This window comes from Psychrobacter sp. T6-4 (assembly GCF_052258425.1).
In the GTDB taxonomy this organism is placed as follows: domain Bacteria; phylum Pseudomonadota; class Gammaproteobacteria; order Pseudomonadales; family Moraxellaceae; genus Psychrobacter.
In genome coordinates this window covers 57672-173014 of sequence record NZ_JBQQEZ010000004.1, presented here as the reverse complement: position 1 = coordinate 173014, position 115343 = coordinate 57672, and the positions used below count along the sequence as shown (strand labels likewise).

The window sequence follows — 115343 nt, the reverse complement described above, 5'->3', positions numbered from 1 at the left end:
AGCAGTTCGTCATTGAGATAAATGACAGACGTTATCGCGCTTTGATTATCAAAGATAACGAGGTGCTCGCTTTTATTGCGCTACCGATTGATGTACATCATCAGTATCTAGTGCAATTCAATCGTCAGCTGAGTCTGATTTTGCTTGCGATTACCTTGCTACTGGTCTCTATTGCCGCCCTTAGCGTCTACTGGGGCTTTGCGCCACTTGCAACTATCGTGCAAAAGATGAAAGGCATCAATCCTGAGCGCTTAGATGAGCGGTTGACGGTCAGCGATATGCCGCTAGAGCTGCGGCCATTAGCCCAGTCGTATAACCTGATGCTAGCAAAACTTGAGAGTAATTTTGACTCGTTATCAAGGTTCTCCGATAATATCGCCCACGAACTGCGTACGCCGCTTGCTACTTTGAGTACTCAGACTCAGGTCATGCTGAGTAAACCCAGAGCAGGCGAGGAATACATTGAGCAGCTTCATCATCAGCACGATACCCTCGAGCAGCTATCGAGTCTGATTAACAATATGCTATTGCTCGCCAAGACCCAAAAAGGTCTAAAGGACTCACAACTGAGTCCCGTCGATACCGAAGATTTGATGACCAAGCTGATAGAGTATTATGAATTGATCGCCGAGGATCGCAGGATTACCTTTGAGAAGTCTGGCGTATTTGCGTCGGTATTGGGGGACGCAGGCTTGCTGCAGAGACTATTTGCTAACCTAATATCCAATGCCATCTATTATGCAGCAAGTGATAGCGTCATTGGTATTAAAGCATCAAAGCTGACGCCTACCTCCCTTACTATAACCATTAGCAATCGCTTGACGCATGCTTTGACGCAGAAGGATGCCAATAAACTCTTTGAGCGTTTTTATCGTCATGACAAAACCAGCAGCGATCATTCAGGATCAGGGCTAGGATTATCTATCGTGCAAGCGATTGCGCAGGCGCACAAAGGTAGAGTCAGTATCGATATAAAAGAAGATACCTTTGAGGTTAAGGTAGCGTTACTGCTTGGATAATTAAAAGAATGGCCGTAAACTTTTTATTACTATTACAACTACTCACTCGGATCAGGCCCTGGCGGAAACTCGTGGCGTAGCTGGGCGACATTGGCAGCGGTTACTTTATCAGTATAAGGATTTAATTCGCTGTGCACATACTGCGTCACTGCGGCTATTTGCTCATCATCCATCATGCTATGAAAGGCGGGCATACCGCGCAGTCCATTCATCGTAACGCTGATAATATAGTATTTAGATTCCATCTTGCTGTTATCGGCAAGCGGCGGATAGTAGCCTGCGCCTTGTGCGCCTTTACCATCTACCATATGGCAGCCCGCGCACGAGTCATCATAGAGCTTTTTGCCGTTCGTAGTAAAAAATCCCTTTTTACCTTGTGTGCTACCTTCAAATTTGACTAGCCACTTTTGCAAACCCGCATCATTACTCATCTTAGGAATTGAGCTGACATCGACGATATTCATAGGCGGGCGGGTCAGCTCGTCTTTGGACATGTAGACTGCGCCCCACGCACCGTTATTGCGGCTGGCTTGATTGCTAAAATTGTCGCTCAAAACCATTGGCGTTTGTAAACTGGCAATAGTAGGGGCGCTTTGTTTAGCATATTGGCTACATCCTGATAAAAAAGCGCTGCCACTCATTATCAATAGAATTGGCAAACGATAGGATTTATGACCCTTTATCCGAGTAGGTTTTGCTTTTGTCATGTTTAATATCGCCTTTATGTTCGTCGCTATTTACCAAAGATTAATGACTTCACTATTAACCGAGTTTTTTTGCCTTTTGATGTAAGCGGTTTGCCGAATCCATGCCTGATAATATCGCGCCTTCTTGCCAAGCAGGAATGTGTGAGCAGTGCTCGCCTGCCAGTACAATGCGGTGGTCAATAGCGCATAGGGTATCGTAATACTGTTCGCGGCTTGATTCACTCCAAATGCCGTAGCAGCCAAGCGACCACGGTATACGGTGCCATGCGACTGAAGTGCCTGCGCGAAACTCTTTAGTGTACTGCGGATGAATGCGTTTGCCATATTCGAGCGCTGCGCTGATGCGCTCTTTTGGCGTAAGTGAGTTGAACTTATAAGACGCCTCACCAAAACCGTATGCGCCAAGGAGCACGCCAGATCCTGAACTAAACAGATCTTGCGACGGGTAGGAGATTTGGGTAATTGGCAAGTCGGTATAAGTAATACCGCCATAGATCCACTCATCCTCCTCCCAAAAGCGCCGCTTAAACTCCAAACCGACTTTATAGGAGCTGTCGTAAGGCACCGCTGCCATCGCTTGCTTCATCGGCTCTGAGACATTGATGTCAATTTGGGTCAATATAGATAGTGGAATCGTACAAATACACCAGTCGGCTCGAACGCTTTTGCGCATACTTTCAGGGTTGTCAGTATTGATATAATCAACGGTAACGCCCGTCTCATCTTGATTAATCTTGGTGACTTTGGCATTGAAAGTAATCATATCGCGGCACTCGCGGGTAAAGGCGTCGCCGATTTTGCCCATACCGCCTACGGGCTGAAACATCGCAGGCTGATGCACGTGTACCGTGTAATTGTTATAGATATCGGCCCACATCTCTGAATTGAGAAGTTTATCCCTTGGTATCGGCGTCGATGGCTGCGCGTCAGGCATCAAACCGCCGCCCGGATAGACGCTATAGCCACGATGCTTGCTGGTCTCATGACTTTTGACATAACGATAATTATTGTCGAGCACGCCCCAGCCTTTGAGTCCGACGAGTAGCTTTTCTTTATCTTCTGTAGTGACCGCATCATCCAAGCTGCCTTTGTTCATCGCTTTGGATAATAGCTCGGAGACATAACCGCGGATATCGTTTTGCACATCGCCTAAACGCTGGGGTGCACCATTGAAGTGATTGGTACGATGCAAATAAGCGCGGTCATTGGTTTGGATAAAGGGTTGCAAAGCGACATTGAATTTTTTGCAATAATGAAAAACGGCGTAGTGATGAATAGGCAGTCGCCACGGCCCACCGTTAAAGTAATTGCCTTTTTGAAAGTTGCAAGTGACTTGCTCGCCGCCAAGCTCGGTATATTTATCGCCGCTATTTAAGGTCCAGCTACGTCCGCCACCGCGGTTTTGGTATTCAAGAACCGTGACTTTATAGCCCGCTTTACGTAACTCATAGGCTGCTGTAAGACCCGCCAAACCTGCGCCAAGGATGACAATACTAGCACCAGCAGGCGCGCCTTTTAAAGTCATCTCTTGTTTAAAGCTAGACTCTGATGCGAAACCTAAAGTCGTCATCGCCTGATACATAGCCGCCGCGCCCGCAGTCTTGCCTATCATCGCAAGCAGTTGACGGCGCGTAGGAGATGGCAGCAAATCATTCATCTTATTATCCTTATCGTGCTTAATAGTAGTAATAGTCACTCAAGCGAATTTATAATCAGCGACTTTTTTTATTTAACAATTTAGCTTTTATCTTTAATGACGCGTTTGACTTCAGCCGCACTGACATCACTGCTTGGTAAGCCGCCAAAGGTAACGCGCACATAGTTGCTGATGCTCGCTATTTGCGCGTGGCTTAAATCTTCTTTGAACCCTGGCATTTTGGGAGCGGTATTGAACGCGCCTTTTGCCCCAAAGGCGATAACGCCAATCAGCGCATCAGGTTTGGCGCGGCGAATGCTACTCAGACCGACGATAGCGGCATAGCGTGCATCGGGCTGCGCATAGCCATCGACACCATGACAGCTGGCACAATGAGTCAGGTACAAGCCCTTTGGCGAATTGCTGTTATTGATAGTGCTAGTACTAATAGTAGGGGTCGTCTTAGCTTTGGCTAGATAGTCTTCTTGTTCTAACAAGTCATAGGTAATAGAGTCGCTAATAGGCGTGGGCAAACGAGCGATGTTGACGGGTATTAGGTAGTCATCGGTCTTGATAGCAGGGATGACTTTTAGATAATTCGCCATCGCTATCAAATCGTCATCCGTCAAATAACGGGTGCTATGAGCGACCGCTTCTGCCATTGGACCGCCCGCATAAGCTCGTTTATCAAGCTTGCCTGTACGTAGATAGGTGATGATATCGAGCTCGCTCCAGCGTCCAATACCCGTATCGTTATCAGGGGTGATGTTAGGCGCAAACCACTTACCGAGCGGCGCGCCAGAGAGATAGCGATCTTTATCTAGACCTTGAGTGAGATTACGCGGGGTGTGACAAGTACCGCAATGCTCTAGATTATTGACTAGATATTCACCGCGCTGCTCTACAGGCGTCAGACCTACGCGGTTCTCGGTTGAGGGCACATTGATGACATTCCACGCGAGCATCAGACTGCGTATATTTAACGGAAAAGGCAAGTGAGTGGTTTTTTCAGGCGCTTTTTCTACGGGCGGCACAGTTTGAAAGTAGGCAAACAAGGCGCTGATATCAGCATCGCTCATACCATGATATGACGGGTAGGGCATAGCAGGATAAATTTGGTGATTAGGCGCGCGACCTTTACGCAATGCCTTTGCCAGATCAGCTTCGGTGTAATTACCGATACCATAAATCTTGGACGAGGTAATATTGGTTGAGTAGATATTGCCAATGGGTGTCTCGATAGCAACGCCGCCACTATAGTCCTCACGATGACACGCCATGCAATCAGCAGTACGCGCCACATAAGCGCCGCGATTGGCTAGATCGCTATTGACTGGGCTGACGTGGGGCAGACTTATCCTAGGCGGCAACGTCTTTTGGACACTTATACTGTCTGCTATAGCCGCATTGGCAACCAAAGGTGCAACCAGTGCCGCCATCATTATAAAAAGAGGCTTCATAATATCCTTATTATTCACTCTGACCAAAACTATTCTAACCTAGTAGCCAATTTTTAGTTACTTTCTAGTTACTTTCTAGCCGCTTCTACTTTGATATTTAGATTTAAATTTTTGGTGAGTCCAAACCAAGCATATTTATCTATATTCCATCTGGTTCTATTTATGGTCGCGGTAAAATTACCAGCGCAAATCTCACGGCTCATAGTGGTATTCATACTACAGGTAAACTCAGTGGCCTTTAGGCTAATAGGGTGCGTCTGACCGTGCAAGGTTAAGTTGCCATCGACACGCGCCAACTCTGTTTGATTAAAATACCAGCGAGTCGATTTAAACTGAGCCAAAGGAAAGTTTTGCGCATCAAAAAAGTCAGGCCCTGTCAGCTTACTATTAAAAGCTTGATTGCCAGTATTGAGTGATTTGATAGGAATAATTAATGAGATGTCGCCAGTCATGGCGCTGGAATCATATTGCAACTGACCTTTGACATTATAAAACCCGCCCGTTGTGGCATTGGTTTTAAAACGATCAATAGCGAAGCGTACATTGGTATTGGCAGGATTGATGACATAACTGGCAGCGTGACTGGTTTGCGCTGCGCTCATTATCACTATAGGCAGTATCAAAAAGGCAAAGGGGTGAGATGTCTTTTGGGCGAGACAGTGAGCGCTCATGAAGCTACATTCCTTTGTAAGCTTTGACATCTAAATTTGAGAGCAGTCCATACTTTATATAACAAGTAAAACTCTATGAGCCAGTTATACATTGTTTTTCAAGAACTTAGTAGCTAGGTTTTGCATTTTTTTATAACTATCTTCTATTGCTAGGGGGTTTCATATTTGCTAAAAAAGTGAGCATTAGCAATCAATAGACAGCTGTTAGTAAATCATCCTAAACACTCGAAAAACAACTGACTTTATTCGCCTATCACAAAAAGAGTTGACCGCTTCATACGCAGAACGTCATTGCCTTTATTCTATTTAAGGTATAAGTTTGAAACACACTATCTTTAACAACAAGACTACAACCGTCAAGGACGACACCATGCAAAACAAGACTAATATAAAAGCCAGCATCAAAGATAAAGTCAGCGAGTCAGAATGGCAAATGCGAGTCGACCTTGCTGCCTGTTATCGACTCATCGCTATGTACGGCTGGGATGATTTGGTCTTCACTCATATCTCAGCGCGCGTGCCCGATACCGAAGACGAGTTTTTGATCAATCCTTACGGACTATTATTCGAAGAGATTACTGCTTCCAACCTCGTCAAAGTCAATCAAGCAGGCGAGAAAGTCGCACATTCAGACTACGATATCAATCCCGCAGGATTCACTATCCATAGCGCGGTCCACAATGCTCGTCATGACGCTCATTGCGTGGTGCATTTGCATACCAGTGATGGCGTTGCGGTATCCGCGCAGACAGATGGCCTGCTGCCGTTGTCGCAGCAATCACTATTTCCGTTATCTAATCTGGCCTATCACGACTACGAGGGAGTTGCTCTAAATCCTGAGGAAAAGGTGCGTTTGGTGGACGATTTAGGCGATGCTAATTTTATGATTTTGCGTAATCATGGCTTGCTCACCTGTGGTAGCAGCGTCGCCGATGCGTTCTTGTTTATGTATATCACCCAAAGAGCGTGCGAGGTACAAATCAAAGCCCAGAGTGGCGGCAATAAACTTACCCATATACCGCCGCAGATATTGGCAGGTATCCAAGCGGCGTCAAAAGAGGTCACCAAAGGCGCGGGTGGCGATATTGCATGGCCTGCACTGCTACGTAAACTGCGCCGTATTGATCCTTCATTTGAGGAGTAATCCTATGATGACAGTCAATGATTGGCAGCAGCAGGGACAGTTTGAGTCGATTTGTGGTCAGCGAATATTTACGTGCCGAGGTGGTGATAAAGATGCGCCAGCGCTACTGCTCATTCATGGCTATCCGAGTGCCAGTTGGGACTGGGAGGGCATGTGGAAGGCGCTGACTGAGCACTATCATGTGATTACTCTTGATATGCTGGGTTTTGGGCTGTCAGATAAACCCAAAAACGCTAAATATCTCATCAGTGAACAGGCTGATATCTTTGAGGCTTTTTTGCGTCAATTGGGTGTCGATAACTATCATATCTTGGCGCATGATTACGGCGATACCGTAGCGCAAGAGCTGCTGGCAAGACAGGTGGATGTGAGTTGTGATATGCATATCGCGAGCGTCTGCTTCTTAAATGGTGGGCTGTTCCCCGAGACCCATAGGCCGATTTTGATACAGAGACTATTGCTATCACCACTCGGATCTTTGGTATCCAAGCTCTTTACTAAGGCAAAATTTGCGACGAACTTGCAGCGGATATTTGGACCCAGAACCCCGCCAACCCCTGAGGTCATCGACGTGCTATGGCAGTTGCTGAGGCATAATGATGGCGTAGGGGTGATGCACAAACTCATTAATTATATTCCGCAGCGAAAGCGCTACCGTGAGCGCTGGGTCAGGGCGATTATCAATAGCCGCGTACCCGTCAAGCTGATCGCTGGTGCCAAAGACCCGATCTCAGGTCAGCACATGGTCAACCGCTATCGTGAGTTGATTCCTAACGCTGATATCACGGTAATGGCAGAGCTGGGTCACTATCCGCAGATTGAAGATAGCGCGGCTATCAGTGCAGCTTATTTGACGTTTAGAAGCAGCATTGGCGAGTAATCGCTTATGATCAAAACCTCGTTTGTATAGTCGATACTCAATAAAACAGATACGTCGCATTATAGCGCGAGACTGAAAATTTTTTTCTTGCGTGCTGTGCCTACGCCGACAGATGCTACAAAAAATATTTTAATCTCGCTGTATCGTTTTTATCTTAAACTGGCTATATCTTTAAACTTCGAAAACAAAAACAGTATTTAAGGTAATGGATAACCTATGGATGTGTTTTCATATTGGCAAGGGTTCTATAACGATCCTTGGTTTTGGCAATTCCCGATGGCGACGCTTGCTATTAGTATGGGCGCATTTTTATTCGTAGCGATTCCATGGACGATTATCGCTTGGCGTGATCCTATCTCCCTTCGTAAATATAAAATCCAATCCAAACCGTTTGAGATGAAAAAGTTTCTGTTGCCATCCATTGGTCGTATTGTCATCAATAATATCATTTTGGCGTCATTATTGATCCTCGTTTGGCCACTACTCAAGCTCACTGGCGTGCATAATGGCGCGCTGCCTGCTTGGTATATTATTATCGCGCAACTGGTATTTTTTGTGCTGCTCGATGATTTCTTGTATTACTGGATGCATCGCTATATGCATGAGAATAAGTGGCTGCTTAAACACATCCATAGCGTGCATCATCGCATTCACAACACCTGCGGCATCAATGGCAATTACATGCACTGGGTCGAGTATTCGCTTACAGCAACGCTTACCTTAGTCGGTCCGATTCTCTTGGGCGCGCACATTTATGTCGTGTGGCTATGGGTCATCTTACGTCAGGTGGAAGGCGCGGACGGTCATATCGGCTATGATATTCCATGGAATCCTGCGCATCTATTACCCGTCTACGAAGGACCTGTGTATCACGACTTTCATCATGCCAAATTTAAAGGCAACTACGCAGGGTTCTTACCTTATCTAGACAAGCATATGGGCAAAACGCATATTCCTGCGTATCTAAGCTACCTAAAAGCAAAAGCCAAAGGGCTTACACCGCTGGAGATTGAACAAAATGAGCTACAAGCGAAGAAGTTAAGAAAGCAAAGGAAAAGGGGGTCTTAAGGCAAGCTTCTAAAATATGGTGACATAGAGGTATCGTTGCGCCAGATTTATTATTTGTATTTATAATTATGAAACAAAAAAAGTCGCTACTGCTGTGTTAATACTAGCAGGAGCGACTTTTTTTTTATTCGATAGTAAAAGGAAGTTTCAGATGTTTTGAGCGTTTTAAGGACACTCAACATCGTTGAAGTGAGCGTTTACTTTAAAAAGTCAGGATTCATATAAGCAGGATTGGGATAGGTATAAAAACCTTCACCAGTTGCAGCGCCTAATTTATTTTGATCAATCAGCTGCTCTTTTAGATACTTGACCGCTTTAAACCTTACAGGGCTCTGCGTCTTTTCAGCAGTCATTTTAGTAATGTTGTATGCCGTATTAATCCCTATAGTATCCAAGATACCAAACGGCCCTACAGGCGCACCTGTCACTATCATCCAAGTCTTATCTATGGTATGCGGATCAGCAACTTCTTTGGCGAGTAGTTGCAAGCCTGCATCGATAAAAGGCGCCAATAAACTATTCATAACGTAGCCGGGTTGCTCTTTATACAGCGGCATTGGCACCATACCGATATTGGTGGCAAACGCCACTACCTCATCAAATACTTTAGGGTCGGTTCCAGGATGTCCCATGATTTCAGCGACATTATGCATCCAAATTTTATTAGCGAAATGTAGAGCCAAAAACTGTGCAGGTCGCCCCGTTGATTCAGCGAACTGACTTGGGAGTAGGGTAGAGGTATTGGTGGCAAAAATTGTTTTTTGCGGGGCAAGTTTAGCCAGTTTTTTATAAAATTCGATTTTGATCTCTGGAATCTCAGGAATGGCTTCAATCAATAAGTCAGCGTCTTTGACTGATTCTGCGAGATCACAGGTGTAGCTTAAATTATTAAACGCTGTATTCAACTGCTCTTGCGTCGCTCTCATATCTTTTTTAAAGGCTTTGCACATCCACTCAAACTTTGACTTTGCATGCTTTAAGACCTCATCATTGATATCATAGACGGTGACATTAAAACCATGATAAGCGGCCTGAAAGGCGATTTGATAGCCTAAAACGCCGCTTCCTGCGACAGTTACATTTTTATAAGTCATAATGAATTCCTAAGAATAAAGTAGTGATTTTCAAGTCTAACTATAGTCAATTCAAAGTAAAATTGTCACAAATTTAAACGCGCTATTGATATACATTTTAATTGCGTGCTGTTATCTCTCGATGCTGCGTAACCTATGTTTTAAAAATTAGCATCGCAGCAGCGCTATATCATTTTTAGAGTGAATCTACTATATAGCAAACCCTAAAACCAGTTCTACACTTATTTTAGTTTATTATGGGCTATACCATAATCTTGCATACGTTATACAAGTAGCCTATGTCTTACGGATAAAAAAACCTCAGCTTAGGATTAAAGCTCTTAAGATTGGACTGGACTAAATGGCAGTGGTCTTAAACGCAGGCCTGCACCTCTAGGGTCAAAACCCTAAGCCTGTCTGGTCACAGATACCGATTGGTTAACCAAATCCATAGATCCGAACGCGGTTAAGAATGCGACGCTAGACGCATCAGCTCCAACACCGATGCGTGCCATCGTGTCGGCACCCGCCATGCCAGTTGGATCAATGAGGTGCCAGCCTCCCTCAAGATAGACCTCAGCCACGGCATGAAAGTCTTGCGGCTTCACATCGGGCGCATAAACGCTCGCGAACCTAGCGGGTATCGACGACGCGCGCGCTAGGGTCACAAGAACATGCGCAAAATCGCGGCATACGCCCTGACGTTGAACAAAGCTATCGAGCGCGGTAGTTTGTGCATGGCTCGATCCGGACACATAGCTAAAATTTGATTCGATCCAATTGCGCATCGCGGCAATCCGTGCGCCGCCAGCAAGATCACCAAACTCGGCGTCCACAAAGGCTTGGAACTGGTCTGACGGGCAATAGCGCGACGGCATCAAATGCTTGATCGTCTCTCCGGGCAAACGATGGAGGGGCACTTGGTGTAGTGCTGATATATCCAAAGCAGGACGGTCAATGGCAATTTCTGCGAGGTAAGTGCAGCTAAAATCCCCGTCAGCACGGATCCAAATCCGCTCTCCTATGCCATCATCGGCGCCAACTCGTGAAAAATGCGCAACGTCTGATGTCCAAATCTCGGCCGAACGTACCTGCTGATCCACAAGATCAGCGGCTTCGATCTGAAGCAAAAGGTCCATCGGCGCGGCGAGCCGATAATGAAGTTTGACGTCAAGTTTGAGGATCATATTTGAACTCCCTAAGGGTATTGTTCTAGTGAGCTAACGATCGCGTGGGGCTTTCTGATTGGCGCAAGCCAACAGCGCTGCTGCGCAGGTTAATCAAATGTTGCAAAGAGACGCTCCGACTATAGCAGAGTCTGAGACAGGCAGCGATGCCTGACAGGGTTAAATGACTATCATACCGCTTTTCATAGTCAAAAGGTGAGACATCATCCATTGCACTATGTAGTCTGGATATATTAAACCTGAGAAGCGTCAAAAGTCGATTAATTATCGATTTCGCTTTGCAAGACAAGAATAATTCTCCTTATTATAATGCTATAGCGTCGGTGCTAGCTGCGAGGCCAGCACGTCTGTATTTCTTAATAAGTTTACAGTAGAGGTCGAAAATAGAGGTTTAATTTCAATAGTTTTTTAACGCTGGTCACCGTCATATTTTTAAATGATTTAAATCTGATTGCGTAATCATGACTATGAGTCGATGTAAGCAAGAATTTTCCCCTACAGCCCATATCCTACAGACGAAAAAAAGCCCCAGTCGTTAAACTGGGGCTTTCTAAATTTGGTAGGCATAAGCAGATTCGAACTGCTGACCTCTACCATGTCAAGGTAGCGCTCTAACCAACTGAGCTATACGCCTATTTAGGATGAGCATTTTAGCAAGTTTTAGCGACTTTGCAAGCGTTTATTTAACTATTCAGGCATTATCACAATAAAAGAGCATACTAATATCAATCATAAACTGCTACGCCTATTGTACAATGTCCTATGTACCTTAGAATAAAGAGAGTTCAATGTCAGATTTAACGCAGCGAATAATGCCGCAGACAGCGCTAGAGACAACGTCAGCAGAGCTTATGCTAACTGATGATGAACTCATGCGTTACGCCCGTCAAGTGTTACTCAGTGGTTGGGATATCAGTGCTCAGCTACGTCTCAAGTCCAGTACGGCAATCATCATTGGCGCAGGCGGCTTGGGGTGTCCGGCATCTGAGACCTTAGCGCGGGCAGGGGTTGGTCATATTCATCTAATCGATGATGACGTGATTGAGATGAGCAACTTACAGCGGCAAACGTTATTTACCGCAAAAGACATCGGACATAATAAGGCCAAGACCGCTTGTCAGGCACTACAGCAGATTAACCCTTTGATTGAAGTCAGCTATAGTACCGAGCGTATACATGCGCAATCAACAGACAATTTGCTTGCCTTTATAGCGCAGAAAAAAACCCTCTTATCCTCTGCTAATATCGATAATCACTCAAATATTTTACTGCTTGATTGCACTGATAATTTTGCTATTCGTGAGCTGCTAAATGAGATTAGCGTAATACAGCGTTTGCCACTGCTCTCGGCCTCAGCGATTGCTATGACAGGACAGCTTGCTCTGTATGAGCCGTACAAAGAAACGGGATGCTATTACTGCGTGTTTGGTGAGACGTTATCGAATAATAGCACCGCGCAAAATTGTGCCAGCTCGGGTGTGCTCGCTAGTACCACAACGGTCATGGGCAATATGCAAGCCAATCTTGCGTTGCAATATCTAGGACTAGGCGTTAATCCCTTATCAGGTCAACTGCTCAATTGGGATTGCAGACACCTGAGTCAACACAACATAAAATTTAAAAAGGACAATCATTGTAGGGTATGCGCAGGTTAAATGAGACAAATTAATAATTAACAGACTATCAGACGTCCCAGGTTTTTAGGTTTAGCGCTTTTTCTTTTTGCTATAGGTTATTTATCTTGCACATCACGTTTACTTTTGTGAAAAAGTAGCCAAATGACTAGATTTCTACTGGCTATTTTTAAGTTTACGTTGAATACTGGTTAGTACAGCTGTTTTTGATTCAGCGTTTACGTTTTATCATATTTTAATGACACAAATGACATGAGGTCTCCTATGCGCAAGATTCCTATTTATGCCCATCCTGCAGCCGGTTGGCCTGCGCTGGTCGCATCGACTCGTAAACTTATGGATTACAAAGCATTTTTGCGCGGGAGCATGAGCGTACTGATGAGCAATCAGCCCAATGGCGGCTTTGATTGCCCGGGTTGCGCGTGGCCTGATCACAAGACGCACAAGACTTTAGATGTCTGTGAGACAGGGTTTAAAGTTATTGCTAGTGAGACCATGTCTACTAAAACCGATGCGGCGTTTTTTGCCAAGCATACGGTAACCGCGCTGCAAAGCTGGACAGGTTATGAGCTTGAGCACAGCGGACGCTTGTCAGAACCAATGGCGTATGATGCGGCGCAAGATCGTTATGTGCCTATCTCTTGGGACGCCGCTTTTAAGCGGATTGCAAGTCAGCTTAATCAATTGGACTCTCCTGATGAGGCGCTGTTTTACACCTCAGGGCGCGTAACCAATGAGCCCGCTTTTCTTTATCAGTTGTTTGTGCGTCTATTTGGCACTAACAATATGCCCGATTGCTCCAATATGTGTCACGAGCCAACCTCAGTGATGCTTGGTCGTCAGCTGGGCGTAGGTAAGGCGACGGTAATGCTAGAGGATTTTGAGCGGGCGCGCCTGATCATTATGTTCGGTCAAAACCCTGCGACCAACCATCCGCGTATGCTTGAGATGCTCGCACACGCCCATAAGCAAGGCTGCAAGATACTCTCGGTCAATCCAATGCGTGAGCAGGGGCTAAGCGCCTTTAGAAATCCGCAAAAGCCGACGCACATGGCAGCAGGTCAGAGTGATGATTTGGTCGATGATGTGATCCAGATCCAGATCGGAGGGGATGCGGCGCTCTTGACAGGTATTGCAAAATGGCTACTTGAGAATGATAAGATAAATACTGATTTTATCGCTGAGCATACCTCAGGGTTTGAGGCACTACAGCAGTGGCTCACAGAGCAGTCATGGGCAGATATTGAGCGCGGTTCAGGTATTGATCAAGCGCAAATCATTGAGGTTGCACGCTTAGTTGCCGATAGTCCAGCGACTATCTGTACATGGGGCATGGGTATTACTCAGCACGTTCAAGGTGATGATAATGTAGCGATGATCACCAACTTGCTACTACTGATGGGTATGATAGGTATCGAAGGCGCTGGCGCGTCTCCAGTGCGTGGTCACTCCAATGTACAGGGCGATCGCACTATGGGTGTCCATGAGCGCCCAGATCAAAAACTACTCGATAGTCTTGAGCGCGTGTTTAAGCAGCCGATGCCTCGTGAAGATGGTTTTGATGTCGTTGCAGGTGCCAAAGCTTTGATTGCAGGTAAGCTTAAAGCCTTTGTGAGTATGGGTGGTAACTATGCGGTAGCCGCGCCCGATATGAGTGCAATCCAGCAGGCATTGACCACCACTGAGCTCAACGTCTTTGTCGCGACAAAGCTCAATGGCACTATGCTGTACCCTGGCGCTAACAATATTATCTTGCCTTGTATCAGCCGTACCGAAAAAATTATCACCAGTAAAGGCGAGCAGTTCGTTACAACAGAGGACTCGATGTGCCAGATTGCGCGCTCTAAGGGTAATCTCAAGCCGATCAGTGATACGCTTAAATCTGAGGTGCAGATTGTCGCTGACATGGCAACTCATGTACTGGGCGGTAAGTTCGACATTCCTTGGCAAAAGATGGGTGAGGACTTCGATATCATTCGTGATTACGTCGCCCAAGCTATCGACGGTTTTGAGAATTTCAACTACCGTGTACGCGCCGCTGATCGTGGTTTTCATCTGTATCATCCTGCGCGTCATCGTGTTTGGAATACCGACAGTAAAAAGGCGCAGTTTGAAGTGCCCAAGTATCCAATCACCTTTGTCGCAGAACAGATGCAATCGAAAACCTCTGCCCTTAATAAAGGTGCCAACAGCATTATCGATAGTCAAAACCGCAAGCAGCAGGTTTGGCAATTAACCAGCGTACGCAGTCATGATCAGTTTAATACCATGATATTTGGCTACAAAGATCGCTATCGTCAAACTGATCGCCGTGATGTGCTGTTTATGCATCCTGATGAGATAAGCCGACTAGGCTGGAGCAAAGGCGATAAAGTTCAGATTACTCGTGAGACCAGTAGCGGCGAGAAGCGCGTATTGGGACCACTGGTATTGACAGAGATGGACATCGCCGCCAATGCAGTCGCTACCTATTATCCTGAGTGCAATGATCTATTTGATCTAGACACTCAAGCACCAGACTCGCATATACCAGCGTATAAATCGGCAACGGTTGTCTTAGAAAAAATGGCTATGATACAGCAGACTAGTAAAGACAAAACTGCTGAAGATATGAGTTTAGCAGTACCCGCGTAATGAGATAAACAGTGATCAGGGCGCTATTTTATAATGTCGTTTATATGTGCATGAGTAGTTATGAGTATTGATATAGACCTTGAGACCGCGCGCGTATTGACATCAGTATCGCCTTTGTCACGTCATCATTTAACGCATAAACACTATTACTTAAAGGCTAAAGACACAAAGAGTAATTTTGACGAATCGCTCAGTGCAGGGTCGATAAGTGCAATAGATGAATTCGATATCGATAGTCGGCAGGCAAGCTTAGCTGTCGAAGCTGCTGTCTCTATTGTGATTAATGGTATTCACTACGCTGTATTGATGGCAAGTCCCCAACAGTTAGAGTATCTGGCTGTTGGGTTTTTGTTTAGTGAAGGGCTGATCGATCACAGTCGAGACTTACTCGATTGGGACGTTACGCAACTGACCGATAGCGCCAGTTTTACATCCTTTAGCGACAGTCATAGTGATAGTACACAGTCATTAGAGCATTTGTTAGATTATGATATTTACGTGGTAGAGCTGGTACTCAATCAGCGCTGTCATCAGCGTATTCAAGCACAAAAGCGCCAATTAGCAGGCCGAACGGGCTGCGGTATGTGCGGTATCACAGGACTTGCTCAAGCACTGCCTGATCTGAGTGCTTATCAGGGTTCAGTAACCTCTAATGCCAAGCCAAGCTCACGTCCAGAGTTAGATACTTTGCTGGCAATACGAGCGAAGATCGATATGGCCCAACATACTCATCAATTGACAGGCGCTGTGCATGCGGCGGCGACAGTTTATGAGGGTCAATTGTATCTTTTTGAAGATGTTGGACGTCATAATGCTCTTGATAAACTGATTGGCTGGCAACTTCGGCAAAAGGCCGACATCGATTGTGTGGTGATGACCTCGCGCTTATCTATTGAGCTGGTACAAAAATCTATCCGTATGCGCCTGCCTTGGTTAGTAGGTATGTCAGCGCCAACCAGTACAGCGGTGCGCGTTGCAGAGCGTTACGGATTGGGACTGGCGGGATTTTTGCGCCAGGACAGAGTAACTTACTACGCAGGCTATGATACGAGTAAATAATAACTAAAAAGGTCATAAAACGATGGCGCATGAGTTAACAGATTTATCTGAGGTTATGACTTGGCGTTATAGCGTTAAGGACTATGATACAAACAAAAAATTATCAGCGGCTGATTTTCAGAGCTTAAAAGACGTGTTACGTCTAAGCCCGTCGGCGACCAACATTCAACCTTGGCATTATGTCATCGCTGATGATAACGCGGGTAAAGAGCGCATTGCTAAAGCGACTGATGGTCATCATGAGGCTAACTCGCATAAGATAAGAGATGCCTCACACGTTATTGTCTTTTGCAGTTTGGCGCATGCAGACAATGAATATCTGCAAAAAGTGCTAGACAAAGAAGATGCCGATGACCGCTTTACTAAACCCAAACACAAAGATCAAATGGACGCTAAGCGCAAAAAGTCTATCAATAACCATCGCTACGCAACTAAAGATGAAGCACACTGGTTAGCGCAGCAAGTACACATTGCGATGGGGTCGCTACTACTTGCGGCAGCTATGCTCGGTATCGATGCAACACCGATGGAAGGAGTAGATTTTGCAGTGCTAGATGAAGAGCTGGATTTAAATACTAAAGGATTTAGCTCAATTGGCGTTGTCAGTCTAGGTTATCGAAGCGGGGATGGCTATAACGCGACTTTGCCCAAATCACGCCTTAGTGAAGCTGACATCATGAGCAAAGCTTAGTTGCTTTTGTAATAAACACGAGTAAAGACTCTTTAACCTCAAGCGCTTATGGCGCTTTTTTTGTGAGTAGTCATTTACCTAAATATTTTAGTTTGCTCAAAAGTATTACAAAGGTAAAACACAGTAAGCGTATTGATAGGTCATAATAAACTTACTAAATGTTTAGCTCACGTTTATGTCTTTACCCAAAAACAATAACCAACTGCCAGCGGGAAGCCAGCATGTCTAATTTGACGTTAACGATTAACAACCAAGAGCATCGATTCGATGACCTTGACCCTCGTACCACTCTTCTTGATTTATGTCGTCAGCACTTGCAAATAACGGGTCCCAAAAAGGGCTGCGATCACGGTCAATGCGGCGCTTGTACTATCCTCATCAATGGTGAGCGTATTAATGCTTGTTTGACTCTAGCCGTCATGCATGATGGTGATGAGATCACGACGATTGAAGGTATCGGTATGCCAGAGTCGCTGTCTGAGTTGCAACAAGCCTTTAAAGATCATGATGCGTTTCAGTGCGGCTATTGTACGCCTGGGCAGATCTGTTCTGCGACAGCGCTTATAGATGAGGTCAAACAAAACTGGCCAAGCTATGTCAGTGAAGATTTGCAAAACCCTGATGGGCAGCTTATACAAGAAATCGCTGAGCGCATGAGCGGTAATATTTGTCGCTGCTCTGCTTATCCCAATATCGTAAGCGCCATCTCACAGGTATTGCAAAACCAAGCTGGTGACTCATCGAAGAATGACACAAGCAAAAAGGCAGTCACTGGCATCTGGTCACCGCCGCCAAGTCAGACCCAGCTAGGTAAGCCAAATAATACAACGCCAAGTCGTACATCAGGAGACCGCTCATGAAACGCTTTGAATATATTCGCGCCCTTGAGCCGCAGCAAGCGGTTATGTTTGCTACTCCCAAAGACGCTTCCTTTATCGCAGGCGGCACCAATCTACTTGATTTAATGAAGCTTGAAGTTGAAACTCCAACTAAACTGGTTGATGTTACGCGTTTAGAGCTTACGCAAGTAGAAGACACAGAAGATGGTGGTTTACGTATCGGTACCCTCGTTAGTAATAGTGACTTGGCTGCGCATCCTAAAGTGATTGCTCATTATCCTGTGTTATCTCGCGCTATATTGGCAGGGGCGACCGGTCAGCTACGCAACAAAGCGACCACAGGCGGTAATTTTTTACAGCGGACGCGCTGCTATTATTTTTATCAGACTGACAGCGCCTGCAATAAGCGCAATCCAGGATCAGGTTGCCCTGCTATCAATGGCGAGAACCGCACTCTAGCGATTTTGGGCACGAGCGACTCTTGTATCGCGCAGCATCCTTCCGATATGGCAGTAGCCATGCGCTTATTAGATGCCACTATCGAGACGGTCAAAGCAGATGGCTCAACTCGCAACATTGATGTCAAAGACTTTTATTGTCTGCCAAAAGATACGCCGCATATCGAAAACGTTTTGGAGTCAGGCGAGCTGATTACTCATGTCGTTCTGCCAGCACCTATTAAAGGTATGCACACTTATGACAAAGTGCGAGATCGCGCTTCTTATGCTTTTGCACTCGTCTCTTGCGCTGCAGTCGTAGATACTGATGACGATGGAAACTTGGCGACCGTACGCTTAGCCTTTGGTGGCATCGGTACTCAGCCATGGCGCAATGAGGACGTTGAAGCCTTGTTAACTAGCACTGATGGCAATGATGACATTATCGCGCAGGCTGCGGACTTATTACTAAAAAATGCCAAAGGTAGTGGTCAAAACGACTTTAAGATACCACTTACACGTCGTCTACTCAAACAAGTCATTGGCCGTGCATTAGCAGGCGAGGGAGCATAATCATGTCATTATTAGATACCGTATTACCGTCAGAACCGACCAATAAAGAGACGATGAACGAGTCTGTTGATACCCTATTCGACAACACGGCTAGCAATGTGGTAGGCAAGCCGATCAATAGAGTTGAAGGCTCACTAAAGGTGAGTGGTCAAGCCGCTTACAGTGCAGAGATTTCAGTAGATAACCAGGTATATGGCGTCTTGGTAGGTGCCACTATTGCCAAGGGCGAAGTCGAGAACATCGATAGTGAGTCGATTGCTGATATTCCGGGTATTATTAAAGTGGTTACCGACCCCAAGCAGTTTTTGCGCAATGCCCAGCAAGGCGGTATGACCAAAGCGCCGACGCAAGGCGTCAGTGAAGTTTTTTATCACGGTCAGCCTATCGCAGTAGTCGTTGCCGAAACGTTTGAGGCGGCAAGAGAAGGGGCCAAAACGCTCAAAGTAACTTATAAAGATGAGACAGACAAGGCCGCTGTAGATTTTGAGCAAGAGCTGCCCAACGCTCATGATGTCGATGAAAAGAAGGGCTCAGACAAAAACGCTGAGCAAGGCGACCCTGAGCAAGGGCTTAGTGATTCTAAGGTCACCCTCGATCGCCTTTATCATACGCCAAGCCAAAACAGCGCCGCTATGGAGCCGCATGCGACGCTTGCGTTTTGGGAAGATGATAAGCTAACGCTGTATTCTTCAAACCAAATGATTGCTTCTTGTAAACAGCAGATTATGGATGCACTAGACTTAGATAAAGATCAGGTACATCTTATCTCCTATTATGTCGGTGGCGGCTTTGGGAGTAAGCTTGGCATTGCGCCTGAGTCTATTGCTGCTGCTATCGCTGCAAAAGAAGTTGGGCGTCCCGTACAGGTTGTAATGACGCGCCCACAAGTGATGGAGGCGACTGTTAGACGCTCAAACACGCGTCAGCGCATCGCTATTGGCTGTGATAATGAAGGCATTATTAATACCTTTATTCACGATACTATCACTAGCAATTTGCCAGGAGAGGCATTTTTTGAGCCGACGGCATTATCTACACATTACCTATATCGTGGCGAAAACCGCCGCGTCCACTACCAGATGGTAGATATGAATCAAGTGCTATCAGGCTCTATGCGTGCTCCAGGCGAAGCCGTGGGTATGATCGCGGTTGAGTGTGCTATGGATGAGCTGGCCTCACAGCTAAAGATTGATCCAATCGAGCTGCGCTGCCGCAATGAGCCCGAAGAAGATCCTAGTGAAGAGATTCCATTCTCAACTCGTCAGCTAGTCGCTTGTATGGAAAAAGGTGCAGAGCAATTTGGGTGGGATAAGCACAACCCTCAACCTGCCAGTCAACTACAAGGCGATTGGTGGATAGGGATGGGCATGTCGGCAACCTCTCGTGGTAATATGCTGCAACCTTCTCAAGCACGAGCAATCTTGCAAGTAGATGATACTAAAGAGCTTGGCGTTCGAGCCATCATCGAGACGGACATGACCGACATCGGTACGGGTTCCTATACGGTGTTTTCTCAAATTGCAGCTGAGCTGTTAGGACTGCCGATTGATCACGTTGAGATGAAGCTCGGCGATAGTGATTTGCCAGCCGCCTCTGGTTCTGGCGGTAGCTTTGGTGCTGCGAGTGCAGGTAGTGGTGTCTATTTAGCTTGCGAGCAGCTACGCGAAATGCTTGCAAAAAAAGTAGGACTTCATGCCGATACTATTCGCCTAGATAACGGTCAGATCAAAAAAGCAGGTGAGCATCAGCCTAGCAAGGCAGAAGCCGCTATTGGAGCAAGTAGAGAAAAAGTAGCAGACTTTGTCGATGAAAACTTGGTGGAAAAAGGAGTAGTCGATAAAAGCGTGGTAGATAAAGTATCAGGCTTGGTAAATAAAGCTGCAGACTTGGCAGATAAAGTGTCGGCAAAGACAGGTATATCGTTGCCTGAATTAAAACCTGCAAATGAGCAATACGACTTTAGCAAAGCGCAATCGTACGCCTTAGCTGATATCATCGCTGAATATGAGGAGCGAGAAATCAGTGCTAAAGGTCAGATCAAACCAGGCAAAAACGGTAAAAACTACCGTCAAGCCTCTTTCGGTGCCAATTTCGCTGAAGTTGCCGTGCATAGATTTACCGGTGAGATTCGAGTTAAGCGCATGACTGGAGTATATGCTGCTGGACGTATTCTTAATCACAAAACGGCGACCTCGCAGTGCTATGGCGGTATGATATTTGGTATTGGTTCTGCTTTAATGGAAGAAGTTATCCATGATAAACGCGACGGCCGACTGTGCAATCATGACTTGGCGGAGTACCATGTTCCTGTCAATCTAGATGTACCGCAACTGGATGTTATTCTTTTAGAAGAGGACGACCCATACACCAACCCTATGCATATTAAGGGTATTGGTGAGACGGCAATCTCTGGATCAGCGGCAGCGGTTGCAAATGCGATTTATAATGCTGTTGGCGTGCGTGTATATGACTTTCCGATTACTCTAGATAAGCTTTTAGCAGATATGCCTGAGTAACCTCAAGTCCGAACTCGTCTTTGACCATCCTTTAAAACCTGCTCATTATTATCTTTAATATTAAGCAGGTTTTATTTGTTTTTTAAAAGAATGAATTAAACTATGAACCAAATCGCTGATATCCTCAAATTAGCAAGTGTTGCTCAAAGTCAAAATGTTGATGCTGTACTGGCAACGGTCGTACGCACCGAAGGCTCAGCGTATCGCCGTGCGGGCGCGATGATGCTTATTTGCGAGGATGGACGCTCTATTGGCATGATTAGTGGTGGCTGCCTTGAGCCGCATATTATCAAACGCGCCTTTTGGCTTACTCGCAATGGCGCAAGCGTACAAGTCTATCAAACGGGCGATGATATTGAATATACGCAAAGCGGTGAAGCCCACGCTCGTATTAATAAAACTGTAGCTAGTGAAACGATAGCGCCAGATGATTCTGTAGAAGCAGATTTAGATGACGACTATGATCTTGATTTAGATGAGCTAAATTTTGGCTTAGGGTGCAACGGACGGGTGCATGTGCTGTTTGAGCGCTTAAGGACAGCGACGGCGCTATTAGACATCATCAGGCAAGTTCGACATACCCAGCAGCCCGTTACGATAGCGACGTTGATTCGTACTGATAATGCTTCTGAGAGTCAGATGCAAATCGGTATGCGCCTTCATTTGGATGACGATACTCAGCCAAAGATAGCATCAGATCTTTTTATAAATGCTCACGATAGCTTTGAGCAAACTGATTTAAGCCTAATTAATAGTACTGCCAAAAAATTAGCTCAGCACAAACTAGGTAATAACCATACTAAATACCTGATTATAAAAAGTGAAGATAATAAACAGCCAACCACAGAGTGGCTCATGCAACGATTAGAGCCGCAAGTCCGTCTATTGATATGCGGCGCAGGCAATGATGTGATGCCACTGGTCACCATGGCAAAGTTGCAAGACTGGCATGTCACCGTCGTAGATAGTCGCGCGCAATATGCTACGCGGATACGTTTCCCGCAGGCAGATGAAGTGCTGCCGCTAGCGTTAGACGATACTGATACCTTGCTCAAACTCAGCGAAAACGCTGCCGTCGCTCTAATGTCGCATAGCCTTAGTCAAGACCGTGCTCGCCTTGCTGCATTATTGACAGGTGTCAACCATAAATATCTGGGACAATTGGGCCCGCGCTATCGTACCGAGCGTCTAATTGATGAGATTAAAGCTACTAAATCTGATGCTAGTGTTTTAAATGAGGGTATCGATAAGCTGCATTATCCTATTGGCTATAAGCTGGGTGGCGATGGGCCCGAAGCTTTAGCACTGGGTATCATGGCGCAGATTAACGCAGTTATGCATAATCAAGCACCGCCAGCTCAACATATAGATTTAGCAAATAACGATATAGCTATGATGAGCCACGCATGATGATGCAAAACCATGCCGTTATTATTTTGGCAAGTGGTCTCAGTCAGCGTTTAGGTCAAACAAAACAGCTACTTAAAAAAGAGGGCGAACCCTTAATCTGCTATATGACTCAGCTGGCCTTAGCGACTCAGCCGCAAGTTATTGTGATGGTTACCCCTCAAGGCAATCTGTCAATAGATACTGCTATTAAAGGTATGATCGATCAGCAGGATAATGTGCATAGGATTACAAACCCAACACCTGATATAGGTATGGCGCATAGTTTGTACTTAGGTGTTGAGGCGTTAAATCATTTAGACAGCAATGATAGTTTATCAATCAATAGAGTATTGATTATGGGTATTGATCAAATCTTACTCGATAAAGAGCATTTGCAAGCCTTGCTGGTAGCATCGCAAAGAGTAGTTGGTAGCAGATACAGCAGTTTAAATAACTGGAGCGATGAGCAAACTTCAGATAGAACAGTGGCTCATAATACCGTCAAAAAAGATATCGTTGGACTGCCGTTAGTCATTGATTATGAGCTACTAAATCAATGGCAGGCACTACTAACAGGGGATAAAGGCCTACGTCACTTAATCAGAGGTCTACCAGCTGACCAAATTAGCAGCGTTATTAATCCTCAACTTAGCTATGATATTGACACCCCTTACCAACTCGCTCATGCTAGAGCGCAAAGATGGCTTGATATAGTCGAATCCAAATAAATTAGATAGGTAGCTACCAAGTTGCTTGATAAAAATTTGTTTTTCGCAGCCTTTGTCGGCGTAGGCACAGCACGCAAGAAAAGCAAATTTTCATCTCGCTGTATCGTTTTTATATTGAATTAACTATAGTTAGTACAAAGTAATTTTTATAGCGCAGTTTTTAATGTTTAATACAATAAGTTCAATACTATAAGTTTAGTACTATAAATAAAAAAGAGTATTTTTATGATTACCATGGAAGCCTTGCAATCAGCGATAAAACAGCGCGTAGAGGATTATAATAATAACGATTTTTCTCTAAAGCAGAGAGCTATTAAAACGTGCGCTTTGCAAGACAGCCGCAATCAGATACTAGCGCAAGATATTGCCTCAAACTTTGATGTACCCAGACAAAATGTATCGGCGATGGATGGTTATGCTATCGCTCAAGGCAGCACACTATCGGCAGATAGTTCTATCGAGATCATCGGTGAGTCACAAGCGGGCAGCGCTTTTACTGGCGAATTAGCAGCAGGGCAAGGTGTGCGTATTTTTACAGGGGCGGTGGTGCCTGATAGCTGTGATACTGTCATCATGCAAGAGAACACCAACTTTGCAGAAATAAAAGACACGCTTGATAAATCAAAGCCTTACGCCATTACGCTCACGCAAACGGCTCACATCGATAGCAATATTCGCAAGCAAGGCGAAGAAATAGAGCAAGGTGAAGCGGTCTTAAAAGTCGGTAAGCGCCTTAACCCTACGGATATCAGCCTACTTGCCAATTTAGGTGTGAGCCAAGTTAATGTCTTTGAGCCGCTTATCGTAGGGGTGCTCGCGACAGGGGACGAGCTCGTTGCTGTTGGTGATGAGCTGACAAGTCTTGCGCAAATATATAACTCCAACACCCCAACACTAAAGACTTTGCTGGCGGATTTGCCGATTAGCGTCCGCGATTATGGCATTATCCCTGATAATTTGGATAAGACCACAGCTGCTATCAATGAGGCTATGCAAGACTGTGATGTGCTAATCTCTACCGCTGGCGTGTCAGTGGGCGATTATGATTTTTTGACCACAGTGATTGAGCAATTGGGTCAGATTAACCACTATAAAGTGGCGATGAAGCCTGGTAAGCCCTTTGTGTTTGGTGAATTAAACAAAGATTTAGATAAGCCTGTATTGTACTTTGGCTTGCCAGGTAACCCATTATCTACAGTCGTAGGCGCGCTACAATTTGTGATTCCAGCGTTGTGGCAACTATCAGGCGCTAGCGTATCTGAGCAACTGATGCAAATAAATGTCAAAGCCACACTGATAAATGACATCAAAAAATCCGTCGGTCGCAAGGACTTCCAGCGCGGTGTATTGTCGCAAAGCGCGGCAGGCGAGTATGAAGTTGAGTGTTTCTCAAAACAGCAATCACATAGAATCAAACAGCTTAGTCTTGCCAACTGTTTTGTCGTGTTGGACAAAGACAGCGGCGATGTCGCAGCAAATAGTGAGGTGATGGTGCAGCCTTTTCCTTGGCTACAAAATTAATTATTCATCGAATAGTTGATTATGTGTTTGCCAATTCACTTAAAGATCACTACAAGAAAAGTTGCGGGTAAACGGTACAATAGGGTGATAGACGATAAGCGCAAGTAGCGTTTACAACTAGCAATACCGATGGTAGTAAATTATGAATGACGATACTCTTAACCTAAGCAGTGCTCAACTGTATTCGCCAGCCACGTCCGCTATAGCTGATAGCTTTGAGGCGTCGTCTTTCGCTGCGCCTGCCAGTTCTGCAGAGCATTTAGACACTAAGCCTTTAACGGACGGCTTTGCCCGTCGTTTGACTTACTTGCGGCTATCTATTACCGACTTTTGCAATTTTCGCTGTGAGTATTGCCTGCCCAATGGCTACCAAGGCAAGCGCCCTGATGACGAGCTTAGTATTCCTGAGATTGCTACGCTTATTCACGGTTTTGCTCAAGTTGGCACCAAAAAGGTCAGAATCACAGGCGGTGAACCCTCCATTCGCCGTGACGTGGTCGAGATTATCCAAACCATTAAACAGACACCGGGCATAGAAACCGTTGCCATGACCAGTAACGGTTATAAGCTGGGTAAACATCTACCTAGTTGGCAAGCGGCTGGTCTTGATCAGCTTAATATCAGCATGGACAGCTTTGACGCCGCTACCTTTCATAAGATGACAGGCTTTAATACTTTGCCGCAGCTGCTCGCTGATATGGATACCTTGCTTACGACCACAGATATCAAACTTAAGATTAACGGTGTGTTAATGGCAGAAACCGCCTTTGAAAATCTGATAACCGCTATCGACTATGTCAAAGATAGACCCGTTACTTATCGCTTCATAGAATTTATGCAAACCAGTGATAACAGTGATCTGTTTTTTGCCCAGCATGCCCATTCCGATACCATCATCGATTACCTATTAGAGCACGGCTGGCAACCTCACGAGCGCGGTAGTAGCGATGGTCCAGCGGTTGAGTATAGTCATCCAGATTATCTAGGTCGCATCGGTATGATTGCCCCTTATGCGGCGCACTTTTGTGATACTTGCAATCGTTTGCGAGTCAGCAGCAAAGGCAAAGTGCATCTGTGCTTGTTTGACCAAGGCAACTACGATATTCGCCAACACTTACAAAGCAACGATGTACGAGGGTTGGTCGATACGTTACATAGCTTTATGCCGATCAAACCTGAGCATCATCATTTGCATGAGTCCAATAGCGGCATCATGCATAATCTATCGATTATCGGTGGTTAGGTTAGGGCGTGTTTGAGCATTCACAAGAAGGCACTGCTGATAGCTAAAATATTTCTAGTCTAAGTGAAAATTGCAGGTAATGCAGACGCCTTGGCTAGATTTTTACAACGACTAGGGCGATTTTAGCATCAGCCTTGCAGGACAGGACTATTTTTTGCCACTTTATTGATAAAAATAGACCCTTAGAGTAACTAAGCTTGCTATTTTTATCTGCAAATTGCCTAAAAAGTAGTCTCTGTCAGTGCCACGGTCGAATGCTCAAACACGCCCTAGTCGCCACTTTTTGAATAATTAAAGTCTGTATTTTATTAGGAACTTTTATGAGTAAGCCTGCTGCTAATTTTATACCCCTTAACCTTGCTATTTTGACCGTTTCTGACAGTCGTACGCTGGCAGAAGATACCTCGGGTCAGTATTTAGTAGATAGCTTAACCGAGGCAGGTCATCATTTGGCTGATCGCAAACTTATCACCGATGATATCTATCAGATACGAGCAGTCATTAGTGGCTGGATTGCCGATCCAAACGTGCATGCGGTGATTACCACGGGCGGTACTGGGTTTTTTATCAGAGATAGCATGCCAGAGGCGGTAAGCGTGTTGTTTGATAAGTCAATCGATGGCTTTGGCGAGATGTTCCGTCTGATCTCAAAAGAGGAGATTGGCATGTCAACGGTACAGTCGCGCGCCGTTGCAGGCATGGCAAATCATACCGGTATTTTTTGTTTGCCAGGCTCATCGGGCGCGTGCCGTACAGGCTGGGAGAGTATCTTAAAAGGGCAGCTCGATAGCCGTACGCGTCCGTGCAACTTTGTACCGCACTTTATGTCACAAAACCCGACTCATAATTAACATGACTGACGTTATAAAAGACTTGGCTCATTTGGCAGGCGTGGTCATTTTAGCAGGCGGTGCATCCACACGTATGGGCACAGCAAAAGCCCAGCTTATACTGCCCCTAGGTGAGCGCTTGCTAGATTATCACGTCAGACATGCGCTTGACTTGGTCAGAGCTAATGTTGTCCATGGTAAAAAGCTACCTATTATGATTGCCGATAATGGTCGCGGGTTTGACGTTGATTCAGCTTTAAAGAACAGCCACCCGCAAGACACCATCATACATATTGCTGATTATGCTAGCGTTGATGCCGATGCCGATGCTAATGCTAATGCTAATGCTAATGATAAAAATAGTAATGATAAGATCAAGACGGGTGGGGCATTGGTCGCTATCGAGTCCGCTTTGCAGACTTTGACTCATTTAAAGCAAGCCACCCAGTTGCACTATAATCCATCATCATGGTTATTGGTTATCAGCTGCGACAGCTTGATACCAGCCACAGACTTATGGCAGAAGTTGCAGCTTGCAGCGACTCAAATAACTAAAAGTCAGTCAACTGATAAAAAAGTGATTTGCTTGACCGATGATAGCCATTTATATCCGCTGTTAGGACTTTATCAATTAAGCCTTGAGCCTGATCTAAAAGCTTACATCGATAGCGGCGCGCGCCGAGTTATGCCCTTTATTAAACCTAATGTACAAGCGGTATCCTTTACAAATGACTGGCAGCATTTAACCAATTTTAATACGCCTAAAGACTTTGAGCGGGCTTGCCACTCGTTAAGCACTCTATCTATGTCAGACTATAAATATCAGAGAAATCCTCTATGAACAGTGACGTCCAAACAGACAATCAAAATACTGCGATCCAATCTGGACTATCGCATTTAGATAGCGACGGTGATATTACCATGGTCGATGTTAGTGGCAAGAGTACCACTACGCGAGAGGCTCATGCGGCTGGACAAGTGCGATTTCCTAGCGAGATTTATCAGCAGATCAAAGCCGCTGATGGCATGACCAAAAAAGGCAGTATCACTCAAACGGCGCATATTGCAGGCATTATGGCTGCTAAGCGCACTCATGATTTGATTCCACTATGTCACCCATTACCACTCGATAAAATAGGCTTGAGCTTTGACTATGATGATCGTTTAAACAGTATCATCGTTAGTGCTACGGTCAAAGTCACGCATAAGACGGGCGTTGAGATGGAAGCCTTAACTGCTGTGAGCATTGCTTGCTTGACCATTTATGACATGACTAAAGCCATATCACATGATATCGTCATTGATAATGTGCGCTTGATAACCAAAACGGGCGGCAAATCAGATTATAGTCATGCTTAGGTTTCACAAGAGCAAAATGCTGGGCTAAAGTCACAGCCTACGCTACCATATTGAAATGGTTGAGAGTGGGATATTTGAAGGACTTTCCTAGCTTTGAGGTGCTTAGAAAGCACCCTACGACAGAATAGTTTGACAAGAACGGAGAATATAATGAGCGCTATTAAAGAGACTGAACGAGCAACCAGAGCAGCAACCCAAGTTGGTGCTGTAATAACTATCAAAGTCCTCTACTTTGCCAGTTTAGCTGACGCCGCCAATTGCCAACAAGAGACCGTCAAGGTTGAGCCGTCGACCTCACTAAGCGAGCTTTATGATAACTTGAGTCAAAAGCATGGCTTTAGTCATTCACAAGAAGAGCTGCGCGTGGCGGTGAATGATTACTTCGCTAAATGGTCAGACCCGATTAATGATGGTGATAGCGTGGTATTTATCACCCCAGTCGCTGGCGGCTAGGCAAGGGGTTCGAGATAATCAGCAGAAACAACAAGTAGAGATAACCTATGACAGACAACGTCCACAGCCACTCCATGACCATTAAGCGTAGCGTTGATGAGGTCTATGCTATTGCCCAGCGCGATGGCTTTGCATTATTAGATATCGCCATTGACGAAAACCGACTTAAAAATACCTTGGATGATGATCGCTGCGGCGCCTTTGCCTGCTTTGAAGGTCGCGTGCGCAATCATAACAACGCTAGCAGCGTTGAGCGCTTAACCTACTACGGTTATGAAGACTTAGCGCTGAATCAAGGTCGCGCCATTATCGAGGAGGCCAAAAAACGTTTTGAGATCACTCATGCTATTGCCATCCACCGTATCGGCGCATTAGAGATTGGCGATGTCGCGGTATGGGTTGGGGTGGTTTCTGCGCATCGTTATCCTGCATTCGATGCTTGCCGCTGGATACTCGATACTATTAAGGCTGATATTCCCGTTTGGAAGCAAGAGTATTACGAGGACGCGCCCTCTAAGTGGCTTAGCAACAATGGTTAGGGTCACAGCGCTTTTGTGCGCAAGTGCCTGTTTACTATTAACTGCTTGCACACGCGAGAGTGCTTCAGATACCGCCTCTGCCAACCATGAGTCGGAGCAGTTGCAGACGCTACGTATTGCAGCGGCTGCCAATCTGTCTGATGTCCTGCCCGATATTATTGATGGCTATCAGTCAACGAACGAGTTGTCCAAGACAAGTATAGAAGTCACGTATGCCTCCTCTGGCAAACTATATGCGCAGATAATAGTAGGCGCGCCCTACGATATATTCTTATCGGCCAATCAAGAATTCCCTGCTAAGCTTGCTAACAATAGCGCACAAAACAAACAAGCTCATCACCCTTTTACCTATACGCAAGGTCAGCTAGCACTATATAGCGTCACCAAACCTTTGGATGAATTCAATCCAAAAGCGCTGACTGATATATTAATAAGCGACAGCAGTAGCAAGATCGCTATTGCTAGTCCTGAGCTTGCCCCTTATGGCGCGTCGGCTAAATCCTACTTGCAGGCGCAAAATTTATATAACCCTTTAGTGCAGCAAAAGCGATTAATACAAGCAGAAAATATCGGGCAGGCGTTCCAATATGCCCATACAGGCAGTGTCGTTTATGGCTTTGTCGCGCAATCTCAAATTATTGCTATTGATGCTAAACCTGAGCAGTTTGTTACCTTAGCGCATGAGTCTTATCCAGCTATTTTACAAGATGGTATTATCATCAGCGATAAACCTGCTACTATAGATTTTACGAACTATTTGCGCTCAGCCGCAGGGCAGCGGTACTTCTCGCAAGCCGGATATCTTGCGGTTCGATAGTAATCTCTTAAATATAATAAACCTTATACCATTAGTAATGAGCCATGAGAAATGACATCATGATAGATCCATCGCTTATGTCAGACATGCTCAGTCCCTTCTTAGTCAGCCTCAAACTTGCTACGGTTACTACGATATGTCTACTGCTTTTTGCTACGCCTGTGGCCTACTGGCTAGCCAAACCCAGTCGCGGACCTAATATTGCGCGGATAAAGGTAATACTGATGGGCGTTATCGCTATGCCGCTGGTCTTACCGCCCACTGTGATTGGATTTTATTTACTACTTTTGCTAAGTCCTAGCGCTGGTATCGGTCACTATCTTTTGGAGCATAATATCAGCCCGCTGATCTTTACCTTTGAAGGTCTGGTAATTGGCTCTATTATTTATTCCCTGCCGTTTTATATTCAGCCCGTTTACGCACAGTTTTTACGCATTCCAAAAAGCGTAATGGAGATGGCGCAATTACTCGAGCCAAGTCGCCTAAGGCGTCTTATGACAGTGGCGCTCCCGCAAGCCAAGGTCGGTATTATTTTGGGTAGTTTAATTAGCTTTGCCCATACGATTGGCGAGTTTGGCGTGGTACTTATGATAGGCGGCAGTATCGCAGGCGAGACCAAGGTGGTATCTATCGCTATATACGAGCAAGTCGAAGCGCTCAATTATGACGCCGCGCATATGATGTCAGGCGTCCTGATTATTATGGGAATGGTCATGGTCGCGCTCATTGCGAGTGTGAGCCGTATCAATCAGCGAGGTAGATAAGACGTAATAGATGGTCGTAGATACAAAACGTATGAACGACTACAAGCAGTTAAGTCAAAGAGACAAAATATGATTATAGTGTACGGCATAAAAGAAAATCTTAATCCTATCAAAGCCCAATTATCAGAGGTCATTCATGGTTGCATGATGTCCGTCCTTGGGCTGCCAGAGGACAAGCGCGCGCAGCGTTTTATCCCTATGGACGCTGAGGACTTTTACTATCCGAGCGACCGCTCAGCCGCTTACACGGTTATTGAAATTAACATGATGGCAGGGCGTACGATTGCTACGCAAAAGGCGCTGATTAAAGCGTTATTTAAGCAGATTGAGTTAGAGCTTGGAATAGCACCGATAGATATCGAGATCACGATAAAAGAGCAGCCCGCGCACTGCTGGGGATTTCGCGGTATCACAGGTGACGAGGCGCGCGATTTGAGTTATAAAATTACCGTGTGATCTTTATAGGTCAATGGCATGACAGCTAAGACTCTCGCAAAAACGTCAAAATATGTCCTTTAAAAGGTAATTCTAAATAAGTGGTCTCTATCGGTTTGACGTGTTGACTACTAAAACCTGACGCGATCATTTTAGCCGTGAGTTTGTTCTTACGACCGCGCCCAGGATCAACAACGATGACTTCGCATTTGGGTTTAGAATGACGGTTGATAAAACCTGCTAGTATATCGATATGCTGATCTTCATAAAGCAAATCACTACCGATAATCATATCAAACTGACCAAGATGACTATTATCCCCAGCCCAGTCTAAGCGCTCAAAATGAATGGCTTTGCTATTATTGAGCAGCGTATTGCGATCAAGAAAATACTCAACCGCCGGATGATAGTCAGTCGCTGTGATATCAGCATGACGATGATTGAGCAGCAGACTTGATAACGCCATGCCGCAGCCAATCTCCAAAATACGCTTGCCTACGATATTATAATCAAGCATATGGTTGGCAAGTACCAAGCTTGAGGGCCATATCACTCCGAACATCGGCCAAGACGCCGAGCAAATGCCCAAATCAAGCGCCTCATCGTTAGGATCACTAAACTCTTGATTGTCACGTAAGGTGCAAATATGGATATCAGTACTACCGATCTCTATGGTTTGATAACGCACACGCACAGGAGTCGTTGAGGTCATAAACCCTCCAAAAACAGAAGCAAAAGTGCAGAGTCTGGCAAAGGTGCCACTATAAAGGGAGTGTATTGTCAGAACGAAAGCTGACATATAAAAAGATGTGTTTTAAAAGGACTGTATAGGTAGTAAAGGTTTAAGGGATACAAGTATAAGGGATTAGTGCGACACATAGTGTTACTTCTCAGGGTAGTAATGCTACGCAATCACTTGTGATATCTGACATAGCGAATGTAAATTTGCCTATAGATTCCAGTTATGATGATATTTACTAGACTTATACTGGCAAAAAATGATATATACATATGTTGTTAGTTGGCATTTGTTCTAAGCTTAAAAAGTATAACGACTTCAATCCTGTAGTTAGTCGTTAATACGCTGATCAGTCAGAACACCTCTGCTTATAAGCAAAATTGCGCTAATAAATATCATAATCTCTACCATTAAGGATCTTATATGAGTATCTCTCAGGCTATCGAAAAAGTCGAAGCACGCTACGCCCATCAACCTGAATTTGTACAAGCGGTAAAAGAAGTTGCTCTGACTATCGCGCCTTTATACGACGCTCATCCTGAGTATAAAAAAAATAAAATATTTGAGCGCTTAGTTGAGCCTGATCGCATTATTGCTTTTCGTATCAACTGGGAAAACGACAAAGGCGAGGTGCAAGTCAATCGCGGCTGGCGAGTACAGTTCAGTAACGCTCTAGGCCCGTACAAAGGCGGCGTAAGGTTTCACCCTTCGGTCAATCAATCAATCCTAAAGTTTTTGGGTTTTGAGCAGATATTCAAAAATGCATTGACCAGTCTGCCTATGGGCGGTGGTAAAGGCGGTTCTGACTTTGATCCTAAGGGTAAAACGGATAACGATATTCGCCGTTTTTGCTATGCTTTTATGCGCGAATTACATCACTACGTCGGTAAAGACGTTGACGTACCGGCGGGCGATATCGGCGTAGGTAGCCGCGAAGTCAGCTACATGTTTGCTATGTACAAAAACTTGACTCATGAGCATGGCGGCGTGTTGACGGGTAAAGGCGTGGGTTTTGGTGGCAGTCTTGTGCGTACAGAGGCTACAGGGTATGGCGCGGTTTACTTTTTAGAGAACATGATGGCTGCCCAGAACGACAATATAAAAGGTAAAAAGGTGCTGATATCAGGGGCAGGCAACGTATCCTTACACGCGGCTGAAAAAGTCTTTATGCTCGGCGGTGTACCGATTACCGTTTCTGATTCAAAAGGAACCTTATATGACGAAGCAGGCCTTGATCAACAAAAAATCGATTGGCTCAAAAAGCAAAAAGATCAAAACAAGCCACTAGCGGACTATGTTGATGTCTATGGCGGCGAGTGGTTTGCCGAGCAAAAGCCTTGGCAGTTTAAAGGGGACATCGCTATACCGTCGGCCACACAAAACGAAGTCAACGAAGACGACGCCAAACTGCTGGTTGAGAACGGCATAAAATACGTCGTTGAAGGCGCAAACATGCCTCTAACGGCTAAAGCGGTCGATTATATCTGTCTGCATCGTGTGCATTTTGCACCAGGTAAAGCGGCAAATGCGGGCGGGGTAGCGGTCTCTGCGCTTGAGATGTCACAAAACTCAGTACGTCAGTACAAAAGCTTTGATCAAATTGATGAGCGCTTAAAGCTTATTATGAAAAACATCCATGATAGTGCCGCTGACGCGTCACAAAAATACAACCAGACTGAAGATGGTTATATTGATTATGTGGCAGGGGCTAATATCGTCGGTTTTAAACGCGTTGCTGATGCCTTATGTGCTTATGGCATCTTAAACTAAGTAAGATACACCCCACTCAAAACTACACGAGCGTCTACCTATATAGGTAGGCGTTTTTTTTGTTTAAGATTATTTTGATAGCTTATTTTGATACTTGGTCACAAGACGCTTGCTAAAGTTTTTTAGAGCGCAAGTACCTAATTTAAAACTACTTTTACACTTCTTACCCAGCGTTACATTTATTCGAAATTATAGACATACCCTCTATAATTATCTAAAGACATTGAAGTTATTATTGATTTACTTTCAACTTTAACGACATTTTTAGATATCTAAAAGGTATCGAACGGGCGGCTAGGGATATAATAAGATGATAAGCAAGGAGTTTGATAACAATCAAAGCATGCTCAAGGTACTAAGTGAATTTGTCATAGATAGTACTGACAATCAGCCTATTTTCAAAAAATCAAATGGCTTTATGGATGTCAATACAGAGCTGTATGATACCAGCGCAAAAGACAATAGAGCCTCATCTAATAATTATACCTCGCAAACTGATGCTACTATATCTCTTAGTTTTCAGCTTATTATCCGCGCTGAACCTACCGCTTTAGTCCTTGCTACTATCCGCTCACTTATTGCTATCAAACACTCCAATGATGAGATTATCATCATCGACAATAACCACACGCAAACGGAGCTATACGAGCCTTTATCTCACTATTGCGACGCGCTTGATGACGCGTTAAACGTCCACTTTTATCATATCGACGCCGTAGAGGGTTTTAAAGCGGGCGCACTCAATCTAGCACTAGGTCTTATGGATCCTAAGTGTAGCCACATTGTAGTTGTAGATAGTGATTATCAAGCATTGCCTAAGGCAAGAGACGCGATTGTCACGGCTATTGCCGCCCATCCTGATCATGCACTATTACAGTTTCCGCAGTTCTATCGAGACGCAGGACGTGCTGATATTCATAGCGAGCTTAACCATTACTTTAACTATCATCTGTATAGAGCGTTCAATCGTACGCGAGCTTTATCAACAGGAACTTATGCGGTCATCCGTCGCCGCGCTCTGTTAGATATGGGTGGCTGGTCAGGTGCGTCAATCACCGAGGACGCGCAGATGGGTGTTCTGATGCACCGCACAGGCTTACGTAGTCGTTTTATTCCTAACGTTATTGCAACGGGTTTATTACCCAATACGTTTTGCGACTTGATCGGGCAACGTCAGCGCTGGATTTATGGTAATGCACAAGTACTCAATACTTACTTTACCGCGCCTACCTTACAAAAGCCTACCCACGAGCGCTTGAGCTACTTACGAGCTCATTTATCGCAGCTGAGCGCTTGGATCAATTTTACGGGTGTTTTTATACTACTGCATATCTGTACGCTGCTAGTGATTTCAGCGTTATTACTAACAAACATAAGCGCAAACATAGCTGCACTACTGACGCCGCTGTATGTCGTGTATGCCGCTTATGGCGTTTTTTTGCTAAGACGCCTATGGGCTTATCTACAAGACTCATCTCCATTAAATAAACAGGTGAATAAGCACTATGCGCCAACACTGAGTAAAAAGTTGCGAGCTTGGGCGCTACATTTAAATTTTTGGGAAATTGGTGCACTGTCTTGGCTTCCTGTGCTTTGGGGACGGGATAAACCTTTTGTTTGTACGCCCAAACAAGATATCGCTCGTACTAAGCAAACGGTACTAGGCGATAATATAAGAGCGCTACCAAAGCTGATCATCATGCTAAATATCGTCACGCTAGCCCTAGTATCGCCATTGTCAGTCTTGTACTCGCCCGTGTTATTTGTCAGTGCACTAATCATTATAGCGATTAAGCTGTGGTCAGCTAAAGTCGCTTTTGACAATTATGCTTATAGTGATGTCAGCAAACCTTTAACGATGAGCAGCACTGTACCTGCTAAAGCATCAAGCCATGTAAATAACTCCATTTCTGCTACGTTTAATAGTAAGAAACTACAGGATTCTTAACGCTACAACCCACCCTTTTATAGTGATAGATTGACGGACATCCCATGCGCACGATTACTGACGATATAAGCGTTACCACAGGCAAGCCATATTCCCCAACTTATACTCATGACATAGCAAATGGGTCATCAAAACCACTGCGTATCGCTATTATCGCGCATTCTTTATATCCCATCGCGCAGCCGTACGCGGGCGGTCTTGAGATGATTACCGAGCTTATCTGTAATGAGTTGGTCGCTCAAGGACATGACGTGTTGCTCTATGCGCACGCTGATAGTCAAACCGATGCGACGCTAGTGTCCTTTATGACGCGTACGCAGTTTGAGGCACTGGTCTATGATAACGAACATGACTCGGTCGGTATGAGCCGTGAGGAGCTATATCAGTATCTGGTCTATCAGCACGCTATGCGCGATATCATCAGCCGTGATGAACAAGGAGAGATCGATGTGGTGCACAATCACAGCTTACATCACATACCGATGATGATAGGTCAGGCGTTTGGTGCACGTTTTTTTACTACCTTTCATACACCGATTTTCCCGCAACTGCGTTTGGCACTATTGACCCTACGCCATGGCACGCACACCCAGTTCACCGCAATCAGCGCTCATCAGCAGCAGCTATTTGCTGAGTTTGTACCCTCGCACGTGGTCTATAACGGTATCGATGTACAGTCATTTGCAGCCAATACAGACCCAATAAAAGATGAGGTGTACTTTTGGTACGGGCGTATCTGTATTGAAAAAGGTACGCATCTAGCAATGGAGTACTGTAAAGCGGCTGGCAAGCGCCTGATCATTGCAGGGCCTAAGAGTAACGAAGAGTATTTTGATAAGTACGTTGCGCCGCTACTAGAAGAGGATAGAGATGACGGCACGCCAGCATTATTTAATTACGTCGGTCATTTGAGTAAAGCGCAAATCAATGAGCGTTTAAGTCACGTCACCGCCATGCTGTTTACTAGCACTTGGGATGAGCCTTATGGTTTGACCCTAGCTGAGAGTTTGGCTTGCGGCACGCCTGTCATTGGCTTTGATGTTGGTGCAAGTAGCGAGATTGTCACAGCTGATACTGGCATTATCGTACCTAAAAAGGATAAACACGCTTTTATTCAGGCTTTTGATGATATTCAAGATATTTCTCGCGCGGCATGTCGCCTACGTGCTGAGCAGTTCTGTTCGGTTGCAGCAATGGTCGATGGCTATCTAAGTTTATACGAGCACGCTGTAGAGAATATCAATATGAATGGTGCTCAGAGCCGAGCTGTATCGTTTTAGATTAGGATATCTTTTTATGCGTATTGGCTATTATGCTCACCATCATGGCTCAGGTCACAGCCGTCAAGCGGATAAGTTAGCGGCTCTACTACCTTTTGCATTGCGCTCGCAGATGACCGTATTTACCAGCTTGCCTAATGAGGGCTATCGTTTTGATGCTATAGCTGATGAGCAAATCGTACGTTTGAGCGCTGAGGATCAGCTGCCAGAGGATGTGCTACCGGGACGAGCTGGAGAGTATTGGCAGCCAAGTAGTTTGCATTATTCACCGGTAGGTAATAAAAACATTCAAACACGCAGTTGGCAGCTGCTTGACGAGATACGCAAGCGCCAGATTGATCTGATGATTATTGATGTCAGCGCCGAAGTCGCTATGCTGTGCCGCGCCGCTAGCGTGCCATATTTATATGTGAGACTAGCAGGCGAGCGTGATGATGAACCACACTTAAATGCCTTTGCTGGCGCGCTTGGGTTACTGGCGCCTTATCCAAAGACACTAGAAGCAGCAGCGACGCCAGACTGGGTACGGCAAAAAACGCTATATCTGAATTTTATGCCCAATAAGACGGATGAGCCGTTATCATTTACTGCATTTATAGATAAGCTAATGACGCTGACCTCAGATGATACGCTTTATAAGCGATTGTCCTCTGTAGATATCATCAATAAAGGGTCTGAGATGACTTTTGTAACGGTGATCAAAGGGTACGGTGGGCATGAGGCAATTGATGCTAAATTGCCAGAGCTGCGCCGCGTGTTACCAAACGCGTTGATTATATCGCTTGGACCTATCGGTGACGACATGCGCGGTTATGTTGATATCGCCGCTCACGTCGAGGATGTAACGCCTTTTATTACTTATAGTGATTGGCTAGTGATGGCCTGTGGCTTAAACGGTATTGCACAAGTCTATGATTGTGCAACGCCGCTTGTGGTATTGCCCGACGCGCGCCCGCATCGTGAACAAGAAGTGATGGCAGAGGCGCTTATTGAACAAGGACGCGCACTAAGTTGGTCGCAGTTTATCGCTCAAACGACAACGTCAGAGCATCAAGATCCGCCATCTTACTTGAATAAATTAGCAAGTACTGAGTCAATCAATAAAGACAGGGATACTGTGATAAGCACTCAAACTAACACGCCTGCGCACAGATTTATGGATAGCGTCGCTAACTATAATCTTGTCAAAACTTGGTTTGAAGACTGGCTATTGCCTCAATTTGATATAAAACCTAAACAATCTTAAAAGCATAAGAGTATAGAGAGTTATGACAATCAAAGCGCAAGACGCCGATCACAACACAATTGCTGTCACTGTACCTTTGAGTGTCATCACTACATGCTATGGGCGCAACCAGCACTTATACAACTTACTTAGTAGCTTAGCGCAGGGTAGCGCGCGCCCAAGCGAAGTCATCATCGTTAATGATGATGCCGAACCTGCACGCCTTGCAGAGCACGATCTAAACATCGTCAAAATTCCAACGACTGAGAATGGGTTGGCAAGTAATGCGTCGTTCGATATTGGTCGTAATCGTAATCTTGGCGCGGCGCGGGCCGCATATGAGGCTATGATATTCTTGGATGTCGATTGTATCGTCACGCCCACTTTTATTGCGCAGCTATATAATAAACTACAAGCACATCCCGACGCCCTGTTGATGGGTCAGCCGCGCTACTTAACGCGCCCTTTGAGGGATGATGAAGGTAGTCAGCTCCAACAAGGGAAATTATCAGCCGATTTTTTAGATAAGCTGTCGGTATTTAATCCTTATCGGGATAACTTTGATCTACAGCAAGATACGACTATCAAGCAGACGCAAGATTATGGCGCATTTTGGAGTCTTTGCTTTGCGATTATGCGCCCTCAGTTTGAGCAGATTGGTGGTTTTGATACCGATTATGTTGGTTATGGCGCTGAGGATACTGATTTTGCTTTTGTGGCGCGTACGCTGGGTATCGATTTTTATGTGACAAGTGATGTGATTTATCATCAGCAGCATAGTGTCTACCGGCCGCCGCTTAATCATTTGGACAGTATCGTTATCAATGCCAATCGCTTTTATGAGAAATGGCAGCACTGGCCGATGGGAGGCTGGCTTGGCGAGTTTGCGCAGTTGCAATTGATTGACTGGCAAGAGGCGCAAACTGCACCCATTTGTATCAAGCGCCAGCCAAGTTATGAGGAGATTACAGCGGCGCACTATCCAGATGCGCCTTATGTATAAGTCAGAATCAATCAATACTGGCGAATAATCTCGACCCCTTGCGGCGGCGCGGCAAGCTCTTGTCTCTCAAACGCCCAGTTATGACCTTCCCAAAAATGCGCAGTTTTGTCATCATTATTAAATCCCAGCATCACTATCGATATTGGCGTATCAGTATCTCGCTGCGGCTGTACCTCTAAGCACGCTGCCAACAGTAAACGATACAACAAAAACCCTGACGTTGGCCCGGACGAGTGAATGTCGGCAAAGATAGGATAGTCCTCGACGACGCTGTGCTGCTCTGATAGTACGCTACAGTGCGCTTCACTACGCAGCAGCTCATCAAGCTGACTTGGAATCTTGAGCACTCGCTTGGCAGTAATGGGATCATCGTTAGGTCTTGGGTCATCGCTTGGTGTTGGAAACTGATAGTGTGTATTACCAAACAAAACGCCAAGCGTCGCTTGCTGCGCCATATCGAGCATCGCTGTCAGATTGTTGCTGCGCGGCGGCAGACCAAAATGCAATAAGCTATCGCCATTTTGTCGAAAAAATAGAAGTTTTGGTAAATCCTTAGCGCTAGGATGATGCGCGAAAAACTGAGCATGGATAAAGTCATTAAACAAAACCAGCATATCTGTTGGCTGCAAAAGGGCTTGTAATTTGTCTTCGGTAATCGATGGATTGTTCGCCACTAAGATAATACGTTGTCGATCCAATAGCGCATCTTGTATCACAAAAGGCAAGGTTTGATAAGGAGAATAAAGAACATCTGCATAGTCATAATTGTTGTTTAGGGCTGCAGTTTGATACGTGTTTTGCATAGGTGGTGAGGGTCTCATCAAAGAAGAAGAAATTGGCTTACAACGCTGATGTATTATAGCTCTTGAGCATAAAAATAACTCGATTATATATGGACTCAGCGTGCAAATACTCATATGCCATATCTGCAAAAAAGTCATGTAAGTTATGCGTGCTAGTAGACAAGTCACGAAGGTAGATCTCAATTAAACGTTTGTAGAGACGACACCTAATCGGGCGCTAAAAATATGCCGCATAAAAATACGTAAAGTAAGGTTCATATTCTAAATAGGCATAAGCCTTGAAGCATTCAATGTTTGGGGCTGTTTTATGTATAAGGGATAATAACCAGATGTTTTTATAAAATGTTATACATATTGAAAAATACCCTTGCCGTCTTCAAATCAGTCCTCACCCGCTATAGCACGTATGTTATATTTGACAACATTGCTCATTCTTTATTCATTCCTCTTATAAGGACGCCTTATGAATCGTCGTACTCTTTTGGCCTTTGCCGCTAGCACCGTACTACTTGCCGCTTGTGGCCAATCAACCACCACTGATGCCGATACCACTACAGCAGATAGCACGGCCGGCTCCGATCTGCTGCAACGTATCAACAATGGCGGTACTATCAACGTCGGTACCGAAGGCACTTACCCGCCGTTTACTTATCACGATGAGAGCGGCGCGCTGACCGGTTACGATGTCGAAGTCACTCGCGCCGTCGCTGATAAACTGGGAGTCGATGTTGATTTTAAAGAAACTCAGTGGGATGCGATGCTGGCAGGTCTAGATTCAGAGCGCTTTGATATGGTTGCCAACCAAGTGAGTCTAACGACGCCTGAGCGCTTAGCTAAGTATGACAAGTCGCAAGCGTATAGCTGGTCAGGCGCGGTGGTCTTAGCCGCAACCGATGACAATCGCTATAGCTCATGGGAAAACTTAAAAGGGCTGCGTAGCGCGCAATCACTCAGTAGTAACTATGGCGAGCTTGCCGAGAATTACGGCGCTGAGGTGATACCTGTTGAAGGAATGGCACAAGCGATCCAACTGGTCAAGCAAGACCGCGCGGACTTTACGATGAATGATAATCTTGCGGTACTCGACTATCTCAAAAAATTCCCAGATAGTGATCTTGAGATCAAATTGGTGGCTCCCGCTAGTGAACAGACAGGTTCAGGTTTAGTACTGCTCAAAGGTGATGACGCCGTAGTCGCAAAGCTAGACGAAGCTATGGCAGCACTGGCAGCTGATGGGACGCTTACCAGACTCAGCCAAGAGTTTTTCGGTGCTGATATAAGCCAGCAAAAATAATGCTAGCGTCTATAACCTCAGTGCTCGCAGAATTGTTGGCACTCTTGCCCTTTATGGATGCGGCGCGGGCACAGATCGTTATTACCTCATTCTGGCCTATGCTCAAAGGCGGTATCTACTATTCGATACCGCTGGCGCTAATCTCCTTTGCAATCGGTATGGCTATTGCGTTGACGGTAGCACTCATTCGTATCGTGCCGCGCGCAGGCTGGGTTCACAAAATAGCTTATAGGCTCGCCCGCATCTACGTCTCTGCTATTCGCGGCACGCCGATGCTGGTACAGTTGTTTATCATCTTTTATGGTCTGCCAAGTATAGGGCTCAAACTTGATCCTTTTCCCTCGGCGATCATTGCTTTTTCACTCAATATCGGTGCTTATGCGTCAGAGACGGTGCGCGCCTCTATTTTGTCTATTCCAAAAGGGCAGTGGGAGGCAGGCTCAACGGTCGGGCTTACCTACCTGCAGACCTTTCGCCATGTGATACTACCGCAAGCGCTACGAGTGTCTGTACCGCCATTATCTAATACCTTTATTAGCCTCGTCAAAGACACCTCACTTGCCTCATTAGTACTAGTCACTGAGCTGTTTAAACAGGCGCAGATCATCACCGCGCGCAACTATGAGTTTATGCTGGTCTATACCGAAGCGGCGTTCATATATTGGGGTATTTGTCTGTTTTTAACCTTTATCCAAGGTAAGCTTGAGACGCGACTTGATCGTTACATCGCTAAGTAACGCTATGCTCAACTCGCACTCACTTCACTAGTATTTTCAATTTGTCAGCGGAAACGGTTATGATTCAAGTCAGCAATATTCACAAAGCTTTTGGCAGTAATCAAGTGCTCAAAGGCATCGATTTGACCATTCATAAAGGTCAAGTTGTGGTGATATTAGGGCCATCAGGGTCGGGAAAGACCACCTTTTTGCGTTGCCTAAATGCGCTTGAGATTCCAGACCAAGGCAGCATTAGCTTTGATGATGGTAGCTTGACAGTCGACTTTGCCACCAAGCCCAAAAAGAAAACTTTGCTCGCCTTGCAACGTAAAGCGGGTATGGTCTTTCAGTCTTATAATTTGTTCCCGCACAAAAGCGCGATTGAGAATCTCATGCTAGGGCCGACGGTAGTACAAGGACAAAGCAAGGCGCAAGCCCGTGATCAGGCTTTAGCATTACTTAAAAAGGTTGGGCTGTCAGATAAAGCCGATTTGTATCCGTTTCAATTATCTGGCGGTCAGCAGCAGCGCGTCGGTATCGCCCGTGCGCTTGCTATTGAGCCATCGTTGCTCTTGTTCGATGAGCCCACCTCAGCGCTTGATCCCGAGCTGGTACAAGATGTGCTGGGCACGATGAAACAACTGGCCTCTGAAGGCTGGACGATGGTCGTTGTGACCCATGAGATTAATTTTGCGCGCGATGTCGCCGATCATGTGGTGCTTATTGAAGACGGTCATGTGGTCGAGGAGGGCAGCGCGCAGCAGTTATTTGAGCTATCCTCGCATCCGCGTACGCAGGCGTTTTTGCAGCGTATTGCTGAATAGTTCAGTTTTGAGCTTTAAGAAAAAGCCCCAACTTTGATAGCTAGTTGGGGCTTTTTTGTTTTTTGTAAAAGGCAAGTTTAAACCATAAACCTAAATCTTTTGCCGCCTTTTTAACCAACGCGGCACGCGCGTAGTCGTTCCATTTAATACAGCGTTCATCAAAGCGGCAAGTAAAATGAGTATCACGCCTATATATTGAATCCATGATAAGGATTGGTGCAATAGTAGGGTTGCAAGGACAATCGCTGTCAACGGCTCAAAGATAGTAAACACCGAAGCGCGGGTAGCAGGTAGCTTCTCAAGCGCTTTCATGTACAGAGCAAAAGGCACAACAGTTCCTAATAGAGATAACCCCAAAACGTAGCCCCAAGTCAGCACAGGCAAGGTGAATAACTTACCATAAGTGTGATAGGTCTGCGGGAGCAATAGCAGCACGCCGGCACTGATAATGATCGAGGTAAAAAACACCAAAGGGGCAGGATGCGCGTAGTGCATCGCGCGCTTGCCGAGTACGCCGTATAGCGAATAACACACGCCTGACAACAGCCCAAGTACAATGCCCCAATTGACTTGCGCCTGATCGCCTAACATCGTTAGACCCACGCCAAATACTGCCATGAGTGCCAGTAGAGCGGACTGCCGCGTAATAGATTCACTCAAAAACAGCGCTGAAAAGAGTAAGCTAAAAACAGGCGCGGTATAGAGAAGGGCAACGGCGGGACCGGCACCGACATAGATTACAGCAAAGAAATAGCATACTGACATGCCAAGCACACCAATCAAGGACTGCACTGCCAGTCCAAGCCACTGCTTTGGGCGCAATGTGATTAGGTGTGGCCATATTTTTGGTAGCATCACCAGGATAAGAAAAGCGGCGGTAACAATGCGCAAAATGGTAATTTGCCAACCACTAAAACCTAGCTGATTCAGATAGGTCGAAAATATCCCAAGCGTACCCCAGCAGATAGCTGCGGTTATGATTTGAATCGTCCCTATCCAGGATTGCCGCGCTGACATTGGGCTATCGATGTTAGCCATATCGCTCTCTTATTGTCTTATCATCACTATTTTTATAGGTTTAAGTCGCTCAAGATTTTTAGCAGACCTAAAGTAAATGTATTAAAATAAGAAAAGACAACCCAATTAAGGGCTGTCTTTTATATCAAAATGGTCACTAGCTACTACTTAACCAGGGCGTGTTGAACATTCAACCATGGCACTGCTGATCGCTAAAATGGTTCCAGACACGGCGCAAGTCGAAGATAATGTCTAGACCTTAGCTAGACTTGCAACACAGTATGGGGTAATTTTAGCATCAGCCTGAAAGGACAGGACTCTTTTTTGCCGCTCCTTTAATAAAAATAAACGCTTAGAATGACTAAACTTACTATTTTTATCTTGCTTCTAATTTAAGAGCAGCGACTAAAAAATAGTTTCTGTCAGTGCGTATTTGTGAATGTTCAACACGCCCTAATAGTTTAACCAAGCATAAAATCAAAACTTAGCTTGTTCTGAGCTTGGCGCGTTATTATCCGTCTGCTCGTCTTCAAGCGCTATAAATATTTGCCAATCCCCAATATCAAGCTCATGGCAATTATTACCTTCGCCATTGATACGATCAACCACCAAAAAGTTAGAATCACGCCCAAGCGCTAGCAGAGGATGATGCCAGACGTTAGGGTTGTATTGTACGCCTTGATGCGACTTGGCATAAAACACCGTCAAATCATCAGCAGACTTTGGTGGCGCGCCGGCTGGTGCGACGACTACAACATAGTCTTGAGCGTTCATAGAAAAAAACGCCTGCGTGCCAAATGGATGATACTCCATCACTGATAAAGCAATAGGAACATCGCGCTTTTTGGCACAAAATATACTCATACCGACAATGCCGCCATCGAGCTGACACTCAGCGATAGCATGATGACGTGTGGCATAACCGTTATTAATCACATAGCTGTTATCAGGCGTTTGCTGCTGGGCATCATACGGCTCAATAACGGTACCAAAGGGCGCAAATTCAACCTTAGTCAAAGGTTTTGCAACGATTGTAGTACTCATAAACTCCTCTTCCCTTAGCGTTCTGGGCGAATAAATGGCATATGTCTATTGACGTCTTTATAGAGTAAGTATCTAAAGGGTCCAGGGCCACCAGCGTAACAGGACTGCGGGCAGAACGCGCGTAGCCACATAAAGTCGCCCGCCTCAACTTCGACCCATTCAGCATTTAGATGATAGACGGCTTTACCTTCTAGCACATACAGACCATGCTCCATCACGTGCGTTTCATCAAATGGAATCACGCCGCCTGGCTGAAAGGTGACGATATTGACATGCATATCATGGCGCATATCAGATTGCTCAGTGAACCTTGTCGTCTTCCAAACGCCATCAGTACCTGGCATCTCGATACCGTCAACCTCATGGTCGCTGGTCACGAACGCTTCGGGCGCGTCGATACCGTCTACATACTGATACGCTTTACGTATCCAGTGAAATTTGACATGAGCGTCGCTATTGTTTTTAAGCGTCCAGTTGCATTTAGGCGGCAAAAAAGCATAGCCACCTGCTTGCATATGATGCGTCACGCCTTCAATAGTGACCTCCATCTCACCTTCTACAACGAACAATACGGCTTCAGCTTTGTCATCAAGCTCAGGTTTATCAGAGCCGCCATTTGGGGCAACCTCGACGATGTACTGCGAAAAAGTTTCAGAAAAACCTGTTAGCGGGCGGGCAATTACCCACATACGCATGCCTTCCCAAAACGGCAAGTAACTGATGACGATGTCGGTGAGGACGCGTTTGGGAATAATCGCATAGCTTTCTGTGAAGATAGCGCGATCAGATAGGAGCTGCGTTTGCGGAGGCAAGCCACCCGTTGGGGCGTAATAGGTACTCTTTGTTGACATGATTTATAATCCTTAATGTTTTTCCGCGGTAAATGGACGTCTAAACTTGATCTACAAACTTAAAGTTACATCCAGTTCGCGGTGTTATCTTCGGTGGCAGGATGGTTCTCATACCAGTGCTTAGCAATTGCGTCGCGGCGGCAGATCCAAACGTCAGGCTTACTGGTAATATATGCTAAGAATTTCTTTAACGCGACAATACGCCCAGCACGGCCAATAATACGGCAATGTAAGCCGATAGTGAGCATTTTGGGTTCGTTCTTACCATCTTTATCTCCCTCATCATAGAGTGTATCAAAGCTGTCTTTGAGATACTGATAAAATGGCTCTGAGTTGGTAAAACCGGGACTTGAGGCAAAGCGCATATCATTGGTCTCTAAAGTATAAGGGATGACTAGGTGCGGCTTGCGCGTAATCTGATTACCTTCTTCTACTTTCACATTAAGCCAGTAAGGGAGTTCATCGGCATAAGAGTCAGAGTCATAGCTATAACCGCCTTGCTCAACCACCAGCTCACGAGTATTATGACTATCGCGCCCCGTGTACCAGCCAAGAGGCTGATACCCAAGCATGTTCTGGAATATCTCAGTCGCGCGGCGTACGTGTTCACGCTCAGTCTCACGGTACATATACTGATAAGTAATCCAGCGCAGACCGTGGCTTGCGACCTCGTGACCGTCCTCTAACACACGCTCGATGATATGCGGGGTCTTCTCAGCTGCCGCCGCGCAAGTAAAGGTCGTGATAGGCAGACCATATTCTTTAAAGGCGTCAAGTACCCGCCATACACCGACGCGGCTACCGTACTCAAAGGCTGACTCGATAGACTGGTGACGATTATTAAACGACGGCGTACCCAATATATCAGACAAAAAGCGCTCAGATTCTGCATCGCCATGAATGACGCTGTTTTCAGCGCCTTCTTCGATATTGAGTACGAACTGAACCGCAATCTTCGCCCCGCCCGGCCAGTTGGCTTTTGGTGGATTATCGCCGTAGCCTTTTAGGTCGCGAGGATAAGCGTTTTGATCGAAGTCACTGGTTATCTTCTGTGTCATTATTATTCCTTTTTAGCGTTCTCATTTATGGGGTTGCAAGTACGACTTTATTAAACACTACTTTAAATCGTATGTGGGTCTACGGCATACGGGCGCATCAATACCCAATATACAACGCCGCCCAAAGCTGCGCCTAGCAAGAAGCCATAACCCTCAAGACTAGCTAGCGTAGGTATCAGCACGGTTGCCAAGGAGAATACAGCACCGACAGCGAAGGCAATCAGGCCACGTATATTCCAGCCTTTATAGTAATAATAAGCCCCTGCTGGATCAGCTGAGAACAAATCATCCATATCGATCTGTTGGCGCTTGATTAGGTAATAATCAACGACTAAGATACCAAAGAAAGGCGCGATAACAGCACCAACAGCATTAACAAAGCCGACAATACCGATCTTGCTGATAAAGGATAACCACAAGGCGCCAACAAAAAAGGCAATCACAGCGGTGATCAGACCACCCGTACGAAAGTTAATATGCTTAGGAAATAGATTTGCTAAGTCATAAGCGGGCGGGATAAAGTTTGCCACCATGTTAATACCAACCGTCGCGGCAAAGAAGGTTAAAGCGGCAACGATAGTCAATGGTAGTGAGTCCACCCGATCAACGATATCTGAGGGATTGGTTAAGGCTTCGCCAAATAGTACTAGTGTTCCTGCAGTAATTACCAAAGCGATAAACGAGAAGAACACCATGTTGATCGGTAGTCCAAGCAGGTTACCTAGCTTCATATCGCGCTCACTACGTAAAAAGCGCGAAAAATCACCGAAGTTAATCACTACAGCGGCAAAATAGGCCACCATCGTACCGACAATCGCAGTAAAGGCTTGGAATGATGTACCCGTATAATCACTGCCGCTGGCAAATACAGAATTAATTGCTGGTATTAATTCTGAGCCTGATTGATACCAGACCACACCCATCAAAATAAGCATAACGACATAAACGAGCGGCCCCGCCCAGTTTAAGAAGTGCTTAATCGGCTCAACCCCAGCCCAAAACAGCATAATCTGAAAGACCCAAACAATGACAAAGGCCAGCCACGCGGTACCATTTAGACCCAAAAAGGTCGAATATGAGCTGCCTATCACTAAGGCTAATAAAATGGCAACTGCTGTTGAGGCAAAGTAAGTCTGCACCCCGTACCAAAAAATACCGATAATCGCCCGCAAAATAGCAGGCAAATTAGCACCGTTAATACCCATACTAGCGCGCACTAGGACGGGAAAGGGTATGCCATAGCGTACGCTGGGTTTACCCGTTAAGTTGACCATCCACATGACGATAAAACCAGAGCAGATAATCGCTGCCATCACCCACCAGCCGCTAAGACCATAACTCAAAAAAAGTGACGCGGCGAGAGTATAGCCGAACAGACTTTGGATATCGTTGGACCAGACGTTAAAGATTGCAAACCAGCCCCAGTTGCGCTCTTTAGGCTGTAGCGGTGCTAGATCTTCGTTATAAAGTCGTGAGTTTTTGCGTTCTGGATTGAACGTATCATAATCATAAAGTGCTCTGTTGGGCTGACTATTGAGCTGACTTCCTTGCTCATTTGCAATGGACATCCTTTTCTCCCTTGGTGTTAAAATCAATCGAAGCTAATATTGTTAACATTTAGCAACATAGATTGTTAACACTTTAAGGATGTCTAGGTCATAGGTCAAGATAATTATGACTTTTGTCTATCAGTATTATCTGCAAATAGACGTCACGTCTGTAAAGGTGCTATGCGGTATACTTTTATATTTCAGGTAACTTTCACACTTTATTTGCAGCAATTTTTTGTATCTTTACTTCCTTAAAATTCAACAGATTACCTTCGTTTTTTAGTCTCTATTAATGTAAATTTAATCGCTTATCTACGTACACTTCTATATTTACTGTTGCCAAAATATAAATACTTCGTTATCATTCCTCTCGTTAATTGAATGATAATAATTATCATTAACATTAGTATTAATAAATATATGAGTCAATTTTTTGGTTGCTTGGTGATAATCTCATCAATCCTGAATATGACTCATACAAATTTAAGTACCCTTTTCATAGTGAAATCAGCGAGTAAGTTATGCGTGAAGATCAGAGTTTAAGTAAAAGCCGCTCTAAGCCAAAAAATCATAGCCAATTAACCCTATTATCTATGGGCGTAGCAGCAGCGCTATGGTCACAAGCTGCGAGCGCCGCGACTGCGGACTCCCTGCCAAGTACGACGCTGCAAACGATTACGGTAACGGCGAATACTTCTGTACGAGATGAGTTGCAAGAAGAAGCGGTTTATATCGATAACTATACGCCTGCAGCGCAAGCGAGTCATTTAAGTGACTTCTTAGATGTGATACCTGGAGTTGAGGTCGGTGGTACCTCAACGGTAAACCAGCGTATCAGGGTGCGCGGGCTTGATGATACCAATCTGAAAGTGACTGTCGATGGTGCTCGTCAAGAGGGTGCTTTGTTTTATCATATGGGTGATGTCACCCTTGATCCTGACCTGCTCAAACGTGCTGAGGTAGCGGTCGGTAATAACTCAGTGACGCTAGGTAATGACGCCCTAGGCGGCGCGGTAGCGTTTGAAACTGTGGATGCAGTAGATTTGCTCAAGCCAGGTCAAAAGATCGGTGCAAAACTAAAGGCTGGCTACGGCAGTAATAATGATGAGCTGTTAACCTCAGCCACCGTCTATGGCGCGCCTACTGATAATATCGACTTACTAGCTTATTATGGCAAGCGCGATACGGATTCTGGTGAGGATGGCGATGGACGTGAGCTATTTGAGGACAGTGAAAGCGAAAATATTTTGTTAAAAGCGGGCGCTTATATCAATGATAATCACCGCGTAGGTGCAAGCTTTAGCCGTACTGAAAAAGAAGGTATTTTCCCGTTTCGCCCAGATTTTCCTAGTTTAACTGATGATTCTATACCACAAAAGGTAAACCGCGATACGTATACGATTGACTATAACTTTAACCCGCTAAATGCTTTAATTGATGTTGATACCACGATTTATCAGACCGAAACCGAAATCTCGCGAGATAATAACGCTGACGTATCGCCAGGCTATGACTGGAGAGCTCAGGTAAAAACGACAGGCGGCAAGATTGAAAACACTAGTGTAATCGATGACAGCGTTTTTGAAGGGGTTACGGGTACGCATAGACTCATCACAGGCGTGGAGCACTATAAAAAAGAATCACAGATGGCGCGTGAGGGCAGGGATACGGCGACTGATGAGGCAAAAACCACATCGCTCTACTTAGAAGATCAGTGGCAACTGGGCAAATTTAGCTTAACGCCAGGCGTGCGTTACGATCGCTATGAGTCGCCTGAATATGTCTCAGGCGGCGAGACCTATGACAATGTCGTTGGCGCATTAGCGGCCAGCTACGAGATTGCTCCAAGCACACAAGTATTTGCCAGCTACACGCAGTTATTCAACGGCCCTGATCTTGCGCAAACCATATTTAATAGTAATGGCGATAGTATCTATGTCAATGATGATCTCAAAGCAGAAGAAGGCTACAACTCTGAGATTGGGGTCGCGACCACATTGCGCGGATTGACTACCGCTAATGATGCTTTGCAACTAAGCGCCAAATACTTTCGCTCTAATATCGAAAACTTTCAGCAGTTTGTTAGAACAGGAGATCGCGCCGGTCGCTACGGTCTAAACTGTGCTACAGGTGAGCGCGGTTCGCCTGACAACTTACAAGACTGTCAAGGCATGATCAATAGCAATGAAGATTACGAGATCAAAGGTGTCGAGCTTGCAGCGAACTACAGTACTGATAACTTTGGTATGGGTCTTAGCTACGCGCGTGCACGCAGCGAGGGCGACAAAACCAGTGATAGCATTCCCTCAGTGAGTGGCGGTAGTGCTGACTCAGGTGATCGTTATATGGTGAACCTAGATTATGCACCTAATGAGGTGGTTGATTTAGGTTGGCGCAGCACTTATGTAGCCTCCATCACTGATAATAGCGGCGACACCAAGCCCAACTATGATGTGCATGATATCTATATGAACTACTCGCCGCGTCAGCTTGAGAACGTCAAAGCTACTGTCGGGGTATATAACTTATTTGATGAGACTTACGCCAGTCACGCCTCACGCTATAGTGCCGTTAGTGATCAAAGCACTGACTTTGAGATGGGTCGAAATATAAAAGCGTCGTTAACGTATCAGTTTTAAGTTTTGATATAAATAATAAAAACCAGCAATCTCACAAAGAGCGCTGGTTTTTTGTATCAGGATCTGTAAATTCTGATAGCTCAAAACCATTATTAGCTCAGCTAATAAGTCATGAGAGAATACAGAAATGGCAAAACCTACCCCAAGAGTTCTAGAAGTCAAACGTATTACAGACATCACGCCGCATATGCGCCGCATCACTTTGGGTGGAGAGGCGTTTAAGGACTTTCCAACAAACCAACAAAGCGCTTATATTAAGTTGATGTTTTCACAGCCTAAGAGCAGTAAACCTATCATGCGCACTTATACTATCGCTGAGCAGCGCAGTCACGAGATAGATGTAGACTTTGTATTGCATCCTCAAGAGCATGCAGGTCCAGCACTACAGTGGGCACATACCGCGGCTATAGGCGACAGCATCTTGATCGGCGGCCCTGGAGCCAAAAAACAGATCAATGCTCAAGCCGACTGGTTTTTGTTAGCAGGTGACATGACTGCGCTACCTGCCATAACGGTAAATTTGGCTGAGCTACCCGCTGATGCTCAAGGCTATGCGGTAATAGAGGTCATAAGTGAAGCAGACATCCGTTCGTTGAATATGCCTGATAATATGGATATACACTGGGTAGTAAATGCAGTAGCAAGCATCGATAGTAGTCCACTGCTTGAACGCATTAAGCAGTTGCCTTGGTTAGAGGGCAGTCCCGCTGTGTGGGCAGCGTGCGAGTTCAATAGTATGCGCGCGCTACGTCATTACTTTAAACAAGAAAAACAGGTAGCAAAAACCCATCTGTATATCTCAAGCTACTGGAAGCTTGATAACAGCGAAGATGAACACAAAATCATCAAGCGTGAGGACGCCGAAGCTATCTTGTAGAGACAACTGTAGTTGATACGGTTTGCGCGAATCCTTTGTCTTTAGTACACCGCATTTTTATAGCTGTACTCACACCGTATCTACTATCACAGGACGACCATGATGGGTCAGCACCGTCACTTCAACGTCATACAGCGCTTTCATTGTCTTTTGGGTCAAGACATCGACTGGGCGACCGACCGCTTTGACTTGACCGTCTTTCATCGTTACCACCGTATCGGCAAACTGCGCGGCTTGATTGATATCATGCAGCACAATAACGACCGTTTTTTGCTGAGTATGACTAAGCGTACGTAGCTCACGCATTAGGCGTCCTGCATGATACATATCCAAATTATTAAGTGGCTCATCAAGAAGCAGATAGGGTGTGTCTTGGCAGACAATCATCGCAATCAGTACGCGCTGACGCTGACCACCAGATAACGTTGACAAAAATCTATCGGCTAAGGGCTCAAGCTCAAAGCGCTCGATAATCTCATTGACCTTTTGCTGGTCAGCCGCGCTTGGGCGTCCTTGGTGATACGGATAGCGCCCAAACATTAGTAGCTCATGGACGCGCAGCCGCCCTTGTACTTGATTGTCCTGACCGAGCATAGCGACTGTGGTGGCAAGGGTACGGGCATCACAGCTGATGATGTCATGGTCTTTATTATCTACATTAAAGCTGACTGAACCTGTTTGCAAAGGGTGCAGGCGCGCCATGACCGAAAACAAAGTTGACTTACCCGCGCCATTAGGACCTATCAGAGCGATAACTTGTGAGGGCGGCAAAGACAAAGTAATATCGTGCAGTATTTGCTGCGAGCCAATATGGTGTGAGAGGGAATTAATTTTTATCATAGCAATGTCTTCTAATCATTTTATTTTTTATAGCTTTGAGACTTTAAAGCTTTAAAAGTCATACGCGGCGACGGTGGGTCATAAATATCAATAACAAAAACACTATTCCGCCTGCCAGCTCAATCACCACGGACAAAACGCCCGCCATATTCAGCAGTTGCTCAAAGACAGCTTGACCGAGCACCAAACATATCATCGCCACCAAACTGACCAATACCAGCCGCTCGCTATGATACATACGCCGCGTAATACGATTGGTCAAGGCGCATACGAGCAGACCAAAAAAAGTCACAGGCCCTACCAAAGCAGTCGCCGTGGCTACCAAAACTGCAATGACGCTCAGCAGTCCAAACGCCAAACGCTGATAATTAATACCAAGATTAATCGCTTGCGGTTTACCGAGCATTAATACATCGCACTGATAGCGCCAGCGCCAAACGACAATAGCGCTGAGCATACAGATAACAAGGCTGACACCCAGCAGCTTAGGATTGAGCGTATTAAACTGCGCGTAACTGGCCGCCTGCACCACCACAAAATCATCAGGATTAATTAGGCGGGCAATCAGCGCCGATAAGCTACGAAACAGCACACCAAAGATCACCCCGACCAATATAAGACGCGTTAGGTCTTGACTGCGCTTTGAGAACAATACTTTAAATAACAACAGCGACGCGCCAAACATCAAGGCAATCTCTAACCCAAACTTGGCTATAGGATCGATACTGGTATAACTGATTGATCCCAAAAAGAACACCAGCAAACTTTGCAAAAGTACATATAGCGAGTCAAAACCCAAGAGAGAGGGCGTTAGGATAGGATTATGGGTTAAGGTTTGAAACAGTAATGTTGATACGCCAATCGCATAAGCCACCACCATAAGCGCCAGTAGCTTTTTGCCGCGTAAGGGTAGGGCAAAGTCCCAATAGCCATGAACATTAATGGTCATAAATAGGAGTATGGATACAAGTAAGACCACGCCAGCTATGACTATTGGACGTTCAGCTAGTGTGTGCACCAAACGCCGCTTTTGACTAAATGGTGTCTCAACGTGAGCCTTATCATTTGTATTTACACTGCTAGGAGTAGACGGTGAGAGCATATGCTAATCTTTTAATAAAAGGAGAGATGAGGCAGAGCCTAAGACTCGCTTGGCGCGCGCAATAATAACCATAAAAACACGGCGGTGCCGGCGACACCAAAAATAGTGGCAACAGGTATCTCAAAGGGATAGCGAATAGAACGTCCGATGATATCGCACAGTAGGACAGCTGATGCGCCCAAGCACGCCACCGCAGGCAAGCTACGCCGAAGTTTATCGCCCATAATACGGCTGACGATATTGGGCACAATCAAGCCAATAAAGGGAATGACACCTACTGTTACCACTACTACCGCGCTCATCATAGCGACCATGCCGACACCGACCCAAGTGATCTGGCGTTTATTGATACCCAAATTGAGCGCAATATTATCGCCCAGCCCTATGATAGTGAACTTGTCAGCAATAAAATAAGCAAGCAGACAAAGCAGTCCTGTCAACCATAGCAGCTCATAACGCCCTGCCAATACGCTAGAGAAATCCCCAAATTGCCATACACTGAGCATCTGTAAGGTTTCAGTTTGATAAGCGATATAAGTGGTCACCGCCTCGATAATACCGCCAAATACAATACCAATCAGCGGAATCATCAAAAAATCAGTAGGTGGAATCTTTTGAATCAGCCCCATGAACAGCACCATACCGAGCATCGCTGTAACGGTTGCCACGCTCATCTTGACAATGAGGGCGCTGGCTGGAAATAGGAGGCTGACTACCAGTAACCCAAGAGCGGCGCTTTGCGTTGCGCCAACCATTGAGGGCTCAACAAAACGGTTTTTGAGTACCACTTGGATAATCATGCCCGCCACTGCCATAGCGATACCTGTTAAGATAATAGCAACGGTACGCGGCAAGCGACTAACGAGCATCAAAGCGCTGTCTGAATTGCCGCTACCACTGACAAGACTTTGCACAAGGCCCGACCAAGAGAAGTCTGCCACCCCAATCGATAAGCTCAGTAATACCAATAGCCCCATAATCAGAAGGCTACCGGTATTTATGAGCCAAGGCGGTATGGCAGCACGTCGATGGTTATGACTTAGATCAGTGTAAGGTTTTTTTTGCCAGCTTAATAATGGCGCTGGCAAAGAAGAATCGGCTTTGACACTAGTCTGAGCGCGAGATGAAAATAACGGCATAACGTCTACTGGCTTAAAGATAAGGGATGAACATGCAATCAATAACGATGGCTCGAACTGTCATAACGCTTATTTTGCCTTTGCAAATGCATTCTTGATCGTCGTCAAATCTTGCATCCATTGATAATATCCACCAAAGGCAAGGTATGCATCTGGGCTTAAATATACCACTTGTCCTTTATCCCAAGCATGGGTTTGAGCTACTAAGGGATTATCTAGCACCGCTTTGGCTCCCGCGCCTTCTTCACCGATAGCGGCGCTGCGATCAATGATAAACAGCCAGTCTGGATTGACTTTTTGTACGTATTCAAATGAGACGGGCTGACCATGACGGGCATCCTCTATTTGCGTATCAGCCATAGGCACACCGAGTACACTATGGATAAAACCAAACCGTGACTTGTCGCCATAAGCGGATAGCTTGTTGCCATTGACCAAAATGACCAGGCCATTACCTTTATCTTGGGTCAACTCTTGAGTTTGAGTGATAAGGCCGTCGATATCTTGCTGCAGGGCAAAGGCTTCGTCACTTTTGCCAAACAATGCGCCCAAGTCGTGCAAGCGCTGTTTGCTAGAGTCATAGATATTGGCGGTATCGATGCTCATATCTAGTGTTGGCGCGATACTGGATAATTCGTTGTATTTTTCTGCCATTCTTGAACCAATCAAAATAGCTTGTGGCTGCATAGCGTTTAGGGCTTCAAGATCAGGTTCAAAAAGCGTACCGACATTTTCACTATCAGGCTGAGTATCAGAGCGCAGATTGTCCAGCGGTAGCTGGTCTGGCATCCCAGCGACACCTACATTTAACGCCGCCAAATCCTGCATCAAAGTCATATCATAGACGACTAAGGGCGCAGGATTGATAGGTAAGCTTACCGCTCCTTTGACCGTATCGACATCGATAGTTGCTACCGATACCGCATCATTGTCAGCGATGTTTGATGATACATCGGCGCTATTGTTTTCAACTTTGGCATCGTCTGTTTCAGAGCTGTTTGAACAGCCTGTCAAGCCAACACTCACAGCAAGTAGTGATGCCATAGCCGCGAATAGAGGACCTTTAAACAAAGGCGCGTTTTGGGGTTTAGAATAAGTAGTGGTTGGCATAATAAACTCGGTAATCAGAAGGGCTTAGATAGCAGTTTTGTTATAAGTTGGGATCATTCTGGAGACAATGATAAAGGATAGTGATTTTTTTATCAATGATAATGATTATTATTAACGTATGTGTTTATAAGACGAATAAGGACAAATATGCAGAATATTTTAGTTAAATTATCATTGATAATGATTCTCATTTATAATATCATCTAGCCACTTTTGGAGTTTGCGCATTTTAGTTGTCTGTCATGCTTACTCATACTCATGAATAAAACCTAAGCCATTACTTTAAGTCCTTAACACAAGACGTAGAGCGTTATGAATCCGATCACCAGCCACTCATCACCGTATAAACTCATACTGATTGTCATCGGTCTGGTGGTGAGTTTGCACGTCTTGACCGCGATGGCGCTGGTTATGATAAAGCCGCAACCTGTCTTTGAGCCAGAAGAGGTGACGCCGATAGAGATTGAGCTAGTAACGCCTACTAATATCAAAGAAGCGGCTGTTGTCAAAGAACAAGCAGAGCCTATGACTAAGCCTGCTGCCGCTCCTAAAGCGCAAGTTGCTAAAGAATCTAAGCCTGTTGATAAACCTAAGCCTGTTGATAAACCTAAGCCTGTCGTCAAAAAACAGACGGTTAATGATGATAAAAAAGCTGTAGAACCAAAGAATAAAATAGTAGAAGATAAGCCCAAGGTTACGCCGCAACCCATCAAAAAACAGCCAACTCAAGTCGTCAATATACCTACGCAACAAGAGCTTGCTGCTCAAAAGCTTAGGGAGCAGCGGCAAAGAGAGTTAGCCGCACAAGCTGAGGCTGAGGCGGCGATACAGGCAGAGAACCTTCGTAAACAGCACCAAGCGCAAAGGGCTGAACAAGATAAAGCCAATGCTGCTAAAGAAGCACAGAAAATAGCGGCTGAGCGACAGGCTCAAGCGGATGCACAGGCCAAGGCAGAACAACAAGCCAAGGCAGCAGCTGAGGCGCTAGCGGCTAAGCAAGCAGCCAAACGCGCGCTAGAGCAGGCCGCGCAACAACAAGCTGTAAAAGAGGCCGCTGCGCAGGCGGCGAGTAATGAGCCTGCCGATTATGGCAACATAGGTCAGTCAAGCTGGTTAAGAGAACCTGTATTTACCTCTATCCAAAATAAAGATTATGGTTTTAGAGGAGTTGAGGCTGCAATTAGAGTCAGTATGGTGGTGGACGCAAGTGGTAATATAAGTAACATAAAAATATCTAAGAGCTCAGGTAAAAACGCATTTGACAGAGATTTTGTAAAAGCATTATCAAGAGCCAAACTCAATCCTGCTACGAGAGGCAATGCGCCGACTAAAAGCATAGCTAACTTTTCATTTCGTATGAAACTGTAATCATAGATAAGACAAAATTTTAAAGGTAGTCAGGTTATAAATTGATACCTATCAACCCAAGTTTGACACACATATATTGAGCAACATTAGGAGTCTACATGGACTTTATGAGCTACTGGCAATACAGCGATATGGTCACCAAAGCGCTGTTTTTTATACTACTCGCGCTATCGATACTCTCCTGGGTGACGGGTATTATTCGTATTATCCAAAGCCGCAAATTGGCAAGTACGGTAGCAGATGATTTAAGCGCGCAGATTCAGGCCAAGAGCACGGATACGAGCGCAGATGACGTAGCGACTCACCGTTTGGTGATCGAGCAGGCATTACTTCAGCATATTGGCCGTTATCGTTTTGCCAGCGAGCGTGGATTGCCTATATTAGGCACGACCGCTGCTATCGCTCCCTTTATCGGGCTATTTGGCACGGTATGGGGTATCTTTCATGCGCTCAGTAATATCGGCACCACAGGTCAAGCAGGTCTTGCGCAAGTGGCAGGTCCTGTAGGCGAGGCGCTCATTATGACAGGACTTGGCATCGCAGTTGCTATTCCAGCAGTGGTGTTTTATAACTTGGCTATCCGTATCAATCGCCGCGTTATGTATCATGCCAATGATCGCGCCCATGATCTTTTGGCGCAGTCGGCTGACCGTACTCTAAAAAAGAGTGTCTAAACAACTACTTTGGTTCAACGCCAGAGGGTTAGTCCTAATGATTCGAGTGTTGATTGCATTAAAGCAAAAAACACATTAAGAGTAATAAAGAGAGTAAGCAGATATGGCATTTCAATTGGGTGACGATGACACGCAGAGTATGAATGAGATGAACCTAATTCCGCTCATCGATGTCATGCTCGTCTTAATGATTATATTCTTGCTCACAGCGACAGTACTTAATCCAACAGTGCCACTGGATCTGCCAGAAACTAGTGCGCAGGTCAATGAGACCCCAGAGCAGGTCATTCAGATTAGTATCGATAAAGATGCTGGACTGTTTTGGGATGATGATTTGATTACTATGGAGGAATTAAGTTCGCGGTTAAGCGTAGAGGCTCAAGCAGATAATGAACCTTCCATTCATCTGCGCGCTGACAAAGACAGTAAATACGATATGGTAGCGCAAGTATTGGCGGCGGCGAGTACAGCGGGACTGACCAAGATAGCTTTCGTCAATGAATAAGATTTTTATAAAAATAAGCGGGCTAAATAGACCAGTAAAGCGCCAATTAAGAATATGATCAAAACAATAATAAAGAAGATTAAAATAATAACGCTATCTCCGACCTCGCTTTGATTAAGCGAGGTTTTTATTTAGCAAGGTTTTGTTTACCTGTTCTAACTTAACTTTTTGAAGGGCTACCAGCCATAACCAAACGGCCCATACCCGTAGCGACCGTAGCCACTAAAGCCAAAGGGATAGGGCGAGCGCAAATAGTCAAGATCACGCTGACGGATATAATAGTAGCGCCCTTGCGAGTAGGCTTCCTCTAACTTCTCAATACCCTCAAGCGGACAGACGGGTTGCCAATCATAGCCCTCACGCCCAATCTTATAAGCATTTAGCTCCGTACAATACGTCTTTAGCCCTTGCTGGCGACCTTGCTCCCACATAACGCGATTGGGCGTCGCACCGACGACACTAGCGCAGCTATTAGTATAGTAACCAAAATAAGCGCCTGAGCGACCGCGCATACCATCGACATAGCCGACCTCTTGCCAGTTACTGCCTTGACATTGCTCTGGTGTGAGGCTCTTTTGGGTAGTAGCGCAGCCAGATAAGGCGAGCAAGGCGGCACCTAAGACAGACAAATTCAGGCTAGATTTAGCCATCATTGATGGGTTTTGCAGCTTGGACTGCAATACAGCGAATAAAGGAATCATAATAAACCTGCGCGCATCGAGAGTTATGGTTTATGATAGCACCTTTTTATAGGCCGCAACTTTTTGCATCTTGTTACCGAGCATATTTTTTGTCGTTAAGTGCTTGAAAGCTAAGTATATAACGGTAGGTAGATGCTCATGCTTTGATCACCTGCTATTCGCTCAAGCTTGATTTTTGAATTTGTACACTCATTATAAGTAGCGGCTACTGCTTTACTTCACTATTTTGTTTGGGGTTTGATTGTCATGGGAATATGGATCGCCATTCTTATCGTAATGTTCGTACTTGGCAGTATGATGGCGCTCAAACCTAGCGGTATCGATCAGCGCTTGGACAAGCTGCGTATTGAGGCGCGGCGTATGCAACTCAACCCAAAGCTGGTCGCCTGTCCTGAGTGGATGCAAGGACGCGATAACGAGATGGGGCGCGGTATGATAGGTCAGTATGGCTTGGTATTAGATAATATCAAAATGCCGCATACCCGCTACAAAGCTATCAATGGTCAGTGGCGCGCGGATACCAGCATCGAAAGTACCAAGGCCGATACGAGCACCAAGCTTGATATTCCTACAAAAGTGCGCACCAATACTCAAACGATGACAGCAAAGCCGATGCCCAAGATAGATTTTAGTTTAGATAAGATGCCGCTTGAGCTGCCGCCAACCGTAGAGCCGTTTGTAAAGGCGCTGATTACCCAAGCTAACAGCGTGATTATCTATTGGGAGGATGTCGACTATGTGCGTCCATCGACCAATCCTGCTTATAAGTCTTATAACATCGAACCTGATCTATTAGTGCTCAAAACCCAGTTAGAAAAATGGGCGTTGCAAGTGCAAAACGCGCAAAAAAGCGCAAGTTAATGACCAATAATTTAGCATGGCTTAACAGAAAAACCGCTTTTATTATTTAAACTGTTTTAGGCAAAGCGCTGTTTTACAGTTGACATCCCAACTCATAGCAGTGTAACGTCTTTGTAATTAGGTTACGGTTATCTATCTCTTACAGCTTCCTTGATAACCCTGTTTTAAATACTATTATTTTTATAATCAATACCTTATATCCTCTAGTGATTTGTAATTCCTTTTAATCCATTTATTATGGTGTCGTCAGATATGGCAAAAACCACAACTAAAAGAACCATCAAAGCCACGGGCAGTGCCAAAAAGCCTCGTGCTGCAAAGAGTACTAAAGCGGCAACTTCAGATGGTGGTACTCCCTCCAAAGGCAAATCTTTGGTGATCGTCGAGTCCCCTGCCAAAGCAAAAACCATTAACAAATACTTGGGTCCAGATTTTGTCGTGCGCTCGAGTATCGGTCATGTGCGTGATCTACCTGTTGGCGCCAGCAAAAGCGCTAAAAAGACTGCTACTACCAAAAAAGACGACACGCTATCAAAAGAAGAAAAAGCGCAGCAAGCGCTGGTGCGTCGCATGGGCGTTGACCCAGAACACGGCTGGAAGGCGGTCTATGAAGTACTGCCAAACAAAACCAAGGTCATCAAAGAGCTCAAAGCACTCGCCAAAGACGCCGATACTATTTATCTAGCAACGGATATGGATCGCGAGGGAGAGGCTATTGCTTGGCATCTTAAAGAAGTCATCGGCGGGCCTGATAGCAAATATCAGCGCGTAGTCTTTAACGAGATTACAAAGTCGGCGATTCAAAACGCCTTTAAGCAGCCCTCAAAGCTCGATATTGACCGCGTCAATGCGCAGCAAGCAAGGCGGTTTTTAGATCGCGTGGTCGGCTTTATGGTCTCGCCAATCCTATGGCAAAAGGTCGCGCGTGGCTTGTCCGCAGGCCGCGTCCAGTCGGTTGCTATGCGCCTCGTCGTTGAGCGTGAGCACGAAATTCGCGCCTTTATTCCTGAGGAGTATTGGCAGATTCACGCTGAAACGCATATCGATGATAAAAAAGAAGCAGACATAAGCATCCGCTTAGAGGCGACCAAGCAAAACGATAAAAACCTTAAACTGGTAAATAAAGAGCAGACTGATAAAGTTCTAGAGGTTCTCAAAACGAGCGACTATATCGTCAAAGAGCGCGAAGAGAAGCCCACGCAGTCGCGTCCTAGCGCGCCGTTTATTACCTCAACCTTGCAACAAGCGGCCAGTACGCGTCTAGGGTTCTCAGTCAAAAAGACGATGATCTTAGCGCAGCGTCTATACGAAGCGGGTCATATTACTTATATGCGTACCGACTCGACGTTTTTGTCAGGGGACGCGCTAGCTAATGCGCGCGGCTATATTGAAGATAGCTTTGGTCAAAAGTACGTACCAGAAAAGCCAAATTTTTATGGCAATAAACAAAACGCGCAAGAGGCTCACGAAGCAATCCGCCCCTCAAACGTCAACATGAAATCGACCCAGCTCAAAGGTGTGGAGCGTGACGCTATTCGCCTCTATGAGCTGATTTGGCGTCAATTTGTTGCCTGCCAGATGATGCCAGCCAAGTATTTATCGGTTAATTTGTTTGTCGAGGCGGGCAACGTTGAGCTAAAAGCGCGCGGTCGCACTATGACCTTTGACGGCTATACTCGCGTGATGCCGCCTGCCAAAACCGATGATACCTTGTTGCCTGATGTCAAAAAAGGCGACAAGCTCATACTTGATAAGCTCGATCCCAGCCAGCACTTTACCAAGCCGCCAGCACGTTTCACTGAGGCCAGCCTTGTCAAAGAGCTTGAGAAGAAAGGGATCGGTCGTCCCTCGACCTATGCCTCTATTATCTCAACCATTCAAGATCGCGGCTATGTCAAACTTGAAAATAAGCGCCTGTTTGCCGAAAAGATGGGCGATATTGTCACCGATAGATTGACAGATAGCTTTCCTGATCTGATGGATTATACCTTTACCGCCGCGCTTGAGGATAAGCTCGATCACGTGGCAGAAGGCGATACTGATTGGAAAGATGTGTTAGATAACTTCTACGGCGATTTTAAAAAGAAAGTGGAGCACGCCAAAGATGCTGATGGCATGCGCCCTAATGATCCGACCGATGTGCCTGACGTGCACTGTGATATATGCGCGCGTCCCATGCAGCTGCGTACGGGCTCAACAGGCGTATTCTTAGGCTGTACCGGCTACAATCTACCGCCCAAAGAGCGCTGTAAAGGCACCAAGAATTTGATGCCCGTTGAAGCTTTTGCTAATCTCGATGACGCGGAGAGCGATGACGAAGCGGCTGAAGTCAAAGATTTGATGGAGAAAAAACGCTGTCCAAAAGATGGTACGGCGATGAACGGCTATATCGTTGATGGCGGTCTTAAACTACATATCTGCGGTAATAACCCAGATTGCGACGGTTATATTCTAGAAGAAGGCAAATTTGAAGTCCCAGGCTCTGATGCGCCAACCATTGACTGCAACAAGTGTGATGGACAAATGGAGCTAAAAACAGGACGCTTTGGTCCTTACTTTGCTTGTCAAAACTGCGACAATACGCGCAAAGTGCTCAAAACGGGTGAGCCTGCGCCGCCGCGTATGGATCCTATTCATCTGCCAGATCTTAAGTCCACTAAGCATGATGATTACTTTATCTTGCGTGAAGGAGCCGCTGGAATGTTCTTAGCTGCGTCCAAGTTTCCAAAGGTAAGGGAGACGCGTCCGCCAAAACTGGCTGAACTGCGAGAAATCAAAGATAAGATGGAAGATAAGTTTCAGTATTTATTCGAAGGTCCAGACGAAGACCCTGATGGTAATCCGACGATACTACGCTGGTCACGTAAGAAAAAAGAGCAGTACATTGGCTCTGAGAAAAACGGCAAAGCCACACGCTGGGGCGTCTACTGGCGTAAAGGCGAGTGGGTCGAGGAATAACTATTTTTAGTACCTGCATAAAAAAACCTCTTAGTTCGCTAAGAGGTTTTTGTTTATCTAAAATTCAATAGAGCTAAATGTTTTAATGGAGCTAAATGTAATTATGCCGCGCCAATAACACCACAGGCGATACGCGTACCAGAATTACCTGCTGGCTGAGTCACATAATCATCTGCATTGCTATGTACGATAAATGCTAGACGGTTCACACTGTACTTGCCAACGGGAGTCGCTGCTATTTGCTTGTTAACGAAATTGATAGTAGCAACACCGTCTTCATTAGCAGTGATGTTTGGCAAATCACCTGCATGACCCATCATATCGTCAGGGTTAGAATGCGGATAGTTATCAGGGTTGAAGTGACCACCTGCTGCTTCGCCATTCATAGCACAGCTGCCTGTCTCATGAATATGTAAAGCAACTGTCTTACCTGGTGCCATGTTCATAAGCTTACCATACACCTGTACGCCGCCATCAACAGGACGTAAGAATAGTTGTCCTACTTCAGTGTCATTACCATCAACCGTATTAACGGTAGATTTAAGCGTGGGCTGGCTAAATGGATTGCCCGTTTGTAATTGATCTTGAACGGTTTGGCAACCCGTCATCGCTAAGGCTGAACCGCATAATAGGGCACTTGCAAGCATTGTCTTATTCATTGTTATCTCCAATTGTTTATTTGTTAATTTAGACTTTTATTTATCGTCTCTGATCATAAAGTTTTGAGACAGAGTGTTAATGTCGAAGCCAGTATAGCCAAGACTTAGACATAGTTATTCACTAGAAGCGCAACAATCGGTTAATAAGTGTAAGTATTGTATGGGTTTGCCAAACAAAGTTTTTATAATCTAACGAACTTTAAAGTATATATAGCAGTATAGACTCACAAAAAAGCCGCCTATCACAGAGATAAGCGGCTTTATAGTTATATGTTAATTAAGATCTGGTTCTAATTAACATATGATTTCAATCAAGGCTTAGTTACGTAATGCTTTATCGGAGGTTTTATCGACCACCGCTTTAGCAGGCTTTAATGGTTTTGGTATACTAACCAAAGCGACTTTAAGCACTTCATCGATAGTCGCTACTGGCTGAATGGTCAAACCTTCCTTGACGTTATCAGGGATGTCTGCCAAATCACGCTCGTTAGACGCTGGAATCAACACGTGCTTGATACCACCGCGATGCGCGGCTAGTAGCTTCTCTTTGAGACCACCGATGCGCAGAATCTTACCGCGCAAGGTAATCTCACCCGTCATCGCAATGTCAGGACAAATTGCAATGCCAGTTATCGCCGAGACCAATGCTGTCGTTAGCGCACCACCCGCTGATGGACCGTCTTTTGGCGTTGCACCCTCTGGCATATGCACATGGACGTCAGTCGTTTTGAACGTCTCATAATCAATGCCTAAGCTATCACCGCGAGCACGAACCACAGTCATTGCCGCTCGAATAGACTCTTTCATAACGTCGCCAAGCGATCCTGTAAAGCTAAGCTCACCTTTACCTTTCATCGCGACGGCCTCGATAGTCAATAGCTCACCACCGACTTGTGTCCAAGCCAAACCAGTTACGCGGCCAATTTCAGGGTCTTTCTCAGCCAGACCGTAGTCGAACTGATGGACGCCAAGATAGTCATCTATATTGCTGTCATCGACAACGACCAGCTCACGATCATCTTTTTTCGGTGCGCGTGCACCATGAGTCTCAACCGAACCGCGAACCACTTTGCGGCAGATTTTGTTGACTTCACGCTCAAGGTTACGCACGCCTGCTTCACGCGTGTAGCTGCGTACGATGCTATGTAATGCTGCTTCGACAATCTCAATCTCGCCTTCTTTGAGACCATTTTGCTTGATCGCTTTTGGCACCAGATACTTCTGCGCGATATTGACCTTTTCTTCTTCGGTATAACCCGGCAGACGAATGACCTCCATACGGTCCAGAAGGGCAGGCGGGATATCCATACTGTTAGCCGTACAGATAAACATCACTTGTGATAGGTCCAAGTCCATATCAAGATAATGGTCGTTGAACGTATCATTCTGTGAGGGGTCTAATACTTCTAATAGCGCTGATGCTGGATCGCCGCGGAAGTCTTGCGCCATCTTGTCCACTTCATCTAACAAAAACAGCGGGTTTTTGACTTCTACTTTGGCAAGTGATTGAACGATTTTGCCTGGCATCGCACCGATATAAGTACGGCGATGACCACGGATTTCCGCTTCATCACGGACGCCGCCGAGCGCCATACGCACAAACTTACGACCCGTTGCTCGTGCAATCGATTCACCGAGTGAGGTTTTACCCACACCAGGAGGACCGACGAGACACAGAATCGGACCGCGAAGCTTTTTCACTCGTGACTGCACGGCGAGATACTCTAAAATGCGATCTTTAACATCTTTTAGACCATAGTGATCTTCATCAAGAGTGGTTTTGGCTTTTTCTAAATTGATGGATACTTTGGTCGTCGCATTCCACGGCGTGTCTAATATCCACTCAATATAGTTACGCACAACCGAGGACTCAGAGGACGCTGGTGGCATCATCTTAAGCTTCTTCATCTCTTGCTCAGCTTTTTTGCGTACGTCCTCTGGCAAGTCTGCATCTGCTAGGCGCTGCTCAAGCTCACCCACATCATCTTCACCATCGAACGCGCCGTCATTCATATCAGACAGCTCGTTCTTGATCGCTTTCATCTTCTCGTTTAAAAAGTACTCGCGCTGATTGTCTTCCATCTGCTGACGAACCGCATCTTGGATATCTTGTTCGATATTTTGCTCAGCGCTTTGCTTGACCAGATATTCAGTCAAGGTATTGATATGGGTCTTGATGTCATTGTCTTCTAAGAACGACTGCTTGACCTCCAGATCCATCGAGACGCGAGTTGAGATGAAATACACCAGCTCAAGTAAGTCGTCAATACGTTTGGCGACGCGAGTCAATTCACGCGCATTACGCAGGCGTGCATCGGCGTAGCTCTCAAATAGACTGGTTAATGCTTTGATGGTGTTTTTTTGTTGACTGTCGTCCATAGCGACATCGATATCAGCACGCTCAAAGCTTGCCATCAATAGCTCGCCATGATCTTCTAAGGTATCAACGCGCGCACGGTATTCGCCTTCGATGAGTACCTTTATGCAATTCTCATCGCTATCATGTGGCATCGTGCTAACGATGCGGCACACGGTACCGTACTGATACAAGTTGTCTTGATCAATATCTTCAGTCAGCGAGTCTTTTTGCGCGACGACTAGGACTTTATTGCCATACTCGCTTTGCGCTAATTCAACAGCTTTGACCGACGGGGCGCGGCCGACGAATAGGGCGATTTGCATGTGCGGATACACCACGACATCACGCAGCGCTAATAGCGGTAAGTAATTGTCTGACTTGGTATCCGTAGTAGTATCATCAGTCTCTGGCACGGCTGCCGAGACATCGATGTCGATATTGTCTTTATCGATATTATATTCACTCATATATTTTTCCTCGTTCACCAGACTTGTTCAGTCAAGTTCATGGTTGCTGTATAGATAAATGGTGCTTGCAAGCAAAATTGCAAGGCTTATACTCAAGCAGGCTTAACGATAGGTAATATCTGCAAAACGCCTTGACGCATTCTTAACTGATAGTTTCTACGCATAGGCTTTAGAGCCAAAATCAGGTAAACTGACGCCCTTTTAATATGCCTACATTTTGATAGGTAAGTCAGTTTTATCAACATGACATATTTAAGGGCAAGGCATGGCAATCAACGCAGTATTATCGGCAGTCGTCATTATGCTTGGGCTGTCACTAGCGCGCGTGCATGTGGTGCTCAGCTTACTCATTGGCGCGCTAGCAGGCGGGCTGATAGCGGGTCTAGGTATTACTGATACCTTAGCGGCTTTTCAAGAAGGTATTCGCAATGGCGCACAAATCGCGCTGTCTTATGCGCTACTTGGTGCTTTTGCAGTAGCAATTGCGCATTCTGGTTTGCCGCAGTCTTTGGCAGGAGCAGTCATCAAGCGTATTGACGCGGCAGGCTCAGGCATAACAGCAGGCGGCATGATTAAGTACACGCTGTTTGCAGGGCTTGTGATGATGAGCTGCTTTAGCCAAAACTTAATCCCCATTCATATTGCCTTTATACCACTGCTGGTACCGCCATTATTACTCGCTTTTAATCGTATGCAGATCGATAGACGCCTGATTGCTTGTCTGTTGACCTTTGGCTTGGTCACCACTTATATGTTTATCCCATACGGCTTTGGTGATATTTATCTTAATCAAATCATGCTTAAAAACGTCGGCGAGGCAGGCATTGATATCGCTAACATCTCTGTAGTCAAGGCCATGGCGATTCCAGCGCTCGGTATGTTTATCGGTTTGCTGACTGCCGTATTTATCAGTTACCGCAAACCGCGCCAGTATCAGCAGCTTGCGATAGATAAAGATGCACGCGATGCGGTTGTCAAAAATGATGATTTAGGCAAGACTGCTGCTGAGGCACCTTCTCAAAGTAAGATAAAGACGCTTATTGCCTTAGCTGCCATTGTTACCGCTTTTGTCGTGCAGCTATACACGGATTCGTTATTGCTGGGCTCGATGTTTGGCTTTGCGGTGTTTATGGCAACAGGCGTGGTAAAATGGCGCGATGCCGATACAGTCTTTAATGACGGTATCAAACTCATGGCGATGATTGGCTTTATTATGATTACCGCACAAGGCTTTGCCGAGGTGATGAAAGCGACGGGCGAAATTGCCCCGCTGATTGATGGCGCGACTAACTTATTTGCGGGGAATAAAGCGATTGCTGCCTTTGTTATGCTAGGGATTGGCTTAGTAGTGACCATGGGTATCGGCTCGTCATTCTCAACCATTCCAATTATTGCTGCGATTTACGTACCGCTATGTATGTCATTAGGGTTTTCGCCATTGGCAACCGTCGCCATTATTGGAACGGCAGGCGCGCTGGGTGATGCCGGCTCGCCAGCGTCTGATTCAACATTGGGACCGACATCGGGTCTGAACGTCGATGGGCAGCATGATCATATTAGAGATAGCGTCGTGCCGACCTTTTTGCATTACAACATTCCGCTACTTACGTTCGGTTGGATTGCGGCGATGGTGCTTTAAGGTTACAAAACTTACGTTCTATCAAAAAATTTTCTTAAAACGAATAGACAGACTTGGCAAAAACATAATACTAAAAATATTAAAAATGATAAGAGCGTCCACATGATCATCAAAACTAACGAGGGCGGCGCATGCATCGCGCCCATACCAAAGTATAAGAGGAATGGAATAGTAATGAGCAGCATCACGCAAAACTTCCAATTATTATGCATCAAAAAACCACTAACAAAGAGCAAAATTAAATGTAACATCATTGCAGCAATTAAAAATAATACTAGTCCAGTTTGATAGGGCTCAGAACTGTTGTCAGAGTACATATCGAACGAATGAGGGCTTTGCTCAAAACCTGCGCTAATGATTAGTCCTACAAACAAAACCCATAAAACAGCAAAAACTACCCTTAGTGGTTTTGAGCGAAAATAGCTCATTATTGTCTTTGCAAATCTTTTATGAGTCTTTATTGTCATCCTCAAAACCCTCTATCTCACCACTCAAACTAGCCAAAAATTTATCACTCTGCGCAAGCAATTCATTTAAACGCGCTTCATTAATGACACTTGATAATTCCTCAGCGCTAAAGTCCTGTTCTTGGCTGTAGTAGAGCATCTCCCTAGTGTCATCATTGCCTAGTGTTTGCAAATAGGTATCAACCGTATCAGCGCTAGATACTTTTTCGTCAGCGGTTGCATGATTACCAAACCACCTTATACCGTTTGGCGTTATCAAGCCATCTAATGGCACATCCCATGGTTGACGCTCTAATTGCTTTACTACTTGAAAGTCATAACACCAGCCAATACGCAAAGGTTTTTTTACTCCTGATCGATAGCTTTTACCTAAAGTCGTATCATAAAATCCGCCGCCCATACCCATACGATTTCCATCCATATCTACCGCCACCAGTGGACAGATAACCACGTCCAAATCTGTTGCCCATAGTAGCTTACGACTATGATTTTGTTTCATACCAAGACTATGAATACGAGTCGGCACATTGCTAATTTTTTTGTGATAAATCGGCACAAAGCGCAAGCGTTTATCATCACGGCCAAGCGAGCCAACCACTGGCAAGTAAGCCTGATATTGCAGACGCTGGCACCAATCCAATATGGGCTGAGTCGGCAGCTCACCAAAGCCGTCATAATACAGACCAATACGCGCGTTACTAGGCAAGCGCTGCTGGAGTTTGATCAAATGCAGACTTGCCTCACGTGCCAATTGTCGGCGCTCGCTTGCGCTCAGCTTACGGCGTAGGCTTGTAAACTGACGTCTAGGCGGATTTATGGATATTTGAGCATTTGGCACCTGTAGCCCTCGCAGATGTTGAGAAATTTGTGATAAGTCATGCTATCATAATGACGCTTTACATCCTATTTTCCTTATGTGCAGCGCTCGTTGCACTTCTTACGGACAGATAAAAAATCAAAGAGGGTAGTTATGTCACAGAATCAGGCCACTCGTACTGAAAAAGACACCATGGGCAACGTCGAAGTCCCAGCAGACGCTTATTGGGGCGCGCAAACCCAGCGTAGCCGCGAGAACTTCAAAATAGGTGGCGAGACTCTGCCGCGTCCAATGTTAGAGGCGATGGCATTAGTCAAAAAAGCCGCTGCCATTACCAACGCCAGTCTTGAGCGTATCGAAGATGACAAGCGCGATCTAATAGTACAAGCCGCTGACGAAGTCATCAACGGCGGTCTTACCGATCAGTTCCCATTAGTGGTATGGCAGACCGGTTCGGGCACGCAGTCGAACATGAACATGAACGAAGTACTCGCCAACCGTGCCAATGAGATCGCAGGTAGCGAGCGCGGTAGCTACACGCCAATTCACCCCAACGATCATGTCAATCACGCCCAATCGACCAACGACAGCTTCCCAACCGCTATTCGTGTCGCCGCCGCGCGTCAAATTAACAGCCTGCTTATCCCAGCGGTAAAAGCACTACGCGATACGCTAGATAAAAAAGCCAAAGAATTCGATAGCATCGTCAAAATTGGTCGTACGCATTTGCAAGACGCTACGCCTTTAACCTTAGGCCAAGAGTTCAGCGGTTATGTTAGCCAACTTGATCATTCGTTGACTCGTATCGACAATGCGCTACAAGGCTTATATGAGTTGCCATTAGGTGGTACAGCGGTCGGTACCGGCCTTAACGCCCATCCTGATTACGCGGTAAAATCAGCTGAGCAATTAGCAGAGCTAACAGGCTTGCCGTTTGTCACTTCACCGAATAAATTTGAAGCCCTAGCGGCGCGTGATGCCGAAGTCTTTGCCTCAGGCGCACTTAAGACTCTAGCTGGCAGCTTAAATAAAATCGCTAACGATGTACGCTGGCTCGCCTCAGGCCCTCGTTGTGGTCTAGGCGAATTGACCATTCCAGAGAATGAGCCAGGCTCATCCATCATGCCGGGTAAAGTCAACCCAACCCAGTCAGAAGCCATGACCATGGTCGTGGCACAAGTGATGGGTAATGACGTCACAATTAGCATGGCAGGCGCGTCAGGCAACTTTGAGCTTAACGTGTATAAGCCAGTGATTGCCTTCAACTTATTGCAATCTATCAAGCTACTCGGTGATGCGTGCAACAGCTTTAATGATAATTGTGCTGTTGGTATCGAGCCCGTCAAAGACAAAATCGATGACTTCTTGCATAATTCATTAATGCTAGTCACCGCATTGAACCGTCATGTTGGTTATGAGAATGCGGCAAAAATTGCCAAAACGGCCTATAAAGAAAACAAAACGCTCAAGCAAGTCGCGGTTGAACTGGATCTGATGACTGAAGCGCAGTTTGATGAGTGGGTCACGCCAGAGGACATGGTACATCCTTCTTAATTTGAAGTTTTTTTAGATAAAGTGAGTAGGATGGGTTAGCGACAGCGTAACCCGCCGATTTGATTTCAACAAAAAAGACCTTGTCACGTCGCGTGGCAAGGTCTTTTTTTGGTTATATTTTTGCTTATACGTATCGTAATTCAGTCTTCAATATCTAACAAAGTTTGAAAATGTTTAATTTGTAGGTTGGCGTGGAGCTTGCGACACCCAAAATGGCAATGTGCTAACCTATAAATTTGAAGCTACCTAACTGCGGACTATCACCTACATTGCATTGGTTAACTTGAATCTTTCTTTTAAAAGAGTATAAAATGCCTTTAATTATTCAAATGAGATAGGTATGTATCAACAGTTGCCGAATACATGTTACGAGTGTGGGGTTCCATTAGACCAAAAAAGCTTAACGAGAGAGCATGTACCTCCTAGATGTTTTTTCCCTAAAAATGATAAATTTTCTTTGATTACTGTGCCTTCATGTATCGAGCACAATGGTGGTAAATCTGATGATGATGAGCACCTTCTACAAATTATATCGCTTCAAATTCTAGCTAATGAAAAAGGGCAAAATATTGCTACAGGTAAAACTGTAAAGAGTATATTGAGAAATAGAAAGAGAACTAGGAGCTTAGTTAGCAACGCAACGCTAGTCTATGTTGATGAAAAGAGAACAGGGCAACTTAAACCTACTTTTGCATTCAAATTTGATGAAAGTAAATTTAACAGTAGTATATCCTCTATTTGTAAAGGGCTATACTACTACGAATTCCATAAGGTTTTTAATGGAGATATCAAAATTTATAATGAGTTTCAAATATCATTGAATGACGACTCGATAAATAAAAATAAAGAGTTTGATAAAAATAGAATTTTGATAGAGAAGAGTTTTTCTAATGTCAAAAAAAAAGGAGAAAATCAAGAAATTTTTTACTACCAGATAATGAAGCCACCAAAGGGTTTGGACTTTTCTTTTGCTATTAGGCTCTGTTTTTATGAAGGAATTGGTATCCTAACTTTTTTGCAAGAAAAAAGAGTATTGACACTCAATGCAATCACAACTGCAATAATTAAAGTGCAACAATGAACATCTTTACAAAGACTATGCCTTGTGGCTTCTACAATCACTTTGATTTAACTTAACTAAATTACTACCAACAAAAAGCTAGGCTAAAAGCCTAGCCTACGTCTAACTTATTTTATATAAAATTCAACCCTAAGGTTTATAACATAATCCTAGCCTCATCGTAGCACCAGTCCTCGAGTCAACCATCAGCTTTATACCTAACCTCCCAACCGAGCAATACTACCTTTATCTGTTTTCCTAGAATATATATTGAGCGAATTACCAGCGACTATCAGCAGCATGCCAACGACTAAAGCTGCGCTAAAGCTCTCAGAATACAACAGCACACCGATGAGTGAGATGAGCGGCAATCTAAACATATCCATAGTGACTACGAATGTCACCTCAGCATATTGCATGGCTTTGGTCATACAGTAATGCGCCGATAATGCCGTGACACCTATGATGACCAGCCATAGCCACTGGATATCTACTGGCGTTGTCCAGCCTTCTATAAACAACAGCAACCCTAGTGGCGCTTGTATCAAACACATCATAAAAATAATAGTGATGGGACTATCGGTATTAGACAGCGACTTTGTACACACATGAGCAAAGGCGTAGCAAATAGCAGCGCCCAGTACGATAAGTGACGCATAGTGAGCGACATCTAAGCTAGGTTGTACAATGACCAAGACACCTAATATGCCTAATAGTACAGCAATGATTTTTTTTATCGTTATAGGCTCTTTTAAAAAGAGATACGAGATGATTATCGTCCAAAAAGGCACGGTAAATTCAATAGCGAAAACGGTGGCTAAGGGTAGTAGTCCTATGCCTAAGAACCAGCCATATTGCCCCGCGAAATGAAATAAGTTTCTGACTACGTGTAATTTAAGACGTTTGGGAAATAATAAGTGCCTTATCTTTGGCAAAGCGTTTGATAGCCATATGATTGGCAATAATACCAATAGCCCGACGATACTACGAAAGAATAGTATCTGAAAAACACTAATCTCACCGTTTAGCTCACGAGCACCAATAGCCATCAAACAAAATGAGGTGAGCGCGCCAATCATCCAAAGGGTAGAGCGGATCATAATGGTGCAATCCTCTAATGATAAAGTCAAAAAAATAGATACCTTATGTAATGACACAGAACTGGTATAAATTTTTCTTGCTTGCTGTAGCTAGCAGACAGAGGCTACAAAAAATTTATTCCAGTTCAGCGGTATCGTTTTTATATTGAACTGACTATTTAAAACCAAAGCTTGAGTTTATAGTATAAGTGAATGCTTTATATCGATGGATAAACCAAAACAAAAAAGCCAAGCAAAATGCTCAGCTTTTCAATACTAAATTGCTAAAACCCTAAAACTTATATAGTAAACCCAGCGTCGTTGTTGCATCGGTACGCGAGTCCACCATCGGGCTATCGTATTGCTCATTGGGCAAGTAGCTTAAGCTTTGATTAAAGAAGCCAGCAAAGCGCTCATTGATGTCATAGTTAGCACTAATATTGATGTACGGGTTTAGACTTGAATTGGATTTATAAGCAGCAACGCCTGTATCTGCCGACTCTTGATCGCTGACGCCATAATAGTACTCATTGTATTCATCATCATGATACTCAAAGCCAATGCTCGGATAGACGGTCAGCTTGTTTTTAGTAATACGAGCCAAATATGTCAGGCGCGCTGTCGTACCGCCGCTACGATCCAAGACATCGGTTGCCGCTTGAATACGAAAGCCACCGACAGGCGTACGGCGTAGGTAGCTTAGACCTGCCGCCGCTGATGCTTTACGCTCATCTAAACCTTGGAGCGCGCCATTGGCATCATCAGGGTCAAACTCGCTGCCTGCCAGTTGGACATAAGCGGCCAGCTGATTGGTACCATCATTGACGATATAAGCGCCTGCTTGCGCGCCGCGGGCATAGAACTTATTGTTGTCATAGAACACGCCTGGCAAGACACGTACCTGCTCATCATCTAGATCATAAGCACTTTTGCTATATAACACATTGACGCCAACGCTGAGCTCGGCATCTTGATCAGCAGGCAGATTTTTGAATAGGGCGGCGTTAGCATGGCTGCCAATGCCAAATAGCACTGTAGCAGTTAGGGCAGTGAGCAGAGTGCGGCTAGCGATAAAAAGGGCGGATAGTTTTGACATAGTCGGGTCTCTTGAGCAGGTAAGGGTAAGTAAAATAGCGCTTTAGTGGGTGATACTCATTTTTGATCACTATAGCGCACTTATTTATTCGTTAGCAGCGAGCACTTGTAGTATCTGATTATGCATATCTTGCCACCACCAGACAAAGCCAATCAAGACGATAAGCATCATGAGCCAAGGCAGTAGTTGCCATATCATGCTGATTTTGACAGGCTTAATAGCAACAGGTTTGACGCTAACATAAGCTGGATTATTATAGTTAATGGTCGTATTCACGTCGGTATTATTAACAGTACTAGCAGAATCATGCTCTAAGTTTACAGGGATTTGGCTAGTGTTATCACTAAAAATATCCCTAAGCGGTGGATCGTTATAATCGGTAACTTGAGGGTCAGCTATTGGCAACTGATTTCGTAAGGCGCTTTGGTACTCTGCAATCGCTTGTTGCTGAGCCCCTTGGCGCTGGGCAAAAACAAAACCAAGGGCAATAACCAGTCCTGTGATCGCGCCGCCGATATGACCCGCGTTATCGATACCCGGTACCGCAAAGCCATAAACCAGATTGATACCCATAATGAATATCAGACTCTTTAGATTAAGCACCATTCCATTAACTGATATTTTAAACAGCGCTGCTATCAGTAAGGCTGCGCCAATACCCATGATACCGCCAGACGCGCCAGCGGATAATCCGGGCTGCGCTGAGCCATCTAAAATGCCTTGCCACGTTACATAATTGTTTAATAGATTGCCACCGATAGCGGCAAGCAAGAACAGCGCCAAAAACTTCACGGAACCAAACATAGGCTCGGCTACTTGCCCAAAGAAATACATGGCAAAACCGTTAAACAGTAGATGCATCAAACCAATATGCAAAAACGCACTGCTAACCAGCCGCCACGGGTCATCCACCATCGTCAGCGGCAGAGCATTAGCGCCCCAATAGATGAGCGCTTGGGTCGAGGGGTTATTGGCATCGACGCCTAAAAGCACTTGGATGATGAACAGCCCGATAAAGCTGACTAAGAGTAAGGTGCTGACAGGTGCAGTTTTTAGTAATTGCTGTATGGTCATAAATGGGTATCAGTTAAAGGATATGGGTAAACAAGATAAGCCAATCATTAAATCAAAGAACTACCAGCGCATCGGTGCAAGATATGGCTGACCAGATTTTAGATGCTCATAAGTGCCTTTGACCAAGATATCGTCAGTCACTTGGGTGATATCAGTATGACCGCAAAACGCCATACTCACATCACATTCCTTGTAAATAAGCTCCAAAGCCCGGCGCACGCCATCCTCGCCATAAGCACCGAGTCCGTACAAAAACGCACGCCCGATCATCGTACCGTTAGCGCCTAGTGCCATAGCTTTGAGGACATCTTGCCCCGAGCGAATCCCACTATCAAGCCAAATCTCAATCTCACTACTTTCTGCACGTACCGCTTGCACGATATCGCTTAGGGCAGCGATTGAGGAGGGCGCGCCGTCCAATTGCCGACCGCCATGATTGGAGACGACTAATGCATCAGCGCCACTACGAGCGGCGAGTATCGCATCCTCAGGCTCCATGATGCCTTTGATGATAATTTTACCGCCCCATTCATCTTTGATACGAGCCACATCATCCCAGCTCAGCGCCGGATCGAACTGCTCTGCTGTCCATGCGGACAAGGAGGAGATATCCTCGACATCTTGAGCATGACCGACGATATTACCAAAGCTGCGTCTTTTGGTACCAAGCATATTGAGGCACCACTGCGGCTTGGTCATAAGGTTAAGGATATTAGCCAGCGTCGGTTTGGGCGGCGCAGAGAGACCGTTTTTGATGTCTTTGTGGCGTTGACCGAGCACTTGTAAGTCAGCGGTCAAGATCAGCGCTGAGCAATTGGCTTCTTTGGCACGGCGAATCAGATTGCTCATAAAAGCTTTGTCACGCATGACATACAGCTGAAACCAAAAGGGCGCACTGGTATGACTCGCCACATCCTCAATAGAGCAAATGCTCATCGTCGATAAAGAAAATGGCACGCCAAACTTTTCAGCGGCGCGCGCCGCATGAATCTCACCATCTGCCCACATCATCCCCGTAAAGCCAGTGGGTGCAATAGCAACAGGCATATTCACAGACTCACCAATCATTTTGGTCGCAAGCGAGCGCCCTTCCATATTAACCAGTACGCGCTGACGCAATTTGATACGGTCAAAGTCGCTTTCATTGTTACGATAAGTAGTCTCGGTCCATGAGCCAGAATCGACATAATCGTAGAACATGCGCGGAATTTTGCGCGCCGCCACTTGGCGCAAGTCTTCAATCTCAGTGATTCTATTTAATTTTGGGCTTAGATCTTTCATAGGGTTCTCGCTGATGATTACTCAGACAGTAATTGCTGTAAATCCATGACTGAAAACGGATAGTTAAGACGCCGCGTAGATGTCAATAGTACAGGAATAGTGGTAGCAAATTGCATCATTAGCGCCTCATCAAAATCGCTAATGTCGACATCGAGGCAATCAATAGGCTGCACCATTTGAAAGCGCGTTATCAAAGCTTTGGCATCTTCACATAAATGGCAGTGAGAGGTACCTAATAACCACCAAGCCTCACTATGATTAGCATCAGACAAATGTGGCAGCGCTGTCATGATAGAAGCACGTAGCTCTACCACTGATGATTTTGGTTCACTAAGCTGATAGCTATTAGGCTCATTCGTCATCTGTGTACTCATATACGTACTCTTACTTTAACTATGCAATACTTTTAACTATTCAATACTTTTAACTATCCAATATTCGGTCTTAAAATTTTAAAACCACAGCTTAATGCTTGCTATATGATAAAGAAATCAGAGCAATAATGACAGCGATTGCCCAATTAGGTAAGATAGCTTGCAATTCACCAAAGTTATTTTTAATTTATTATTTGGATACATAGCGCATGACAAGTTTTGGCAAAGTTATCAAAAAAATACTATTGGCCTTTATGTTGCTGGTAGTGGCTTTTCATGTGTTGGTTGCAGGCTTGCTATTGATATGGAAGACTCAGCCCATCAATAACAGTATGTTTATGCTCACACATCGCTTGACAGGCGGTGAGGTCACGCAAACTTGGGTGGAGTATGACAATATCGCCAAATCAGCCAAGCAAGCGGCTATCGTTAGTGAAGATTCAAAGTTCACTCAGCACAATGGCTTTGATCTTGAAGGCATTGAGGTGGCAATGAAAAAGAATGAAGCCTCTGGCAAAGCGTCCGCTGGCGGCTCAACAATTACCCAGCAGCTTGCCAAAAATCTATTTTTGACCTCTCATCGCTCTTACATTCGTAAAGGCGAGGAGGCAATTATTACCGTTATGATAGAGACTATCTGGGACAAACAGCGCATTTTGACCGCTTATCTTAATGTCGCCGAATTTGGCAACGGCATTTACGGTATAGAGGAGGCCGCGCAACATTACTTTGACAAATCCGCGGACAATCTTAACCGAGATGAGTCCGCACTGCTTATCGGTATGCTCACCAATCCCAAATACTATCAGGATAATAAAGGCGATAGACGCCTGCGCAACAAGCAGCGCATTATCAAAAAACGTATGAAAAACGCGGCTTTACCACAAGCGGCTTAATGGCTGATAACCAAAAATGTTCAGTGATCAAAATAAAAATAAAGGATGACATCATGAGTACTGCCAATAGCGATGCAATGGACAATAGAGCACTGGATGAGCATAGTCTCACATCGGATAAAGCGGTGACGCAAACGGCTTTGACCGAGATAGCTTGGCAGCGCTCTGAAGATGGTAGCTATTCGCCCAGCAGCTATATCAACCGTGATTTGTCCTTGTTACAGTTTCATCTGCGGGTACTCGCGCAAGCCGCCAATCCGCGTCATCCACTGCTCGAGCGTTTATTCTTTTTGATTATCTTTTCATCGAATATGGATGAGTTCTTTGAGATTCGCGTTGCAGGCATTATGCAAAAGCTTAATTTAGGCAACGTCGTTACAAGCCCACACGGTATGCGCCCAAGCGAGGTGCTAGGTGAGATATCCGCAGTTGCGCACAATGCTATCGATGAGCAGTACCGCATACTAAACGAAGATATCTTGCCCGCTCTTGCCCTTGAGGACATCCGCTACCTCAAACGCGATGAGCTTAACCCTGAACAATCAGCATGGATGAAGCGCTACTTTACTGAGCAAGTCTCACCTGTACTTACGCCGATTAGCATTGATCCTGCCCATCCGTTTCCGCGCCTCGTGAATAAGAGTTTAAACTTCATTGCAACGCTAGAGGGCAAGGACGCTTTTGGTCGTGATATCAATTTAGCGATTGTCCCTGCGCCGCGCAGTTTGCCGCGGGTGATTCGTCTACCTGATGAGCTCACAGGCGGCAAAGAGCACCACGTCATGCTCTCCGCGGTCATTCATGAGCACGTCGGCGAGCTGTTCCCTGGGATGAATGTCACCGGCTGCCATCAGTTTAGGCTGACGCGCAACGCCGATTTGGACTTAGCAGACGATGTTGATGATATCGCCAAAGCCTTAGAGGGCGAGCTTGAAAATCGCCGTTTTGGGGATAAAGTGCGCCTAGAGGTCACAACCGACTGCCCAACACCGATTAGCGATTATTTGCTCAATGAGTTTGAGCTGCATGATAACCAGCTCTACCGCGTTAATGGCCCTGTGAACCTTACGCGCTTACTTTTTGATTTTAATATTCCAAAGCTGCGTTATCAGCCCTTTACTCATATTATGCCCAAACCCTTTCGCCGCGAGGTAGATAAACTCGACAAGGCGACTAGTATGTTTGCCGCTATGCGTAAGCGTGATGTGCTCGTACATCATCCTTTTCATTCGTTCGCGCCTATTATCAATCTGCTGTGGCAAGCCGCTAGCGACCCCAAAGTGTTAGCGATTAAACAAACGCTTTACCGCTCAGGCACCAATTCTGAGATCGTCAAAGCGCTCGCCGCCGCTGCTCGTAATGGTAAAGAAGTGACTGCCGTTATCGAGCTACGCGCGCGCTTTGATGAGGCTTCTAACATCGCCGTTGCTAACTTCTTGCAAGAGGCGGGCGCGGTTGTGGTCTATGGCATCGTGGGCTACAAGACTCATGCCAAGCTTATGCTCATTGTGCGCCGTGAGGATGAGCGCATCCGTCGTTATGTGCATCTAGGGACGGGTAATTATCATGCGGCCAATGCCAAAGTATATACCGACTACGGACTCTTTAGCGCCGACCCTGACATCTCAGAGGACGTGCACAAGATATTTCAAGAGCTCACTGGCATGGGTAAGCCTGCTAACCTCAAAAAGCTCCTTCATGCACCATTCACTTTGCATGACAAGCTTATAGAGTTTATTGATGCTGAGATTACGCAAGCAAAGGCAGGCAAGCGCGCGCATATCATTATCAAAGTCAATGCACTTACCGAGCGCCGCTTGATTGACAAGCTCTATGATGCCTCACAAGCTGGGGTAAAGATTGAGCTGATACTGCGCTCTATGTGCTGCTTACGTCCGCAGGTCAAAGGTTTATCTGAGAACATCACTGTACGCTCTGTTATCGGGCGCTTTTTGGAGCATACGCGCGTTTATTACTTTTATAATGGTGGTGATGAGCGCCTGTACTGCGCAAGCGCTGACTGGATGGATCGCAACTTATTTCATCGCGTTGAGGTCGCTTTTCCAATTGAAGACAAAAAACTATTCAAGCAGATTTTTGAGGATGGGCTACAAAACTACCTGCAAGACAACGTACAAGCATGGACGCTCAATGGCAGCGGACAATGGCACAAGGTCAAACGCACAGATAACGAGCCTTTGCATATTGCGCAGGATTATTTATTAAAGGTTATTAATCGTGTCGGGGAACCAGTCTAATGATGAATGATAAGAGTGCAGGTAGTAAGCGACTCAAATAGTTACAAACTTGCTAGTCGTATCACATTTATTCACATTTAGACACCTGAGCACACTGGTATGATAAAGCTTAATGTCTCTATACTAGCTTTTTACACTTAGATACTCTGTACATGTAAAGCTGCACATATAGAGCTAAGTTATACATTTAGACCTAAGCTAAATAACTTTAGAACACTTATATAAAGGCTTGAAACGTTTAATCTCTACCAATAGATTTAAAGTGATAACAACTAAAATTCAGGAGTTTTACCATGAGTAACAATGACACAAAGAGCAACAATGACCCAAAATCAGAAGTAACCGATGCGGCGCAAAATGTCGATGCTAAGCAGCTCGAAAAAAACCTTAACAACGATGACGAGCAAGCTACCGATAATGATGATAATCAAGCGCCCTTTATCGATGAGTCGTTACGCACAGATCAGTAATCACAGCTCGTTAGTGTCAGCCAAATCTGATTAATTATAGCGTGTATACAAGGAGTAAGTTATGACTATACATAAGGAAAATGAACAACCCAATAACGAAGAAAGAGTCCCTGTTGACGATCCTGTAGCCGCAAAAGTGCTTAATCCAAAGGATAGCTACGAAGGCCGCAAATACGATCCTGAAATAGATGGACCGGAGCAAGCCTCACAAGAAACCGATGAGGTATACTCAGATCCCCGCAAAGAAGAAAACTTACCAGCAGGTGGCAAAAACGTCGCTGACCTAAATGCTCATGATTTGAGTCAAAACAACAATATCTAATTGATGACAGGACTTCTGTAGTAAGCCTATTAAATAATAATAAAGGACATAACAATGAAGACTAACGATCCAGCCCTGAGCAAAACACGTATTGATAACACCAATAGAGAAAGCGGCACTGCTATCGTTAATGACGATGCTCATAACTTAGCTTCAGACAACCACGAAAAGATCGAAGACAATACGACTGTTAACAAAGGCACTGACACTTTTGAAGATAACATAGTCGACAGCGAGCACGTCAAAGATGGTGATAATCCAGCGCGTCAACCTGATCGCCGCGATCAAGAAGGCAGCACGGCTTTTGATGAAAACATCAATGAAGATACGGTAGGAAGTGAAGCGCCGCAAAGTGATGAGATTACCGATCGCAATCGCTACGCGAATGTAAATAATGCGCAAACTCGTACATTAACGCCTGACGAAAAAGACTAGTCGCGATTGTGTATAAAATAAAAGGTACAATGTACAAAGGTATAGAGCGCAAAAGCACAGATAACGATAGTAAAGGAGTAGGGCATGAGTACGCCAAAAGACATGCATGATGATACCAATTACAAGCTAAAAGATTCTGATGACAATGAAGGTATCGTGCAAGACGACGCACTACAAAAAGCGAATCCAGCAGCTGCTGAGCGCGCGACGGATGATCATGATCCGCATCATATTGCCAAAGACAATAAGCAATACGATACTGACGTTACTGAGTCTAAAAGGTAAGTATCAGTTAGCATAAAATAAAAAAGCAGTGCCTAACAAATGCAGTGACTAACAATAGTCGCTGCTTTTGTTATTATTAAAAGACATCAATTTTTATTAAAAGACATCGATTATAAGCAAGCTAAATAGGTACGCCGCTATGAAAGCGTAGTTCATCGTCAGGCGTAGATATCAGCTCGCTCTCAATAGCTTTAAAAAAATCAACACGCTCGTTGATACAAGTATCAGACAACGACTGCGCCAATGCTAGATAATCTTCGAAATGACGACTCTCAGATTTTAGCAAGTAAAGATAGTACTTACTAAGGCGCGCATCATCTATCACATGGCTGAGCGCTGCAAAACGCTCACAGGAGCGTGCTTCGATAAATGCCCCTATGATCAGCACATCTATCATCGCGGCAGGCTCATAAGTACGTTTATGCTTTAACATGCCTTTGGCATAACGACCTGCACCCAAGTGCATCCAGTCTTGTCCGCGCTCTTTCATGATACCTAGTACTTGCTCGTAATGCAGCATCTCCTCGCGTATGAGTTGTGCCAGTTTGCACTGCAAATCATGGGCAAACTCATAGCGAAAGATAAGGTTCATCGCTGTTCCCGCTGCCTTTTTTTCGCAGTTGGCATGATCTTGAATAATTAGAGGTATATTATTCATTGCTGCATCAATCCAAGCTTGCGAAGTACGCGCGCCCAAAAACTTGTAGACCGCGCTCATATCAACTTTGGCAGGGGGTCGTAGTTGCTGGCCATCCTCGTCTTGTACTCTACTATCATCGCTGTCGTCCGCAAAAAAGACTGATGAAGTATTATTGGTCTGTGTTATCTCTAAGTGTTCAACATTCATAATCTGGTAGCTATCCATAAAGTATTAAATTTCATCACTGTGCACCGATTATATCAAGTCAGCTGCTATTGAGGCATGGCTTTGAGACTAAATAACTATTGAAATGATTACTTACAGTTTAACTTTACTCCTTAGTCGTCTACTCGATATGCAACACATAAGTTATCAAAGCCTGATGGAGCATAGGGTATCACTACAGAGCAATGTCAACATTTAGCCACAAAATAGCATATCCTTGTTAATTTTTTGATTTGATAGTAGGATAATATTTTGCGGTGTAGTTACAATCAAACATCAATCCCAAGACTAAATCATCAAGCGCCAAATACTTTGATGCCAAATACTCTTAAGCCATGTGTTTTTGAGTATTTATATGTCATCTACATTTAACAAAAACCTGATAGTCATAACTATTACCAAATCATAAGGACATCTGTATGAGTCAGTATTCTCAAACCAATCGTATCCAAAAAGGAATTCTTGCCATTGACCAAACCTTGTACGACTTTATTGAAAATGAAGTCCTACCCAAAGTTGGTTTTGACTCAGACAGCTATTGGTCAGGGTTTGAGAAGGTTATCAAAGAATTTACGCCGCGTAATAAGGCACTGCTTGCCACTCGTGATGAGATGCAAAAGCAGATCGATCAGTGGCATCTACAACATCCTACCAAAAACGGCGAAATCGATACCGCAGCTTATAAGCAGTTTTTGCAAGAGATCGGTTATTTGTTGCCAGAAGGTGAGGACTTCAAAGTCAGCACGCAAAATGTCGATGACGAGATTGCACATATCGCAGGCCCGCAGTTGGTAGTACCTGTACGTAACGCTCGTTATGCATTGAACGCCACTAACGCGCGCTGGGGCAGCTTGTACGACGCCCTATATGGCACAGATGTGATTAGCGATGAAAACGGTCAAGAAGCCACTGGCGGCTACAACCCAACTCGCGGCGCAGCCGTTGTCGCTTATGCCAAAAATTTCTTGGATGAGAACTTCGCTTTGGCCTCAGGGTCATACCGTGATGCAACAGGCTTTAAAGTTGTAGATGGCGCGCTTGAGATTGTACAAGGCGAGAGCAGCACCAAGCTACAAGATGCGAATAAGTTCGTAGGCTACGTCGGTGATGCCAATAGCCCAACAGGAGTATTGCTCAAGAACAACGGCCTACATGCCGAGATTCAAATTGATAGCGCTCATCCAGTGGGTAAAGATGACCCTGCTGGTATCAAAGACGTCTTGTTAGAGTCTGCTATTACTGCGATTCAAGATTGTGAAGATTCTATCGCTGCTGTGGACGCCGAAGAAAAAGTCGAAGTTTATCGCAATTGGCTAGGTCTTATGAACGGCGATCTGCAAGAGACCTTTGAGAAGGGCGGCAAGACGCGTACGCGTAAGCAAAACCCAGACCGCGAATATACGACGCCAGATGGCGGTAAGCTGATTTTGCCCGGCCGCTCGTTACTGCTTATCCGTAACGTCGGTCATTTGATGCAAAACCCAGCCATCTTAGTTGATTTGGGTGACGGGCAAGAACAAATCTTTGAAGGGCTTATGGATGGCTTGATCACCCCGTTATTAACTCTAAATGACCTAAAAGGCAAAAGCGAGCTATCCAACTCACGCAAAGGCTCTATGTACATCGTTAAGCCAAAAATGCATGGTCCTGATGAAGTCAAAATGGCAAACGACTTGTTCAATGCGTCAGAGGACTTATTAGGTCTTGAGCGTAATACGCTCAAAATTGGCATTATGGATGAAGAGCGCCGCATGACAGTCAATCTAAAAGAAGCGATTCGTCAAGCTAAAGAGCGCGTGATCTTCATCAATACAGGCTTCTTGGATCGTACAGGTGATGAGATGCATACTAGTATGAATGCTGGCGCGTTCGTACCTAAAGGGGATATGAAGTCGCAAGCTTGGCAGCCAGCCTACGAGCAGTGGAACGTTGATATTGGCCTTGAAGTTGGCTTGCAAGGTCATGCACAAATCGGTAAAGGCATGTGGGCGAAGCCTGATGAGATGAAGGAGATGATGGAGACCAAGGCGGCGCATCCAAAATCAGGTGCTAGTACCGCTTGGGTACCCTCACCAACGGGCGCGACTTTGCATGCTATGCACTATCATCAAGTCAACGTTGCGGACGTACAAGACGAGCTAAAATCGCGCACGCGCGCCAGCCTCGATGATATCTTGACCATACCGCTCGCTGCTAATACTGATTGGAGCGATGAAGAGATACAAAACGAGCTTGATAACAACGCTCAAGGTATCTTAGGTTACGTCGTACGCTGGGTTAACCAAGGCGTTGGCTGCTCAAAAGTGCCAGATATCAATGATGTGGGTCTCATGGAGGATCGCGCAACACTGCGTATTTCAAGTCAGCATATTGCCAACTGGCTCCATCATGACGTGGTGAGTGATGAGCAGGTCATGGAAACCATGAAGCGTATGGCAAAAGTCGTCGATGAGCAAAACGCTGATGACAATAGCTACCAGCCTATGGCAAATAATTTTGAGCACTCCTACGCCTTTAAGGCAGCTTGTGATCTTGTATTCAAGGGTCGCGAGCAACCAAGCGGTTATACTGAGCCTCTATTGCATCAAGCTCGCCTAGATCTAAAGGCTAATTTTTAAAAGTAAATAATTAACCTGCCTGCAAGCTCGTTAAGAACAGCGTCATCTATCTTAGGATAGGTGGCGTTTTTTTGTAGGTAAAAATTTATTTATTAATGAATCCGGTTTTCTCGATAATAGTTATAGGTATTAAATAAAATGTAATAATATTTTTTCGGTTTACGAATGTTGTCTAAGGCAAGTAAAACGCTGTCTCTAGAGAATATTTGACACACAGTAGAAACAATTAGCTCAAAAAAATGTTGCAAATTATGTCAGAGTTGTTATGCTTATAGCCGAAGTATGAGTTTGGTAACGGATGTTACACATTGAAGTGTTAAAAGCCAAATTTTACATAAGGGTTACATGTAAGCATACGATTCTTTAAGTAATGGTTTTTACCTGATAGTGATAGACATACCACACTTTTTTGAACAGATTCCGGTCGTCAGTTACATATTTTATATTTTGAGGATTTGTGACGATACCATTACGGGCACCAGCTAATGATAGCCAGCCTACTACTAAAATTGTAAGTGGAGATTCCCATGAAAAAACTACTTTTAGCTACAGCAGTTGCTGCTCTATCTGTATCAGCGGCGCAAGCTGCTCCAACCGTCTACGGTAAAATATTCATTACTACTGACTATGTGAATGCTGATGGCAATAATATTCCATCAGATATTCTAGACGATGATAACAACATTGTTGGTCAGAACGTTGATGATGCTGATGCCGATTCATTACAAATTAACTCAAACATTTCACGTTTAGGCTTTAGAGGTACTGAGGCTATCACTGCTGAAACTGATGTTATCTATCAGTTAGAGTATGGCATCGCCGTTGATGGCGAGAGCAGAACGTTTCAAAGCCGTGATACCTATCTTGGTCTAAAAAACGCAAACTTCGGTGAATTCCGTTTTGGTCGTAACTACTCAGTTATCGATTACATCAATAACGTCGCGGTCAACGAAGGCTACTGGGATAACCTAGGTCCTGGCAGTGCTGACTTTAATAACCCAAGTCTTAGCGAAGCACTAAACTTGACTGACGGTAACCGTGTTAATAATTCTATCGTCTGGAAAGCACCTAAATATAATGACCTACCGTTATCACTAGCCCTTATGTATGGTGCTGATGAGACTTTTGTTGAAGACAGCGATGATCGCAACGAAGGTTACGGTGCCTCACTCATGTTTGACGCAGGTACTGGTTTTACCGCTGGTATCGCCTATAGCGATGATCTAAACATTGCAGGTGAAATCTTACGTGGTAGTGCTAGCGTTGATCTAGGTAACTATGTGGCTTACCCAGTACAACTTGGTGTCTTGTATCAACAAGCAGACTTTGACTTCAGCGGTTCTGAAAAAGAGAAAGGCTTAGTGGTAAGTGCTGAGATGGGCTTAACTAACTTTGCTCGCCCTGCAACAGTCTATACTCAGTACAACCATACTAATAACTTAGATGGTATTGATGATGCTGACTCAGACCAGCTAGTTGTTGGCGGCACGTATGAGTTTAAGAAAAACATGATTGCTCATGCTTATGCGGGTGCGAACTCAGCTGAAATTGGCAACTCTAATACTGATATCGATCTATTCGCTATCGGTGGCGGTCTAGAGTACTTATTCTAGTCCAGCCTTTTAGAACTTGTTTAAAAAACTCATCCTCAGGGTGAGTTTTTCATTAAAGAATTTTACTTACCAATCTTGACAAAATTACGAAGTGGAGACATTTTATGAAAAAACTACTTTTAGCAACTTCAATTGCCGCACTGTCTGTATCAGCTGCTAATGCTGCACCTACTTTATACGGTAAAGCCTTCCTCACTACCGATTATGTTAACGCTGAGCTTGACGTTGAAGAGACTGTAGACGCTGATTTTGACGGCGATATACAAAGAATCAATAACGATAGTGATTCACTGCAAGTGAACTCAAACATCTCACGTTTAGGCTTTAAAGGCTCTGAGGCCATCACTGCCAATACTGATGTCATTTATCAGTTAGAATACGCTATCAACATCGATGATAGCGGCGATGATAACATTGGCTTCAAAAGCCGTGATACCTATCTTGGCTTAGCTAATGAGCAATACGGTCAATTCCGTTTTGGTCGCAACTACTCAGTAACCGATTATGTTCTTGATAACGTACTAGTGACCAAAGGCTATTGGGATAACATTGGTGCCAGTAGTATTAATGGCGGAACCGTTGCTGAAGCGTTGACTATGACTGACGGCACCCGTATTAACAACTCTATCATGTGGTTTGCGCCTAAGTACAATGACTTGCCATTAGACTTAGTACTACAGTACGGTGCTGATGAGACTTTTGTCTCTGATAGCGATGATCGTGACGAAGGTTACGGAGCTTCATTGAACTACAACCCAGGCACAGGCTTTACGGTTGGTGTGGCTTATGATAAAGACATGACCATCAATGGAGACATCCTGCGTGGTACCGCAAGTTTAGATCTAAGTAACTACATTACTATGCCAATTACAATGGGACTGCTTTATCAGCAAGCTGATTATGATGGTCTTGGTGAAGAAGACGGCCTAATCGTTAGTGCCAAAATGGGTCTAGATAACTTTGCTCGTCCAGCAGCTATTTATGCACAGTACAATAAAACAGATAGCTTAAGTGGTCTTGACGGCAATGACTCTGACCAGTTTGTGGTTGGTGGTCAGTACTTCTTTAAAGACAATATGATTGCGCATGCTTATGCTGGTTATAACTCTGCTGATTTAGACAATGATAGATTCTTTACCCGTGAAGATGTAGACGGTGATAATGGTGAAGTTGTTAGTGTTCGTGGTAGCGGTGATGCAAACGTTCTTGCTATCGGTGCTGGTCTAGAATACTTATTCTAATCTAAATGCAAGACATGGTTTATTAAGAACTCATCCTTCGGGGTGAGTTTTTTGTTTGCTTTATTTAATCTTTAGAAATAGGTAAGCTTAAACTATCGATTTTAAGAATGGTTTGCATAGCTATCAGTCAACATTTTAATAAATAAGTAGAGACATGTTATGAATAAGCGACTCATCGCCGCGTCGATTATCAGTTTACCTATGACAACAACTTATGCCGCGCCAGAGATCTACGGCAAAGCTTTTGTCACGGCCGATTACGTTGATAGTCAAGCAGACTACAGTCATCGTAGTGATGTCTCTGATTTATCCGATAATGGGTCATTACAAGTCAACTCAAATTCTTCGAGACTTGGATTTAGAGGATCTGAGGCGATAACAGACAATACGGACATCATTTATCAGCTGGAATATGGCGTTGATTTTGATGGTGAGGGCAGCCGTAATCTATTGAGCCGAGATACCTATTTAGGTCTCAAGGGCAAAGGTGTTGGCGAATTTCGTTTTGGTCGCAACTCCTCTATTTTAAGTTATGCTTATGAGCCTGTCGTCACCAGAGCTTATTGGGATAATTTGGGCAAAACTAAGCTGGGTTCTGATGAGCTCGTCTCAGCGCTTAATATGATTGACTACACGCGCAAAGACAATTCAGTCATATGGATAGCTCCAACTTATAAGCATTTTAACCTAGTGGCGCAGTATGCAACTAATGAAAGCCAGAGCATAGGGCGTGATGATGGTTTTGGGGCGTCTTTAACTTATGATAAAGAAGGTATTAGAGCTGGCGTGACCTACAGTCAGGATATCGAGGTACGCGGTAGTATTAATGCCTCAAGTGAAGTTACTGACGGTGATGATGAGCAAAGTCTCGACTATAGCGGTGAGGTCATACGCGCTACGCTGACGGTAGATCTAGATGAGTATATTGATATACCAGCGCCGCTCACAATGGGGCTGCTATACCAGCAAGCGGATTATAATTTTAGAGGGTCTAAAAAAGAAAAAGGGTTGATTGCGAGCGCTAAGGCATCACTAGATAATTTTGCGCGTCCTACTAGCGTATATCTGCAGTACAACCAGACAGACAATCTAAATGGTATTGGTAATAATAAATCCAAACAGCTGGTGCTGGGTGGTGAGTATGATTTTAAAGACAATATCATCGCTCATGCTTACATCGGCAAAAACTCAGCGGACTATACTGATCTTGTGAATCAAAGCCGCGGCGTCGCTGATATTGAGGTCTTAGTCATTGGCGGCGGTCTTGAGTATTTGTTTTAATCTCATTGTCTAAAATGAGAGATTTGAGCGAGTTTAGCTTTTGCTCTATATTTCATGGCGTATTTTTAGTAAAATCCTTCTTTACCAATTATTGATGAGTACTATGACCAAATTTATATTTGTGACCGGTGGGGTCGTGTCCTCACTAGGAAAAGGAATCACCGCTGCTTCCTTAGCCGCCATATTAGAAGCGCGCGGCGTCTCTGTAACCATGACCAAGATGGATCCGTATATCAACGTCGATCCCGGTACTATGAGTCCCTTCCAGCATGGCGAGGTATTTGTCACCGAAGACGGCGCTGAGACAGATTTGGATTTGGGCTACTACGAGCGTTTTCTGCGTCACTCAAAGATGAGTAAGAGCAATAATTTCACCAGTGGCCGTATCTACCAAAACGTCCTTAATAAAGAGCGCCGCGGTGAGTATTTAGGTGGCACGGTACAGGTCATTCCGCATATTACTGATGAGATCAAAAGTAAAATTCTAGCCAGCGGTGAGGGCTACGATATCGCCATTATCGAGATTGGCGGTACGGTTGGTGATATCGAATCACTGCCCTTTATGGAAGCCGTGCGTCAGATGCAAGTCGAGCTGGGCCGCAATAGAGCCATGCTGATGCATTTGACACTAGTACCTTATATTGCCAGTGCTGGCGAGACCAAGACCAAACCGACTCAGCATTCGGTCAAAGAGCTGCGCTCTATCGGCCTGCAACCTGATATATTAATTTGTCGCTCTGATCATCATATCTCTCAAGACAACCGCCGTAAGATTGCGTTATTTACCAACGTGGAGGAGCGTGCGGTTATCATGTGTGAAGATGCACAAAGTATCTATCAGATACCTCGTACGCTTTATGAGCAAGATCTTGATGATTTGATTTGTGAACGTTTTGGTTTAGAAGTACCAGAAGCCGATTTGAGCGATTGGGATAAAGTTGTTAAAGCGCAGCTCAATCCTGTATCCACGGTCACTGTTGCTATGGTCGGTAAGTATGTTGAGCTACCTGATGCCTATAAGTCGATTAATGAGGCACTGCTTCACGCCGGCATCACTCATCAGACCAAAGTCGTCATTGACTATATCGATGCTGAACATCTAGAGAGCGACAATGCTCTATACGCGCGCCTAGGTGAGGCTGATGGCATTTTAGTCCCAGGTGGCTTCGGTGAGCGCGGTACAATGGGTAAGATAAAAGCCATTACTTACGCCCGCGAAAACAACATCCCGTATCTTGGGATTTGCTTGGGGATGCAGCTGGCAGTGATTGAGTATGCGCGTAATGTGCTAGGTATTGATGCTAATTCGTCAGAATTTGATCGCAAAACGGCAGAACCTATTATTGGTCTGATTACCGAGTGGTTAGACGAGCGCGGTGAGCTACAGATTCGTAGTGATGATTCAGATCTTGGCGGTACGATGCGCTTAGGCGCGCAGCAAGCGGAGCTGGTCGCAGGTAGTAAGCTTGCGCAAATATACGGCGCTAACAATATCACTGAGCGTCACCGTCATCGTTATGAGATGAACAATCGCTATATTGAGCCACTAGAGCAAGCTGGCATGATGATATCAGGCTACTCTGCCAAGCAGCATCTGGTCGAGTCGGTTGAGATCAGCGAGCACCCTTGGTTTATCGCGGTACAGTTCCATCCTGAATTTACTAGCTCGCCACGCGGTGGTCATCCGCTCTTTAATAGCTTTGTCAAAGCGGCAAAGAATTATAATGATAAATAAGCTATAGCAATTGTTTTAAACTTTAGCCAATAAAAGACTAATCTACGGATTGGTCTTTTTTTATATCCGATTGAGACGTTTAGCCCTCAATCTTTATCAAATAATGAACTAGGTTGAATTATGAGCTGAAAATAGCGAGAGACGATTACGTTCGTGGACTTTTCTTTATCGTTGTATCGGTTACAATAGCGATAAGTCTTAACATAAATTGTTGATAACAATAAATAGGAAAACGAATAATGGATAATGTATTACAGGCGCAATCACATATTGAGCTAAAGACCCCTAATAGCAAAATTATCAATATTGGCAACGATCAGCCGTTTGTACTTTTTGGTGGGATGAATGTCCTTGAATCAAAAGAGATGGCGTTTGAGATCGCTGAACAATACGTCGAGATATGTGAGCGTCTGGGCATCGGCTATGTGTTTAAAGCCAGCTTTGATAAAGCCAATCGCTCAAGCCTACACTCATATCGAGGCCCGGGGCTCGAGAAGGGTATCGATTGGCTAGGACAAATCAAAGAGAAGTTTCAAGTGCCGATTATTACTGATGTGCACGAGCCGTATCAAGCGCAGCCCGTCGCTGAGGTATCTGATATTATCCAGCTGCCTGCGTTTTTATCCCGTCAGACGGATCTGGTGGAGTCTATGGCAAAGACAGGCGCGATTATCAATATCAAAAAAGCACAGTTCTTAGCGCCGCATGAGATGCGTCATATTATGAATAAGTGCTTAGAGGCGGGCAACGACACCCTCATCTTATGTGAGCGTGGAAGTGCTTTTGGCTATAATAATCTGGTTGTCGACATGCTCGGCTTTGATACGATGAAGCAGATGAATGTGCCGGTGTTCTTTGATGTGACGCATAGCTTACAGCAGCCAGGCGCTCGTAGTGATAGCGCAGGCGGGCGCCGTGAGCAAATAACGACGCTTGCGCGTGCTGGCATGGCAACGGGACTAGCAGGACTGTTTTTGGAAGCGCATCCTAATCCAGAAACTGCGAAGTGTGATGGCCCCTGCGCGCTCAGAACCAGTCAGCTTGAACCTTTTTTAAGCCAGCTCAAGCAGATCGATGATCTGGTAAAAAGCTTTGCGGTGTTAGATACTCATTAAACAAGGGTGAGAGCAACAGAGTAGCTAATTTTGTAATAAAAGGATAAGGCAATGGCGATTAAGATGGCAAAGGTCAGCATTGAGAATATCGATGATGCTGAGGGTTTGGATAGTGTGATGACTGCGCTACAGAATATAACTGGCGTCACTGCGGTAGAGCTTGATGCGGATACTAGCACAGCGCTTATCCGCTATGACGATACCGATACCAGCATTCATGCGTTCACCGCAGCGATCAGTATGGTTGATTATGTGACGCAGCCATTTCCAATTGACGCGCCGCAAAACCCTGACAATTAAGTTTTAATCATGAGTAGTCGCGAACTTCTTTACCAAACTGAGTTGATGTTGGCGCCGATATCGCTTAGGGTATAAAGGTATCAGCATATAATGAGATGTTATTTCTAATTAAATAAAAAAGGAGCCTAGCATGGCACATCAAACTCGAATTATTAAAATTGACGGTATGACCTGTGACAAATGCGTAGAGAGTGTACACGGCGTGACCACTGAGCTTGAAGGTCTCATCAGCATGACGGTTGAGCTACCAACCAATCAGGCGACGGTTACTTTCGATGATACTATGACCAGCGCTGAAGATATTGCTTCGGTCATTACTGAAGGCGGTTTTGATGCCGAAGTCGCTAACTCATAATTTGAGAGTACGATCTCAAAACCAGCTATTATGGCTGGTTTTTTTAATGGCAGTCTCATTACTGAGTGGTAGCAAGGCTATTCACTACTGACAACCGCTTAATCACTTGCATTAGCAGTAATAGCAACCATCTTATTACTATAGTATGTTTTTTAGTATAATAAAATGCATTGCTAAAAATTGTATCCCTATCCATCGTATTTTGAGTTTTATCTATGACTGATTCTAGCGCCGCGACTGATTCTAACTATGATGCTGATACTGCTAACAAGGTTAGCAATGAGGTTAACACCGATGTTGAGTCAAACACTCAGCAAGCGCCGCAACGTGCGCATTTGCAATTGGCGATTGACGGTATGTCGTGCCAAGCCTGTGCCTCGCGTATTGAAAAGGTACTCAATAAAAAGCCCTCTATCTATGAGGTGAGCGTCAACTTCGCAGGTGAGACTGCCAATGTTGACTACAACCCTATTGAGACCACACCAGAGCAAGTCACAGAGTGGGTCAACAAGACAGGCTTTGTCGCCAACCTGCAAGCTGGTGACTCGCTGTTTGCGCAAAACGATGAGGATACGGCAACCAAAAGGCCATGGCGACTGATTGCGCTTTGGATATGTCTGGTGCCATTTTTGGTGGGTATGGCAGGCATGCTAGTAGGACAGGGTATGGCGTGGATGCCGCCAGTATGGATACAGTTTATCCTGGCGACGATCGTCCAGTTCGGTTTGGCATTGCCTTTTTATAGTAGTGCTTGGGCGTCACTCAAAGGTGGCCTCGCTAACATGGATGTACTTGTGGTCATCGGTACCGTGACTATTTGGGCGTATTCTACTTATCTGTGGCTGACGCATGGTGATGGCAGTCTGGCGAGTTTGTTAAATATCGAAGGTCATGGCCCTGGGGTATATTTTGAAGCCGGAGTGATGGTCATCGCCTTTGTACGTACAGGGAAATATCTAGAAGAGCGTACCAAAAAGAGAAGTCTGAATAGTATTGATTTACTGCTATCGCTCACCCCAGATGAAGTTGAATTAGAGCAGCCCAATGGCGATTTTCACAATGTTGCTCTAAAAGACGTGCAAATTGGTGATATCTTGCGGGCTAAGCAAGGTAGCCGCGTGGCAACCGATGGCACTGTTGTTGACGGTAGTGGCTGGTGCGTCGAAGGTCATTTGACAGGAGAGTCGGTACCGCTCAAAAAAGACGTTAACGATACGCTACTGGCAGGCGCGCTCGTTGAGAATGGTAGCTTGCTGTACCGCGTCAGCGCGAAGGGTAGTGATACCAAGCTTGGCGACATGGTACAAGCGCTCAGCGACGCTCAGGGCTCAAAGGCCAAGCTGGCGCGCCTTGCCGATAGAGTCACCGCTATTTTTGTGCCCGTCGTAGTGGCCATTGCCGTTGCGACTTTTGCACTGACATGGTGGTTTACCAGTAGAGTCGATACCGCACTAATGCATGCTGTATCTGTCTTAGTCATCGCCTGTCCTTGTGCGTTAGGCCTTGCCACGCCTGCTGCGATTATGGCAGGGATGGGGGTCGCGGCGCGTCATGGCGTCTGGTTCAAAGACGCGCAAAGTTTAGAGGCAGCGGGCGATATAGATACAGTTGTGCTGGACAAGACAGGTACGCTAACGATAGGTAAACCTGTGATTGTCGATCAAGTTATGGTCGATAAGTCGTTAGCTGTCGATGATGTGTTACAGATTGCCGCAAGTGTGGAGGCTCATGCCAGTCATCCGCTAGCGACTGCACTTATCAATGCAGCTATAGAGCGCAATCTGCCATTACTAGACGTCACTGACGTCAGCGTCATCAAAGGCGCAGGTATTCAGGCCACTATCGCAGGCTTAGGACTCATAAAGGTGGGCACAGCTGAGTTTTCTGAACTAAATTTACCTAAGCATATGCCCAAGGTTTGGAGTATTGCCAGTACGGTCGCTGTGAGTATCGATGATGAACCGCTTGGCGCTTTTGCACTAGCAGATGATCTAAAAGACGATACGCCGCAAGCGATTGCCGCCTTGCAAGCCGCTGACATTAATGTGGTGCTTATGAGTGGTGATAAGCAGTCTGTGGTCGATCATGTAGCAGGGCAACTGGGTATCACCAAAGCTTATGGCACGATGAGTCCGCGCGACAAGGCCAGTCAGATTGCCAAACTTCAAGCAGCAGGTCACAAAGTGGCAATGGCAGGTGACGGCGTCAATGATGCACCCGCTATGGCGACCGCTGATGCCAGTTTTGCGATGTTTGAGGGGACTGATGTGGCACAGCACAGTGCGTCTGCGCGCTTGATGGGCGAGTCGCTCATGCATATTGATGCGGCGCAAAAGATCGCTCAGGCCACGGTACGCAATATCAAACAAAACTTATTTTTTGCGTTTATTTATAATTGCTTGGGTATTCCTCTGGCAGCTTTTGGATTTTTGAACCCGATGATAGCGGCAGCAGCGATGGCGCTTAGCTCCATATCAGTCTTGATGAATGCCCTACGCTTAACGCGCTTTAAGACTGAGGTTGAGCTGACGAATGCCGTGTCAGGTTCTAATGCTAAGGTGAATACTAGCAAACCAAAAGTGATAGATGCTTAACATTTGCAATCATAAAATCTTATTTGTTTATCATGTAGTTTCGCGCTCTAACTGACGCAATGAATCGCTTATTGTTGTCTCGAAGATGGGCGATGTTTGACAAAATTTATGCTATGATGCCAAGCATTATCACCAAATTTATTTTTGTTTATAGCTTGCCCTTTTTATCCCACAAACTTGGCATGACCAAAGGAACGATTAGACATTATGTACGCTGAAGAAACCACTAACGATATCGCTATCAAAGACATCCGCGCTCGTGAAATTTTAGACTCACGAGGTAACCCAACGATTGAAGCTGATGTGATCTTAGCTGATGGGACTATTGGTCGCGCTGCTGCACCAAGTGGCGCGTCAACAGGCTCACGTGAAGCGCTTGAGCTACGTGATGGCGATAAGGATCGTTATATGGGTCGCGGCGTCAAAAAAGCAGTGGCTAACGTCAACAGTCAAATTCGTAGTGCTTTGATGGACAAAGACGTCACCGAGCAGCAAGCGATTGATGATGCAATGATCGCTCTTGATGGTACCGAAAACAAGGACAACTTGGGCGCTAATGCTATGCTCGCAGTGTCTCTTGCTGTTGCCAAAGCTGCCGCAAAGGCGCAAAGCTTACCGCTACATCAGTACATTGCTAATCTGCGCAATCAGACGTCGCTGACGATGCCGGTACCTATGATGAATATCATCAATGGTGGCGAGCATGCGGATAATACGGTTGATATCCAAGAGTTTATGATTGAGCCTGTAGGCTTTACTAGTTTTTCAGAAGCATTGCGTGCCGGTACAGAGATTTTTCATAGCTTAAAGTCGGTGCTTAGATCACAAGGCTTAAATACTGCTGTTGGTGATGAAGGCGGCTTTGCTCCTGATCTGCGTAGCAATGAAGAAGCCATTACTGTCATTATGCAAGCGATTGAGCAAGTAGGTTATAGCGCAGGCAAAGACATTTACCTAGCGCTCGACTGCGCCGCTACTGAGTTTTATAAAGACGGTAAATATGTCTTGGCAGGCGAGGGCAACAAGTCCTTTGATAACCAAGGGTTTTCCGATTACCTCGTTGGTCTTACTCGCCAGTACCCTATCATTTCTATCGAGGACGGTTTAGATGAGTCCGATTGGGAGGGCTGGAAGTATCTAACCGAGCAAATCGGGGATAAAGTACAACTGGTCGGCGATGATTTATTTGTGACCAATCCTGCTATTTTGCAAGAGGGCATCGATAAGCATATTGCTAATGCTATTTTGATTAAGTTTAACCAAATTGGCACCTTATCAGAGACGCTTGATGCTATTTATTTAGCGAAGAAAAACGGCTACGCCACGATTATCTCGCACCGCTCAGGTGAGACTGAAGATAGCACGATTGCTGATCTTGCCGTAGGTACCGCAGCAGGTCAAATTAAGACAGGCTCCTTGTGCCGTTCAGATCGCGTTGCTAAATACAACCAGCTTTTGCGTATAGAGCAGCAAATTCGTGCCAGCTATCGCGGCGCTGATGAGTTCATCGGTTTACGCGGTTAAAACCATTCAAACAAAGCAGTGTGTGATTTTGTACCCAATGACATACTGCTTTTTATTTGTACTTAGTATCCTTATATTTTGCGCGCCTACTATGAAATACTTTAGCCAGTTTATACTATTAGCTTTTGCAGTTGCTGTGTTGATGGGCCTGCAATATCAATATTGGCTGGGTGAAAACGGTCGATTTGAGCATAGTAAGCTCAGTGCCCAGATTGATAATCAGCAGCAGCTCAATGACAACCAAGTTGCAGCCAATAACTTACTACGCACTGACGTAAGCGATTTAAAAAATGGACTTGAGGCCGTAGAGGAGCACGCGCGGCTAGATTTGGGGTTGATCAAACCCAATGAAACCTTTGTTCAGATATCTACTGCACCAACAACGCATAGTCAATAACATAGCATATGGCGATGCTATAACTTATCATTAGTATGAGCTCTTTTTTTATCACGAACCTCTCACATGAATAAAACCCCTAAATTGCATGCAATGATTGTCGCTGCTGGTCGCGGCAGCCGCTTTGGTGCGTCTGTGCCTAAGCAATATACTATTCTCGGCAATCAGACTCTATTGCAGCATAGCGTTGGGAGATTAGCTCAAAGCGAGCAGATTACCGAGTGTTTGCTCGTTGTGGCAGCAGATGATAATACAGCGCAAAATCTAAAATTTGCAATGCCTGTTTTCTACGCCACTGGTGGTACTGAGCGTTGGCAATCCGTCAGCGCAGGGATAGAGGCCATCATGAGTAAAGGCGCAAGTGATGATGATTTGATTCTTATTCACGACGCAGCACGTCCTACTGTGCCTTTAACAGATATAGATGAGGTTATTGCGGCGGCCAAGCTTGAGCCTTATGGCGCTATTTTAGCAGCACCAGTAGCGGATACTCTAAAGCAAGCGCAGCAGGACGATACCTCATGGTGCTACGTCTCTCATACTGTTGATCGAGAGGGCATGTGGCAAGCACAAACCCCGCAAGTCTTTCGTGCAGGAGCGCTCACAAAAGTACTTGAGCATGTGGCGCTGCAACATTTGAGTATCACTGATGAAGCCAGTGCTTTTGAGTATCTAAACTTACCAATAAGACTCGTTACTGGTAGTCGGCAAAACATCAAACTGACCTACGCCGATGATGAGCTACTCATTTTATCTTTAATACAGTCACAAAAATAATTTGATGAGCTACCGCAAAATGTAGGGTGGAGAGCGTAAATAAAAACAACTCTCATCTATATATTCAATATTTGATATATAATTGTCAATAACTAATAATTATAATTCTGACTAGTCAGAGAAATTATGTTTTGCTATTGGTACGTAATTAGCCTATGATGTAACCATCTTAATACAATAAATATAAAACAAATTAAATCAATAATATAAGACTAGTTTTAGTAGTTATTGATTTACAAACCGTATAATAATAAGGAGAGGCTGATTGTCACCTGTGCATGCTATGACAAATTCAGATACCAAAGATCTTTATCAACTGGTTTACATCAGCCGCATTACTACTGCTGGACTTGTAGGTTCTAGCACACTCAATGATATTGCAAAATTAGCGACACAGAACAATTACAACAACGATATTACGGGTATCCTTTGTTACGGCAATGGCTACTTTTTTCAGTGTGTTGAAGGTCGCGAGCAAGACCTGACAAACCTAAAAAACCGCTTACTATTAGATGATCGTCACAAAGATTTAAAGATACTAGACTTCTCAGAACTTGATGAGCGTCATTTTTCTGGATGGTCGTTACGCTCAATTGTACTTGAGCGCTGTATGGTCAAGGATATGAGAATCAAGGCATTGATGCCTTTTAAACCTTATAATTGGAATTGCGATGAATACTTACAGTTCTTAGAGGTATTGCATCATTTATATGATGATATTGATCAAAAAGGTGAGTCTGATACTCAGCCTATTAAATATAGTGCGCTTGGCGTGACACTTAGCAAAGTTGTCGGTGAACACCAAGCTTTCTTTTTAATTCAATCTGTACTAGCCTTATTAATCATTATGACTATACCTTGGCTACTTATGGCGGATAAAATCTAAAACCTAAAGTCTAATAAAAGCTGACAACAATGAACTGACCCCCATAAGTGGTGTCCAACTTATGGGAGTCAGTTCATTGTTGTCAGCTTTTTTATACCTTAGGTATGAGGGATATACGAGCAGTTTTGCAAACACACAAACATAAAAAAACCTTCAAGCTCTATCATAGAGTTTGAAGGTTTTGAAATGCCAAAGCATTTATATATGGCGTCCCCAGGGGGATTCGAACCCCCGTTACCGCCGTGAAAGGGCGGTGTCCTAGGCCTCTAGACGATGGGGACTAGGTACTACATCTTCAGCTGCTTTCACCATTTATGCCGAAGTGGTGCATATTCTAATAGCGTCGATGCTTACTGTCAAGCCTTTTTCGACGTTTTTTCAACATCAAATATCTTTTTTTGAGTGCACGTCTTGGATGTAGATTTTTACGTTTGAGATGGTAGCGAATCCATAGTGAGGTAATAGCACTAATCGTCAAAGCAAGTGCCATATAGCCAAAGATAGTGCCCCATACCATGTAATGTGGTTCCATAACCAAATCCCTCTTAGTAAACCTAGCACTTTCAATTATAAATAACTGAGGTTATGTTGATGACTTAGCTCATCTAAGGGATGTCTTTAGGTTATGCTAGCTATCAATAGCCATATCTTCACCAATCACATACCAAGATGTCAAAGTACAAAATAAATACTAAAGCGCTATAAAAGGCATATACCTAACCTTAAAATTAGTCGCTGTCTTATTAGTATCTATTAACCTTGAGCGATAAACCAGTGCTAGCAAACTAAAGTTACATGTTACTTATGTTTTGTTAGCATCAGCTTCTATGTGAGTGTCTGTAGGTTCTGCGTATAGTGCATTGGGCAGCATAGGGTAGTGATTGAGAATATGACAGAATAGCTCGGCTGTTTTTTGGGTATCATATAGCGCCGAATGGGCATCATTACCGTCAAACTCAAGCCCCGCCGCCTTGCAAGCGCGGGCGAGTACTGTCTGACCAAAAGCAACCGCTGCGAGTGTCACCGTATCAAACACTGAAAACTGATGAAAGGGGTTGTGGTTTTTGCTATTGGTACGCACAACTGCAGCGTTCAAAAAGTTCAAATCAAAGTGTGCATTGTGACCGATTAGCACGCACTGGCGGCAGTCCTCAGCTTTTCGCACTTCTTTTAGACCCTTAAATATTCGTCGCAGAGCAGTTTTTTCATCTTCTGCAATAGCTTTACGCATTGGGTTGTTTGGGTCTATACCCGTAAACTCGAGCGCGCGCGGCTCTAAGTTTGCCCCTTCAAAAGGCTCAATATGAGCGTTCAGCGCTGCGCCAGGATAAAATACCCCTTGCTCATTCATCAAGATAGGAATACAAGCGATCTCTAACAGGGCGTCAGTTTGCGCGTTGAATCCTGCAGTTTCGACATCGACGACGACTGGTAAGAACTTACGAAAGCGCTCTTTTAAGGTCATTGGCGCTGGAATGTTAGTGGTATGATCATCTGTTTGGTCACCCACTGGTTTTATATCGGTCGTCGTATCGATAATATCCTTGTCTACTACAGCTACATTTGTATTATGGCTTGTATTACTTTGAATGGTCATATCAGGTTGTATCACTTGTTATAAGGGGTGGTGTTAAACTTTTAGCGACCAAGGCAGGGTTTCACCCGCCATGAGCGGCGTTAAAGTTGAGCCATCAAAGTAAGGGTAGTCACTGGGCACTTGCATTGGGGTTTTTACCAAAGTAATAGTACTCTCATTCACAGGCAAGCCATAGAACTGTGGCCCAAAACGACTAGCAAAGCCTTCTAATTTATCTATCTTACCGACACTATCAAAGGCAGTGGCGTACAAAGGCATGGCGATCGACGAGCTATAGCAACCCGCGCAGCCGCAAGCGTTTTCTTTTTGATCAGTAGCATGCGGCGCTGAATCTGTACCCAAAAAGAACTTGGGATTACCACTGGTCGCCACGTCGAGTAGCACCTTTTGATGTTTTTCGCGCTTTAAGATGGGTAAGCAGTAAAAATGCGGCTTGATACCACCAAGCAGTAAATGGTTGCGATTAAACATGAGATGCTGCGGGGTAATTGTCGCTGCAATCTGGTTGCCTTGTGACAGTACAAAATCAGCGGCATCACTGGTCGTGATATGCTCTAGTACGATTTTTAGCGTTGGAAATTTTACGATAATTTGCGCTAAGACATCGTCTAAAAAGCGTTTTTCACGATCAAAAATATCAACGTGGTCGTGCGTGACTTCGCCATGCATAAGTAGCGGCAGATCGTGTTTTTCTAGCGCTTCAAAAACATCTACCAGACCATTGATATCTGTAACACCATCTGCAGAGTTGGTCGTCGCTCCAGCGGGATAGAGTTTGACCGCCTCGACGATGCCAGATTTTGCTGCATTTTCGATATCTTGTACGCTAGTATGGTCCGTCAAATATAGCGTCATACGCGGGTCAAAGCCAGTTTTGCGCTCAGATGCAAGGTTACTCTCTTCTAGATGCCTGAGAATACGGGCGCGATAATTACGAGCCTCGTCAAAGGTTTTGATTGGTGGTACTAAGTTTGGCATGCAGATGACGCGGTTAAAACTCTTAGCTGCATGAGCGACAGTTGTCGCTAGCGCTTGATTATCACGTAGATGAATATGCCAATCATCTGGCTGCAAAATAGTAATTTGTGTTGTCGAATCAGTAGTCGGGTTCATAGCACTCTATTATTAGATGTAAAGATTGAGGAGGGTGATTGTTGATCGTATTTGGCTGTGGTCATAGTAACAGATTTGCTAGCTTGACTGAATATGCACGTCGCCTCTATGCCTAATTTATTGAACCCGCTGTTCCTGCAATTGTTAAATTTAAAGATGAATCCATACATAAAGGGCGGTTTGGCGTAGTGATACTTTTGCCTATAGTAAATATGATGTACACTGAGCGTCTTATTGACCGCTTAATGTTTATTAGCACTCTTTTGTATTATCAACTTATCATAACAGGAGTTATTTATGGCTCAGCTTGATCCCAAAAATATTAATAAAATTGTACTCGCCTACTCAGGTGGTCTTGATACCTCAATCATCGCCAAGTGGCTACAAGAGACTTACGACGCTGAGGTCATTACCTTTACCGCTGACATCGGTCAGGGCGAAGAGGTTGAGCCAGCTCGCGCCAAAGCACAAGCGATGGGTATTAAACACATTCATATCGAGGATCTACGTGAAGAGTTCGCTCGTGATTATGTGTTCCCGATGTTCCGCGCCAACGCGATTTATGAGGGCGAGTACTTACTAGGTACCTCTATTGCGCGTCCATTGATTGCCAAGCGTTTGGTTGAAATTGCCAAAGAACACAGTGCTGACGCTATAAGCCATGGAGCGACGGGCAAAGGCAATGATCAAGTACGCTTTGAGCTTGGTGCGGTGGCTTTATCACCAGATGTGGTCACGATTGCTCCTTGGCGTGAGTGGGATTTGTCGAGCCGCGAAAGCTTGATGGACTATGCCAAAGAGCATGACATCGCTATCGACTATGCAGGCAACAAGACCAAGTCGCCTTATTCAATGGACGCCAACTTGCTACACATCTCTTATGAGGGCGGTATCCTAGAAGATCCGTATGCTGAAGCAGAAGAAGATATGTGGCGCTGGTCAGTCAGTCCAGAGAACGCGCCTGATGAGGCTCAGTATTTAGAGCTAGAATATGAAAAAGGTGATATCGTTGCAATCGATGGCGAAGCGCTAAAGCCTTATGAGGTGATGATTAAGCTTAACGAGATTGGTGGCAAGCACGGTATTGGGCGCTTAGATATTGTCGAAAACCGCTACGTCGGTATGAAGTCACGTGGCTGCTATGAGACACCAGCGGGTACGATCATGCTAAAAGCACACCGCGGTATTGAGTCATTGACCCTTGATCGTGAGGCGGCGCATCTAAAAGATGAGCTGATGCCGCGCTACGCTAAGATTATCTATAATGGGTATTGGTTTAGCCCTGAGCGTATGATGCTACAAGCTATGATTGACAAATCACAAGAATATGTCAACGGTACCGTACGCGTCAAACTATACAAAGGCTGCGTGAGCGTAGTCGGTCGTAAGTCAGATGATTCCTTATTTGATGAAAAAATTGCTACTTTTGAAGATGATGCAGGCGCGTATGATCAAAAAGATGCTGAGGGCTTTATCCGTCTAAATGGTCTACGTTTAGCTATCGAAGCCAGCCGTGGTCGTGATTTGTCAAAATAACGCAGCTCTATATCAATCAAAGAACAATAAAAATCTAAAGAGCAATAAGAAAGAGGCATCAAATATGATGTCTCTTTTTTTATAGCTTTTATAACCTCTTCATCTTTATAACTTCCTTACCTTTATTATTTAAAAGACTAATGCTCAGCATTGTCACTTATTTTTTCTATAACTTCTTGTTGCTGGGCGCTCTCACGCTTATCTTTTTGGACAACCTTTTGAGTCACACTAGTTCTAGGATCGGCCTGCTTTGCTTGATACTTAATCATGGCCAAAACGCTCAAGAAAGCTATGACTGCTAGAGTAATCCAAATAACAGGATTCTTCCAAAGTGGGTACGACTTAAAAGACGCGGTGCTATCAGCGCTAGTGGCTTGTGCACTGTCAAGACCACCGAGTAGTGCTAGGTTCACAAGTGGCGGCGTAGGAGCACTAGCGGGCTCTGAGGCAATCTGCAAACGATTGCGACTTAAATAGATATCAGCTATTTTTGCCAGCTGCAATAACCAGCGCTGATGCGGTAATGCAATAGCGCTCATAGGCTCGAACATGAGTAAGTCATCATGCTGATCGCGCTGAACGTTTTGGGCTGAGCGCCCAATCGCTTTTAAATAATTAGGCGTCGCTTGTTGCATGTCCTGTACGGGATGCACTTGAGTACTATCAAAGCCTGTTAGCTGATACCAATAGCTATCAAACGGCGAGATGTTGTTTGTTTTTACAATCTCAGTTCTCACAATTTCAGCCTGTACGACCTCAGTATTTGATACAGCCAAATCTGCTGGCACGTTGTTTTTGTGCTCAAGCGTATGATCAAAACGCGCTGCTGCCAAAAACTGAGGCTGCAGTGCAAACCATTTATCTAGCTCCTCACTATCTAATTGACTATATTCTGACAAAATAGCCAGCTCACGTATAGCGATGACGCATAGTGAAGTCAGTAGGGTGTTAACCTTTATAGGACTAGCATCGATCTCGTCGGCGATACGAGAACAGGCTTGCTCGATAGTGGCACTATCTAAAAAAAGGGTATCAGTAACATCGTGACGATGATAAAGCGCGCTTTTGATGGTCTCAAAGCTCATGGCATTATGTTGGCGCAGATCTTTTATCGCGCTACGTCCAAATAGCTTTTTGCTGACGGCTTGACTACTGTGACGCTGATGATAGGCAAGTAATGCGCTGACAATGGCTTGCAGGCTTGTTGTGGTAGCGCGGCGTGCTTGCGGTATAGACAGGGCTGCTGCATCGGCTAACAAGGATACTATGGGCTGCGTATCTTGATATAGAAAATCATACATCGACACGCTGGTCGGTGAAATAGTCGTCATAATCTGCTAGCATCAAAAATGTACACCTATATTACGGTGCTAAAGAGCCTGATACAATCCCCTCTTACAGATTTTATCGTCATATCTAAAAACTGATTTTTCTACTTGTTTTTTTGTTAAATTGAAACGTTCATTCTTTTAAGTGGTGTTACTACATTTGAGGATCACAACTATGGATAATAAATCCAGCAAGCATATTTTGATCAATATTAAAGCGCAAACTTTAGCGTTATGTTGTGATGAAGCTGTTCTTAAGCAGTATAGAGTCTCTACAGCCAAGAGTGGTATCGGTAGCCGGCAAGACAGTGGCTGTACACCGCTGGGTCAGCATATTATCGCTCAAAAAATCGGCGATAAGGCTTCTAAGAACACCGTATTTGTCGGTCGCGTGCCTACGGGTGAGATTTACGAGTCGAGTCTTGGCGCTCAGCATCCTAACCGAGATTGGATACTCAGTCGTATCTTATGGCTAAGAGGTCTTGAAAAGGGTGTTAATAAAGGATATAACGAGCACGGCGGCTGCGACACATTTAATCGTTATATCTATATTCATGGTACACCTGACAGCGAACCTATGGGAATCCCATACTCGCATGGTTGTATCCGCATGCGTAGTGATGAGGTTGTCGAGCTGTTTGATTGGGTAGAAGAAGGTACACCTGTCACTATCGTTGAAAGCTAAGAGCAAAGGTTAAAGGTTAAAAGCAAGCTAACTTCGACTCGTTGAACAAACAAAAAAAGACAGCTCATTTGCATAGTGCTGTCTTTTTTGATGTAAATACTACCAAAACGGTGTTTGCTCGCGAACTTTAGATAGGCGCTTATTGCAGCGTTTATGACTCTTTGCAAGCTTAGCTGCGAACCATCCTGCGCCATACAAGGCTTGGCTGTCTGTCACTGATTTTTGTTGATAGCGCTGCTGATACTGGCTGTAGTCGTGATATTGTCCTAGCGCCTTTTGTGCTTTTTTTAGACGCTTTAGCCAGCGCTCGCTTTTCTTTTTTGAATACAAAGGCGCTGCAAACGCGCTTAGGTAACGTAAGTCCTTGAGGCGGCGACGTACTTTATGCAGTGCCTCTATATCGCTGTTATTTGAATTACCAGCGCTTAACTCTCTAAAATCTTGCTCTGCTTTTAAGCGTTTACTATCTCGTTTGGATAGTATTTTTGGGAGTTTATCTCGCGCAAGCTTATTTGTCTTGGTATCAGTGCTTGCATCGCTCATGGTAAATGCAATGAGCTCAAGTAAAGTTAGCTGAAAGTCGTTAGCGCGCACCGCGTCAATAGGGGAGATTTTGATCTTGTCGATTTGCGTGCTCCAATCGACGCTTGGCGCACCTTGCTCAATAAGCGCAGGCTCGATATGCGTGATTATATTCGTCAAGTCGCGATACTCACCGAGAAGTCTTTGTGTCTGCTTGAGGATAGGCTGCCATTCAGGGTTGATTTGTTCTGAGAATTTTTTAAATGATTTTAGCGCTACTCGTAAGCGATGAATACCGATGCGCAGTTGCAGAATATGCTCGTCATCGTCGCTACCTGCCACAATGGCGCTACTGTTCGGCAGTATCTGCAATAAACAATTATGAACTGCTGCGCGTACAAATACAGGCAGGCTAGTGTCTTTATCGATATCGAAGTGCTTAAAATCTGTCTTGACCGCTGGGCTGTGCGCTTGTTCGTTAATTAATAAACCGCCACGCTCCGCTTTAGTCACTGTTGATAGGCACAGCTTATAGCGTTTGCACCATGTCTTGGCAGTAGCAAATAAAAAGTTCACTTCTCCTGATATCAGTTCAAACTCTATCTCCTGAATAGGGTAGCGCTTTTTGGTACCACTAATAATTTCACCATAATCATAGGCAAGCTCAATAGCGGTTTTATTGCCATCCTCTTTTTTACTATCATCTTCTATGATGCTAGTGCCTTCTAGCAGGCGTGTGATACGCATGACATCAGTGACGTATTGACAGGTTAACTTTTTACTTAATTTTTTGAGATTAAAATCCGCCAGTATAGGTTCGATTGGAGTGTCTTGATACAAGCTAAGATCAGGCAGTAGCGTATCTGTCATGAGCATGAGATTGACTTGCTCGTTATCTAATATTGCATTGTGCTCTGTGCGCGCGGCAATACCATCGCCGCCAGCTTTGATGGTCTGAACCCAAGTGTCACCCTCTAAGCGAATACGTAGACCAATACCAGCTTGAGCCAGTAGTTGCTTTGGCGTATCAAAATAATAAGCCGCCATATGCGTTTGTTTAGAGGATTTGACCTTGGTTTGACGCATCAGACCTTTGAGCCGCGACTCTGGCACTAGAAATTTCAATTCTATCTCTTGCATCATATTCTCCTATATTGTGTAAGTTTTGCCTGCTAAGCTTGGCATACATTACAATCATCGTATGAGAGAGGGCGGCTGATGACAAGTAAAGTTTTGACGTTTTGGCAATAAAAAAGCCGCCCTACGTGTAGTAGAGCGGCTTTTAGTTTTAGATATTGAGCTTAGCGTTTAAAGCCCAGTTTCTAAAGTTTGGCGATTAGCCGAACTGGTTCATGGTGTTTTTGCCACCACCAGCTTTTAGAGCGTTGTCACCTGAGAAGATCTCTTTGTGATCATCACCAAGGTCAGAACCCGCCATAGCTTGGTGCTTCACGCATGAGATGCCTTCGCGGATCTCTTTACGTTGTACGCCAGCGGCATAAGCAAGCATACCTTCTTCACCGAAGTAGCCTTTAGCCAATTCATGTACGCTAAGAGCAGTAGTGTGATAAGTAGGTAGAGTAATTAGATGATGGAATACACCCGCTTCACGTGACGCATCTTTTTGGAAGTTTTTAGCGGCTTCATCAGCAGCAGCGTCCAATTCAGAACCGTCATAATCAGCGCTCATTAAGTCATCTTTATTGTAAGCTGAGATGTCTTTGCCTTCTTCTTCCCACTGAGCGATGATCTGCTTACGGAAGTTGAGCGTCCAGTTGAACGATGGGCTGTTGTTATAGACCAGCTTCGCTTTTGGCTCTTCTTCTTTAATACGATCAACCATCATTTTGATGTGTTCAACGTTTGGCGTAGGTGTCTCGATCCATAGTAGATCAGCACCATTTTGCAAAGCAGTTACGCAATCAAGTACGACGCGATCGATGTTCGTGTCTTCACGGAACTGATACAAGCCATTTGCTAAACGAACAGGACGTACTAGTTTGCCGTTGTGCTTAAGCAAGCTGTCGTTCTCGTTAGCGTTCTCTAAAGTAACTTCTTCCATTTCGATAAAGTCGATGTATTTAGAAGCTAAATCACCTGGCTCCTCAGATACTGGGATTTTTTGCGTGAGTGATGCGCCTTCAGAATCGGTACGAGCAACGATGATACCGTTTTCAACACCTAGCTCTAAGAATGCATAGCGAATTGCATTCAATTTAGAGATAAAGTCTTCATGTGGTACGGTTACTTTACCCGCTTGGTGACCACATTGCTTGGCATCAGATACTTGGTTTTCGATCTGGATAGCACAGGCACCCGCTTCAATCATTTGCTTAGTGAGCAAGTAAGTCGCTTCTTCGTTACCGAAACCGGCATCGATATCGGCGATGATTGGCACAACGTGTGAATCGAAGTTTTCGATTTTCTCTTGAATAGCTTTGGTGTCTTGACCCGCCTCGGTAGCAGCATTTAGCTCACGGAAATAGTCGTTTAATACTTTGGCATCTGCTTGACGAAGGAAAGTGTAGATCTCTTCGATAAGCTTAGGTACTGACGTTTTTTCGTGCATAGATTGGTCAGGTAATGGACCAAACTCAGAGCGAAGGGCGGCAACCATCCAGCCTGATAGGTAGATATAAGTTTTTGACGTCGTGCCAAAGTATTTTTTCTTAGCATACATGGTTTGCTGAGCCACAAAACCGTGCCAAGCGCCTAAAGACTGCGTGTACTGAGACGAGTCATTGTCATAATCTTCCATGTCTTGACGCATGATGTCAGCGGTGTACTTAGCGATGTCCAAACCTGTTTTGAAACGGTTTTGAACCATCATACGGGCCGCATCAGTCTCGCTGATGTTCTGCCAGTTACCGTGCTTTTGCTTAAGTTCACGTACTAAATCGATTGCTGACTTGTAAGTAGTTGACATCTATTGTCTCCTTGGTGGGGTGTTAAAACTTGCGAAAACTAAATTAAAAAGGTTAGCGAGCGTTATAAGTTACTATATTTTTAGTTACTGTATTTTGATCGTTGTTTTAAGCATCAAAATAAAACGAGCATCGCAGCCTGTGCTTAATGATAACAAAATCTGATGATATAATGATAAGTTTATACTGAGATACTTATTAGTAGTCATACTTAGTGGCAGTAATAATATAATGGTCTAATAAATCTGCTTTTGATATAGGTATGTCAGCTTGCGCTAAAAGCACTAAAAGCACTTATGCTGTATACTTCAAGGCCTCAATGGCATTCACTATAGCCATTTTATCAAGATTTATCTAATTTATGACCGTTATCTTTGGTATTCAATATAGTTATAGTATAATAAAATCATGTACTTAAATAAGATAAATAGTATTGTGTTTGCATCGACGTATCTATTGAATTTGATAATAACCGATTTTAAGACATCAGCAGCATAACTAAGCGCCCGTTTTCGAGCGGTGCACGTTTAAGGCAAAGAGACAAACGTATGAATTTGCAAAGGGTTGATTTAAATCTATTGGTGCATCTAGATGTACTGCTTCGAGAAAAAAACGTCACGCGAGCCGCTGAGCAGTTGGGCATCACGCAGCCTGCGATGAGTAACATATTGCGCCGATTGCGTAAGCTGTTTAATGATCCTTTGCTGGTGCGCTCATCAGAGGGCATGACGCCAACAGAACGTGCGCTTGAGCTGCAACCTCGCATCAGAGAGATACTAGCAGATCTAACCCAAGTTCTCGAGCCGCGTACCGAGTTTCGCCCTTATAGCACCTCAAGAGTTTTTCGAATTATGACCTCAGATTATGCTGAGGCAACTTTGGTGCCTAGACTGGTCAAAGCACTGCGCTCTGAGGCTCCTAATGTTATCTTAGATTTTTTGACGCCATCGGACGTCTCTTATCGGGATATGGAGCAGGGGCGCGTCGATTTAGCTATTAACCGTTTTAACGAGATACCACAAAGCTTTCATCAAGTGCTCGTATGGCGTGACACCTTTAGCTGCCTGTTGTCATCAGAGAGTCCTTATGCCAATCGCTTTAATCTCAAAAACTACCTAAAGGGTCAGCACGTTTGGGTCTCCAAAACAGGTATGGGCGTAGGGTTTGGCGTGAATCCTGAAAAATCTGGCGGACTTGGTTCTATTGATCAGGCACTTCAGCGCTTGGGTCAAAAACGTCAAATTAGCGTCTTTACACGTCACTATCAAATGCCCGCTATGCTCGCTGCCAATAAAGATCTCATAGCGACGCTACCTACTCGCGTCGCCCGTATGCAAGCTAATAACGATAGTATTATTATGGAAGATCCACCGTTTTTTATTCCTGAATTTGAGCTCACAATGGCATGGTCACCGCTTTTGCAGCATCATCCTGCCCATCGCTGGTTACGTCAACTGATCATGCATGTGGCGCGCCAAGTCGTCGCTGATGAAGAAAGCCAGCAGCAGGACATTCCTGTGATTAATAAACTCTTTTAATATTAGATTATCACTCAAGCCAAAACCAGTACTTGTAGTGCTGGCTTTTTTGCTTGTGCCTTTCTATTATATCGATAGAAACCTATTAAGCTATTCTTTATAAATCAGTCACATCTTTAACATTTAGAACACATAACTTCATATCTTGTAAAATTAAAAGCCTAAACGTCTGTTACTATGATTTGGTGTTAAATAATAAATAGTATTCAAAAAAAGATAATTTGATGCATTTGCATCAACAAATTCATATTAATAAGAAGGACATAAATCATGGCAGATATTACTACGGTAAACCCAGTAACGGGTGAAGACATTAAAGAATACAATTATATGAGTAACGATGAGGTCAACAACATTGTTGAAGCCTCGCACGAAGCTTTTTTAGAATGGCGTAAAACGAGTCATGAAGAGCGTGCCAAAGTAATTAAGTCTATCGGTGAAACTTTAGCCAAATATAAAGAAGAATTATCAAAACTGATGACTGAAGAGCGTGGTAAGCTTTATAATCAAAGTTTAAGCGAAGTAGATTTGTGTATAGGAATTTGCGACTATACTGCAGAGAAAGGCGTTACCGCTCTTGCCGATGATGTACGCGATATCGAAAATATGAAAAAAGGTATCGTCACTTATCAGCCGATCGGTGTTATTTATGGTATGCAACCTTGGAACTTTCCAGCTTATCAAGTATTCCGTTATGCCATTGCTAACTTGATGGCGGGTAACAGTATTTTATTGAAGCATGCCGCTAATGTGACAGGCTCTGGCTTATTAATCGAAAAAATCTTTCATGAGTCTGATCTGCCAAACGATCTATTCCGTACCATCTTAATTGACCATGATCAGTCAGAAAAACTGATTGGTAATGATAAAGTGCGCGGTGTTACGCTCACTGGTAGTGATGATGCAGGTAAGGTTGTTGGTCAACAAGCGGCAAAAGTCCTCAAAAAAGTTGTGTTAGAGCTTGGCTCAAATGACGCCTTTATTGTTCTTGAAGACGCTGATTTAGATCTTGCTGTAGAGACTTGTACGCAAGCGCGTCTTATTAACAATGGTGAGACTTGTGTTGCAGCGAAACGTTTCATCGTTGTTGATAGCTTATATGACGAGTTCCGCGATCGTATTGTTGAGAAGTTTTCGAACACCAAAGCTGGTGATCCTATGGACGATAGCTCTGATATTGGCCCATTAGCACGCAAAGACTTGCAAGAGAAATTGCACGAGCAAGTCGAAGAGAGTGTCAAAAAAGGGGCTACGATTTCAGTTGGTGGTAAATTACCAGAAGGTAAAGGTAACTTCTATCCAGCTACGATTTTAGAGAACGTAAAGGAAGGTCAGCCAGCTTATGATGATGAGCTATTTGGTCCAGTCGCTTCACTAATTCGTGCCAAAGATCAAGACGATGCTATGCGTATTGCCAATGACAGTCGATATGGTTTAGGCGGCGCTATCTTCTCTAAAGACGAAGATAAAGCTATCCGTTTAGCAAGCGAGCAATTTGATACCGGTATGGTTTATATCAATGGCTATGGTCTTGCAAATCCAGCGCTACCGTTCGGTGGCGTGAAAAACTCAGGTCATGGCCGCGAACATGGCGGCTTTGGTATCAAAGAGTTTGTAAACATTAAAGGTTTGCATATTCATAGTAGCTAAGATCCTATACGGTCTTCAAAGCTAAGATGATTGAATAACAAACGATACAAAGCCCAGTCACTTATATATTAAGCGACTGGGCTTTTTGTGTACGTGTCATTTTTAAGTTGGATAATATTAAGAGATATACTGTGATTATTGGTCAATGTACAGAGTCAATGGTAGCACTGGTAGATAGTCATTATTTTTTAACAAATCACTATCGAAGGTCAGTATTCCTTTAGCGATAAGCAGTAGTGTCCAAGGTAGCAGTTGATGCTCAAGTTTTTGTACACGTTTTTGCAAGCTATCAGCAGTATCTTTGGGATTAACTTCCAATAAAGCTTGGGTCAAAACAGTACCTGCATCAAGCTCTGCTGTGACAACATGAACACTACAGCCATGATAGCGCTCGCCAGCTCTGATAACTCTGTTGTGAGTATCAAGACCCTTATAAGCGGGAAGTAAAGAGGGATGCAAATTAATCATTGGAGCGATAGAATGCTGGATAAAATCTGAACTCAACACTCGCATAAACCCAGCCAACACAATCAAGTCAGGTTGCCACGCTGCAATTCGGCGACTGGCATGGCTCTCAAAAGTCTTGATGCCCATGCGTTTGCCATTGGCAACATGCGACAATACGGCTACTGGGATATCAGCGTCTGTCGCACGCGTAACTGCATAAGCATCCTCACGGTTACTGATAACTCCAACGATTTCTATTGGAAGCTCGCTTGAGTGCATAGCATCAATCAAGACTTGCAGATTACTACCGCTACCAGAGACTAAAACAGCAACGCGCAACGGCTTAGCTGCTTGACTCACTCTCAAATCAGACATTATCTATAAACCACAGCTTCATCTTGACGATTAATCATTTCACCAATTTGCCACGCTTTTTCACCTGCATCATTTAGCGTATTGATTGCCGCTTGTGCTTTGTCTGCTGGCACTACGATAACGAAGCCAACACCGCAGTTAAAGGTGCGATACATCTCGCTTTGCTCGATATTACCTTGCGCCTGTAACCATGTGAATAACTCCGAGAACTGCCAGCTACTCGTATCGATACTAGCGGCTAGGTCATCTGGCAATACACGTGGCAAATTGTCAGTGAGACCGCCGCCTGTAATATGTGACATAGCATGTAGAGCTTGATTGCCAAGAGTGTCTTGTAGCGCTTTGATGGCCTCGACATAGATACGCGTTGGTGCCATCAGTGCGTCTTGGATAGATTGACCATCTAACTGCTTATCGCTGCTAATGATATCGATACCGCTGACCTCAACGACCTTACGCACCAGTGAGTAACCGTTTGAGTGTGCGCCGCTCGATGCAAGAGCGATTAACACATCACCCTCGGCAACGTTTTCACCCGTGATGACCTCGCTTTCTTCAACCACGCCAACACAAAATCCAGCCAAGTCATAATCATCGTCTTGATACATGCCTGGCATCTCAGCGGTCTCGCCACCGATAAGGGCACAATTTGCAAGCTTGCAACCTGCGCCAATACCTGTGACTACAGTCGCTGCGACGTCGATATCAAGCTTGCCTGTCGCGTAATAATCTAAAAAGAATAATGGCTCAGCCCCGCATACCAGCAGATCGTTGACGCACATGGCGACCAGATCAATACCAATAGTGTCATGACGATTCAGTTGCAAGGCCAGTTTAAGCTTAGTGCCAACGCCATCAGTGCCAGAGACGAGGAGGGGTGAAGTGTAACCGGTTGGGATGCGGCACAGCGCACCAAAGCCGCCAAGACCACCAACCACTTCGGGACGAGTAGTGGCTTTTGCTACGGATTTGATTCGTTGTACCAATGCATCACCTGCATCGATATCGACGCCTGCATCTTTGTAGCTTAAAGAAGTCTTGTCACTCATGGTCATCTCACAGTCATATATAGAAGTTAAAATAGCAGTCATACAAAGTTTAATTAAGGTGCGCGCATTATACCCAAAAACAGTAGGCACCCGCAAAACAACTTACCACTTTTGGGCGTATGCTAGATATAAATGTCAAATAAAACGTCAAAACACAAAAAAAGACTGCTTTTTTACTAAAGTCTGCAATAATGTGTGACATTAGGGCATCTCCAACAAGCCCTCCCATATTAGTCATCAGTACTCATCGCTATCATATAAATGAGCTTAATCGTAGGATTACGATCAATGATTACCCAGCCTATAGATCCCTTTTTTCGGCGTTTGTTTTTAGTTACTGTTATCGTAGTCTCACTACTACTTTTGTACTTATTGACGCCAGTGATTATCCCCTTTCTTGTCGCTTTTATTCTCGCCTATTTATTCAACCCTTTAGTCAAAAGATTGTCTAAGTATGTCAGACGCTGGATTGCGATTATTGTGGTATATACAGCGATTACGACTGGTATGGCAATACTAATGTGGTGGCTTATACCTACGCTATGGCATCAGTTGCAATCTGCTTGGGAGTATTTGCCAAAGGTTATAAGCTGGTACAACGATGTGGTAAGAGACTGGTTTAGTACCAATACCAATGTCGTTATGCCCGCGTTAGAGGTCAGCGGTTTTTCTGATACTTTGGTTGAGTATATGCAGACGCATTACAACATCTCTGATGCTAGCCTCTGGATGAGTCAACTCGTTGCCTCGAGTATGAGCTTTGTCAATAACGCCGGCTTGATTGTCTTAGTTCCTATTTTGACGTTTTATTTTTTGTTCAACTGGGATAAGCGTCTACATAGTTGGAAGATGGCGATACCAGCCGCCTATAGCAAAAAAGTCATTGGCATCGCTCAAGAGTGTGATCGCGCGCTCATGGAATTTGTAAAGGGGCAGCTGCTGGTTATGGTGCTCTTGGGGGTAGTGTACGCGGTGCAGCTACAATTAATAGGGCTGGAGCTTGGACTCACTATTGGGATGTTAGCCGGCGTTGCCAGCTTCGTTCCTTACTTAGGGTTTGGTTTGGGTTTTATCGCCGCTATCATTGCCGGTCTCTTTCAGTTTGGCTTTGACTGGTTTTATTTGTCGCTGATCGCAGGCGCGTTCTTGGTAGGGCAGGCGGTTGAAGGTTACGTATTACAGCCATTATTATTAGGTGACAAAATCGGTCTATCGCCGCTATGGGTTATCTTTTCGGTATTGGCAGGCGCTAGTATATTAGGGTTCGTTGGGATGCTTATCGCACTACCAGTATCAGCGGTTCTTAATGTCTTGTTTCGTCATCTGTATGGCTATTATCTAACTACAGACTTTTATAAAGGACGTAAGCAGTTAGAGTTATTTGAAAAAAAATAGCACAAGCTTTGGATACCAATGTAGTGACTTGGCAAGTATAACGGTGAAAGGACTTGTCAGTCATTTTGCAAATATGGTATATATAGGCG

At 44.9% G+C, this 115343-nt stretch carries 100 protein-coding genes and 2 tRNA genes (1 of these 102 only partly in view); 65 read left to right on the top strand and 37 right to left on the bottom strand.

All coding sequences use genetic code 11. From position 1 onward, the window contains the following. Positions 1-1019 carry the 3' portion of an ATP-binding protein gene (locus tag ACTXGE_RS04600; protein ID WP_443542135.1) on the top strand. Its footprint begins 445 nt before the window's first position, so 1019 of the gene's 1464 nt are visible here — the last part of the coding sequence; the start codon falls outside the window, past its left edge; it ends in the stop codon at positions 1017-1019. Between the two features lie 38 nt (positions 1020-1057). Here the strand turns inward: ACTXGE_RS04600 and ACTXGE_RS04595 are convergent, their stop codons facing one another. The 4 genes from ACTXGE_RS04595 to ACTXGE_RS04580 form a co-directional block, all read right to left on the bottom strand. Then, the gene (locus ACTXGE_RS04595; RefSeq protein ID WP_443542133.1) at positions 1058-1726 is read right to left on the bottom strand and encodes a c-type cytochrome; all 669 of its coding nucleotides are present in this window, start codon (positions 1724-1726) and stop codon (positions 1058-1060) included. Positions 1727-1781: 55 nt separating this feature from the next. After that, positions 1782-3383, bottom strand: a complete 1602-nt coding sequence (locus ACTXGE_RS04590; RefSeq protein ID WP_443542131.1) for a flavin monoamine oxidase family protein — start codon at positions 3381-3383, stop codon at positions 1782-1784. An 80-nt stretch (positions 3384-3463) separates the two neighbouring features. After that, positions 3464-4822, bottom strand: a complete 1359-nt coding sequence (locus tag ACTXGE_RS04585; RefSeq protein ID WP_443542130.1) for a c-type cytochrome — start codon at positions 4820-4822, stop codon at positions 3464-3466. A 68-nt stretch (positions 4823-4890) separates the two neighbouring features. After that, positions 4891-5493: a YceI family protein gene (locus tag ACTXGE_RS04580; protein ID WP_443542128.1), complete on the bottom strand. Its 603-nt coding sequence runs from the start codon at positions 5491-5493 to the stop codon at positions 4891-4893. Between the two features lie 370 nt (positions 5494-5863). Between ACTXGE_RS04580 and ACTXGE_RS04575 the strand changes: the two genes are divergently transcribed. The 3 genes from ACTXGE_RS04575 (at position 5864) to ACTXGE_RS04565 (ending at position 8585) form a co-directional block, all read left to right on the top strand. Continuing rightward, complete coding sequence (locus ACTXGE_RS04575; protein WP_443542126.1) at positions 5864-6637, top strand: class II aldolase/adducin family protein; 774 nt, start codon at positions 5864-5866, stop codon at positions 6635-6637. A gap of 4 nt (positions 6638-6641) precedes the next feature. Beyond that, entirely contained in the window at positions 6642-7517 is an 876-nt protein-coding gene (locus tag ACTXGE_RS04570) for an alpha/beta fold hydrolase (RefSeq protein ID WP_443542124.1), read from the top strand. 216 nt (positions 7518-7733) lie between these two features. Further along, positions 7734-8585: a sterol desaturase family protein gene (locus tag ACTXGE_RS04565; RefSeq protein ID WP_443542122.1), complete on the top strand. Its 852-nt coding sequence runs from the start codon at positions 7734-7736 to the stop codon at positions 8583-8585. 197 nt (positions 8586-8782) lie between these two features. Here the strand turns inward: ACTXGE_RS04565 and ACTXGE_RS04560 are convergent, their stop codons facing one another. From ACTXGE_RS04560 to ACTXGE_RS04550, 3 genes are all read right to left on the bottom strand, one after another. Beyond that, positions 8783-9679 carry a 3-hydroxyacyl-CoA dehydrogenase gene (locus ACTXGE_RS04560; protein WP_443542120.1) on the bottom strand — a complete coding sequence of 299 codons (897 nt, stop codon included), beginning with the start codon at positions 9677-9679 and terminating at the stop codon, positions 8783-8785. 386 nt (positions 9680-10065) lie between these two features. Continuing rightward, a complete protein-coding gene (locus ACTXGE_RS04555; RefSeq protein WP_443542119.1) occupies positions 10066-10845 on the bottom strand; it encodes a transglutaminase-like domain-containing protein in 780 nt (259 codons plus the stop codon). A gap of 557 nt (positions 10846-11402) precedes the next feature. Then, a tRNA-Val gene (locus tag ACTXGE_RS04550) sits at positions 11403-11479 on the bottom strand. 178 nt (positions 11480-11657) lie between these two features. On the opposite strand from ACTXGE_RS04550, the gene ACTXGE_RS04545 reads away from it, so the two are divergent. The 19 genes from ACTXGE_RS04545 (at position 11658) to ACTXGE_RS04455 (ending at position 31327) form a co-directional block, all read left to right on the top strand. Next, the gene (locus ACTXGE_RS04545) at positions 11658-12500 is read left to right on the top strand and encodes a HesA/MoeB/ThiF family protein (protein WP_443542155.1); all 843 of its coding nucleotides are present in this window, start codon (positions 11658-11660) and stop codon (positions 12498-12500) included. Between the two features lie 243 nt (positions 12501-12743). Further along, positions 12744-15113, top strand: coding sequence for an FdhF/YdeP family oxidoreductase (locus tag ACTXGE_RS04540; RefSeq protein ID WP_443542118.1), 2370 nt, complete (start codon positions 12744-12746; stop codon positions 15111-15113). Between the two features lie 60 nt (positions 15114-15173). After that, the gene (fdhD, locus tag ACTXGE_RS04535; RefSeq protein WP_443542116.1) at positions 15174-16172 is read left to right on the top strand and encodes a formate dehydrogenase accessory sulfurtransferase FdhD; all 999 of its coding nucleotides are present in this window, start codon (positions 15174-15176) and stop codon (positions 16170-16172) included. Positions 16173-16194: 22 nt separating this feature from the next. After that, positions 16195-16863, top strand: coding sequence for an oxygen-insensitive NAD(P)H nitroreductase (nfsB, locus tag ACTXGE_RS04530; RefSeq protein ID WP_435949432.1), 669 nt, complete (start codon positions 16195-16197; stop codon positions 16861-16863). Between the two features lie 221 nt (positions 16864-17084). Further along, positions 17085-17723 (top strand): 2Fe-2S iron-sulfur cluster-binding protein, encoded by a 639-nt coding sequence (locus tag ACTXGE_RS04525; protein WP_317198729.1) that lies wholly within the window; start codon positions 17085-17087, stop codon positions 17721-17723. Further along, on the top strand, positions 17720-18712 hold the full coding sequence (locus ACTXGE_RS04520; RefSeq protein WP_443542113.1) for an FAD binding domain-containing protein: 993 nt from the start codon (positions 17720-17722) through the stop codon (positions 18710-18712). The genes ACTXGE_RS04525 and ACTXGE_RS04520 overlap by 4 nt, the downstream gene beginning before the upstream one ends. Positions 18713-18714: 2 nt before the next feature. Beyond that, on the top strand, positions 18715-21228 hold the full coding sequence (locus ACTXGE_RS04515) for a molybdopterin cofactor-binding domain-containing protein (RefSeq protein WP_443542111.1): 2514 nt from the start codon (positions 18715-18717) through the stop codon (positions 21226-21228). Between the two features lie 102 nt (positions 21229-21330). Next, entirely contained in the window at positions 21331-22638 is a 1308-nt protein-coding gene (locus ACTXGE_RS04510) for an XdhC family protein (protein ID WP_443542109.1), read from the top strand. Beyond that, positions 22635-23345 carry a nucleotidyltransferase family protein gene (locus ACTXGE_RS04505; RefSeq protein ID WP_443542107.1) on the top strand — a complete coding sequence of 237 codons (711 nt, stop codon included), beginning with the start codon at positions 22635-22637 and terminating at the stop codon, positions 23343-23345. Before ACTXGE_RS04510 ends, ACTXGE_RS04505 begins: the two co-directional genes overlap by 4 nt. A gap of 225 nt (positions 23346-23570) precedes the next feature. After that, positions 23571-24866, top strand: a complete 1296-nt coding sequence (locus ACTXGE_RS04500) for a molybdopterin molybdotransferase MoeA (protein ID WP_443542105.1) — start codon at positions 23571-23573, stop codon at positions 24864-24866. 142 nt (positions 24867-25008) lie between these two features. Further along, the gene (gene moaA, locus ACTXGE_RS04495) at positions 25009-26109 is read left to right on the top strand and encodes a GTP 3',8-cyclase MoaA (protein ID WP_443542103.1); all 1101 of its coding nucleotides are present in this window, start codon (positions 25009-25011) and stop codon (positions 26107-26109) included. A 320-nt stretch (positions 26110-26429) separates the two neighbouring features. Further along, a complete protein-coding gene (gene moaB, locus ACTXGE_RS04490; RefSeq protein ID WP_443542102.1) occupies positions 26430-26960 on the top strand; it encodes a molybdenum cofactor biosynthesis protein B in 531 nt (176 codons plus the stop codon). Position 26961: 1 nt separating this feature from the next. Further along, the gene (gene mobA / locus ACTXGE_RS04485; protein WP_443542100.1) at positions 26962-27780 is read left to right on the top strand and encodes a molybdenum cofactor guanylyltransferase; all 819 of its coding nucleotides are present in this window, start codon (positions 26962-26964) and stop codon (positions 27778-27780) included. Further along, a complete protein-coding gene (gene moaC / locus ACTXGE_RS04480) occupies positions 27777-28298 on the top strand; it encodes a cyclic pyranopterin monophosphate synthase MoaC (RefSeq protein ID WP_317198720.1) in 522 nt (173 codons plus the stop codon). Before mobA ends, moaC begins: the two co-directional genes overlap by 4 nt. Before the next feature lie 150 nt (positions 28299-28448). After that, positions 28449-28751, top strand: coding sequence for a MoaD/ThiS family protein (locus ACTXGE_RS04475; RefSeq protein WP_435949421.1), 303 nt, complete (start codon positions 28449-28451; stop codon positions 28749-28751). 74 nt (positions 28752-28825) lie between these two features. Beyond that, the gene (locus tag ACTXGE_RS04470) at positions 28826-29290 is read left to right on the top strand and encodes a molybdenum cofactor biosynthesis protein MoaE (protein WP_443542153.1); all 465 of its coding nucleotides are present in this window, start codon (positions 28826-28828) and stop codon (positions 29288-29290) included. Further along, entirely contained in the window at positions 29283-30107 is an 825-nt protein-coding gene (gene modA / locus ACTXGE_RS04465; protein WP_443542098.1) for a molybdate ABC transporter substrate-binding protein, read from the top strand. Before ACTXGE_RS04470 ends, modA begins: the two co-directional genes overlap by 8 nt. Before the next feature lie 59 nt (positions 30108-30166). Beyond that, positions 30167-30871: a molybdate ABC transporter permease subunit gene (gene modB, locus ACTXGE_RS04460; protein ID WP_443542151.1), complete on the top strand. Its 705-nt coding sequence runs from the start codon at positions 30167-30169 to the stop codon at positions 30869-30871. Between the two features lie 69 nt (positions 30872-30940). After that, on the top strand, positions 30941-31327 hold the full coding sequence (locus ACTXGE_RS04455; RefSeq protein WP_435949419.1) for a tautomerase family protein: 387 nt from the start codon (positions 30941-30943) through the stop codon (positions 31325-31327). 25 nt (positions 31328-31352) lie between these two features. Here ACTXGE_RS04455 and ACTXGE_RS04450 read toward each other — a convergent pair whose 3' ends face one another. Then, complete coding sequence (locus ACTXGE_RS04450; RefSeq protein ID WP_443542095.1) at positions 31353-32018, bottom strand: class I SAM-dependent methyltransferase; 666 nt, start codon at positions 32016-32018, stop codon at positions 31353-31355. 450 nt (positions 32019-32468) lie between these two features. Here ACTXGE_RS04450 and gdhA point away from each other — a divergent pair, with 450 nt between their 5' ends. From gdhA to ACTXGE_RS04425, 5 genes are all read left to right on the top strand, one after another. Further along, positions 32469-33815 carry an NADP-specific glutamate dehydrogenase gene (gdhA, locus tag ACTXGE_RS04445; protein ID WP_443542093.1) on the top strand — a complete coding sequence of 449 codons (1347 nt, stop codon included), beginning with the start codon at positions 32469-32471 and terminating at the stop codon, positions 33813-33815. A 310-nt stretch (positions 33816-34125) separates the two neighbouring features. Beyond that, positions 34126-35763: a glycosyltransferase family 2 protein gene (locus ACTXGE_RS04440; protein ID WP_443542091.1), complete on the top strand. Its 1638-nt coding sequence runs from the start codon at positions 34126-34128 to the stop codon at positions 35761-35763. Between the two features lie 44 nt (positions 35764-35807). Then, a complete protein-coding gene (locus tag ACTXGE_RS04435; RefSeq protein WP_443542090.1) occupies positions 35808-37043 on the top strand; it encodes a glycosyltransferase in 1236 nt (411 codons plus the stop codon). A 16-nt stretch (positions 37044-37059) separates the two neighbouring features. Further along, positions 37060-38289, top strand: a complete 1230-nt coding sequence (locus tag ACTXGE_RS04430) for a hypothetical protein (protein WP_443542088.1) — start codon at positions 37060-37062, stop codon at positions 38287-38289. Positions 38290-38311: 22 nt separating this feature from the next. After that, a complete protein-coding gene (locus ACTXGE_RS04425) occupies positions 38312-39271 on the top strand; it encodes a glycosyltransferase family 2 protein (RefSeq protein ID WP_443542086.1) in 960 nt (319 codons plus the stop codon). Between the two features lie 11 nt (positions 39272-39282). On the opposite strand, the gene ACTXGE_RS04420 is transcribed toward ACTXGE_RS04425, so the two are convergent. Then, the gene (locus ACTXGE_RS04420; protein ID WP_443542084.1) at positions 39283-40074 is read right to left on the bottom strand and encodes a hypothetical protein; all 792 of its coding nucleotides are present in this window, start codon (positions 40072-40074) and stop codon (positions 39283-39285) included. Between the two features lie 463 nt (positions 40075-40537). Here ACTXGE_RS04420 and ACTXGE_RS04415 point away from each other — a divergent pair, with 463 nt between their 5' ends. Genes ACTXGE_RS04415 through ACTXGE_RS04405 form a run of 3 tightly spaced genes read left to right on the top strand, consistent with a single transcriptional unit; the run spans position 40538 to position 42908 of the window. Beyond that, on the top strand, positions 40538-41368 hold the full coding sequence (locus ACTXGE_RS04415; protein WP_435949409.1) for an amino acid ABC transporter substrate-binding protein: 831 nt from the start codon (positions 40538-40540) through the stop codon (positions 41366-41368). Further along, positions 41368-42105 carry an amino acid ABC transporter permease gene (locus ACTXGE_RS04410; RefSeq protein ID WP_317198707.1) on the top strand — a complete coding sequence of 246 codons (738 nt, stop codon included), beginning with the start codon at positions 41368-41370 and terminating at the stop codon, positions 42103-42105. Before ACTXGE_RS04415 ends, ACTXGE_RS04410 begins: the two co-directional genes overlap by 1 nt. 59 nt (positions 42106-42164) lie before the next feature. After that, positions 42165-42908, top strand: coding sequence for an amino acid ABC transporter ATP-binding protein (locus ACTXGE_RS04405; RefSeq protein ID WP_435949407.1), 744 nt, complete (start codon positions 42165-42167; stop codon positions 42906-42908). 90 nt (positions 42909-42998) lie between these two features. On the opposite strand, the gene ACTXGE_RS04400 is transcribed toward ACTXGE_RS04405, so the two are convergent. The 5 genes from ACTXGE_RS04400 to ACTXGE_RS04380 all read right to left on the bottom strand — a co-directional run bounded on the left by ACTXGE_RS04400 (position 42999) and on the right by ACTXGE_RS04380 (position 48446). Continuing rightward, complete coding sequence (locus ACTXGE_RS04400) at positions 42999-43946, bottom strand: DMT family transporter (protein WP_435949406.1); 948 nt, start codon at positions 43944-43946, stop codon at positions 42999-43001. Between the two features lie 456 nt (positions 43947-44402). Next, positions 44403-44969 (bottom strand): ureidoglycolate lyase, encoded by a 567-nt coding sequence (locus ACTXGE_RS04395; protein ID WP_435949405.1) that lies wholly within the window; start codon positions 44967-44969, stop codon positions 44403-44405. Positions 44970-44983: 14 nt separating this feature from the next. Further along, positions 44984-45820 (bottom strand): bifunctional allantoicase/(S)-ureidoglycine aminohydrolase, encoded by an 837-nt coding sequence (locus ACTXGE_RS04390; RefSeq protein ID WP_435949404.1) that lies wholly within the window; start codon positions 45818-45820, stop codon positions 44984-44986. 65 nt (positions 45821-45885) lie between these two features. Further along, positions 45886-46878 carry an allantoinase PuuE gene (puuE, locus tag ACTXGE_RS04385; RefSeq protein ID WP_317198702.1) on the bottom strand — a complete coding sequence of 331 codons (993 nt, stop codon included), beginning with the start codon at positions 46876-46878 and terminating at the stop codon, positions 45886-45888. Between the two features lie 62 nt (positions 46879-46940). Then, a complete protein-coding gene (locus ACTXGE_RS04380) occupies positions 46941-48446 on the bottom strand; it encodes an NCS1 family nucleobase:cation symporter-1 (RefSeq protein WP_443542080.1) in 1506 nt (501 codons plus the stop codon). Positions 48447-48949: 503 nt separating this feature from the next. Here ACTXGE_RS04380 and ACTXGE_RS04375 point away from each other — a divergent pair. Next, positions 48950-51067: a TonB-dependent receptor domain-containing protein gene (locus ACTXGE_RS04375; protein ID WP_443542079.1), complete on the top strand. Its 2118-nt coding sequence runs from the start codon at positions 48950-48952 to the stop codon at positions 51065-51067. A gap of 127 nt (positions 51068-51194) precedes the next feature. Further along, positions 51195-51944 carry a siderophore-interacting protein gene (locus tag ACTXGE_RS04370; protein WP_435949400.1) on the top strand — a complete coding sequence of 250 codons (750 nt, stop codon included), beginning with the start codon at positions 51195-51197 and terminating at the stop codon, positions 51942-51944. A gap of 69 nt (positions 51945-52013) precedes the next feature. Here the strand turns inward: ACTXGE_RS04370 and ACTXGE_RS04365 are convergent, their stop codons facing one another. The 4 genes from ACTXGE_RS04365 to ACTXGE_RS04350 form a co-directional block, all read right to left on the bottom strand. Further along, complete coding sequence (locus tag ACTXGE_RS04365; protein ID WP_443542076.1) at positions 52014-52784, bottom strand: iron ABC transporter ATP-binding protein; 771 nt, start codon at positions 52782-52784, stop codon at positions 52014-52016. 58 nt (positions 52785-52842) lie between these two features. After that, positions 52843-53886 carry an iron chelate uptake ABC transporter family permease subunit gene (locus ACTXGE_RS04360; protein ID WP_435949397.1) on the bottom strand — a complete coding sequence of 348 codons (1044 nt, stop codon included), beginning with the start codon at positions 53884-53886 and terminating at the stop codon, positions 52843-52845. 38 nt (positions 53887-53924) lie between these two features. After that, complete coding sequence (locus ACTXGE_RS04355; protein ID WP_435949396.1) at positions 53925-55025, bottom strand: ABC transporter permease; 1101 nt, start codon at positions 55023-55025, stop codon at positions 53925-53927. Positions 55026-55094: 69 nt separating this feature from the next. Beyond that, positions 55095-56135, bottom strand: a complete 1041-nt coding sequence (locus tag ACTXGE_RS04350) for a siderophore ABC transporter substrate-binding protein (protein WP_435949395.1) — start codon at positions 56133-56135, stop codon at positions 55095-55097. A gap of 312 nt (positions 56136-56447) precedes the next feature. On the opposite strand from ACTXGE_RS04350, the gene ACTXGE_RS04345 reads away from it, so the two are divergent. The 3 genes from ACTXGE_RS04345 (at position 56448) to ACTXGE_RS04335 (ending at position 58682) form a co-directional block, all read left to right on the top strand. Further along, positions 56448-57503, top strand: coding sequence for a TonB family protein (locus ACTXGE_RS04345; RefSeq protein ID WP_443542072.1), 1056 nt, complete (start codon positions 56448-56450; stop codon positions 57501-57503). Between the two features lie 98 nt (positions 57504-57601). Continuing rightward, entirely contained in the window at positions 57602-58177 is a 576-nt protein-coding gene (locus tag ACTXGE_RS04340) for a MotA/TolQ/ExbB proton channel family protein (protein WP_443542070.1), read from the top strand. A gap of 103 nt (positions 58178-58280) precedes the next feature. Continuing rightward, a complete protein-coding gene (locus ACTXGE_RS04335; protein WP_435949392.1) occupies positions 58281-58682 on the top strand; it encodes an ExbD/TolR family protein in 402 nt (133 codons plus the stop codon). Between the two features lie 176 nt (positions 58683-58858). On the opposite strand, the gene ACTXGE_RS04330 is transcribed toward ACTXGE_RS04335, so the two are convergent. Continuing rightward, the gene (locus ACTXGE_RS04330; protein WP_443542068.1) at positions 58859-59383 is read right to left on the bottom strand and encodes a DUF2799 domain-containing protein; all 525 of its coding nucleotides are present in this window, start codon (positions 59381-59383) and stop codon (positions 58859-58861) included. A 246-nt stretch (positions 59384-59629) separates the two neighbouring features. On the opposite strand from ACTXGE_RS04330, the gene ACTXGE_RS04325 reads away from it, so the two are divergent. Both ACTXGE_RS04325 and topA read left to right on the top strand, forming a co-directional pair. Further along, on the top strand, positions 59630-60244 hold the full coding sequence (locus ACTXGE_RS04325; protein ID WP_435949390.1) for a hypothetical protein: 615 nt from the start codon (positions 59630-59632) through the stop codon (positions 60242-60244). Between the two features lie 252 nt (positions 60245-60496). After that, positions 60497-63202 carry a type I DNA topoisomerase gene (topA, locus tag ACTXGE_RS04320; RefSeq protein WP_443542066.1) on the top strand — a complete coding sequence of 902 codons (2706 nt, stop codon included), beginning with the start codon at positions 60497-60499 and terminating at the stop codon, positions 63200-63202. 101 nt (positions 63203-63303) lie between these two features. Here topA and ACTXGE_RS04315 read toward each other — a convergent pair whose 3' ends face one another. Then, positions 63304-63861 carry a superoxide dismutase family protein gene (locus ACTXGE_RS04315; protein ID WP_435949388.1) on the bottom strand — a complete coding sequence of 186 codons (558 nt, stop codon included), beginning with the start codon at positions 63859-63861 and terminating at the stop codon, positions 63304-63306. Between the two features lie 318 nt (positions 63862-64179). Then, positions 64180-66687 carry an endopeptidase La gene (gene lon, locus ACTXGE_RS04310; protein ID WP_443542064.1) on the bottom strand — a complete coding sequence of 836 codons (2508 nt, stop codon included), beginning with the start codon at positions 66685-66687 and terminating at the stop codon, positions 64180-64182. Between the two features lie 265 nt (positions 66688-66952). Here lon and ACTXGE_RS04305 point away from each other — a divergent pair, with 265 nt between their 5' ends. Further along, positions 66953-68326 (top strand): Na+/H+ antiporter family protein, encoded by a 1374-nt coding sequence (locus ACTXGE_RS04305; RefSeq protein ID WP_443542062.1) that lies wholly within the window; start codon positions 66953-66955, stop codon positions 68324-68326. A 447-nt stretch (positions 68327-68773) separates the two neighbouring features. Here ACTXGE_RS04305 and ACTXGE_RS04300 read toward each other — a convergent pair whose 3' ends face one another. Then, positions 68774-69631, bottom strand: coding sequence for a 5-formyltetrahydrofolate cyclo-ligase (locus ACTXGE_RS04300; protein WP_435949385.1), 858 nt, complete (start codon positions 69629-69631; stop codon positions 68774-68776). A gap of 132 nt (positions 69632-69763) precedes the next feature. On the opposite strand from ACTXGE_RS04300, the gene fumC reads away from it, so the two are divergent. Then, entirely contained in the window at positions 69764-71164 is a 1401-nt protein-coding gene (gene fumC, locus ACTXGE_RS04295; RefSeq protein ID WP_435949384.1) for a class II fumarate hydratase, read from the top strand. A gap of 340 nt (positions 71165-71504) precedes the next feature. After that, positions 71505-72245, top strand: a complete 741-nt coding sequence (locus ACTXGE_RS04290; RefSeq protein WP_435949383.1) for a hypothetical protein — start codon at positions 71505-71507, stop codon at positions 72243-72245. 197 nt (positions 72246-72442) lie between these two features. Here the strand turns inward: ACTXGE_RS04290 and ACTXGE_RS04285 are convergent, their stop codons facing one another. From ACTXGE_RS04285 to ACTXGE_RS04265, 5 genes are all read right to left on the bottom strand, one after another. Further along, positions 72443-73324, bottom strand: a complete 882-nt coding sequence (locus tag ACTXGE_RS04285; RefSeq protein ID WP_435949382.1) for a DMT family transporter — start codon at positions 73322-73324, stop codon at positions 72443-72445. Between the two features lie 271 nt (positions 73325-73595). Next, positions 73596-74399 carry a MipA/OmpV family protein gene (locus ACTXGE_RS04280; RefSeq protein ID WP_443542060.1) on the bottom strand — a complete coding sequence of 268 codons (804 nt, stop codon included), beginning with the start codon at positions 74397-74399 and terminating at the stop codon, positions 73596-73598. 84 nt (positions 74400-74483) lie between these two features. Beyond that, positions 74484-75473 (bottom strand): rhomboid family intramembrane serine protease, encoded by a 990-nt coding sequence (locus tag ACTXGE_RS04275; RefSeq protein WP_443542059.1) that lies wholly within the window; start codon positions 75471-75473, stop codon positions 74484-74486. Between the two features lie 60 nt (positions 75474-75533). Then, complete coding sequence (locus tag ACTXGE_RS04270; protein WP_443542057.1) at positions 75534-76754, bottom strand: alpha-hydroxy acid oxidase; 1221 nt, start codon at positions 76752-76754, stop codon at positions 75534-75536. Between the two features lie 17 nt (positions 76755-76771). Beyond that, on the bottom strand, positions 76772-77128 hold the full coding sequence (locus ACTXGE_RS04265; RefSeq protein WP_443542055.1) for a glutaredoxin family protein: 357 nt from the start codon (positions 77126-77128) through the stop codon (positions 76772-76774). Positions 77129-77337: 209 nt separating this feature from the next. Between ACTXGE_RS04265 and mtgA the strand changes: the two genes are divergently transcribed. The 6 genes from mtgA (at position 77338) to ACTXGE_RS04235 (ending at position 81794) form a co-directional block, all read left to right on the top strand. Next, positions 77338-78024 carry a monofunctional biosynthetic peptidoglycan transglycosylase gene (gene mtgA, locus ACTXGE_RS04260; RefSeq protein WP_317198667.1) on the top strand — a complete coding sequence of 229 codons (687 nt, stop codon included), beginning with the start codon at positions 77338-77340 and terminating at the stop codon, positions 78022-78024. A gap of 53 nt (positions 78025-78077) precedes the next feature. Beyond that, entirely contained in the window at positions 78078-80282 is a 2205-nt protein-coding gene (gene ppk1 / locus ACTXGE_RS04255) for a polyphosphate kinase 1 (RefSeq protein WP_443542053.1), read from the top strand. Between the two features lie 293 nt (positions 80283-80575). Next, complete coding sequence (locus ACTXGE_RS04250) at positions 80576-80752, top strand: hypothetical protein (protein WP_443542051.1); 177 nt, start codon at positions 80576-80578, stop codon at positions 80750-80752. Between the two features lie 61 nt (positions 80753-80813). Continuing rightward, positions 80814-81074: a hypothetical protein gene (locus ACTXGE_RS04245; protein WP_317198664.1), complete on the top strand. Its 261-nt coding sequence runs from the start codon at positions 80814-80816 to the stop codon at positions 81072-81074. Positions 81075-81128: 54 nt separating this feature from the next. Then, a complete protein-coding gene (locus tag ACTXGE_RS04240; protein ID WP_435949373.1) occupies positions 81129-81509 on the top strand; it encodes a hypothetical protein in 381 nt (126 codons plus the stop codon). 84 nt (positions 81510-81593) lie between these two features. Further along, entirely contained in the window at positions 81594-81794 is a 201-nt protein-coding gene (locus ACTXGE_RS04235; RefSeq protein WP_317198662.1) for a hypothetical protein, read from the top strand. A gap of 121 nt (positions 81795-81915) precedes the next feature. On the opposite strand, the gene ACTXGE_RS04230 is transcribed toward ACTXGE_RS04235, so the two are convergent. Further along, the gene (locus ACTXGE_RS04230; protein ID WP_443542050.1) at positions 81916-82641 is read right to left on the bottom strand and encodes a MiaE family protein; all 726 of its coding nucleotides are present in this window, start codon (positions 82639-82641) and stop codon (positions 81916-81918) included. Between the two features lie 437 nt (positions 82642-83078). Here ACTXGE_RS04230 and ACTXGE_RS04225 point away from each other — a divergent pair, with 437 nt between their 5' ends. From ACTXGE_RS04225 to ACTXGE_RS04165, 13 genes are all read left to right on the top strand, one after another. Beyond that, positions 83079-85277 (top strand): malate synthase G, encoded by a 2199-nt coding sequence (locus ACTXGE_RS04225; RefSeq protein WP_443542048.1) that lies wholly within the window; start codon positions 83079-83081, stop codon positions 85275-85277. A gap of 527 nt (positions 85278-85804) precedes the next feature. Beyond that, a complete protein-coding gene (locus ACTXGE_RS04220) occupies positions 85805-86890 on the top strand; it encodes a porin (protein WP_443542046.1) in 1086 nt (361 codons plus the stop codon). A gap of 104 nt (positions 86891-86994) precedes the next feature. After that, complete coding sequence (locus ACTXGE_RS04215) at positions 86995-88131, top strand: porin (RefSeq protein WP_443542045.1); 1137 nt, start codon at positions 86995-86997, stop codon at positions 88129-88131. 159 nt (positions 88132-88290) lie between these two features. Further along, positions 88291-89412: a porin gene (locus ACTXGE_RS04210; protein WP_443542044.1), complete on the top strand. Its 1122-nt coding sequence runs from the start codon at positions 88291-88293 to the stop codon at positions 89410-89412. Positions 89413-89515: 103 nt separating this feature from the next. Continuing rightward, positions 89516-91147, top strand: a complete 1632-nt coding sequence (locus ACTXGE_RS04205) for a CTP synthase (RefSeq protein ID WP_443542042.1) — start codon at positions 89516-89518, stop codon at positions 91145-91147. Between the two features lie 239 nt (positions 91148-91386). Beyond that, positions 91387-92262: a 3-deoxy-8-phosphooctulonate synthase gene (kdsA, locus tag ACTXGE_RS04200; RefSeq protein ID WP_443542040.1), complete on the top strand. Its 876-nt coding sequence runs from the start codon at positions 91387-91389 to the stop codon at positions 92260-92262. Positions 92263-92313: 51 nt separating this feature from the next. Continuing rightward, positions 92314-92562: a heavy-metal-associated domain-containing protein gene (locus ACTXGE_RS04195; RefSeq protein ID WP_443542038.1), complete on the top strand. Its 249-nt coding sequence runs from the start codon at positions 92314-92316 to the stop codon at positions 92560-92562. Between the two features lie 130 nt (positions 92563-92692). Next, a complete protein-coding gene (locus ACTXGE_RS04190; protein WP_443542036.1) occupies positions 92693-92917 on the top strand; it encodes a heavy-metal-associated domain-containing protein in 225 nt (74 codons plus the stop codon). Positions 92918-93132: 215 nt separating this feature from the next. Continuing rightward, positions 93133-95511 carry a heavy metal translocating P-type ATPase gene (locus ACTXGE_RS04185; protein ID WP_443542035.1) on the top strand — a complete coding sequence of 793 codons (2379 nt, stop codon included), beginning with the start codon at positions 93133-93135 and terminating at the stop codon, positions 95509-95511. 207 nt (positions 95512-95718) lie between these two features. Beyond that, positions 95719-97035 (top strand): phosphopyruvate hydratase, encoded by a 1317-nt coding sequence (gene eno / locus ACTXGE_RS04180; RefSeq protein ID WP_443542033.1) that lies wholly within the window; start codon positions 95719-95721, stop codon positions 97033-97035. A gap of 91 nt (positions 97036-97126) precedes the next feature. Beyond that, entirely contained in the window at positions 97127-97432 is a 306-nt protein-coding gene (locus ACTXGE_RS04175; RefSeq protein ID WP_317198650.1) for an FtsB family cell division protein, read from the top strand. 66 nt (positions 97433-97498) lie between these two features. After that, positions 97499-98209, top strand: coding sequence for a 2-C-methyl-D-erythritol 4-phosphate cytidylyltransferase (gene ispD, locus ACTXGE_RS04170; protein ID WP_443542032.1), 711 nt, complete (start codon positions 97499-97501; stop codon positions 98207-98209). Positions 98210-98483: 274 nt separating this feature from the next. Beyond that, positions 98484-99095, top strand: a complete 612-nt coding sequence (locus ACTXGE_RS04165; protein ID WP_435951059.1) for a BLUF domain-containing protein — start codon at positions 98484-98486, stop codon at positions 99093-99095. A gap of 205 nt (positions 99096-99300) precedes the next feature. On the opposite strand, the gene ACTXGE_RS04160 is transcribed toward ACTXGE_RS04165, so the two are convergent. From ACTXGE_RS04160 to pyrC, 4 genes are all read right to left on the bottom strand, one after another. Next, positions 99301-99376, bottom strand: a tRNA-Glu gene (locus ACTXGE_RS04160). 53 nt (positions 99377-99429) lie between these two features. Further along, entirely contained in the window at positions 99430-99627 is a 198-nt protein-coding gene (locus ACTXGE_RS04155; RefSeq protein ID WP_317198648.1) for a hypothetical protein, read from the bottom strand. A gap of 270 nt (positions 99628-99897) precedes the next feature. After that, positions 99898-100560: a ribonuclease T gene (rnt, locus tag ACTXGE_RS04150; protein WP_443542149.1), complete on the bottom strand. Its 663-nt coding sequence runs from the start codon at positions 100558-100560 to the stop codon at positions 99898-99900. A gap of 165 nt (positions 100561-100725) precedes the next feature. Beyond that, a complete protein-coding gene (gene pyrC / locus ACTXGE_RS04145) occupies positions 100726-101805 on the bottom strand; it encodes a dihydroorotase (RefSeq protein WP_443542027.1) in 1080 nt (359 codons plus the stop codon). A gap of 297 nt (positions 101806-102102) precedes the next feature. Between pyrC and ACTXGE_RS04140 the strand changes: the two genes are divergently transcribed. Beyond that, positions 102103-103341: an argininosuccinate synthase gene (locus ACTXGE_RS04140; RefSeq protein ID WP_443542025.1), complete on the top strand. Its 1239-nt coding sequence runs from the start codon at positions 102103-102105 to the stop codon at positions 103339-103341. A 137-nt stretch (positions 103342-103478) separates the two neighbouring features. Here ACTXGE_RS04140 and ACTXGE_RS04135 read toward each other — a convergent pair whose 3' ends face one another. Then, the gene (locus ACTXGE_RS04135; protein WP_443542024.1) at positions 103479-104672 is read right to left on the bottom strand and encodes a hypothetical protein; all 1194 of its coding nucleotides are present in this window, start codon (positions 104670-104672) and stop codon (positions 103479-103481) included. A 172-nt stretch (positions 104673-104844) separates the two neighbouring features. On the opposite strand from ACTXGE_RS04135, the gene ACTXGE_RS04130 reads away from it, so the two are divergent. After that, positions 104845-105354 carry a L,D-transpeptidase family protein gene (locus ACTXGE_RS04130; RefSeq protein WP_443542022.1) on the top strand — a complete coding sequence of 170 codons (510 nt, stop codon included), beginning with the start codon at positions 104845-104847 and terminating at the stop codon, positions 105352-105354. A gap of 99 nt (positions 105355-105453) precedes the next feature. On the opposite strand, the gene ACTXGE_RS04125 is transcribed toward ACTXGE_RS04130, so the two are convergent. Further along, positions 105454-107019, bottom strand: coding sequence for a CYTH and CHAD domain-containing protein (locus ACTXGE_RS04125; protein WP_443542020.1), 1566 nt, complete (start codon positions 107017-107019; stop codon positions 105454-105456). Between the two features lie 193 nt (positions 107020-107212). After that, positions 107213-108802 carry an isocitrate lyase gene (locus ACTXGE_RS04120; protein WP_317198642.1) on the bottom strand — a complete coding sequence of 530 codons (1590 nt, stop codon included), beginning with the start codon at positions 108800-108802 and terminating at the stop codon, positions 107213-107215. Between the two features lie 546 nt (positions 108803-109348). Between ACTXGE_RS04120 and ACTXGE_RS04115 the strand changes: the two genes are divergently transcribed. Both ACTXGE_RS04115 and ACTXGE_RS04110 read left to right on the top strand, forming a co-directional pair. Further along, entirely contained in the window at positions 109349-110338 is a 990-nt protein-coding gene (locus ACTXGE_RS04115) for a LysR family transcriptional regulator (protein ID WP_317198641.1), read from the top strand. 270 nt (positions 110339-110608) lie between these two features. Next, entirely contained in the window at positions 110609-111988 is a 1380-nt protein-coding gene (locus ACTXGE_RS04110; protein WP_435949353.1) for an NAD-dependent succinate-semialdehyde dehydrogenase, read from the top strand. A 135-nt stretch (positions 111989-112123) separates the two neighbouring features. Here the strand turns inward: ACTXGE_RS04110 and purN are convergent, their stop codons facing one another. Both purN and purM read right to left on the bottom strand, forming a co-directional pair. Continuing rightward, on the bottom strand, positions 112124-112810 hold the full coding sequence (purN, locus tag ACTXGE_RS04105; protein WP_435949352.1) for a phosphoribosylglycinamide formyltransferase: 687 nt from the start codon (positions 112808-112810) through the stop codon (positions 112124-112126). After that, positions 112810-113859: a phosphoribosylformylglycinamidine cyclo-ligase gene (gene purM / locus ACTXGE_RS04100; protein ID WP_435949351.1), complete on the bottom strand. Its 1050-nt coding sequence runs from the start codon at positions 113857-113859 to the stop codon at positions 112810-112812. Before purM ends, purN begins: the two co-directional genes overlap by 1 nt. Positions 113860-114147: 288 nt before the next feature. On the opposite strand from purM, the gene ACTXGE_RS04095 reads away from it, so the two are divergent. Then, positions 114148-115254: an AI-2E family transporter gene (locus ACTXGE_RS04095; RefSeq protein WP_317198637.1), complete on the top strand. Its 1107-nt coding sequence runs from the start codon at positions 114148-114150 to the stop codon at positions 115252-115254. Positions 115255-115343 lie beyond the last annotated feature (89 nt).

Coding starts and splice junctions, on each gene's coding strand:
- modA (WP_443542098.1), top strand. CDS start 29,283: ATGGTTAGGGTCACAGCGCTTTTGTGCGCAAGTGCCTGTTTACTATTA.
- ACTXGE_RS04375 (WP_443542079.1), top strand. CDS start 48,950: ATGCGTGAAGATCAGAGTTTAAGTAAAAGCCGCTCTAAGCCAAAAAAT.
- ACTXGE_RS04455 (WP_435949419.1), top strand. CDS start 30,941: ATGATTATAGTGTACGGCATAAAAGAAAATCTTAATCCTATCAAAGCC.
- ACTXGE_RS04350 (WP_435949395.1), bottom strand. CDS start 56,135: ATGCCAACCACTACTTATTCTAAACCCCAAAACGCGCCTTTGTTTAAA.
- ACTXGE_RS04545 (WP_443542155.1), top strand. CDS start 11,658: ATGCCGCAGACAGCGCTAGAGACAACGTCAGCAGAGCTTATGCTAACT.
- ACTXGE_RS04565 (WP_443542122.1), top strand. CDS start 7,734: ATGGATGTGTTTTCATATTGGCAAGGGTTCTATAACGATCCTTGGTTT.
- ACTXGE_RS04595 (WP_443542133.1), bottom strand. CDS start 1,726: ATGACAAAAGCAAAACCTACTCGGATAAAGGGTCATAAATCCTATCGT.
- nfsB (WP_435949432.1), top strand. CDS start 16,195: ATGGCGCATGAGTTAACAGATTTATCTGAGGTTATGACTTGGCGTTAT.
- ACTXGE_RS04205 (WP_443542042.1), top strand. CDS start 89,516: ATGACCAAATTTATATTTGTGACCGGTGGGGTCGTGTCCTCACTAGGA.
- ACTXGE_RS04355 (WP_435949396.1), bottom strand. CDS start 55,025: ATGCCGTTATTTTCATCTCGCGCTCAGACTAGTGTCAAAGCCGATTCT.
- gdhA (WP_443542093.1), top strand. CDS start 32,469: ATGAGTATCTCTCAGGCTATCGAAAAAGTCGAAGCACGCTACGCCCAT.
- ACTXGE_RS04265 (WP_443542055.1), bottom strand. CDS start 77,128: ATGAGTACACAGATGACGAATGAGCCTAATAGCTATCAGCTTAGTGAA.
- ACTXGE_RS04525 (WP_317198729.1), top strand. CDS start 17,085: ATGTCTAATTTGACGTTAACGATTAACAACCAAGAGCATCGATTCGAT.
- ACTXGE_RS04360 (WP_435949397.1), bottom strand. CDS start 53,886: ATGCTCTCACCGTCTACTCCTAGCAGTGTAAATACAAATGATAAGGCT.
- ACTXGE_RS04275 (WP_443542059.1), bottom strand. CDS start 75,473: ATGACCATACAGCAATTACTAAAAACTGCACCTGTCAGCACCTTACTC.
- ACTXGE_RS04210 (WP_443542044.1), top strand. CDS start 88,291: ATGAATAAGCGACTCATCGCCGCGTCGATTATCAGTTTACCTATGACA.
- moaA (WP_443542103.1), top strand. CDS start 25,009: ATGAATGACGATACTCTTAACCTAAGCAGTGCTCAACTGTATTCGCCA.
- ACTXGE_RS04560 (WP_443542120.1), bottom strand. CDS start 9,679: ATGACTTATAAAAATGTAACTGTCGCAGGAAGCGGCGTTTTAGGCTAT.
- ACTXGE_RS04585 (WP_443542130.1), bottom strand. CDS start 4,822: ATGAAGCCTCTTTTTATAATGATGGCGGCACTGGTTGCACCTTTGGTT.
- ACTXGE_RS04095 (WP_317198637.1), top strand. CDS start 114,148: ATGATTACCCAGCCTATAGATCCCTTTTTTCGGCGTTTGTTTTTAGTT.
- ACTXGE_RS04410 (WP_317198707.1), top strand. CDS start 41,368: ATGCTAGCGTCTATAACCTCAGTGCTCGCAGAATTGTTGGCACTCTTG.
- ACTXGE_RS04190 (WP_443542036.1), top strand. CDS start 92,693: ATGGCACATCAAACTCGAATTATTAAAATTGACGGTATGACCTGTGAC.
- ACTXGE_RS04340 (WP_443542070.1), top strand. CDS start 57,602: ATGGACTTTATGAGCTACTGGCAATACAGCGATATGGTCACCAAAGCG.
- ACTXGE_RS04225 (WP_443542048.1), top strand. CDS start 83,079: ATGAGTCAGTATTCTCAAACCAATCGTATCCAAAAAGGAATTCTTGCC.
- ACTXGE_RS04390 (WP_435949404.1), bottom strand. CDS start 45,820: ATGTCAACAAAGAGTACCTATTACGCCCCAACGGGTGGCTTGCCTCCG.
- ACTXGE_RS04130 (WP_443542022.1), top strand. CDS start 104,845: ATGGATAATAAATCCAGCAAGCATATTTTGATCAATATTAAAGCGCAA.
- ACTXGE_RS04245 (WP_317198664.1), top strand. CDS start 80,814: ATGACTATACATAAGGAAAATGAACAACCCAATAACGAAGAAAGAGTC.
- fdhD (WP_443542116.1), top strand. CDS start 15,174: ATGAGTATTGATATAGACCTTGAGACCGCGCGCGTATTGACATCAGTA.
- mtgA (WP_317198667.1), top strand. CDS start 77,338: ATGACAAGTTTTGGCAAAGTTATCAAAAAAATACTATTGGCCTTTATG.
- ACTXGE_RS04420 (WP_443542084.1), bottom strand. CDS start 40,074: ATGCAAAACACGTATCAAACTGCAGCCCTAAACAACAATTATGACTAT.
- ACTXGE_RS04330 (WP_443542068.1), bottom strand. CDS start 59,383: ATGATTCCTTTATTCGCTGTATTGCAGTCCAAGCTGCAAAACCCATCA.
- ACTXGE_RS04290 (WP_435949383.1), top strand. CDS start 71,505: ATGTATCAACAGTTGCCGAATACATGTTACGAGTGTGGGGTTCCATTA.
- pyrC (WP_443542027.1), bottom strand. CDS start 101,805: ATGAACCCGACTACTGATTCGACAACACAAATTACTATTTTGCAGCCA.
- ACTXGE_RS04280 (WP_443542060.1), bottom strand. CDS start 74,399: ATGTCAAAACTATCCGCCCTTTTTATCGCTAGCCGCACTCTGCTCACT.
- ACTXGE_RS04400 (WP_435949406.1), bottom strand. CDS start 43,946: ATGGCTAACATCGATAGCCCAATGTCAGCGCGGCAATCCTGGATAGGG.
- ACTXGE_RS04250 (WP_443542051.1), top strand. CDS start 80,576: ATGAGTAACAATGACACAAAGAGCAACAATGACCCAAAATCAGAAGTA.
- puuE (WP_317198702.1), bottom strand. CDS start 46,878: ATGACACAGAAGATAACCAGTGACTTCGATCAAAACGCTTATCCTCGC.
- ACTXGE_RS04570 (WP_443542124.1), top strand. CDS start 6,642: ATGATGACAGTCAATGATTGGCAGCAGCAGGGACAGTTTGAGTCGATT.
- ACTXGE_RS04515 (WP_443542111.1), top strand. CDS start 18,715: ATGTCATTATTAGATACCGTATTACCGTCAGAACCGACCAATAAAGAG.
- fumC (WP_435949384.1), top strand. CDS start 69,764: ATGTCACAGAATCAGGCCACTCGTACTGAAAAAGACACCATGGGCAAC.
- kdsA (WP_443542040.1), top strand. CDS start 91,387: ATGGATAATGTATTACAGGCGCAATCACATATTGAGCTAAAGACCCCT.
- ACTXGE_RS04315 (WP_435949388.1), bottom strand. CDS start 63,861: ATGAATAAGACAATGCTTGCAAGTGCCCTATTATGCGGTTCAGCCTTA.
- ACTXGE_RS04110 (WP_435949353.1), top strand. CDS start 110,609: ATGGCAGATATTACTACGGTAAACCCAGTAACGGGTGAAGACATTAAA.
- ACTXGE_RS04285 (WP_435949382.1), bottom strand. CDS start 73,324: ATGATCCGCTCTACCCTTTGGATGATTGGCGCGCTCACCTCATTTTGT.
- ACTXGE_RS04520 (WP_443542113.1), top strand. CDS start 17,720: ATGAAACGCTTTGAATATATTCGCGCCCTTGAGCCGCAGCAAGCGGTT.
- purN (WP_435949352.1), bottom strand. CDS start 112,810: ATGTCTGATTTGAGAGTGAGTCAAGCAGCTAAGCCGTTGCGCGTTGCT.
- topA (WP_443542066.1), top strand. CDS start 60,497: ATGGCAAAAACCACAACTAAAAGAACCATCAAAGCCACGGGCAGTGCC.
- ACTXGE_RS04215 (WP_443542045.1), top strand. CDS start 86,995: ATGAAAAAACTACTTTTAGCAACTTCAATTGCCGCACTGTCTGTATCA.
- ppk1 (WP_443542053.1), top strand. CDS start 78,078: ATGAGTACTGCCAATAGCGATGCAATGGACAATAGAGCACTGGATGAG.
- ACTXGE_RS04380 (WP_443542080.1), bottom strand. CDS start 48,446: ATGTCCATTGCAAATGAGCAAGGAAGTCAGCTCAATAGTCAGCCCAAC.
- moaB (WP_443542102.1), top strand. CDS start 26,430: ATGAGTAAGCCTGCTGCTAATTTTATACCCCTTAACCTTGCTATTTTG.
- ACTXGE_RS04185 (WP_443542035.1), top strand. CDS start 93,133: ATGACTGATTCTAGCGCCGCGACTGATTCTAACTATGATGCTGATACT.
- ACTXGE_RS04305 (WP_443542062.1), top strand. CDS start 66,953: ATGGCAATCAACGCAGTATTATCGGCAGTCGTCATTATGCTTGGGCTG.
- ACTXGE_RS04335 (WP_435949392.1), top strand. CDS start 58,281: ATGGCATTTCAATTGGGTGACGATGACACGCAGAGTATGAATGAGATG.
- ACTXGE_RS04470 (WP_443542153.1), top strand. CDS start 28,826: ATGACCATTAAGCGTAGCGTTGATGAGGTCTATGCTATTGCCCAGCGC.
- ACTXGE_RS04135 (WP_443542024.1), bottom strand. CDS start 104,672: ATGACGACTATTTCACCGACCAGCGTGTCGATGTATGATTTTCTATAT.
- ACTXGE_RS04325 (WP_435949390.1), top strand. CDS start 59,630: ATGGGAATATGGATCGCCATTCTTATCGTAATGTTCGTACTTGGCAGT.
- ACTXGE_RS04590 (WP_443542131.1), bottom strand. CDS start 3,383: ATGAATGATTTGCTGCCATCTCCTACGCGCCGTCAACTGCTTGCGATG.
- ACTXGE_RS04230 (WP_443542050.1), bottom strand. CDS start 82,641: ATGAATGTTGAACACTTAGAGATAACACAGACCAATAATACTTCATCA.
- ACTXGE_RS04475 (WP_435949421.1), top strand. CDS start 28,449: ATGAGCGCTATTAAAGAGACTGAACGAGCAACCAGAGCAGCAACCCAA.
- lon (WP_443542064.1), bottom strand. CDS start 66,687: ATGAGTGAATATAATATCGATAAAGACAATATCGACATCGATGTCTCG.
- rnt (WP_443542149.1), bottom strand. CDS start 100,560: ATGACCTTAAAAGAGCGCTTTCGTAAGTTCTTACCAGTCGTCGTCGAT.
- ACTXGE_RS04125 (WP_443542020.1), bottom strand. CDS start 107,019: ATGATGCAAGAGATAGAATTGAAATTTCTAGTGCCAGAGTCGCGGCTC.
- ACTXGE_RS04435 (WP_443542090.1), top strand. CDS start 35,808: ATGCGCACGATTACTGACGATATAAGCGTTACCACAGGCAAGCCATAT.
- ACTXGE_RS04540 (WP_443542118.1), top strand. CDS start 12,744: ATGCGCAAGATTCCTATTTATGCCCATCCTGCAGCCGGTTGGCCTGCG.
- mobA (WP_443542100.1), top strand. CDS start 26,962: ATGACTGACGTTATAAAAGACTTGGCTCATTTGGCAGGCGTGGTCATT.
- ACTXGE_RS04500 (WP_443542105.1), top strand. CDS start 23,571: ATGATTACCATGGAAGCCTTGCAATCAGCGATAAAACAGCGCGTAGAG.
- ACTXGE_RS04155 (WP_317198648.1), bottom strand. CDS start 99,627: ATGGAACCACATTACATGGTATGGGGCACTATCTTTGGCTATATGGCA.
- eno (WP_443542033.1), top strand. CDS start 95,719: ATGTACGCTGAAGAAACCACTAACGATATCGCTATCAAAGACATCCGC.
- ACTXGE_RS04440 (WP_443542091.1), top strand. CDS start 34,126: ATGATAAGCAAGGAGTTTGATAACAATCAAAGCATGCTCAAGGTACTA.
- ACTXGE_RS04425 (WP_443542086.1), top strand. CDS start 38,312: ATGACAATCAAAGCGCAAGACGCCGATCACAACACAATTGCTGTCACT.
- ACTXGE_RS04405 (WP_435949407.1), top strand. CDS start 42,165: ATGATTCAAGTCAGCAATATTCACAAAGCTTTTGGCAGTAATCAAGTG.
- ACTXGE_RS04370 (WP_435949400.1), top strand. CDS start 51,195: ATGGCAAAACCTACCCCAAGAGTTCTAGAAGTCAAACGTATTACAGAC.
- ACTXGE_RS04510 (WP_443542109.1), top strand. CDS start 21,331: ATGAACCAAATCGCTGATATCCTCAAATTAGCAAGTGTTGCTCAAAGT.
- ACTXGE_RS04120 (WP_317198642.1), bottom strand. CDS start 108,802: ATGTCAACTACTTACAAGTCAGCAATCGATTTAGTACGTGAACTTAAG.
- ACTXGE_RS04575 (WP_443542126.1), top strand. CDS start 5,864: ATGCAAAACAAGACTAATATAAAAGCCAGCATCAAAGATAAAGTCAGC.
- ACTXGE_RS04415 (WP_435949409.1), top strand. CDS start 40,538: ATGAATCGTCGTACTCTTTTGGCCTTTGCCGCTAGCACCGTACTACTT.
- ACTXGE_RS04240 (WP_435949373.1), top strand. CDS start 81,129: ATGAAGACTAACGATCCAGCCCTGAGCAAAACACGTATTGATAACACC.
- ACTXGE_RS04140 (WP_443542025.1), top strand. CDS start 102,103: ATGGCTCAGCTTGATCCCAAAAATATTAATAAAATTGTACTCGCCTAC.
- purM (WP_435949351.1), bottom strand. CDS start 113,859: ATGAGTGACAAGACTTCTTTAAGCTACAAAGATGCAGGCGTCGATATC.
- ispD (WP_443542032.1), top strand. CDS start 97,499: ATGAATAAAACCCCTAAATTGCATGCAATGATTGTCGCTGCTGGTCGC.
- ACTXGE_RS04175 (WP_317198650.1), top strand. CDS start 97,127: ATGAAATACTTTAGCCAGTTTATACTATTAGCTTTTGCAGTTGCTGTG.
- ACTXGE_RS04220 (WP_443542046.1), top strand. CDS start 85,805: ATGAAAAAACTACTTTTAGCTACAGCAGTTGCTGCTCTATCTGTATCA.
- ACTXGE_RS04195 (WP_443542038.1), top strand. CDS start 92,314: ATGGCGATTAAGATGGCAAAGGTCAGCATTGAGAATATCGATGATGCT.
- ACTXGE_RS04365 (WP_443542076.1), bottom strand. CDS start 52,784: ATGATAAAAATTAATTCCCTCTCACACCATATTGGCTCGCAGCAAATA.
- ACTXGE_RS04115 (WP_317198641.1), top strand. CDS start 109,349: ATGAATTTGCAAAGGGTTGATTTAAATCTATTGGTGCATCTAGATGTA.
- ACTXGE_RS04395 (WP_435949405.1), bottom strand. CDS start 44,969: ATGAGTACTACAATCGTTGCAAAACCTTTGACTAAGGTTGAATTTGCG.
- ACTXGE_RS04555 (WP_443542119.1), bottom strand. CDS start 10,845: ATGATCCTCAAACTTGACGTCAAACTTCATTATCGGCTCGCCGCGCCG.
- ACTXGE_RS04450 (WP_443542095.1), bottom strand. CDS start 32,018: ATGACCTCAACGACTCCTGTGCGTGTGCGTTATCAAACCATAGAGATC.
- ACTXGE_RS04505 (WP_443542107.1), top strand. CDS start 22,635: ATGATGATGCAAAACCATGCCGTTATTATTTTGGCAAGTGGTCTCAGT.
- ACTXGE_RS04235 (WP_317198662.1), top strand. CDS start 81,594: ATGAGTACGCCAAAAGACATGCATGATGATACCAATTACAAGCTAAAA.
- ACTXGE_RS04345 (WP_443542072.1), top strand. CDS start 56,448: ATGAATCCGATCACCAGCCACTCATCACCGTATAAACTCATACTGATT.
- modB (WP_443542151.1), top strand. CDS start 30,167: ATGATAGATCCATCGCTTATGTCAGACATGCTCAGTCCCTTCTTAGTC.
- ACTXGE_RS04580 (WP_443542128.1), bottom strand. CDS start 5,493: ATGAGCGCTCACTGTCTCGCCCAAAAGACATCTCACCCCTTTGCCTTT.
- ACTXGE_RS04430 (WP_443542088.1), top strand. CDS start 37,060: ATGCGTATTGGCTATTATGCTCACCATCATGGCTCAGGTCACAGCCGT.
- moaC (WP_317198720.1), top strand. CDS start 27,777: ATGAACAGTGACGTCCAAACAGACAATCAAAATACTGCGATCCAATCT.
- ACTXGE_RS04270 (WP_443542057.1), bottom strand. CDS start 76,754: ATGAAAGATCTAAGCCCAAAATTAAATAGAATCACTGAGATTGAAGAC.